The sequence below is a fragment of the Mesorhizobium sp. P2_F5 genome (assembly GCF_056403715.1).
Genome location: NZ_JBFUEY010000003.1, coordinates 63,912 through 175,493, shown reverse-complemented (window position 1 = coordinate 175,493; position 111,582 = coordinate 63,912). Strand labels below are relative to the sequence as shown.

106 protein-coding genes, 1 tRNA gene and 1 pseudogene (1 of these 108 cut by a window edge) are annotated in these 111,582 nt (G+C 62.9%); 51 read left to right on the top strand and 57 right to left on the bottom strand.

Annotation, left to right across the window (positions count from 1 at the left end; all coding sequences use genetic code 11):
• The 5 genes from AC1DYO_RS04865 to amaB form a co-directional block, all read left to right on the top strand.
• Window positions 1-748, top strand: the 3' portion of a protein-coding gene (locus tag AC1DYO_RS04865; RefSeq protein WP_477260839.1) for a transglutaminase family protein. Its footprint begins 137 nt before the window's first position; only the last 748 of its 885 coding nucleotides appear in the window; the start codon falls outside the window, past its left edge; its stop codon occupies window positions 746-748.
• A gap of 98 nt (window positions 749-846) precedes the next feature.
• Window positions 847-1,947, top strand: coding sequence for a DNA topoisomerase IB (locus AC1DYO_RS04860; protein ID WP_477260837.1), 1,101 nt, complete (start codon window positions 847-849; stop codon window positions 1,945-1,947).
• 80 nt (window positions 1,948-2,027) lie between these two features.
• Entirely contained in the window at window positions 2,028-2,402 is a 375-nt protein-coding gene (locus AC1DYO_RS04855; RefSeq protein ID WP_477260835.1) for a YciI family protein, read from the top strand.
• Window positions 2,399-3,673: an RNA polymerase sigma factor gene (locus tag AC1DYO_RS04850; protein WP_477260833.1), complete on the top strand. Its 1,275-nt coding sequence runs from the start codon at window positions 2,399-2,401 to the stop codon at window positions 3,671-3,673. Before AC1DYO_RS04855 ends, AC1DYO_RS04850 begins: the two co-directional genes overlap by 4 nt.
• A 200-nt stretch (window positions 3,674-3,873) precedes the next feature.
• Window positions 3,874-5,388 carry an L-piperidine-6-carboxylate dehydrogenase gene (gene amaB, locus AC1DYO_RS04845; protein WP_477260831.1) on the top strand — a complete coding sequence of 505 codons (1,515 nt, stop codon included), beginning with the start codon at window positions 3,874-3,876 and terminating at the stop codon, window positions 5,386-5,388.
• A 90-nt stretch (window positions 5,389-5,478) separates the two neighbouring features.
• On the opposite strand, the gene AC1DYO_RS04840 is transcribed toward amaB, so the two are convergent.
• Window positions 5,479-5,919 (bottom strand): Lrp/AsnC family transcriptional regulator, encoded by a 441-nt coding sequence (locus AC1DYO_RS04840; protein ID WP_477260829.1) that lies wholly within the window; start codon window positions 5,917-5,919, stop codon window positions 5,479-5,481.
• A gap of 131 nt (window positions 5,920-6,050) precedes the next feature.
• Here AC1DYO_RS04840 and AC1DYO_RS04835 point away from each other — a divergent pair, with 131 nt between their 5' ends.
• The gene (locus AC1DYO_RS04835; RefSeq protein WP_477260827.1) at window positions 6,051-9,107 is read left to right on the top strand and encodes an aminotransferase class III-fold pyridoxal phosphate-dependent enzyme; all 3,057 of its coding nucleotides are present in this window, start codon (window positions 6,051-6,053) and stop codon (window positions 9,105-9,107) included.
• Window positions 9,108-9,225: 118 nt separating this feature from the next.
• The gene (locus AC1DYO_RS04830; protein WP_477260825.1) at window positions 9,226-10,239 is read left to right on the top strand and encodes an amino acid ABC transporter substrate-binding protein; all 1,014 of its coding nucleotides are present in this window, start codon (window positions 9,226-9,228) and stop codon (window positions 10,237-10,239) included.
• Between the two features lie 74 nt (window positions 10,240-10,313).
• Here the strand turns inward: AC1DYO_RS04830 and AC1DYO_RS04825 are convergent.
• Together AC1DYO_RS04825 and AC1DYO_RS04820 are read right to left on the bottom strand one after the other, a co-directional pair.
• Window positions 10,314-11,175, bottom strand: a pseudogene (locus AC1DYO_RS04825) (hypothetical protein).
• A 141-nt stretch (window positions 11,176-11,316) separates the two neighbouring features.
• On the bottom strand, window positions 11,317-12,183 hold the full coding sequence (locus AC1DYO_RS04820; protein ID WP_477260823.1) for a hypothetical protein: 867 nt from the start codon (window positions 12,181-12,183) through the stop codon (window positions 11,317-11,319).
• A 127-nt stretch (window positions 12,184-12,310) separates the two neighbouring features.
• On the opposite strand from AC1DYO_RS04820, the gene AC1DYO_RS04815 reads away from it, so the two are divergent.
• Complete coding sequence (locus tag AC1DYO_RS04815) at window positions 12,311-12,625, top strand: hypothetical protein (RefSeq protein WP_477260821.1); 315 nt, start codon at window positions 12,311-12,313, stop codon at window positions 12,623-12,625.
• A gap of 11 nt (window positions 12,626-12,636) precedes the next feature.
• Here the strand turns inward: AC1DYO_RS04815 and AC1DYO_RS04810 are convergent, their stop codons facing one another.
• On the bottom strand, window positions 12,637-13,401 hold the full coding sequence (locus AC1DYO_RS04810; protein ID WP_477261459.1) for a GntR family transcriptional regulator: 765 nt from the start codon (window positions 13,399-13,401) through the stop codon (window positions 12,637-12,639).
• A gap of 5 nt (window positions 13,402-13,406) precedes the next feature.
• Entirely contained in the window at window positions 13,407-14,441 is a 1,035-nt protein-coding gene (locus AC1DYO_RS04805; RefSeq protein ID WP_477260819.1) for a Gfo/Idh/MocA family protein, read from the bottom strand.
• Between the two features lie 154 nt (window positions 14,442-14,595).
• Between AC1DYO_RS04805 and AC1DYO_RS04800 the strand changes: the two genes are divergently transcribed.
• From AC1DYO_RS04800 to AC1DYO_RS04755, 10 genes are all read left to right on the top strand, one after another.
• Window positions 14,596-15,864, top strand: a complete 1,269-nt coding sequence (locus AC1DYO_RS04800) for an ABC transporter substrate-binding protein (RefSeq protein WP_477260817.1) — start codon at window positions 14,596-14,598, stop codon at window positions 15,862-15,864.
• 40 nt (window positions 15,865-15,904) lie between these two features.
• Window positions 15,905-16,852: a carbohydrate ABC transporter permease gene (locus tag AC1DYO_RS04795; protein ID WP_477260815.1), complete on the top strand. Its 948-nt coding sequence runs from the start codon at window positions 15,905-15,907 to the stop codon at window positions 16,850-16,852.
• An 8-nt stretch (window positions 16,853-16,860) separates the two neighbouring features.
• Entirely contained in the window at window positions 16,861-17,736 is an 876-nt protein-coding gene (locus tag AC1DYO_RS04790) for a carbohydrate ABC transporter permease (RefSeq protein ID WP_477260813.1), read from the top strand.
• A 40-nt stretch (window positions 17,737-17,776) separates the two neighbouring features.
• Entirely contained in the window at window positions 17,777-18,820 is a 1,044-nt protein-coding gene (locus AC1DYO_RS04785; RefSeq protein ID WP_477260811.1) for an SIS domain-containing protein, read from the top strand.
• Window positions 18,820-19,749 carry an ROK family protein gene (locus tag AC1DYO_RS04780; protein ID WP_477260809.1) on the top strand — a complete coding sequence of 310 codons (930 nt, stop codon included), beginning with the start codon at window positions 18,820-18,822 and terminating at the stop codon, window positions 19,747-19,749. Before AC1DYO_RS04785 ends, AC1DYO_RS04780 begins: the two co-directional genes overlap by 1 nt.
• A 4-nt stretch (window positions 19,750-19,753) precedes the next feature.
• On the top strand, window positions 19,754-20,845 hold the full coding sequence (locus tag AC1DYO_RS04775) for an ABC transporter ATP-binding protein (protein ID WP_477260807.1): 1,092 nt from the start codon (window positions 19,754-19,756) through the stop codon (window positions 20,843-20,845).
• 177 nt (window positions 20,846-21,022) lie between these two features.
• Entirely contained in the window at window positions 21,023-22,021 is a 999-nt protein-coding gene (locus AC1DYO_RS04770; RefSeq protein ID WP_477260805.1) for an ABC transporter ATP-binding protein, read from the top strand.
• Window position 22,022: 1 nt separating this feature from the next.
• Complete coding sequence (locus AC1DYO_RS04765) at window positions 22,023-22,892, top strand: ABC transporter permease (protein ID WP_477260803.1); 870 nt, start codon at window positions 22,023-22,025, stop codon at window positions 22,890-22,892.
• A complete protein-coding gene (locus tag AC1DYO_RS04760; protein WP_477260801.1) occupies window positions 22,889-23,692 on the top strand; it encodes an ABC transporter permease in 804 nt (267 codons plus the stop codon). Before AC1DYO_RS04765 ends, AC1DYO_RS04760 begins: the two co-directional genes overlap by 4 nt.
• A 27-nt stretch (window positions 23,693-23,719) precedes the next feature.
• Window positions 23,720-24,766 carry an extracellular solute-binding protein gene (locus AC1DYO_RS04755; protein WP_477260799.1) on the top strand — a complete coding sequence of 349 codons (1,047 nt, stop codon included), beginning with the start codon at window positions 23,720-23,722 and terminating at the stop codon, window positions 24,764-24,766.
• Between the two features lie 68 nt (window positions 24,767-24,834).
• On the opposite strand, the gene AC1DYO_RS04750 is transcribed toward AC1DYO_RS04755, so the two are convergent.
• Window positions 24,835-25,536, bottom strand: a complete 702-nt coding sequence (locus AC1DYO_RS04750) for a GntR family transcriptional regulator (protein WP_477260797.1) — start codon at window positions 25,534-25,536, stop codon at window positions 24,835-24,837.
• A gap of 145 nt (window positions 25,537-25,681) precedes the next feature.
• Between AC1DYO_RS04750 and AC1DYO_RS04745 the strand changes: the two genes are divergently transcribed.
• The 4 genes from AC1DYO_RS04745 to AC1DYO_RS04730 all read left to right on the top strand — a co-directional run bounded on the left by AC1DYO_RS04745 (window position 25,682) and on the right by AC1DYO_RS04730 (window position 29,325).
• Window positions 25,682-26,566, top strand: coding sequence for a fumarylacetoacetate hydrolase family protein (locus AC1DYO_RS04745; RefSeq protein ID WP_477260795.1), 885 nt, complete (start codon window positions 25,682-25,684; stop codon window positions 26,564-26,566).
• A gap of 26 nt (window positions 26,567-26,592) precedes the next feature.
• Entirely contained in the window at window positions 26,593-27,867 is a 1,275-nt protein-coding gene (locus AC1DYO_RS04740) for a metal-dependent hydrolase family protein (protein WP_477260793.1), read from the top strand.
• Window positions 27,868-27,878: 11 nt separating this feature from the next.
• Window positions 27,879-28,397 (top strand): DUF5943 domain-containing protein, encoded by a 519-nt coding sequence (locus AC1DYO_RS04735; RefSeq protein ID WP_477260791.1) that lies wholly within the window; start codon window positions 27,879-27,881, stop codon window positions 28,395-28,397.
• Between the two features lie 133 nt (window positions 28,398-28,530).
• Complete coding sequence (locus AC1DYO_RS04730) at window positions 28,531-29,325, top strand: bestrophin-like domain (RefSeq protein WP_477260789.1); 795 nt, start codon at window positions 28,531-28,533, stop codon at window positions 29,323-29,325.
• 74 nt (window positions 29,326-29,399) lie between these two features.
• Here the strand turns inward: AC1DYO_RS04730 and AC1DYO_RS04725 are convergent, their stop codons facing one another.
• From AC1DYO_RS04725 to AC1DYO_RS04705, 5 genes are all read right to left on the bottom strand, one after another.
• A complete protein-coding gene (locus tag AC1DYO_RS04725) occupies window positions 29,400-29,912 on the bottom strand; it encodes an OmpA family protein (RefSeq protein WP_477260788.1) in 513 nt (170 codons plus the stop codon).
• 10 nt (window positions 29,913-29,922) lie between these two features.
• A complete protein-coding gene (locus AC1DYO_RS04720; RefSeq protein ID WP_477260786.1) occupies window positions 29,923-30,585 on the bottom strand; it encodes a L,D-transpeptidase in 663 nt (220 codons plus the stop codon).
• A 1,515-nt stretch (window positions 30,586-32,100) separates the two neighbouring features.
• Window positions 32,101-33,012, bottom strand: a complete 912-nt coding sequence (locus tag AC1DYO_RS04715) for an RHS repeat-associated core domain-containing protein (protein WP_477260784.1) — start codon at window positions 33,010-33,012, stop codon at window positions 32,101-32,103.
• Between the two features lie 71 nt (window positions 33,013-33,083).
• Entirely contained in the window at window positions 33,084-35,168 is a 2,085-nt protein-coding gene (locus tag AC1DYO_RS04710; protein ID WP_477260782.1) for an adenylate/guanylate cyclase domain-containing protein, read from the bottom strand.
• A gap of 928 nt (window positions 35,169-36,096) precedes the next feature.
• Window positions 36,097-38,262 (bottom strand): adenylate/guanylate cyclase domain-containing protein, encoded by a 2,166-nt coding sequence (locus tag AC1DYO_RS04705; RefSeq protein ID WP_477260780.1) that lies wholly within the window; start codon window positions 38,260-38,262, stop codon window positions 36,097-36,099.
• A gap of 94 nt (window positions 38,263-38,356) precedes the next feature.
• Between AC1DYO_RS04705 and AC1DYO_RS04700 the strand changes: the two genes are divergently transcribed.
• Complete coding sequence (locus AC1DYO_RS04700) at window positions 38,357-38,845, top strand: recombinase family protein (RefSeq protein ID WP_477260778.1); 489 nt, start codon at window positions 38,357-38,359, stop codon at window positions 38,843-38,845.
• Window positions 38,846-39,047: 202 nt separating this feature from the next.
• On the opposite strand, the gene AC1DYO_RS04695 is transcribed toward AC1DYO_RS04700, so the two are convergent.
• Window positions 39,048-39,124: transfer RNA gene (locus tag AC1DYO_RS04695), tRNA-Met, on the bottom strand.
• A gap of 238 nt (window positions 39,125-39,362) precedes the next feature.
• Here AC1DYO_RS04695 and AC1DYO_RS04690 point away from each other — a divergent pair.
• Window positions 39,363-40,322: a Gfo/Idh/MocA family protein gene (locus AC1DYO_RS04690; RefSeq protein ID WP_477261457.1), complete on the top strand. Its 960-nt coding sequence runs from the start codon at window positions 39,363-39,365 to the stop codon at window positions 40,320-40,322.
• A gap of 229 nt (window positions 40,323-40,551) precedes the next feature.
• Here the strand turns inward: AC1DYO_RS04690 and mnmA are convergent, their stop codons facing one another.
• Window positions 40,552-41,742 carry a tRNA 2-thiouridine(34) synthase MnmA gene (mnmA, locus tag AC1DYO_RS04685; protein WP_477260776.1) on the bottom strand — a complete coding sequence of 397 codons (1,191 nt, stop codon included), beginning with the start codon at window positions 41,740-41,742 and terminating at the stop codon, window positions 40,552-40,554.
• Here mnmA and AC1DYO_RS04680 point away from each other — a divergent pair.
• A complete protein-coding gene (locus tag AC1DYO_RS04680) occupies window positions 41,741-41,914 on the top strand; it encodes a hypothetical protein (protein WP_477260774.1) in 174 nt (57 codons plus the stop codon). The genes mnmA and AC1DYO_RS04680 overlap by 2 nt on opposite strands.
• Before the next feature lie 85 nt (window positions 41,915-41,999).
• Window positions 42,000-42,275, top strand: a complete 276-nt coding sequence (gene sciP / locus AC1DYO_RS04675; protein WP_013529904.1) for a CtrA inhibitor SciP — start codon at window positions 42,000-42,002, stop codon at window positions 42,273-42,275.
• A 58-nt stretch (window positions 42,276-42,333) separates the two neighbouring features.
• Here sciP and AC1DYO_RS04670 read toward each other — a convergent pair whose 3' ends face one another.
• On the bottom strand, window positions 42,334-43,263 hold the full coding sequence (locus AC1DYO_RS04670; RefSeq protein ID WP_477260772.1) for an NADP-dependent oxidoreductase: 930 nt from the start codon (window positions 43,261-43,263) through the stop codon (window positions 42,334-42,336).
• Between the two features lie 90 nt (window positions 43,264-43,353).
• On the opposite strand from AC1DYO_RS04670, the gene AC1DYO_RS04665 reads away from it, so the two are divergent.
• Window positions 43,354-43,758 carry a winged helix-turn-helix transcriptional regulator gene (locus tag AC1DYO_RS04665; RefSeq protein ID WP_477260770.1) on the top strand — a complete coding sequence of 135 codons (405 nt, stop codon included), beginning with the start codon at window positions 43,354-43,356 and terminating at the stop codon, window positions 43,756-43,758.
• Window positions 43,759-43,864: 106 nt separating this feature from the next.
• Here the strand turns inward: AC1DYO_RS04665 and AC1DYO_RS04660 are convergent, their stop codons facing one another.
• Window positions 43,865-44,242 carry a flagellar export protein FliJ gene (locus AC1DYO_RS04660; RefSeq protein ID WP_181061346.1) on the bottom strand — a complete coding sequence of 126 codons (378 nt, stop codon included), beginning with the start codon at window positions 44,240-44,242 and terminating at the stop codon, window positions 43,865-43,867.
• A gap of 449 nt (window positions 44,243-44,691) precedes the next feature.
• Between AC1DYO_RS04660 and ctrA the strand changes: the two genes are divergently transcribed.
• The gene (ctrA, locus tag AC1DYO_RS04655; protein ID WP_006203583.1) at window positions 44,692-45,387 is read left to right on the top strand and encodes a response regulator transcription factor CtrA; all 696 of its coding nucleotides are present in this window, start codon (window positions 44,692-44,694) and stop codon (window positions 45,385-45,387) included.
• Window positions 45,388-45,471: 84 nt separating this feature from the next.
• Here ctrA and AC1DYO_RS04650 read toward each other — a convergent pair whose 3' ends face one another.
• Together AC1DYO_RS04650 and chpT are read right to left on the bottom strand one after the other, a co-directional pair.
• Window positions 45,472-45,840, bottom strand: a complete 369-nt coding sequence (locus AC1DYO_RS04650; protein WP_181061265.1) for a response regulator transcription factor — start codon at window positions 45,838-45,840, stop codon at window positions 45,472-45,474.
• 258 nt (window positions 45,841-46,098) lie between these two features.
• Window positions 46,099-46,728: a histidine phosphotransferase ChpT gene (chpT, locus tag AC1DYO_RS04645; protein ID WP_477260768.1), complete on the bottom strand. Its 630-nt coding sequence runs from the start codon at window positions 46,726-46,728 to the stop codon at window positions 46,099-46,101.
• A gap of 391 nt (window positions 46,729-47,119) precedes the next feature.
• Between chpT and AC1DYO_RS04640 the strand changes: the two genes are divergently transcribed.
• Window positions 47,120-47,656, top strand: a complete 537-nt coding sequence (locus tag AC1DYO_RS04640; RefSeq protein WP_477261455.1) for a DUF1134 domain-containing protein — start codon at window positions 47,120-47,122, stop codon at window positions 47,654-47,656.
• Window positions 47,657-47,958: 302 nt separating this feature from the next.
• On the top strand, window positions 47,959-49,110 hold the full coding sequence (locus AC1DYO_RS04635; protein WP_477260766.1) for a coiled-coil domain-containing protein: 1,152 nt from the start codon (window positions 47,959-47,961) through the stop codon (window positions 49,108-49,110).
• Between the two features lie 35 nt (window positions 49,111-49,145).
• Here AC1DYO_RS04635 and AC1DYO_RS04630 read toward each other — a convergent pair whose 3' ends face one another.
• From AC1DYO_RS04630 to AC1DYO_RS04605, 6 genes are all read right to left on the bottom strand, one after another.
• Window positions 49,146-49,949, bottom strand: coding sequence for a TrmH family RNA methyltransferase (locus AC1DYO_RS04630; RefSeq protein WP_477260764.1), 804 nt, complete (start codon window positions 49,947-49,949; stop codon window positions 49,146-49,148).
• Between the two features lie 57 nt (window positions 49,950-50,006).
• Window positions 50,007-50,345: an ArsR/SmtB family transcription factor gene (locus tag AC1DYO_RS04625; RefSeq protein WP_181061271.1), complete on the bottom strand. Its 339-nt coding sequence runs from the start codon at window positions 50,343-50,345 to the stop codon at window positions 50,007-50,009.
• 158 nt (window positions 50,346-50,503) lie between these two features.
• Window positions 50,504-51,274, bottom strand: a complete 771-nt coding sequence (locus AC1DYO_RS04620) for a HugZ family pyridoxamine 5'-phosphate oxidase (RefSeq protein WP_477260762.1) — start codon at window positions 51,272-51,274, stop codon at window positions 50,504-50,506.
• 36 nt (window positions 51,275-51,310) lie between these two features.
• On the bottom strand, window positions 51,311-52,483 hold the full coding sequence (locus AC1DYO_RS04615) for a CaiB/BaiF CoA transferase family protein (protein ID WP_477260760.1): 1,173 nt from the start codon (window positions 52,481-52,483) through the stop codon (window positions 51,311-51,313).
• A gap of 6 nt (window positions 52,484-52,489) precedes the next feature.
• Window positions 52,490-53,251, bottom strand: a complete 762-nt coding sequence (locus AC1DYO_RS04610) for a 3-hydroxyacyl-CoA dehydrogenase (protein WP_112561149.1) — start codon at window positions 53,249-53,251, stop codon at window positions 52,490-52,492.
• Window positions 53,252-53,356: 105 nt separating this feature from the next.
• Window positions 53,357-53,893 (bottom strand): GNAT family N-acetyltransferase, encoded by a 537-nt coding sequence (locus AC1DYO_RS04605; RefSeq protein WP_477260757.1) that lies wholly within the window; start codon window positions 53,891-53,893, stop codon window positions 53,357-53,359.
• A gap of 270 nt (window positions 53,894-54,163) precedes the next feature.
• Here AC1DYO_RS04605 and AC1DYO_RS04600 point away from each other — a divergent pair, with 270 nt between their 5' ends.
• Window positions 54,164-55,150 (top strand): glutathione S-transferase family protein, encoded by a 987-nt coding sequence (locus AC1DYO_RS04600; RefSeq protein ID WP_477260755.1) that lies wholly within the window; start codon window positions 54,164-54,166, stop codon window positions 55,148-55,150.
• Window positions 55,151-55,171: 21 nt separating this feature from the next.
• Here AC1DYO_RS04600 and AC1DYO_RS04595 read toward each other — a convergent pair whose 3' ends face one another.
• A complete protein-coding gene (locus AC1DYO_RS04595) occupies window positions 55,172-55,648 on the bottom strand; it encodes an ABZJ_00895 family protein (protein WP_477260753.1) in 477 nt (158 codons plus the stop codon).
• Between the two features lie 65 nt (window positions 55,649-55,713).
• Window positions 55,714-56,214: an NUDIX domain-containing protein gene (locus tag AC1DYO_RS04590; RefSeq protein ID WP_477260751.1), complete on the bottom strand. Its 501-nt coding sequence runs from the start codon at window positions 56,212-56,214 to the stop codon at window positions 55,714-55,716.
• 71 nt (window positions 56,215-56,285) lie between these two features.
• On the opposite strand from AC1DYO_RS04590, the gene AC1DYO_RS04585 reads away from it, so the two are divergent.
• Window positions 56,286-57,218: a metallophosphoesterase family protein gene (locus AC1DYO_RS04585; RefSeq protein ID WP_477261453.1), complete on the top strand. Its 933-nt coding sequence runs from the start codon at window positions 56,286-56,288 to the stop codon at window positions 57,216-57,218.
• On the opposite strand, the gene AC1DYO_RS04580 is transcribed toward AC1DYO_RS04585, so the two are convergent.
• The 4 genes from AC1DYO_RS04580 to leuA form a co-directional block, all read right to left on the bottom strand.
• The gene (locus tag AC1DYO_RS04580) at window positions 57,208-57,825 is read right to left on the bottom strand and encodes a hypothetical protein (RefSeq protein ID WP_477260749.1); all 618 of its coding nucleotides are present in this window, start codon (window positions 57,823-57,825) and stop codon (window positions 57,208-57,210) included. The two genes, AC1DYO_RS04585 and AC1DYO_RS04580, sit on opposite strands and share 11 nt — an antisense overlap.
• A gap of 76 nt (window positions 57,826-57,901) precedes the next feature.
• The gene (locus tag AC1DYO_RS04575) at window positions 57,902-58,705 is read right to left on the bottom strand and encodes an alpha/beta fold hydrolase (protein WP_477260747.1); all 804 of its coding nucleotides are present in this window, start codon (window positions 58,703-58,705) and stop codon (window positions 57,902-57,904) included.
• 105 nt (window positions 58,706-58,810) lie between these two features.
• Entirely contained in the window at window positions 58,811-60,580 is a 1,770-nt protein-coding gene (locus tag AC1DYO_RS04570) for a hypothetical protein (RefSeq protein ID WP_477260745.1), read from the bottom strand.
• A gap of 194 nt (window positions 60,581-60,774) precedes the next feature.
• Entirely contained in the window at window positions 60,775-62,451 is a 1,677-nt protein-coding gene (gene leuA, locus AC1DYO_RS04565) for a 2-isopropylmalate synthase (RefSeq protein ID WP_477261451.1), read from the bottom strand.
• Window positions 62,452-62,967: 516 nt separating this feature from the next.
• Between leuA and AC1DYO_RS04560 the strand changes: the two genes are divergently transcribed.
• The 3 genes from AC1DYO_RS04560 to AC1DYO_RS04550 are packed head-to-tail and all read left to right on the top strand — an operon-like array spanning window position 62,968 to window position 65,229.
• Window positions 62,968-64,134, top strand: coding sequence for an ATP-grasp domain-containing protein (locus tag AC1DYO_RS04560; RefSeq protein WP_477260743.1), 1,167 nt, complete (start codon window positions 62,968-62,970; stop codon window positions 64,132-64,134).
• Between the two features lie 4 nt (window positions 64,135-64,138).
• A complete protein-coding gene (locus AC1DYO_RS04555; protein ID WP_477260741.1) occupies window positions 64,139-64,915 on the top strand; it encodes an esterase family protein in 777 nt (258 codons plus the stop codon).
• Entirely contained in the window at window positions 64,915-65,229 is a 315-nt protein-coding gene (locus AC1DYO_RS04550) for a nuclear transport factor 2 family protein (protein WP_477260739.1), read from the top strand. The genes AC1DYO_RS04555 and AC1DYO_RS04550 overlap by 1 nt, the downstream gene beginning before the upstream one ends.
• 12 nt (window positions 65,230-65,241) lie before the next feature.
• Here the strand turns inward: AC1DYO_RS04550 and AC1DYO_RS04545 are convergent, their stop codons facing one another.
• Window positions 65,242-66,777 carry an MFS transporter gene (locus tag AC1DYO_RS04545; RefSeq protein WP_477260737.1) on the bottom strand — a complete coding sequence of 512 codons (1,536 nt, stop codon included), beginning with the start codon at window positions 66,775-66,777 and terminating at the stop codon, window positions 65,242-65,244.
• 148 nt (window positions 66,778-66,925) lie between these two features.
• Between AC1DYO_RS04545 and AC1DYO_RS04540 the strand changes: the two genes are divergently transcribed.
• Window positions 66,926-67,822 carry a LysR family transcriptional regulator gene (locus AC1DYO_RS04540; protein ID WP_477260735.1) on the top strand — a complete coding sequence of 299 codons (897 nt, stop codon included), beginning with the start codon at window positions 66,926-66,928 and terminating at the stop codon, window positions 67,820-67,822.
• Window positions 67,823-67,872: 50 nt separating this feature from the next.
• Here AC1DYO_RS04540 and AC1DYO_RS04535 read toward each other — a convergent pair whose 3' ends face one another.
• The 5 genes from AC1DYO_RS04535 to AC1DYO_RS04515 all read right to left on the bottom strand — a co-directional run bounded on the left by AC1DYO_RS04535 (window position 67,873) and on the right by AC1DYO_RS04515 (window position 71,516).
• Window positions 67,873-68,625 carry an SDR family NAD(P)-dependent oxidoreductase gene (locus AC1DYO_RS04535; RefSeq protein WP_477261449.1) on the bottom strand — a complete coding sequence of 251 codons (753 nt, stop codon included), beginning with the start codon at window positions 68,623-68,625 and terminating at the stop codon, window positions 67,873-67,875.
• 50 nt (window positions 68,626-68,675) lie between these two features.
• Window positions 68,676-69,764 carry an AbrB family transcriptional regulator gene (locus AC1DYO_RS04530; protein WP_477260733.1) on the bottom strand — a complete coding sequence of 363 codons (1,089 nt, stop codon included), beginning with the start codon at window positions 69,762-69,764 and terminating at the stop codon, window positions 68,676-68,678.
• Window positions 69,765-69,844: 80 nt separating this feature from the next.
• Entirely contained in the window at window positions 69,845-70,153 is a 309-nt protein-coding gene (locus tag AC1DYO_RS04525) for a putative quinol monooxygenase (protein ID WP_181061292.1), read from the bottom strand.
• Between the two features lie 80 nt (window positions 70,154-70,233).
• Window positions 70,234-71,013: an SDR family NAD(P)-dependent oxidoreductase gene (locus AC1DYO_RS04520; protein WP_477260731.1), complete on the bottom strand. Its 780-nt coding sequence runs from the start codon at window positions 71,011-71,013 to the stop codon at window positions 70,234-70,236.
• 74 nt (window positions 71,014-71,087) lie between these two features.
• Window positions 71,088-71,516: a DsrE family protein gene (locus AC1DYO_RS04515; protein ID WP_477260729.1), complete on the bottom strand. Its 429-nt coding sequence runs from the start codon at window positions 71,514-71,516 to the stop codon at window positions 71,088-71,090.
• A 97-nt stretch (window positions 71,517-71,613) separates the two neighbouring features.
• Here AC1DYO_RS04515 and AC1DYO_RS04510 point away from each other — a divergent pair, with 97 nt between their 5' ends.
• On the top strand, window positions 71,614-72,711 hold the full coding sequence (locus AC1DYO_RS04510) for a hypothetical protein (protein ID WP_477260728.1): 1,098 nt from the start codon (window positions 71,614-71,616) through the stop codon (window positions 72,709-72,711).
• A gap of 242 nt (window positions 72,712-72,953) precedes the next feature.
• On the opposite strand, the gene AC1DYO_RS04505 is transcribed toward AC1DYO_RS04510, so the two are convergent.
• Window positions 72,954-73,901, bottom strand: coding sequence for a cation diffusion facilitator family transporter (locus tag AC1DYO_RS04505; RefSeq protein ID WP_477260726.1), 948 nt, complete (start codon window positions 73,899-73,901; stop codon window positions 72,954-72,956).
• A 5-nt stretch (window positions 73,902-73,906) separates the two neighbouring features.
• The gene (locus AC1DYO_RS04500; RefSeq protein ID WP_477260724.1) at window positions 73,907-76,111 is read right to left on the bottom strand and encodes an anthranilate synthase; all 2,205 of its coding nucleotides are present in this window, start codon (window positions 76,109-76,111) and stop codon (window positions 73,907-73,909) included.
• Window positions 76,112-76,421: 310 nt separating this feature from the next.
• Between AC1DYO_RS04500 and AC1DYO_RS04495 the strand changes: the two genes are divergently transcribed.
• Window positions 76,422-77,192 carry an isocitrate lyase/PEP mutase family protein gene (locus tag AC1DYO_RS04495; protein WP_477260722.1) on the top strand — a complete coding sequence of 257 codons (771 nt, stop codon included), beginning with the start codon at window positions 76,422-76,424 and terminating at the stop codon, window positions 77,190-77,192.
• A 1-nt stretch (window position 77,193) separates the two neighbouring features.
• On the opposite strand, the gene AC1DYO_RS04490 is transcribed toward AC1DYO_RS04495, so the two are convergent.
• The 4 genes from AC1DYO_RS04490 to AC1DYO_RS04475 all read right to left on the bottom strand — a co-directional run bounded on the left by AC1DYO_RS04490 (window position 77,194) and on the right by AC1DYO_RS04475 (window position 81,467).
• Window positions 77,194-78,249 carry a peptidase M14 gene (locus AC1DYO_RS04490; protein WP_477260720.1) on the bottom strand — a complete coding sequence of 352 codons (1,056 nt, stop codon included), beginning with the start codon at window positions 78,247-78,249 and terminating at the stop codon, window positions 77,194-77,196.
• 91 nt (window positions 78,250-78,340) lie between these two features.
• Entirely contained in the window at window positions 78,341-79,516 is a 1,176-nt protein-coding gene (locus AC1DYO_RS04485) for an MFS transporter (protein ID WP_181061299.1), read from the bottom strand.
• Between the two features lie 116 nt (window positions 79,517-79,632).
• Window positions 79,633-81,009 carry an FAD-containing oxidoreductase gene (locus AC1DYO_RS04480; RefSeq protein WP_477260718.1) on the bottom strand — a complete coding sequence of 459 codons (1,377 nt, stop codon included), beginning with the start codon at window positions 81,007-81,009 and terminating at the stop codon, window positions 79,633-79,635.
• Window positions 81,006-81,467 carry a DUF4126 domain-containing protein gene (locus AC1DYO_RS04475; protein WP_477260716.1) on the bottom strand — a complete coding sequence of 154 codons (462 nt, stop codon included), beginning with the start codon at window positions 81,465-81,467 and terminating at the stop codon, window positions 81,006-81,008. The genes AC1DYO_RS04480 and AC1DYO_RS04475 overlap by 4 nt, the downstream gene beginning before the upstream one ends.
• Window positions 81,468-81,596: 129 nt before the next feature.
• Here AC1DYO_RS04475 and AC1DYO_RS04470 point away from each other — a divergent pair, with 129 nt between their 5' ends.
• Window positions 81,597-82,154 carry a sugar O-acetyltransferase gene (locus tag AC1DYO_RS04470; RefSeq protein WP_477260714.1) on the top strand — a complete coding sequence of 186 codons (558 nt, stop codon included), beginning with the start codon at window positions 81,597-81,599 and terminating at the stop codon, window positions 82,152-82,154.
• Window positions 82,155-82,251: 97 nt separating this feature from the next.
• On the opposite strand, the gene AC1DYO_RS04465 is transcribed toward AC1DYO_RS04470, so the two are convergent.
• Together AC1DYO_RS04465 and AC1DYO_RS04460 are read right to left on the bottom strand one after the other, a co-directional pair.
• Window positions 82,252-83,583, bottom strand: a complete 1,332-nt coding sequence (locus tag AC1DYO_RS04465; protein ID WP_477260712.1) for an ATP-binding protein — start codon at window positions 83,581-83,583, stop codon at window positions 82,252-82,254.
• Window positions 83,580-84,236, bottom strand: coding sequence for a response regulator (locus tag AC1DYO_RS04460; protein ID WP_477260710.1), 657 nt, complete (start codon window positions 84,234-84,236; stop codon window positions 83,580-83,582). Before AC1DYO_RS04460 ends, AC1DYO_RS04465 begins: the two co-directional genes overlap by 4 nt.
• A gap of 168 nt (window positions 84,237-84,404) precedes the next feature.
• On the opposite strand from AC1DYO_RS04460, the gene AC1DYO_RS04455 reads away from it, so the two are divergent.
• Window positions 84,405-84,671: a PepSY domain-containing protein gene (locus AC1DYO_RS04455; protein WP_477260708.1), complete on the top strand. Its 267-nt coding sequence runs from the start codon at window positions 84,405-84,407 to the stop codon at window positions 84,669-84,671.
• Window positions 84,672-84,676: 5 nt separating this feature from the next.
• Window positions 84,677-85,237 (top strand): cytochrome b/b6 domain-containing protein, encoded by a 561-nt coding sequence (locus tag AC1DYO_RS04450; RefSeq protein WP_477260706.1) that lies wholly within the window; start codon window positions 84,677-84,679, stop codon window positions 85,235-85,237.
• Between the two features lie 60 nt (window positions 85,238-85,297).
• On the opposite strand, the gene AC1DYO_RS04445 is transcribed toward AC1DYO_RS04450, so the two are convergent.
• The gene (locus AC1DYO_RS04445) at window positions 85,298-86,293 is read right to left on the bottom strand and encodes a helix-turn-helix domain-containing protein (RefSeq protein ID WP_477260705.1); all 996 of its coding nucleotides are present in this window, start codon (window positions 86,291-86,293) and stop codon (window positions 85,298-85,300) included.
• Window positions 86,294-86,418: 125 nt separating this feature from the next.
• Here AC1DYO_RS04445 and AC1DYO_RS04440 point away from each other — a divergent pair, with 125 nt between their 5' ends.
• On the top strand, window positions 86,419-87,057 hold the full coding sequence (locus tag AC1DYO_RS04440) for a cysteine hydrolase family protein (protein ID WP_477260703.1): 639 nt from the start codon (window positions 86,419-86,421) through the stop codon (window positions 87,055-87,057).
• A 65-nt stretch (window positions 87,058-87,122) separates the two neighbouring features.
• Here the strand turns inward: AC1DYO_RS04440 and AC1DYO_RS04435 are convergent, their stop codons facing one another.
• The 9 genes from AC1DYO_RS04435 to AC1DYO_RS04395 all read right to left on the bottom strand — a co-directional run bounded on the left by AC1DYO_RS04435 (window position 87,123) and on the right by AC1DYO_RS04395 (window position 98,871).
• Window positions 87,123-88,802: a formate--tetrahydrofolate ligase gene (locus AC1DYO_RS04435; RefSeq protein ID WP_477260701.1), complete on the bottom strand. Its 1,680-nt coding sequence runs from the start codon at window positions 88,800-88,802 to the stop codon at window positions 87,123-87,125.
• A gap of 326 nt (window positions 88,803-89,128) precedes the next feature.
• Window positions 89,129-90,253, bottom strand: a complete 1,125-nt coding sequence (locus AC1DYO_RS04430) for a DUF2333 family protein (RefSeq protein ID WP_477260699.1) — start codon at window positions 90,251-90,253, stop codon at window positions 89,129-89,131.
• A gap of 103 nt (window positions 90,254-90,356) precedes the next feature.
• Window positions 90,357-91,661 carry a DUF6638 family protein gene (locus tag AC1DYO_RS04425; protein ID WP_477260697.1) on the bottom strand — a complete coding sequence of 435 codons (1,305 nt, stop codon included), beginning with the start codon at window positions 91,659-91,661 and terminating at the stop codon, window positions 90,357-90,359.
• 222 nt (window positions 91,662-91,883) lie between these two features.
• Window positions 91,884-93,794, bottom strand: coding sequence for an AAA family ATPase (locus AC1DYO_RS04420; protein ID WP_477260695.1), 1,911 nt, complete (start codon window positions 93,792-93,794; stop codon window positions 91,884-91,886).
• Between the two features lie 24 nt (window positions 93,795-93,818).
• Complete coding sequence (locus tag AC1DYO_RS04415; RefSeq protein WP_477260693.1) at window positions 93,819-94,964, bottom strand: hypothetical protein; 1,146 nt, start codon at window positions 94,962-94,964, stop codon at window positions 93,819-93,821.
• A gap of 221 nt (window positions 94,965-95,185) precedes the next feature.
• On the bottom strand, window positions 95,186-96,274 hold the full coding sequence (locus tag AC1DYO_RS04410) for a hypothetical protein (RefSeq protein ID WP_181061310.1): 1,089 nt from the start codon (window positions 96,272-96,274) through the stop codon (window positions 95,186-95,188).
• 321 nt (window positions 96,275-96,595) lie between these two features.
• Window positions 96,596-96,979 (bottom strand): c-type cytochrome, encoded by a 384-nt coding sequence (locus AC1DYO_RS04405; RefSeq protein WP_477260691.1) that lies wholly within the window; start codon window positions 96,977-96,979, stop codon window positions 96,596-96,598.
• 81 nt (window positions 96,980-97,060) lie between these two features.
• On the bottom strand, window positions 97,061-98,245 hold the full coding sequence (locus AC1DYO_RS04400) for a glycosyltransferase (protein WP_477260689.1): 1,185 nt from the start codon (window positions 98,243-98,245) through the stop codon (window positions 97,061-97,063).
• A gap of 14 nt (window positions 98,246-98,259) precedes the next feature.
• Window positions 98,260-98,871, bottom strand: coding sequence for a thymidine kinase (locus AC1DYO_RS04395; protein ID WP_477260687.1), 612 nt, complete (start codon window positions 98,869-98,871; stop codon window positions 98,260-98,262).
• 237 nt (window positions 98,872-99,108) lie between these two features.
• On the opposite strand from AC1DYO_RS04395, the gene AC1DYO_RS04390 reads away from it, so the two are divergent.
• The 3 genes from AC1DYO_RS04390 to choV all read left to right on the top strand — a co-directional run bounded on the left by AC1DYO_RS04390 (window position 99,109) and on the right by choV (window position 102,213).
• Window positions 99,109-100,044, top strand: a complete 936-nt coding sequence (locus AC1DYO_RS04390; protein WP_477260685.1) for a choline ABC transporter substrate-binding protein — start codon at window positions 99,109-99,111, stop codon at window positions 100,042-100,044.
• A 136-nt stretch (window positions 100,045-100,180) separates the two neighbouring features.
• A complete protein-coding gene (gene choW / locus AC1DYO_RS04385; RefSeq protein ID WP_181061315.1) occupies window positions 100,181-101,035 on the top strand; it encodes a choline ABC transporter permease subunit in 855 nt (284 codons plus the stop codon).
• Window positions 101,032-102,213 (top strand): choline ABC transporter ATP-binding protein, encoded by a 1,182-nt coding sequence (choV, locus tag AC1DYO_RS04380; RefSeq protein WP_477260683.1) that lies wholly within the window; start codon window positions 101,032-101,034, stop codon window positions 102,211-102,213. The genes choW and choV overlap by 4 nt, the downstream gene beginning before the upstream one ends.
• Before the next feature lie 25 nt (window positions 102,214-102,238).
• Here choV and AC1DYO_RS04375 read toward each other — a convergent pair whose 3' ends face one another.
• A complete protein-coding gene (locus AC1DYO_RS04375; protein ID WP_477260681.1) occupies window positions 102,239-104,260 on the bottom strand; it encodes a transcriptional regulator in 2,022 nt (673 codons plus the stop codon).
• A gap of 201 nt (window positions 104,261-104,461) precedes the next feature.
• On the opposite strand from AC1DYO_RS04375, the gene AC1DYO_RS04370 reads away from it, so the two are divergent.
• Window positions 104,462-105,547 (top strand): PLP-dependent cysteine synthase family protein, encoded by a 1,086-nt coding sequence (locus AC1DYO_RS04370; protein WP_477260679.1) that lies wholly within the window; start codon window positions 104,462-104,464, stop codon window positions 105,545-105,547.
• Between the two features lie 19 nt (window positions 105,548-105,566).
• On the top strand, window positions 105,567-107,036 hold the full coding sequence (locus tag AC1DYO_RS04365) for a pyridoxal phosphate-dependent decarboxylase family protein (protein ID WP_477260677.1): 1,470 nt from the start codon (window positions 105,567-105,569) through the stop codon (window positions 107,034-107,036).
• Between the two features lie 27 nt (window positions 107,037-107,063).
• Here the strand turns inward: AC1DYO_RS04365 and AC1DYO_RS04360 are convergent, their stop codons facing one another.
• The 3 genes from AC1DYO_RS04360 to AC1DYO_RS04350 form a co-directional block, all read right to left on the bottom strand.
• Window positions 107,064-107,474 carry a YciI family protein gene (locus tag AC1DYO_RS04360; protein WP_477260675.1) on the bottom strand — a complete coding sequence of 137 codons (411 nt, stop codon included), beginning with the start codon at window positions 107,472-107,474 and terminating at the stop codon, window positions 107,064-107,066.
• Between the two features lie 93 nt (window positions 107,475-107,567).
• Entirely contained in the window at window positions 107,568-108,977 is a 1,410-nt protein-coding gene (locus AC1DYO_RS04355) for an ATP-binding protein (protein WP_477260673.1), read from the bottom strand.
• Window positions 108,974-109,690 (bottom strand): response regulator, encoded by a 717-nt coding sequence (locus AC1DYO_RS04350; protein ID WP_477260671.1) that lies wholly within the window; start codon window positions 109,688-109,690, stop codon window positions 108,974-108,976. The genes AC1DYO_RS04355 and AC1DYO_RS04350 overlap by 4 nt, the downstream gene beginning before the upstream one ends.
• A gap of 258 nt (window positions 109,691-109,948) precedes the next feature.
• Between AC1DYO_RS04350 and AC1DYO_RS04345 the strand changes: the two genes are divergently transcribed.
• From AC1DYO_RS04345 to clpS, 4 genes are all read left to right on the top strand, one after another.
• Complete coding sequence (locus AC1DYO_RS04345) at window positions 109,949-110,251, top strand: hypothetical protein (protein ID WP_477260669.1); 303 nt, start codon at window positions 109,949-109,951, stop codon at window positions 110,249-110,251.
• Window positions 110,252-110,290: 39 nt separating this feature from the next.
• Entirely contained in the window at window positions 110,291-110,545 is a 255-nt protein-coding gene (locus AC1DYO_RS04340) for a hypothetical protein (protein ID WP_477260667.1), read from the top strand.
• Window positions 110,546-110,708: 163 nt separating this feature from the next.
• A complete protein-coding gene (locus AC1DYO_RS04335; protein ID WP_477260665.1) occupies window positions 110,709-111,056 on the top strand; it encodes a hypothetical protein in 348 nt (115 codons plus the stop codon).
• A gap of 132 nt (window positions 111,057-111,188) precedes the next feature.
• Window positions 111,189-111,494, top strand: coding sequence for an ATP-dependent Clp protease adapter ClpS (clpS, locus tag AC1DYO_RS04330; protein ID WP_352588371.1), 306 nt, complete (start codon window positions 111,189-111,191; stop codon window positions 111,492-111,494).
• The last annotated feature ends 88 nt before the right edge of the window (window positions 111,495-111,582 follow it).

Below are 111,582 nucleotides of genomic sequence, written 5' to 3'. Positions count from 1 at the left end.
GACCCCGTCGGAGCGCACTGATTTTTCCGATTTCTTCGGCAACAATGTCACCGCGATCGCCTTTCGCGATGTTCATGACGGGCTCGACATCAGGATGAGCGCGCGCGTATCGGTGTCGCGCCCGGAGCCCGGGCTCGACGTGTCGCCCGACTTGCAGCGCCTGAGGGAAGAACTCGGCGCGGTGCGGTCACTGGCGCCCGACGCACCGCATCACTTTCTCGCTGCCAGCGATCATGTCGGCATCGATGCCGCGATCACCGCCTATGCGCGGCAGAGCCTTGCCGGTTCGGCCACCGGCACGGTGATGGATTTTTGCAACCGCATCCATCGCGATTTCACCTATGACGGCAAGGCGACCACGGTGCATACCAAAGCAAGCGACGCCTTCCGCCTGAGGCGCGGTGTCTGCCAGGATTTCTCGCACATCATGATCGCCGGCCTGCGCGGGCTGGGCATTCCCGCCGGCTATGTCAGCGGCTTCCTGCGCACCATTCCACCGAAGGGCAAGCCGCGGCTCGAAGGCGCCGACGCCATGCATGCCTGGGTCAAGGTTTGGTGCGGGCGCGATGCCGGCTGGCAGGAATTCGACCCGACCAACGGCATGCGGGCCAGCAACGACCACATCACCGTTGGCTATGGCCGTGATTATTCCGACGTGGCGCCGATCGTCGGAGTGCTGAAAACCACCGGCGGACAGGTCGGCGACCAGGCGGTCGATGTCATTCCGGTCGCCCTCGAAAAGGCCTGACGGCCTCGAAGCCTGTGGACCTGATGCGATTCTGATGGCGTGACGGAACCAGCGGCCATTCCGGTGCTTATCTCTGAGCAAAATCTCGTGGAGGGGGCATGCTGGACAGATCCGGAGCGCCATCCGGCCGATCGGCTGCCGGGCAGGGAGACAATGGGGCACCGAAAAACGGCGCGCAGGCCTCTGCCGATCAGGCCTCGCTCACCTATGTCAGCGACAGCGAACCGGGTATCCGCCGCCTGAAGGCGGGCGAGGGATTTTCCTATAAGGGCGCGAAAGGCCATCCTGTCAGCGCTTCGGCCATCGCCCGCATCAAGGCGCTGGCCATTCCGCCGGCCTGGACGGATGTGTGGATTTCGCCCGATCCCACCGGCCATATCCAGGCGACCGGACGCGACCAGCGCGGGCGCAAGCAGTACCGCTACCATCCGCTGTGGGCGGCGGAGCGCGACGGCGCCAAATATTCGAGTCTTGTCGCCTTTGCCGAAAGCCTGCCGGAGTTGCGCCGCCGCATCGATGCCGATCTGCGCCGCCACGGCCTGCCGGCAGAGCGCGTCGTGGCGGCAAGCGTCTGGCTGCTCGACAATACGATGATCCGGGTCGGCAATGCCGCCTATGCCCGCGACAACAAGAGTTTCGGGCTGACCACGCTGCGCGACCGCCACGTCGACATCAAGGGATCGAGCCTGCGCTTTGCCTTCAAGGGCAAGTCCGGCAAGGAATGGAAATTGAAGCTGGTCGACCGCCGCATCGCCCGGGTCGTGCGCGGCGCGCAGGATATTCCGGGGCAAAAGCTGTTCCAATACCTGGACGAGGACGGGGCGAGGCATCCGGTGCGTTCCGACGACGTCAATCGCTATATACGCGACGCCGTCGGAGAAGACTTCAGCTCCAAGCACTTCCGCACCTGGGGTGGCACCATCCATGCCGCCTCGCTGTTTGCGCAGACGGAGCTTCCCGAGAGCCAGGCCGGAGTGAAGCGGGTGATGAACACCGTCATCGACAAGGTGGCACAGCGGTTGGGCAACACGCGTGCCGTCTGCCGCAAATGCTACATCCATCCGCAGGTGTTCGAAGCCTGGGTGCAAGGACGGCTGCTTGGCGAAATGACGGAGGCCAACAAGCGCAAGCGATCGATAGACGGTCTCGACGACGAAGAGGCGCTGGTGCTGAGGTGGCTGAAGGCCAGCGAGGGTTGAAAATTGCCGTAACTTTTTTGTCGACGCCATGTCGGCATAGGCCCTACTGTTTCGTCCTTTGATACAGAAAAGGACGTCCCATGCTCTACGCTATCCTCTGCTATGCCTCCGAAGATGTCGTCTCCTCCTGGAGCAAGGCACAGGATGACGAAGTGATGGCGAAACTCCTGAACGTGCAGGAAAAATACGCCCAGGCCGGTCGGCTTGGCCCGGTGGCGCGGCTTTTGCCGACCACTGCTGCGACGACGCTGCGCAGGGTCAAGGGCGAAGCGGTGGTCATCGACGGGCCGTTTGCCGAGACCAAGGAGCAGTTCCTCGGCTTCTACACGCTCGAATGCGCCGATCTCGACGAGGCCGTCGACTTCGCGCGCGAGCTTTCCGAGGTCAATCCGAGCGGCGGATCCTATGAGATCCGACCGGTTTCCGTGTTCGACCCAACCCGAGTTTTGAAATGACCGACCTTTCCTGGATCAGCTCCGCGATCAGCGCCGCCCGCCCGCAGGCGATGGGTGCGTTGCTGCGCTATTTCCGCGATCTCGATACGGCGGAAGAGGCTTTCCAGGATGCGTGCCTGAGGGCGCTCAAGAACTGGCCGCAGAACGGGCCGCCGCGCGATCCGGCTGCATGGCTGATCTTTGTCGGCCGCAACAGCGGCATCGACGCGGTGCGCAAGCGCGCCAAGCAGGCGCCGATGCCAGAGGAAGACCAGATATCGGACCTCGAAGATGCCGAGAGCGATATCGCCGAGCGGCTGGACGGCGCGCATTACCGCGACGACATCCTGCGGCTGCTGTTCATCTGCTGCCATCCGGACCTGCCGCCGACACAGCAGATCGCGGTGGCGCTGCGCATCGTTTCCGGCATCACCGTCAAGCAGATCGCGCGTGCCTTCCTGGTCGGCGAAAGCGCCATGGAACAGCGCATCACCCGCGCCAAGGCGCGCATTGCCGACGCCGGCGTGCCCTTCGAGACGCCGGGCGCGGTCGAGCGGTCGGAGCGGCTCGCCGCGGTCGCGGCCATGGTCTATCTGATCTTCAACGAGGGCTATTCGACCAACAGCGGCGAAGCGCCGGCCCGCGCGCCGCTCTGCGAAGAGGCGATCCGGCTGGCGCGGCTGTTGCTCAGGCTTTTCCAGACCGAGCCGGAGATCATGGGCCTGACGGCGCTGCTTTTGCTGCAGCATGCTCGAGCGCCGGCCCGTTTCGACGAGAATGGCGAGATCGTGCTGCTCGACGACCAGGACCGCTCGCTGTGGAGCCGCAAGATGATCGACGAGGGCCTGGCGCTGGTCGACAAGGCGCTGCGCCACCAGAAGCCAGGGCCCTATCAGGTGCAGGCGGCGATCGCCGCACTGCATGCGCGGGCGGCAACGCCCGAGGATACCGACTGGACCGAGATCGATCTGCTCTACAGCCTTCTGGAAAGGATGCAGCCATCGCCGGTGGTGACGCTGAACCGCGCGGTTGCAGTCGCCAAGGTGCGCGGCCCCGAAGCCGCCCTTGCGATGATCGAGCCGCTCGGCGAACGGCTGTCCGGCTATTTCCACTTCTTCGGCCTCAAGGGTGGGTTGCTGATGCAACTTGACCGTGGCGAGGAGGCGCGTGTTGCCTTTGACCGTGCGATTGCTCTGGCCAACACGGCGGCGGAAGCCGCCCATATCCGCATGCATATCGACCGGCTTATGCGAGACGGCGCCGTGCGTCCCACGGTCCAAAAGGCAAACTGAGCGCCATCTGCCCATCTGGTTCATTCGAGTCTGGCTCAATCGTGCAGCTTGGCCTTGGACCATGCCGGGGTGGCGATTTTCCCCTGAAACGAGTAATGCCACGCCATGACGGCGCCTGACGTGCCTGCAGCACGCAGGCGACATGGCACGAAGGCTCGACCGCCGCCACATGATGGCGAGCGGATCTGAAAGGGATAAAAATGACGATAGCGAAGGAAACGGCTGAACTTCTGGCGAAACTGGGCGTGGCCAAGGACGCGCTTACCGGCGGCGACCTCATCGTGCGCAGCCCGGTGACGGGCGAGCAGATCGCGGCGCTGAAGACGATTTCAACGGCCGAGGCTGCCAAGGCCATCGATGCCGCGCACACGGCGTTCCAGGCCTGGCGGATGGTGCCGGGTCCCCGGCGCGGCGAACTGGTGCGGCTCCTCGGCGAGGAGCTGCGCGCCCACAAGGCCGAGCTTGGCCGGCTGGTGTCGATCGAGGTCGGCAAGATCCCGTCGGAAGGCCTCGGTGAAGTGCAGGAAATGATCGACATCTGCGATTTCGCCGTCGGCCTTTCCCGCCAGCTCTACGGCCTGACCATCGCCACCGAGCGTCCCGGCCACCGCATGATGGAAACCTGGCATCCGCTCGGCGTTGTCGGTGTCATCTCGGCCTTCAATTTCCCGGTCGCGGTGTGGTCGTGGAATGCAGCACTGGCGTTGGTCTGCGGCGACGCGGTGGTGTGGAAGCCGTCGGAAAAGACGCCGCTGACGGCGCTCGCCTGCGAAGCGATCTTTGCCCGTGCGGTCAAGCGCTTCGGTGCGGATGCGCCGCAGGGGCTGGCGCCGGTGCTGATCGGCGATCGCGCCGTCGGCGAGATCCTGGTCGATCATCCCAAGGTTCCTCTGGTTTCGGCCACCGGCTCGACGCGCATGGGCCGGGATGTCGGCCCGCGGCTGGCCAAGCGCTTTGCCCGCGCCGTGCTGGAGCTCGGCGGCAACAATGCCGGCATCGTCTGCCCGACCGCCGATCTCGACATGGCGCTGCGCGCCATCGCCTTCGGCGCCATGGGCACGGCCGGCCAGCGCTGCACGACGCTGCGGCGTCTGTTCGTGCATGACAGCGTCTATGATGCTTTGCTGCCGCGCCTGAAGAAGGCCTATCAGAGCGTTTCGGTCGGCAATCCGCTGGAAACCTCCTCGCTGGTCGGGCCACTGATCGACAAGGCGGCGTTCGACGCCATGCAGAAGGCGCTGAAGGAAGCCAGCGCCCATGGCGGCAAGGTGACGGGCGGCGCGCGGGTCGAGAACGGCCATCCCGACGCCTACTACGTGCAACCGGCGCTGGTCGAAATGCCGAAGCAGGTTTCGCCGGTCACGGAAGAGACCTTCGCGCCGATCCTTTATGTGATGAAATATTCCGATTTCGACGCCGTGCTCGACGAGCACAATGCGGTGGGAGCGGGCCTGTCATCGTCGATCTTTACCCGCGACCTGCAGGAATCCGAGCGCTTCCTCGGTGTCGATGGTTCGGACTGCGGCATCGCCAACGTCAACATCGGCACATCGGGCGCTGAAATAGGCGGCGCGTTCGGTGGCGAGAAGGAAACCGGCGGCGGCCGCGAGAGCGGTTCGGACGCCTGGAAGGCCTATATGCGCCGCGCCACCAACACGGTGAACTATTCCAAGGCGCTGCCGCTGGCCCAGGGCGTGTCGTTCGACATCGACTGAGAAAGACCGCTTCCGACAACGCCGCAAGGCGTTGTCGGCCCTCAGTTTCGAAAACCTTGCCGGCGTCGCGGTGGCTGTCGCAGGGCGCCTTCAATCCGCCGCGCGTTCGATATCCCGGCGCAGCACGATCGCGGTCGTCAGATCCTCGACGCCGGCATGGCTGGCAATGAGATCTCGCAGGGTGTTCAGCCTGTCGATGGATGGCACCTCGACCTCGACGATGAGATCGAGCTGGCCACTCAATGACGACACCCGCCGCACTTCCGGATAGCGCGCCAGCTGGTCGAGAATGCCCATCGACGGCGTGCGGATCAGCGTGACCAGCAGGAAAGCGCAGACCAGTCCGGCGTCCATCTGACCGATATCGGCCCGGTAGCCCCGGATCACACCGCTCTTCTCCAGTGTCGTGACCCGCTCGCTCGTGGCGCTGCGCGACAGGCCGATGCGCCCCGCGAGTGTTTTCAGCGGGATGCGGGCTTCCTTCGACAGGATGGAGAGAATGTCCCGGTCCTTGGCGTCCAATTCCCTCATCGCATCACGCTCCAGGCGGTTCCGTTAAAGTGCCGGTCAAAGCAGGCATTGTGCCGGCACAACCGACGCTTTGTCGGATGCCCGATTTTGTGGCCCATGCCAAGCTTCAACAAAGCAGATGCGGATTTCCGATGACCGACGTTTCCCACCCAGCACCTCAATTTTCGCAAGGCGAGGCTATCGACCTTGCTGCGCGCCACTTCGGTGTCACAGGCGCAGTCGCGCCGCTCGACAGCGAGCGCGACCAGAATTTCAAGCTGACGGCTCCCGACCGTTCGCTGTGGATCCTCAAGATCGTCAATGCCAGCGAGCCGATCGTCGAGAGCGAATTCCAGACCGCGCTGTTCGATCATCTCGAGCGCAACGCTCCAGACCTCGCTGTCCCGCGTCTCAGGAAGACGGTGGATGGCACATCGCTTGCCCATGTCGCCGGCACCGGTGGCGAAGGCCACGCCGTGCGGCTGGTGTCCTGGCTTGCCGGCCGGCCGCTGGCGGAGAGCCAGTCGACGCCGGCGCTGCTGGAAAGCCTCGGCGGTGCGCTCGGGCGGCTGGACCGTGCCTTGCAAGGCTTCATTCATCCCGGCGCGCTGCGCTCGTTCGATTGGGATATCCGCCGCGCCGGCGACGCACGGCAGCGCCTGCACTTCATCGACGACGATCAGGATCGCGCCTTGCTGGAACGATTCCTCGATCATTTCGATGCCGTGGTGGCGCCCCTTCTGCCGAAGCTCCGGGCGCAGGTCATCCACAATGACGCCAATGACTGGAACGTGCTCGTCGACGCCGAACGGCCCGAGCATGTCGTTGGCCTGATCGATTTCGGTGACGCCTTGCACAGCGTGCTGATCGGCGAGGTGGCGGTCGCCTGCGCCTATGCCATTCTCGATGCCGAAGATCCGATCGGGGCGGCTGCCCGTCTTGCCGCCGGTTTTCATGCCCAGTATCCGCTGCGTGAGGAAGAGCTCGACCTGCTCTTCGATGTCATCGCGATGCGCCTCGTCACCTCGGTGACGATTTCGGCGGCGCGCAAGGACCGCACCGCCGACAATCCTTATCTGTCGATCTCGGAAGCGCCGGCATGGCGGCTGCTGCATCGCCTGGGCAGGATGAACCGGTGCTTCGCCACGGCGATTCTACGCCATGCCTGCGGCTTCGAAGCCGTTCACGGCGCCCGTGCCGTGACGGACTGGATCACGGAAAACCGCGCGCAGCTTGCGCCTGTGCTCGATCGCCATCCGGCGACGCTTGCCAAGGCGCTCGTGCCTTACGGCGATCCGCAAAATCCGATGACGGTGACATCGGCCGCGCAGCAACCCGACAAGGCGACCGCATGGTGGGATGCTTACTGTGCAGAACGTGGCGTCGCGCTCGGTATCGGCCCGTGGGGCGAGGCGCGCACGGTCTATACCGGCGAGATGTTCCAGTCGCGTTTCGTCGAAGGCACGCGGCGCGCCAACCATCTCGGCCTCGACCTGTTCATGCCGGCGGGCACGCGGCTGTACACGCCGCTCGAGGCCACGGTCAGAAGCGTCGGGATCGAGAAGGATCCGCTGGGCTATGGCTGCCTGGTGGCGCTGGAACATGCGCCGCAGGGATGCCCGCCTTTCATCACTTTGTGGGGCCACATGGCGCATGAGGCCGGGCGCCGTCTCAGGGAAGGCGACCGCCTTGAAGCGGGCGCGCTTGTCGGCGAGATGGGCGCGCCGACGGAAAATGGCGGCTGGGCGCCGCATCTGCATTTCCAGATATCGACGGACACGAGCCTCGCCGCACGCGACATTCTCGGCGTCGGCGAAGCGCGCTATCTCGCTGTCTGGAAGGAGCTGTTTCCCGATGCTGCCGACCTTGCCGGCATTCCGCCCGAGACCTTTCATCAGAGCGGCCGCTCCCGTCCTGAAATCGTTGCCGCGCGAAGAGCGTCGCTGCTGCCCAATCTTTCCATTTCCTATTCCGAGCCGATCAAGTTCGTGCGCGGCGACGGCGTTTGGCTGATCGACGATCGCGGCCGCGCCTATCTCGATTGTTTCAACAATGTCTGCCATCTCGGCCATGCCCATCCCGATGTGGTCGAGGCGATCGCCAGGCAGGCCGCCAAGCTCAACACCAACACGCGCTATCTGCACGATGCCATCGTCACCTATGCCGAGCGGCTGACGGCGACGCTGCCCGCAGGCCTGTCGGTGGCGTCCTTCGCCTGTTCGGGCAGCGAGGCCAACAGCCTGATGCTGCGCATGGCGCGAACCCATACCGGCCGCAGCGAAGCCATCGTGCTCGACTGGGGCTATCACGGCACCACGCAGGAACTGATCGACCTCAGCCCCTACAAATACAAGCGCAAGGGCGGCAAGGGCCGACCTGCGCATGTGTTCGAGGCGACCATTCCCGACAGCTATCATGCCCCGGCCGAATGGTCTGTCGAGGACCACGCAAAGCGCTTCGCCGAGAGCGTCGCCGAGCAGATCGCCACCATGGCGAAAGAGGGCCGGGCGCCCGGCCTGTTCCTGGCGGAATCGATCCCGAGCGTCGCCGGCCAGGTGTTCCTGCCGGACGGCTATCTCAAAGAGGTCTACGCACTGGTGCGTGCCGCCGGCGGCATCTGCGTGGCCGACGAGGTACAGGTCGGCTTTGGCCGGGTCGGCACCCATTGGTGGGCTTTCGAGACGCAAGGGGTGACACCCGACATCGTCACCATGGGCAAGCCGATCGGCAATGGTCATCCGATGTCGGCTGTGGTGACGACGTCAGAGATCGCCGCCTCGTTCAACAACGGTATGGAATACTTCAACACCTTTGGCGGCAATCCGGTGTCCTGCGCCGCGGGGTTGGCCGTGCTCGATGTCATCGAGCGCGACGATCTCAAGCGCAATGCACTGGAAATCGGCAACTATCTCTTGGCGCGGTTCAAGGCCTTGCAGGCCCGCTACGACATCATCGGCGACGTGCGCGGCCAGGGTCTCTTCCTCGGCATCGAACTGGTCGAGGACCGCGAGACCAAGGCGCCGGCAACGGCGCTCGCCCGCCGCGTCAATGACGGGGTTCGGGCGCGCGGTGTCCTGATCGGCACCGAGGGGCCGCATGACAATGTGCTGAAGATGCGCCCGCCAATGATCTTCAGCCGTGCCAATGCCGACCACCTGGTCGGCGTTCTCGACGAGACGTTGGCGGCGGTTCTGGCGGAAGGGATCTAGGACGAATACCGCGCGTCGAGGCGGCGCGGGCGGAATACAGGAAGAACGATTTTCAGGAACGTCCGGCGCKCCMGGCGCCGGCGGGAGGAGAGGCTTTGCCTCATCAAGGGAGGAAACCATGAGATGTGCAATCATAACCGCGCTCTTGCTCGCATCGGCCACGCTGGCCCTGCCGGCGAAGGCGGACACATTCGATATCGTCAAGCAGAGGGGCACGATCCTGTGCGGCGTCAGCCAGGGCGTGGCAGGCTTCTCCGCGCCTGACGACGAGGGGAAATGGGGCGGCTTCGACATTGATTTCTGCCGCGCCATTTCTGCGGCCGTCTTCGGCGAGGCCGACAAGGTGAGCTATGTGCCGCTGTCGGCCAAGGAACGTTTCACCGCGCTGCAGGCAGGTACAGTCGATGTTTTGTCGCGGCAGTCCACCTGGTCGCTGTCGCGCGACACCGGCATGGGCATCCACTTCGTCGGCGCTGCCTATTATGACGGCCAAGGCTTCATGGTGCGCAAGAATCTCGGCGTCGACAGCGCGCTGAAGCTTTCGGGCGCCACCATCTGCCTCGAACAGGGCACTACCACCGAGCAGAACGTCGCCGACTATTTTTCCGCCAACAAGATGACATATGAAGGGGTCGTCATCGATTCCGCCGACAGCATCATCAAGGCGTTCGATAGCGGCCGCTGCGACGTCTACTCCACCGACGCGTCCGCGCTTTATGCACAGCGCCTCAAGCTGACCGATCCTGACGCCTTCGCGGTGTTGCCCGAGATCATCTCGAAGGAGCCGCTGAGCCCGGCCGTCCGCAAGGGAGACGACAAGTGGTTCGACATCGTGCGCTGGACGCTGTTCTCGCTGATCGAGGCGGAAGAGGAGGGCATTACGCAGACCAATGCGGAGGGCTCGCTGAAGTCGCAGAACCCGACGGTCCGCAGGTTCCTCGGCGTCGAGGGCGATAACGGCCAGCAGCTCGGGCTCGACCCTGCCTTCGCCTACAACATCGTTGCCAAGGTGGGCAACTATGGCGAAATCTTCGAACGCAATCTCGGCCAGTCCAGCCAGTTGAAGATCGCCCGTGGCATCAACGCGTTGTGGAATGCGGGTGGCCTGATGTACGCGCCTCCGGCGCGCTGATTTCTCCAGCGGTCACCGGTTCACAGCAAGGCCAACCCGGCCCATCCCGATACAATCGGGATGGGCCGTTGTCGTTAGCCGTTTGCTGATTGCGGAAACGATGTAGCGAAGGCGGCATCGATGATGGCGAGCTTGACGGCCAGGGCGCTCATATACTCCTGGTAGAAGCTGTTCGAGACCCACATCACCGAGTGCCCGCGCTGGCCCATCCAGCCGACGCTGCCGAGATTTTCGGCGTCGCGCAATTTGCGGGCGAGATGGGTGCGCGAGAGCTTCAGCCAGTTGGCGAAGTCGCCGATCGACACCACGCCGGTCGGGATCCGATCCAGCCCGGCATGGTCGGGGTCGACGCCCGAGATCAGCCAGTCCATCACGACGCCGCCATTGTTGAGCCAGGTGAACAGCGAGAAGGTCTGTTTGGGCTCACGCACCGGACTGGACGACAGCAGGCCGTCGGCCACCAGCGGCTGCACCCTGGCAAGCGCGTCGGGTCGTTGAAGGAAATTCACAAGCCGGCTGGCGCCGTCCAGGCTGTCGAGCGTCTGCAGATGGGCAAGAAGCCAGCCGGTCACCGCGTCCAGCGTGGCTGCGGTGGGCTGCAGCGGGCGGATGCGCCTGTCCTCACTGTTTTCCAGATATGAAATTATAGTGCAGCATTTCCCGGATGAAGGCGTCGGCGGTGTTGCGGCTGGCGACGGAATGCTGGCCGATAACGTCGAGAAAGCGCGACGCCGTCAATTGCTTGCGATAGTCGCCGGGATCGCGCCTGAAATGCAGGGCAAGGCCGAGATGCGCCATCAGCCAACGCTGCTGCGTGGCAAACACCGAGGAGCGGCGCGGGTCCGCACTGAAGGCTTCAAGCAAGGCCAGCGCCTGTGCCCGGACACAGCGATGCAGCGCCGGCTGGCCGGTCATATCTTCCAGATTGAGCATTATTCTCCCGTGCCTCGATCCCACCAAGCCACGAAGTCACATTTTCAGGCTTGACCGCTCGTGTCCAGATGCACGCAGGCCATTCGCCGACCGGTCGTGGCCATCGGCACTGTCGCCCGCGTAAACGGCGGTCGGCGTCGAGGTTCAGCCAGCCCGTTGGGTCGGACGACACGCCTCGAAAGCGGCATCGATGACGGCAAGCTTGGCGGCCTGTACGGTCATATATTCCTGGTAGAAGCTGTTCGAGACCCACATCACCGAGTGTCCGCGCCGGCCCATCCAGCCGACACTGCCGAGCTTTTCGGCATCGCGCAATTTGCGCGCCAGATGGGTGCGCGAGAGTTTTAGCCAGCTGGCGAACTCGCCGATCGAAACCACGCTGGTCGGGATCCGGTCCAGCCCGGCATTGTCGGGGTCGATGCCGGACATCAGCCAATCCATGACGATGCCGCCATTGTTGAGCCAGATGAACAGCGAAAAGGTCTGCTTGGGTTCGCGCACCGGGTTGGAGGAAAGCAGGCCTTCCGCCACCATCGGCTGCAGCCTGGCGATCATGCCGTGCTGCTCGAGAAACACGGTGAGGCGGTTGCCGCCGTCGAGACCGTCGAGTGTGCGCAGATGTGCGACCACCCAGCCATCGAATTCCTTCAGCGTCGCCGCCGTCACCTGAAAGGGGTGGGCGCGTCCGTCGCCGGTATGCGGCAGGTATTCGATGATGTGATAGTGCAGCATCTCCTTGATGAAGGCCTCGGCCGTGTTGCGGCTGGCGACGGAATAGTGAAGCACGGCATCGATGAAGCGGGCCAGTGTCAGTTCCGTGCGGGGATCGCGCGGGTCGCGGGCGAAATGCAGGGCAAGGCCGGTGTGGGCCAGCAGCCAGCGCTGTTGCGTGGCGAATACGGCGGCCAGGCGCGGGCTCGTTTCATAGATGTGCAGCAGCGCTTGCGACTGAGCCTGGACATGACGATGCAGGGCCGGATGGCCGGCAATATATTCGAAATTCAGCGCCATCCTCCTCGTCCTCCGGCCAGCCCCCCGGCAGCGAAGACGCAAACCACATTTCCAGCCTTAGCCGCCTGTGTCCAGCCATGCCAACCCGGACAAAAGGCCTAGAGCTGTCGATGGTTCCACAGACACATTGAAACCGCCCCATCTCTTTGATTTTGGAGCGATTGCCAAGGGAGAGCGCCACGCGTTTTTCCCGGGAAAACCGTTTCACACTTTTCCTGGAAATGCTCTGGTCCGTTCGCGCCCGGCTGATGGCGCTGCCAGCATCGTTGCGCAGAATGCCGATGCCCGCGGCGGCGGAGTGCCGCTGCAGGTCGTCTTCACCGGCTTCGCAGTGAATGGGGATGCGCAGACCCTGATCGAAGACCCGCACTTCGACCAGGCAGCGCTCTGCCGCAGCATGGCGACGTTTGCAGCGGTCGGTGTCGTTGCGTCCGCCCAATAATAAAGCGGTGGTCAGGCCGGATTGCGGCCTGTAGGCCTGCCCGTGCGCGAAAATGATGTCCGCAGGCGATAGCGGTCGCCGGCGTAGCGGATGGTCGAGGACAGCAGCGGCCGGCCGGCGGTGTCGACAATGAGCTGGCGCATCACCAAAGTGGATTTGCCGACGTCGATGTCGAGGTGCCGCGCCAGAACAGGATCGGCATCATGCGCCTCGATCGTGGTTTCGGCGCGTGCCAGGTCGACACCGGCATCGATCAGCAGGCCGAACAGCGACGCATTGCTGAAGTCGATGCGGCTGAGATCGGGAACGAGGCTTGCTGCAAAGAACGAGGTGTCGACGGCGACGGGGACCTGGTCGAGGCGACGGATGCGCTCGAGGTGAAACAGCGTCGCACCCGGCGCGATCGACAGCTCCTCGGCCTCGTCAAGCGAGGCCGGCGCCTGTTCGGCGCGCAACACGTTGGAAGAGGGCGTCAGGCCGAGGCGTTTGGCGGTCTCGCTGAAGGATTCCAGCGTGTTGGGAAACTCCTTCGGCACCTTGGACGAGACATACCAGCCGCGCCCGTGCGACGGCGTCAGCACGCCTTCCTCGACGAGGCTCTGCAGGGCCCGGCGCAAGGTCACCCTCGATATCGACATGCGCGTGAACAGGTCGCGCTCGGCCGGCAGGCGCGCGCCCGAGGCAAGCTTGCCTGAGGCGATCTCCTGCAGGATCGCGTCAGCGGCCTGCCGCCAGAGTGGTTCGGGTCCGTCCGACTGCAGTGGCGAGCCCTCCATCACGGTCACCCTTTGATCTTTTCCCATACGCCCGTTCGCATCGAACGGTAGCAGGCGTCAATTATGTGGTTGACGATGACGCCATCCTCGAAGGTTTCCAATGGCGTTGTCCCGGCGGCGAAGTGGTCGGCAAAATGGCGCATCTGTTGCGAAAAGCCATAGGCGCGGGTTTCCTCCGGCACCGGATAGACCCAGCCGGTCTCGGCATCGGCCTTTTCGACGAGATAGCCCACCGGCTTCTCGATGAAGCCCCAGACCGGGCCGACCGAGGTGTCGGTGACGATGCGGCCGGCCGAGCCGACCAGTTCGTGGCGCAGCTGCATGCCGCCTTTCTCGATCCATGACGATTCGATGGTGGCGAGCTGGCCGCCGGCGAATTTCAACAGCGCGATCGCCGTGTCTTCCCCGGTTGTCTTATCACCGTGGACGAGTGTTGCACCCCAGGCCATCACTTCGATGATCAGATTGGCCTTGCCGAAGAAGTGGCGTGCGCTCTCGACCGTGTGGCAGCCCATGTCGAGCAGGGCGCCGCCGCCGGCGAGTTCGGCGTTCCAGAAATGTGGCGCGTGCGGGCCGGAATGCGCCTCGCGGGCGCGCATGGTGAGCAGATTGCCGATGCCGCCCGCCTGAATCATCTGGTGGGCCTTGGCGATGTTGGGGGAAAACACCGCGCATTCGGCATAGCCGTGCCAGATGCCGGCGCTCTGGACGATGTCGAGGATTTCCTGCGCCTCCTTGCCGGTGCGCGCCAGCGGCTTGGTGCAGATGACGGCCTTGCCGTGTTTTGCCGCCGTTCTGACGGCTTCGAGATGGATTTCGTTGGGCAGCGCGATCACCACCAATTCGACCTTCGGATCGGCGCACAGCGCGTCGATATCCCTATGCGCGGTGACCTTGGGGGCCCATTTCCTGGCGAAGGCCGTGGCGCGCTCGAAACTGCGCGACGAGCAGGCCACGAGCTCGGCATTGCGCACGTCGAGCAGCGAGTCCGCATAGGTCTCGGCGATGAAGCCAGAGCCCAGAATTCCAACTCCAATCATTCAAATCCTCCCAAACTTTACCATCGAGCAGCGTGCTTGATAGAAAAGACAACACAATACCACTTGTCACAAGATGTATCAGTAGGTATGGTCCGAGGCAACAGTGCAAAATCGTGAATCCACACGAGGCACCATCTTGAGGGAGAGCAGGACAATGCGTTCCATACGTGTATCGATCCCGCTGGCGGCGACGCTTGGCGTGATGTTTTCAGGGGGTGTCGGTGCCGCGTTTGCCGACCCGGTCACCATCACTTTGAACAGCTGGCGCACCGAGGACATCGCGGTGTGGCAGGACACCATCCTGCCGGCCTTCGAGGCGAAGCATCCCGATATCAAGGTCGAGTTCGCGCCGATCAACACCAATGAGTACAACGCCGCGGTACAGTCGCAGATCGAAGGCGGCGCCGGCGGTGACTTGATAACCTGCCGCCCGTTCGACGTGAACCGCGAATGGATCAAGCGCGGCTATTTCGAATCGCTGGAAGGCCTGCCGGGCCTGGAGAATTTCGACAAGACCTCGCGGGCTGCGTGGTCGGGTGCGGACGACAAGACCTACTGCCTGCCGGTCGCCGCAGTGCTCGCCGGCTTCTACTATAATGCCGACATCTTCAAGGAATTGGGCCTGAAGGTGCCGACCACCAGCGCCGAGTTCATCGATGTGCTCACGGCAATCAAGAAGGACGGCCGCTACACGCCGCTGGCCTACGGCTCGGCCGAGTCCTGGCAGCTCGCCTATAACGGCCTCTACTCGATCGGCCCGGCCTACTGGAAAGGTGAGGAGGGCCGGCTCGGCCTGATAGACGGCAAGAAGAAGCTGACCGATCCGGAGTTCGTCGACGCCATCGCCGCTTTCGAAGCCTGGAAGCCGTTCCTGCCGTCGGGCCAGGAAAGCCTGAACTATGCCGACATGACGCAGCTGTTCACGCTGGGCAAAGCGGCCATCCTTCCCGACGGTTCGTGGGACATCAACCAGGCGACCTCGACTGGCCTCAATGTCGGCGTGTTCGGCCCGCCGGTGCCGAAGGCGGGCGACAAGCGCTACCTCCAGGAAATGCCTGATATGGGCATCGGCATCAACGCCAAGAGCACGCACAAGGACGCGGCAAAGACCTTCCTCGACTGGGTCGCCGGGCCTGAGTTCCAGGAGCTCTATGTCAACGCCGCTCCCGGCTTCTTCGCCATGAGTTCGAAGCCGGTGACCTACAAGAACAAGCTGGCGCAGGACTTCGCCGACCTGAAGAAAGGTGCCGAACTGACGCCGCGCCTGGCGCTGGATCGGCTCAGCGCCGGCACTCCGCCGCTCGACGACGAGACCTGGCGCCTGCTGCAGGTGATGTTCACCAAGTCCGATGTCACGCCACAGCAGGTCGCGACCGAACTCCAGGCTGGCCTCGCCTCCTGGTACGGACCGCAGAAGAAGTAATCCGGCACCGCTTCGCGCATGCCTTGCCACGAGGCGGGGCATGCGCAAGCCTGACGGCGCGCCGGCAAGTTCTGTCGGCGTGAAGATGAGGTTTTTTCAGTTGATATCTCCCGCTGCCGCTTATCGAAACCTGCTGCTGTTCGTGCTGCCGGCGCTGGCCGTCTATCTGGTCTTTGCCGTGCTGCCGCTGGCGACCTCGATCGTCATGAGCTTCTTCCAGACCAATGGCGCTTCGGGTGATGTCTTTGTCGGTTTCGCCAATTACGAGCGCCTGTTCACCCACCCGACCATCAGCGCCCGCTTCTGGAATGCGTTGCTCAACAATATGCAGTATTTCGCCATCCATCTGATCGTCGAAGTGCCGATGGGACTGCTGCTCGCGGCGCTGCTGACGTCCGGCAAGCTGGCGCGCTCGGAAGGCATCTACCGCACGCTCCTGTTCATCCCGGCGACGCTGTCGGTGGTCATTGTCGGCTTCGTCTGGCGCCTGATCATCAACCCGCTCTGGGGCCTTGTCGGCTTCCCGCTGCTGGGCACGGAATCGACGGCGCTCACCACGATATCGCTGATGTCGGTCTGGCAGTATTTCGGCATCCCGATGGTGTTTCTCTACAGCGCGCTGCTTGCGGTACCCAACGAGCTTGTCGAAGCCGCTAACATCGACGGCGCCGGTGGCTGGACGACCTTCTGGAAGATCAAGTTTCCGCTGATCGCGCCGCAGTTCGGGCTGATCGCGATCCTCACCTACATCTGGACGTTCAACGGCTTCGACCTGGTGTTCGCGCTCAACGGCTCGGCGCCCGGGCCGAACTACAGCACCGATATTCTCGGCACCTATTTCTACCGCACCTTCTTCGGTTCGAGTGGGCAGCTTGCCGATCTCGATCTGGGAAGTGCTGTCGCAACGGTCATCTTCCTCACCGTGTTGCTGGTTACCGCGGCCTATTTCTGGCTGATCCAGCGCCGCCTGAAATCCTATTCGGCCTAGGAGCTGAGATGAGCGCCCCAGACCTCACCATCCCCGTTGCCCGCCGCCGCCAGGACCGCGAACCCTGGACGGTCGAACGCATCATCGTGCACGCGCTGCTGATCTTGTTCGTGCTGCTTGCCATCGGGCCGGTGCTGATCGTCATCATCAATTCGCTGAAGACGACGCCGGCTATCTTCGGCGGGCCATTCGACCTGCCGACGGCCAAGACCTTCAGCCTCGAAGGCTACAAGCGCGTCTTCACGCGCGGCAATTTCATCGTCAACTACCGCAACAGCCTGATCGTTACCGTGACGACGATCGGGCTGACCGTGGTGCTGTCGACGCTCGCCGCTTTTGCGCTGGTCGAATACCGCGTGCGGCTGGCGTCGCTGCTCGGCGGCCTGTTCGTGCTCGGCATCATGCTGCCGATCAGGCTCGGCACCATCCCGCTCATCCAGATGATGCTGGCGTGGAGGCTGATGGACACGCTCGCGGCGCTGATCCTCGTCTACACCGCCATGAGCATTCCGATTGCGGTGACGCTGATGGTCACCTATTTCCGCACCGTGCCGACCGATCTCAAGGAAGCGGCACGCATGGATGGGGCGAGCGAGTTGCGCACTTTCTGGATCGTGCTGCCACTGGTCCGGCCGGGCCTCGCCGCGGTCGCGGCACTGACCATGCTGCCGGTCTGGAACGACCTCTGGTTCCCGCTGATCCTGGCGCCAAGCCGGCAGAACCAGACGGTGACGCTCGGCGTGCAGCAATTCGTCGGCCAGTTCATGAACGACTATCCGGCGCTGCTTGCCGCATTGACGCTCGGCGCGGTGCCGCTGGTGCTGCTGTTCACCCTGTTCTCGCGGCAATTCATCAGCGGCCTGAGCAAGGGCTACAGCAAGTGATTTTCCACGCACACCAATTTCGAACTGATGGAACATTGAGATGCAGATAGGCACTTACATTCGCCGGCAGCCCGCGACTCTCACCGGCCTGCCCGCGGCAATCGGCGCGGAGCTCGACAGATTTGCCAGCCTGCGTGAGAGGCCGGAGCGGATCGTGCTGCTCGGCACCGGCTCGTCGATGAATGCGCTGCTGGCCGGCGCCGAAGCGCTGGAAGAGGGCACGGGCGCCTCAGTGATCGCCAAGGAGCCGGAAGCTTTCCTGCGCCTGCCGCCCAAGGCATCGGGCCAGCGCACGCTGGTGCTGGCGGCGTCGCAGTCCGGCATGAGCATCACCACCATCGAAGCGGTGCGCCTGTCGGTGCAACTCCGGTTCCCGACGCTTGTCATCACCGGTGAGGCCGGAAGCCTGATCACCGAAACCGGGGCCGAGATCATCGTCATGCCGATCGGTCCGGAGACGGTCGGTCCCAAGACCATGGGCTACACCGCCACCGTCATTTCGGTGTTGGCAGTCGCCGCAAAGCTCGCCAACAAGACGGTCGATCTGTCGGGGTTGCTCGCGCAACTCGAGCAGACGGCTGAAACCGGTCTGGCGGCTGCGAAGGATCTGGTCACACGCTTCGGCGTGCCCGATTACATTCTGGTTGCCGGGCAGGCGACGCATCTCGGCACGGCGCTCGAAGCGTCGCTCAAGATCGCCGAAATCAGTGGCGTGCCGACCTCGGCCTTCGACACCGAAGAGGCCTTGCACGGCCATGTCTATGGCACGACCGACAAGAGCCTGGTTATCGCCATTGCGCAGACCGAGACCGAGGCCAAGGTCGCCGCCAATCTTGGCGAGGCGCTGGCTGAACTCGGCCCGCGCAGCGTCGTTCTCAACCTCTCGGGATATCCGACCCGCTTCGACTTGGCGGTAAGCTGGCCGACAGCGCCGGAACAGCAATGGCTCGCCGGCTGCTGGGCGCCGATACCGCTGCAATGGTATGGTTGCGAGCTGGCGATCGCGCGCGGCATCGACCCCGACAAGATGATCTACCCCAACCTCGGACGGCGGCTCAACGTGCGCATCCGCAAGGAGGCGTGATGGTAACCGCTGTTGGAATCGACATTGGCGGCAGCTTGGTCAAGCTCGGCGTCGTCGACGGTTCAGGCAAGGTCCTGGCGCGCGGCACTGTCCCGGTACATCGCGATATCGAGTTCGCGGAGTTCGTCCATCTGGTCACCGAGGCGACCGAAGCGCTGAGAAAGGCGTATCCCGATATCGCGGCTATCGGCATCGGTGTGCCCGGCACGCCCAATCCCGAGACCGGCATGCTCAACGGCCGCTGCCCGGCGATCCCGGCACTGCTGAAGGGATCGCTGTCAAAGCTGTTCGCCATTCGCTTCGGCGTGCCGGCTGTTGTCCGCAACGATGCGGTCAGCGCCACCCATGGCGAAATGCGCCATGGCGCCGGGCGTCCGTTTTCGCGCTTTGCGCTGCTGACGCTCGGCACCGGCATTGGCGGGTCCATGGTCATCGACCGCAAGGTCATCGACGGTCCGGACGGGCTGCCGCCGCAGTTCGGCTGTATCTCGCTCGACCCCGCCCGCACCGACATCGCCGATCCGGTGCCGGGCATGGTCGAGAACCTTGCCAGCGCGCGAGCGCTGGTCAATCGCTACCGCCAGCTCAAGCCGGACACCGACGCCAAGGATGCCAAGACCGTCGTCGATCTCGCCAAGGCGGGCGATGCGATCGCGCTGCAGGTGGTCGACGAGGTGGCGCGCTGGCTCGGGCAGATGATCGGCATCATGTCGAACATGCTCAACATCGAGGCGGCGATCATCGGCGGCGGCTTGTCGCTCGCCGGCCCGTTCTTCACCGATCGTATCGCCAAAAATGTCCGGGATTTCGTGCTGCTCAAGCCCGGCCGGCCGCCTGTGATCGTGGCGGCGGAGCATGGCAACGATGCCGGCGTGATCGGCACGGCGGCACTGGCGCTCGACATGTTCGCGCCCACGGCAAAGGAATAGCGCCATGGCCGATGTCGAACTCAGGAAGATTTCCAAGAGTTTTCAGAACCTGAAGGTCGTGCACGATATCGATCTCGAGATTGCCGAGGGCGAGTTCGTTGTCCTCGTCGGCCCGTCCGGCTGCGGCAAGTCGACGACGCTGCGCATGGTCGCGGGACTGGACCGGCCGAGCGGCGGCGAGATCCATATTGGCGGCAGGCTGGTCAACAACATCCAGGCCAGGGATCGCGACATCGCGATGGTCTTCCAGAGCTACGCGCTCTATCCGCAGATGACGGTGGCGCAGAACATGGCCTTCGGCCTGCGCATCCGCAAAGTGCCGGACGCGGAGGTGACACAACGCATTGCCCGTGTCGCCGACATGCTCGATCTCAGCGAGCTTTTGCAGCGCAAGCCGCATCAACTGTCCGGTGGCCAGCGCCAGCGCGTCGCCATGGGCCGCGCCATGGTGCGCCAGCCGAAAGTCTTCCTGTTCGACGAGCCGCTCTCCAATCTCGACGCCAAACTCAGGGGCAAGATGCGCGCCGAGATCAAGCGGCTGCACCAGATGGTCGCAACCACGACCATTTACGTTACCCACGATCAGGTCGAGGCGATGACATTGGCCGACCGCGTGGTGGTGATGAACAAGGGCCGCATCGAACAGATCGGGCCGCCCAACGATCTCTACCATGAACCGGCCAGCCGCTTCGTTGCCGGCTTCATCGGCAGCCCCGGCATGAACTTTTTCAAGTGCCGCCTCGAGGCGCGGGGCGACCGGCTCGCGGTTTTGCTGGCGGATGGGATCGAACTCGCGGTGCCTGCTTCCCGCACCGCGCGCTATGCCGGCCATGTCGGGCGTGAGCTGGAATTTGGCCTGCGTCCCGAGCACATCACCGAACGGCGCGAGCGGCCCGATACCGTCGACATCAAGGCGGGGGTCGAAGTGGTCGAGCCGATGGGCATGGAGACGCTGCTGCATGTGCTGATCGCCGGCGGCGAGGCAACGGCGCGCATCGATCCCGCGGCGACGCCGAAGCCCGGCGAGACCGCGACGCTGTCGCTCGGCATGGCGCATATGCATCTGCTCGATCCCGAAAGCGGCAAGGTGCTCTGAAACGCGAAGGCTCAGACGCCGGCCATAACCGTTCTGCCACACTTTTGCGTGTCGAATGCAAAAACAATATATTATCCGTTGACAAATATAATTTTGGAGCGAATTTTTAGGTGCGGCGCCAGACGACCGTGGTGGCCCTCGGGGCCATCTCCATGCAGTCCCAGGAATGTGCCGGTCATGATCGACATCCACAGCGTGTCAAAGTCCTTCGTGGCTAGGGACGTCGATCCCGTCCACGCGCTGAAGGAAGTCAGCCTGGAAATCTTCGACAATGAGTTCTTCACGCTGCTGGGGCCCTCAGGTTGCGGCAAGACAACCCTCTTGCGGCTGATCGCCGGTTTTGAGGCGCCGAGTTCCGGCGCCATCCGCATTGCCGGCAATGATGTCGCTTCGCTGCCGCCGCAGAAGCGACCGGTCAACACGGTGTTCCAGAGCTATGCGCTGTTTCCGCATATGAGCGTGGCCGAGAATGTCGCCTTCGGGCTCGAAATGCAGAACGCGCCGAAATCGCTGATCGACGAGCGCGTCCGGGAAGCGCTGGAAATGGTGCGGCTCGAAGGCTTCGCCACGCGGCGCCCGGCGCAATTGTCGGGTGGCCAGCAGCAGCGCGTCGCGGTGGCTCGCGCGCTCGCGCCCAAGCCAAGCGTGCTTCTGCTCGACGAGCCGCTGTCGGCGCTCGACCTCAAATTGCGCAAGGGCATGCAGAGCGAATTGAAGCGGCTGCAGCGCGAGACCGGTATCACCTTCGTGCTGGTCACCCACGACCAGGAGGAGGCGCTGGCCATGTCCGACCGGATCGCGGTGATGCGCAGCGGCGACGTGCTGCAGGTCGGCACGCCGCGTGACATCTACGACAATCCGCAGGACCGTTTTGTTGCCGACTTCATCGGCGAGTCTAACATTCTGCCCGGCGCCGCCCTTGGCCGCGATCCGGCCAAGACGATCGTCGTGCGGCCGGAGCACATCGTGGTGTCGCCGGCATCGGACGGCGCCAAAGGACACGCCAGGGGCGCGGTGTCCGCCATCACCTTCCTCGGCCCCGACACGCTCTACGAGGTCGTGCTGGAGGAGGGGGCGAAATTGCATTCACGCTCGCGCGGCGGTGCGGCGCTTTCGACAGGCGACAAGGTCGTCGTCGACTGGGCGCGCAATGTCGAACGCGAACTGGCGAACTGAGATGGGTCCGAACCGCACCTGGCTCTTGATTGCTCCGGCCATGCTGGTCATCGGCATCTTCATGGTGCTGCCGCTGTTGCTGGCTGTCGGCTATTCCTTCATGACCGCCAACCCTTATGGCGGCGTCACCGCGCCGGCGACCTTCGACGCCTATCTGCAGTTCCTCTACCAGCGCGATTTTGACGACAGCCTGGTGTTTTCACCGAGCTACGCGCTGATCATCCTGCGCTCGATCTATCTCGCCATCGCCACCACCTTGATCTGCCTCGTGCTCGGCCTGCCGGTTGCCTGGTACATCGTCTGCCAGACGCCGGAGCGGCGGCGGATCCTTTTGTTCGCCGTCACGCTGCCGTTCTGGATCAACACGCTGATCCGCACCTATTGCTGGATCCTCATCCTGCGCGATGAAGGGCTGGCGAATGGCGCGCTGCGCCATGCCGGCATCATCTCCGATCCGTTGCCGCTGCTCTACAATGACGGCTCGATCCTGCTCGGCCTCGTCTACACCTTTCTGCCCTTCATGGTGCTGCCGATCTATTCGACGCTGGAGCGCATCGATGCCCGGCTGATCGAAGCCGCGCACGATCTCTACGCCAGCCGCGCCGCCGTCTTCCGGCGCATCGTCTGGCCACTGGCGCGGCCCGGCGCGCTGGCCGGCGCCAAGCTGGTCTTCGCGCCGGCGCTCGGCTCGTTCCTGGCACCCGACCTGCTCGGCGGCGGCAAGAAGCTGCTGATCGGCAGCCTCATCCAGATGCAGTTCACCTCATCGCGCAACTGGCCGTTTGGCGCCGCACTTTCGACGGTCGTGACGGTCGTCGTGCTGACTGTCTTCGTCATCCGCTCGCGCCGGGTGCAGGAGGAACGGCAATGAACGGTGCAAAGCCCTTCGACTGGCGGCATACGCCCGGCCTGTCGGCCTACACCGCGCTGATCTTCCTGTTCTTCTACGCGCCGCTGCTGATCCTGGTGATCTACGCCTTCAACTCAAGCCGGCTGGTCACGGTCTGGGCCGGCTTCAGCTTCAAATGGTTCGTCGCCGTCGCCAACAATGGCGCGATCCGCGACGCCGCCTACAACAGCGTCATCATCGCCATCGTCGCCACCATCGCGTCGACGGCCATCGCCACCGCCGGCGCCATTGCACTGGAACGCGGCCGGCTGCGCTTCGGGCGAGGGGCGGCAACAGCGCTGATCGCGATGCCGCTGGTGGTGCCGGAGATCGTCGTGGCGATCACCACGCTGATCTTCTTTTCGGGGCTCGGCATGCATCATGGGCTCTTCAATCTGATGATCGCCCACACCGTCTTCTGCATCCCGTTCGCGCTGCTGCCGATCCAGGCGCGGCTGCGCGATATGGGCGGTACGCTGGAGGAGGCGGGGCGCGATCTCTACGCCGATGAATGGCGGCTGTTTGTCCGCGTCACGCTGCCCTTGCTGCTGCCTGCGATCTCTGCCGGCGCCATCATGGCCTTCGTCGTCTCGCTCGACGATTTCCTGATTTCGATGATGGTGTCGAGCGCCGGCTCGACCACGCTGCCGGTCTACATCTACGGCATGATGCGGCTTGGCGTGACGCCGGAGGTCAACGCCATCTCCACCATCCTGCTTGCCGTTTCCATCGTCTTCGTCGCCGCGGCCCTGCTCGTCGGACGACGAAACAGACTTGCCTAGAAATAAGAAAACCAGAGGAGAACGATTATGACCAAATGGAAAGAAGGACTTTCAGGACTAGCCTTGGCCGCCGCCATGCTGGGCGCAATCACCACCAGCGCACTCGCCGATGCCGGCGAACTGCATATCTACAACTGGACCGATTACACCTCGGACGAAATGATCAAGAAGTTCGAGGCCGAGACCGGCATCAAGGTCACCATCGACACCTATGATTCCAACGAGACTGCACTCGCCAAGCTGAGCTCGGGTGCTGCCGGCTATGACGTGATGATCATCAGCAACGATTTCGTGCCGATCTTCGTCAAGCAGAAGCTGTTCCAGGAGGTCGACGCGGGCGCGATGCCGAATTTCAAAAACGTCGATGCGAAGTGGCAGCATCGTCCCTGGGATCCGGATGCGAAATACACCGTGCCATGGGTGTGGGGCACCACTTCCTATTCCGTCGATACCGCCGTCTACAAGGGTCCGACAGACAGTTTGAAGCCGCTGTTCGATCCGCCCGCGGAGCTGAAAGGCAAGGTCGGCATGTTCGGCTCGCCGACCGAGGTGATGTCACTGGCGCTGGTCTATCTCGGCAAGGATCAGTGCAACAGCAATCCGGCCGACCTCAAGGAACTCAACGCCTTGCTCGAGGCGCAGAAGCCCTTCGTCAAAGTCTACAATTCCGACGGCATCGTCGAGCGCCAGGTCGCCGGCGAGACGGTCATGCACGAGCAGTGGTCCGGCAAGGCGCTGGCGACACGCCAGCAGAAATCGACGGTCAAATATGTCTATCCCAAGGAAGGCGTTGTCGGCTGGATGGACAATGTCGCTGTGCCGACCAGCGCGCCCAATGTCGAGAACGCCAAGAAATTTCTCAACTTCCTGATGGATCCCGAAAACATCGCGCTGCAGCAGAAATACACCGGCTACCAAAGCGCCATCGCCGGGTCCAACAAGTTCCTGGCGGCGGACATTGGCGGCTCGCCGGAGTTCAATCCGCCGGCGGATCTGAAGATCTCGTTCGCGCCGTCATGTGACGAGAAGGCGATCCGCGCTTATGACCGGATCTGGACCAATCTGCGCCAGTAGGCCGACAGCAAAACGCCGCCTTGCGAAGGGCGGCGTTTGTTCCCTGTCCGAGGAGAGCGAATGAAACGCTACGCCCGCAGCGTCGTCTTTGGCGCCGGGAGGTCGGAGGCCTCCGCCGCCAACAGGATGTCGGTGGTGACGGCTAGATGCGCCGCCAGCAATTCGGCGGCCTTCTCGGCATTGCGGTCGAGCACGGCAGCGGCGAGGTCCTGATGTTCCTTGGTGATGTTGCGGGCCTTTGGCGCCAGCGAAACCGAACGGCGGCGATAGCGCTCGCTCTGGTCGTAAAGCTGGTCGCGCAGGCGCAGCAGCCAGTGGCTGTCGCAGCCAGCGACGAGCGCCTTGTGGAAGGCCGCATGCGCGGTCGCCCATTCGTCACTCGAATGCACCGGATCGTCCGGCGTATGCTCGGGCGTGCGCGACAGCCGGTGAAGTGCTGCGACCAGCTGCGACTCCCAGGCGACGTCGCCGACTTCGATGGCGCGGCGGATGCACAGCGTCTCGATCTGGATGCGCGTCTTGGTGAGGTCGAGCAGATCCTCGGCCGAGATGGGAGCAGCGCGAAAACCGCGCTGCGGTTCGGCCACGACAAGGCCTTCCGATGTCAGTCGCGACAGCGCCTCGCGGATGGCGCCGAGACTGACGGACAGCCTGTCGCAGAGTTCCTGGACCTTGAGCCGGCTGCCCGGCGCGATCCGGCACGACAAGAGGTCGGCACGCAGATCCTCATACGCGCCCTGGGTGAGATTGATCGAGCCTTCCCTAGCCATTCGCTTGCCCGCGGCCGAATCCGTTCATTGAGGAGCCTTGATACATTATCTCAGCCAGAAATCAGAATGCAAAATAATATATTCTCTGTTGACAGATATATAATTTCTCAACAAAGTCCAGCCTTCACCAACGAGGATGTGGCCAGTGCGATTTGCAGCTTATAAATCGCCGCGGGGACCTGGGCTGGCGATTGCCTTGCCGGCAGGCGAGTTCCGCGGCATCGACGCAAGCGATGCGATGTTTCCGGGATGGCTCGACGAACTGATCGCCGAGGGCGGTCAGGCGCTGCAGCTGGCAGCCGAGCGGCTGGCCTGCGGGCGGCGCATCGATGCGAATGCGGTCGAATGGCTGCCGCCGATCTCGACGCCCGGCAAGATCATTTGCGTGGGCCTCAACTATGTCGACCATTCGATCGAAAGCGGTTTTACGCCGCCGGCCTATCCGACCTTGTTTGCCCGCTTCTCGACCAGCCTGATCGGCCATGGTGCGGCCATCCGCCGTCCCGAAGCCTCGATCCAGCTCGACTATGAGGGCGAGATGGTGGCGATCATCGGCAAGGCCGGCCGCCACATTGCGCTTGATAGAGCGCTCAGCCATGTCGCCGGCTATTCCATCTTCAACGATGCTTCGATCCGCGACTTCCAGACCAAGTCGCCGCAATGGACCGTCGGCAAGAATTTCGACGGCACCGGCTCGTTCGGACCAATCTTCGTCACGGCGGACGAGTTGCCGCCGGGCGGCAAGGGCCTGCGCATCCAGACAAGGCTCAACGGCGAGATCGTCCAGAACGCCTCGACCAACGACATGATCTTCGATGTCGCCTCACTGATCTCGATCATCAGCGAAGCGATCACGCTCGAACCCGGCGACATTCTCGTCACCGGCACGCCGGCCGGTGTCGGCATGGCGCGCAAGCCGCAGTTGTTCATGAAGCATGGCGATGTCTGCGAGATCGAACTCGAAGGCGTCGGCATCCTGTCTAATGTCGTGGCCGACGACGTCGCCGCCCGGCAAGCCGTCAATCAGTAACCCGCCAAACGCGAAAGGACGATGTCATGACAAGAGTGATGTTTCGAAATGCCATGATCTGGGACGGCACCGGCGCCGATGCCTTTCCGGCCGATCTGCTGGTCGACAATGGCCGCATTGTCACCATTGCGCGCACGCCCGGGCAATTGTCGGGCGAGGGCGCGACAACCGTCGAATGCCGTGGCATGACGCTGATGCCGGGCCTTGTTGAAGGCCATGCTCACATTTCCTTCGGCGGCGCGATCAAGGATTCCGATCTCGGCCTGATCCCGCCCGAGGAGCATCTGCTGCTCACCATGCGCAACGCCAAGACCTTGCTCGACCATGGCTTCACCAGCGCCTACAGCGCCGCGACCTCGAAGCTGAGGCTCGACATCGTCATCCGCAACGAGATCAATGCCGGCCGCCTGCCGGGACCGCGCATGCGTGCCGGCAGCCCGGAGATCACGGTCACCGGCGGCCTCGGCGACGAGCGCCAGCAGCACATGTATCACGAGAGCTTCGGCATGATCGCCGACGGCGTCGAGGAGATCACCAAGGCGGTGCGGCTGTGCTGCCGCGAAGGCGCCGACAACATCAAGATCAACATTTCCGGCGACGATCTCAGCCCCGCGGCGCATGGCGGCCTGACCGTCATGAGCGAGGCCGAGGTGATGACGGCGGTGTCGGTGGCGCGCGACTTCGGCAAGAAGATCAACTGCCATGCCCGCGCCGCCGGTTCGGTGAAGCGCGCGGTGAAGTGCGGCGTCGACGTCATCTACCACTGTGAATCCGCCGACGAGGAAGCGCTCGACGCGCTGGAATCGGCCAAGGATCGCATCTTCGTCGGCCCGGCCATCGGCATCATCTACGGCACGCTCTATGAGGGCGAGCCCTTCGGCTTCACCCATGAGATGGCGGTGAAGTTCGGCATGCAGCGCATCCTCGACGACAGCCGCAAGGTCTACACCGAGCTGCGCAAGCGCGGCGTGCGCGCGCTGATCGGCGGCGACTACGGTTTCGCGCAGACGCCGCAAGGCACCAATGCGCGCGACCTCAAGCACTTCGTCGATCTCTTGGGATATTCGCCCAGCGAAGCGCTGCAGTGCGGCACGCGGCTCGGCGGCCAGGTGATGGGCCTCGGCGACGAGCTCGGCATGGTCAAGGAAGGCTTCATCGCCGACCTGCTGCTGGTCAATGGCGACCCGCTGAAGGACCTCGACATGATGGTGCATGAGAAGAACCTCATCGTCATCATGAAGGATGGCGAGCTCTACAAGGACCAGTCGGCGTCGGTCGCTTCGCAGCGGCAAGCGGCTTAGGCTCAGGCATCATGCAGCCGGCCGTTCCGATCGATGTCGACGATACCACCGGCATCTGGCGAACCGACGGGCTGCCCATGGTCTATCTGCCCAGGCATTTCCTGGTGAACAACCATCTTGCGGTCGAGGCGGCCCTCGGCCGCGACGCCTACCGTGCCATCCTGCGCGCGTCGACGGCGAAGTCCGCCATCGAATGGTGCGTGGCGCAGGTGCGCGGCAAAGGCCTCGATCCCGAGGCGACCTTTCGCCACTATTTCCAGCGCCTGTCGCAACGCGGCTGGGGCCAGTTCTCCATCGACGTGCTGGATATCGCCGGCCGTCGCGGCAGCATCAGCCTGAAGAATTCCATCTTCGCCCTGGAAGCAGGCCAGCAGAGGGAACAGCGAGTCTGCTACATGTTCGAAGGCTTCGTCACCGGCGCCTTCTCATTCCTGCTCGGCTTTGCTGACCCAACACAGGTCGAATGCGAGGAGACCTACTGCGCCTGCGATGGCCGGCAGGACCATTGCCGTTTCGACTTCGCGGCGTAACACGCCGGTTGTCAGCCGATTGCACCGTGCATGGAGTTTTGTTGACACGATGAACACAGTGGCATTGCCACGAGCGGAACGACGGCCTTACAAACGCCTGACGACGAATTCTCAGGATGGGGCAGGGGCTACTATGAGTGGCTGGTTGCATACTCTTCCACTCGCGTGGATGGCTGTCGTCGTGTTCGGGGCCACCTATGTCGTCGCGTTCATTATGCACCAAGGCATCGCCGCTCTGTCAGTGGGCTCCACGGCGCGGTCATTCAAGGCGCTTTCGCCTGGCATGTTGCCGCCGCTCGGTATCATCTTTGGCCTATTTGTGGCGTTCACCGCGGCTCAGGTCTGGAGCGACAACGATCGCGCCAATGCGGCAGTCAATCGCGAGGCCAGTGCATTGCGGTCGGTCGTGGTTCTGGCGAGCAGCTTTCCCGGGGAGCCCGAGGCGCGCCTACGGACGCTGGTGCGCAGCTATATCGAGGAAACGACGAGCCAGGAGTGGCCGCTGATGGCCGAGAGTGCGGCGACCCTCACCATAATCCCGCCGGCGCTTAACGAGGCGCTGCGGACGACGCTGGCTTTGACGCCAGGCAATCCCGGCCAGGAGATCGCGCAGCGCGAGATTACGAGGTGGCTTGAAGACGCGTTCGAGGCACGTCGCCAACGGGTTCTCGTCAGCTCCGCACAAGTCAACCCAACGAAGTGGGCCTGCCTGATCCTGCAAGCCTTCTGTGCTCTTCTCGCGATCGCGATCGTTCATAGTGATAACCGAATGGCATCGGCGATCGCTCTTGGGAGTTTTGCGACCGGCGTGGCGGCATCCGTTCTCTTGATTCTCGCCCACGATCGGCCCTTCACGGGAGAGATCGCAGTATCGCCGCAGCCGTTGCTGCAAGTTATGCCGGAAGCCAAAGCGGGCGGCGGCGGATGATACAAGCAGGCGCGAAGCAGCCATGCCGCCGGCGCGTGTGAGACTCTGATTTGGTGGCAAGCAGAACAGCAGCCCTACGACTCGTCCCTCTCATCGCGCAAATTAGACACAACGCGGCGGTTCTGCGACCTGCAGGCGGCGTCGGGGCAATCTCGGACGAGCCTGTCCTTGCCGTAGCCCTTGGCCCACATGCGGTTGCGGTCTATGCCGCCGGCGGCGAGGTAGTCCATCACCGCATCGGCGCGCTGCTGCGACAGCGCCGTTTCGCTTGCGCCGGGATCGTCGGCGAAACCCTGCAGCTTGAGCAGCCAGCGCGGATGCTTTGCCAGCCAGGCGATCTGGGTGTCGAGGGTGGCCTTGGCGACAGAATCGAGCGCGGCCGAACCTTTCGTGAAATAGGTGCGGCGGCCGACATTGAGGATAAAATCCTCCTCGCTGCCCGGCTGCACGTTCTGGAAGCCGGCAATCTCGGCGTTGGTGACGTCGGGCGTGGGAGGGGCCAGCGTGTTGCTGGTCGAGCAGGATGCGGTCAGCACCAGCAGGCTGGCGGCGAGCAGCCGGCGCGTGTTTTCAATCATGCGGTTCATGATGCGCCAATCATTCGACAGTGGTGGAAGCGGGCGCCTGGTCGGCGATGTGCGGCAGGACCTCCACCGCGGTGCCGATCGGGCACCGCTGGTAGAGGTCGATGATGTCTTCCGGGAACATGCGGATGCAGCCACTGGAAGCGTCGGTGCCGATGCTCCATGGCTCCAGCGTGCCATGCAGGCGGTAGCCGATGTCGGCGCCGTCGCGGTACAGATAGAGCGCGCGCGGCCCGAGCGGATTGTTGGACGCGCCGCCTGCGATCATGGGCGGTAGCTCCGGCCTGCGCTTACGCATTTCGGGGGGCGGGACCCATTGCGGCCAGAGCGCGCGGCGGTCGATCGTCGCGCGGCCGTACCATTTGAAGCCCTCCTTGCCGACGCCGACGCCGTAGCGGATGGCGGTCTTGTTTTCCATGATGAGGTAGAGGAAATGGTGGCGGGTATCGACCACGACGGTGCCGACCGGCTCGCTGCTGAAATACTTGACGATCTGGCGATGCCATCTCTTGTCGATCTTGGCGAAGTTGGTCTTGCGATAGACAAAATCGTTGTCGATGGCGGTACCGGCGAAAAAGGATTTTGCCGCCGCCGCAGCTTGAACAATAGTGCCGGTTGCACTGGCCACGACCAGCGCCAGGCCGCCGAGCACGACATCCCTGCGTGATAAAACCATCGGCAATCCCCCATGCCTTAAGCCTGAAGGACCATAGTTGAGAATTATTTCGCCTCAAAGTGGAAAATGCTGCAGTTAGCCGCGAGCTGACGATCAGCTTCCAGGCTGAAGTCATCAGCAAGTGGACGCTCCGCTGGCGACCTCGTTGCGGACCTAAACAGCACAAACAATCTCTATTGTTGGGTGGGTCAATGCCTACAGGACGTAGGAGACATTGCCCGCCACGGATGGCGAACTCCGCAATCACCGAAACCGGAGTACCACCCCTACGCCCATAAACAAATCTCCTTCAACGACGGTCTGGCCGTGTGCGGCGCTACCGAGCTATATCTCCTCTCTTCCGACAATTGGGCCTCAGCCGCCGGAGTCTCGGCCCTTTGTCAGGGGCACAGCAGCTTAACTGGCATCCCATCCTTCAAGAGATAGGCTTCCCTGCATTGCTTACTATTTACCTGTACTTCGCGTGAGCCTACGTCAAACGTGTGAAAGAACTCTGCAAACGAGGTATGGCCATCACCGTTCCAATCCATATCTTGCCATGAAAATCCCTTCCCGAATGTCTGATCGGCAACGATCGCCAAAGGAATTGCAGCAATGATCGCGAGAATGAGGATTCCTCGTTTTTGCAGAGCCTTCCTCCCCTAGTTTCCCCCCTTGTCACAACGCCGTCTACGACGCGACACACTCCAGCCACTCAAGCTGCCACCCAGAACCGAGAGGAAGAGTGGCCCTAAGACCAATAGGGCAAACTGTTTGGATGGGGACGATGTCGTCGAAACTTGAGGGGCGTCCGGTAGGTAATGAACCGTCACCGGTCGCCCGACATCCAGACGACAACCTTGATCCACTCCTTCATAGCGAACCGATTCAACACGATATTCGAAGTAGCAAGCGCTATGATTCTCCGGTTCAACGTGCCTTATGACGCCTTGTACATCTTGGCTAAATCTCGCCAACATATACCAATCCAACCAGCCGTGAGGCCGCGCATTAATGACAACCGCAGCGAACAAGAAGACTAAACCGCCCGTAAAAAGGCCAATGTAAAGCGGCGCGATGCCCGTTAGTTTGTTGGAGTGCCGCATGGACAGTGTCAACCGCCGCTGGTCGTCGTAGTGTAGGTATTGAACTTACTTATACTTGCCCCGAAGCCACACCCCGACGGGAATCCCAATGCCGCGCCGCCTGCTGGGGCCAGAATATGTTAGAAAAGTGCACTGTCACCGTAATTCGTTGTGATGCAACTAAGCCATTACTTCTTCGATGACAATCTGAACAGGATCCCACCGCCGATTCCGAAGAGAATGGCTGCATACGAGATACCCTCCAGCTCCCATTGCTCATTTCTGGTTACGTAAACGACAGTTCCATGATTGTTTATCGGAATTGTACGGCCAAGTTCTGGCTGCGGCGTTGATTGACGTGTATTACTATAGTGTACGTACAACGCTACATATGAACTAGCCAGTCCAAGCGCTAGAACTATCAGCACAATGGAAGCGAATCTCCACAAATTCACCAGATATGTCCTAGATGGTTCACGGTCGTCGTCGTAATCGTAGTAGAACCTCCCGCACCCAAGCCGGGGCCAATGGTAACACCTGCGCCAGCAACAAACTGACCATGTGAGCCTTGCCCAAAGAAGCCGTCGCCCGACGCATGTGGCCCCCAACCGCCACCAAGATCGATGTTTGTAAATGGCCCTCCCAGGTCGTGTATAGAGCATGCGTTGGGAGAGTAAGCAAATGAGACACCGCCCGAAACATCTTCTCCCACACCGAGGCCAGCTAGGGGTGTAGCGTAGTAGGTTCCAATTGCACCAGTGCCATCAATCGCAAGGCCAGCCGTGAACTGCGCGGCTACAGGGCCGAATTGGAAATTCAACGAAAGACCCAGCTGTTCGGTCCAAAGCCCAAGAGGATCAATTAGGCCAACTGGATTGCCTAAGGCATAGGCATACAAATTAACACCGCCGTTGAGCCCGATCGGATCCGGCTCGATGTAGCGGCCGGTGGCCGGGTCGTAGTCGCGGAAGTAGTTGTAGTAGAGACCGCTGGTCGGGTCTTCCTGCTGGCCGGGGAAGCGTTGCGGATTGGCACTGGTGGCGCCGACCGGCTGAGAGACGGTGTTGCCGAAGATGCCGGCGACACGCTGCCAGGCGACGGCCGCGGGCGACCCGTACAGCATCTTCTGCGGCTGGGACACCGGGTCGTTCAAGATGTAGAAGACATCGCCGGCGAGGTTCTCGATGGCGAACGGCTTGCCCTCCAGATAGATGTAGTTCCTCATAAGCACGCCGAGCGGGGTGTATTCGGCGAGCAGCAGGCCATCCTGGCCGAAGATGAAGATGCCGCCTCCGCCGCTGACGGTCGAGGTCTGGCGCTGGCCGAAGGCGTTGTACTTCAGCGTGACACTCAGGACGCCCAAGTCGCGCCCTCGGCGAAAGCCATTGACGGCGGACAGGTGGAGGGCAAGCCGGCATCGGAGCTGCCCCGCGACTAAAATCTCAATACCCAGGCTTCCACTTTTCCCTTGCCTTTGACTTCGATAGCGCCGCGCGTCTCGAAGACGAATTGGTCCTTGAGCTGTTCGTAGACCGGGCGCGTCACCTGAACAGAGTCGGGAATTCCGCCAGACTCCATGCGGCTCGCCAGGTTCACTGTGTCACCCCATAAATCATAGATGTACTTACTCTTCCCAATGACGCCGGCGACCACTGGCCCGCTGTTGACGCCAACCCTGAGCTTCATCGAGACGTTGTGTTCCATCGCGTGCTCGCGGGTAATGTGGACCATGCGGATGGCCATGCGGACCATGCGCTCGGCGTGGTTGGCCACCGGCACGGGCAGGCCGCACACCGCCATATAGGCGTCGCCCACCGTCTTGATCTTCTCGATGCCGAGATCATTGGCGGCAACGTCGAAGCGCGTGAAGAGGCCATTGAGAAACATCACGACATCGTGCGGCGGCATTTCCGATGTCAATGCGGTGAACCCGACCAGGTCTGCGAAGGCGACCGTGACCTCGGCGAAGCCGTCGGCGATCCTCTCTTCGCCAGCGCGCAGCCGATTGGCGATCGGTGCCGGCAGGACGTTGAGCAGCAGCTGCTCGTTCTCGCGGTTCTTGTTCTCGATCACGACATTCTTCTGGTGCAAATCCTCAACCATGCCGTTGAAGGCCGAGCAGAGCTCGCCAATCTCGTCGCGCGTGCGGACCGGCACGGTGGTCGCATAGTCGCCAGCAGAGAAGCGTTTCACCCCGGCAGTGAGATCGCGGAGCGGTCCGAGCAGCGCGCGCGAAAGCCAGGCGGCGGTGGCGGCGACCACGAGCAGCGCCAGTCCTCCGACGAGCAACAGATCCCGGCGGAGTTGGGCGATCGGTGCGAAGGCTTCGGCGCTGTCGATCTTGGCGACGAGAGCCCACTTGACATCGGAAATCGCGAGCGGTCCCCATGAAGCGAGCGTCGGGACGCCACGGTATCCGATGATCTCGCCCGTGCCCTCGACACCGGCGAGCGCGGCACGGGAGGCCTTGGTGTCGACGCGCTGATGCAGCACTGGTGTCCCGTAACGCTGAATGACGGCGATCTCCTCGTCCGAAGCGCCGACGGATTTGAGCTCGGCGAAGAAGTTATCGCGGTTCTCGTAGAACGCCCGCGGGCCAGAGCGCACCAGATAATCGGGTCCGACGAGATAGGCCTCACCCGTGTCGCCGAACCCTTCCTGCCGCCAGCGGCGGTTACCGGTGACAACGTTGTCGATCTCATCATTCGACAATTGTGCGACCAGCACGCCGATGACGACGCCCTGGGCAATCACTGGTGCTGCCATGAAGGCGATCGGTGCGCCGCCTGATGGCGCATAAGAGGCGAAATCTTCCAGGCAGATGGCTGACGGGTCTGCGATCTGCGAGCAGCGGGCGACTGCGGCCGCGACGTTGGTGCCGCGGTAGGGACCCAACTGAAGAGACGTGGTGAAATCCACCTCCTTCTCGACCGTATAGATCAGGCGACCTGATTTGGGATCGGCAATCATGAGATCGAAAAAGCCGACCGTGGTAGCCGCAGCGCGCATCAATGGATGATATATGGCATGCAGCCTGGAGTATTCGCTTCCGTCGCCGGCGTCGTCGAGAAGCTTGCGCCGCTCCGCCGGATTGGGATTTTCCACAATGTAGTGATCCTGCAGATAGTAGGGGGCACCATCGACCGGCAGGTAGTCCGACAGGGCCGGTTCCCTGCCAAGGGTGCGCGTCATTCCGGGGATGAAGTTCTCAGCGTACCAATCGCCGACCTTTTGCCGCAGTTCAGGCGGAGCGCCTGCCCGGTCGAGTTGGTCGACCGCGGTCCGGAACTCGCGTGTCGCATCGACCACCATCTTGGAAGTGGCAAGCAGGCGCAGTTCCGCCTGGATCGTGCGGAAGTAGGTTTCGACCTGCCGCGTCTTGGTCTGACGAGCGGTCGTGAGTTGGTCGAAGACTGCTTTTTCGAGGGCGTCGCGGGCGCGGAAGTAACCGAGCGTCCCGGTCACCAGGACCGCGATCGCGCCAAGAAGGACGAGGGTTGTAAACAGCTTTGCGGCCAAGCCCCAGCCCGAGGGGCTGGATGATGAGCCGGTCACATCTGGCGAAGACATGAGATCTTACTTTGCTTTTGCATCAGGTCTTCGGAAACAGGAGCGTCGGCGTCGCGTCGAACGGCAAGCCAGGATCGTGTTTCATCTGTTTCCCCCTCTCCCTCGCATATGCATAGCAAATTTACTGCGAGACGTGTGCGGGAATGCGTTGTCGATTTGCCGGTGGGACCGCACGGCGGAAGCGTCGCGGTCTCACGGGCATCGTCGCTCGTTCTATCGCTGGGTTAGCAACTATACTCACCAACTGCATAGCGCCGCACCATGCGCCGCGTCACCCGGCGAGCAAAGGGTTACGGCCGTGGCCTCGCGCTTCGGCCGCGCCGTACTGACATTGTGCCTACCTAGACGGCGAGCAATGTTGGCAAAGGTCAAAGGCGTGGATGGCGCAAGCTACTTGCTTTGATGCTAACCTTTCGCATCATGTCTCGAACTAGCGGTTCCCACTAGATCCGCCTTCGGCAGTCCTGCGACGACATGCTCTCGATCTTGATGCGCGGCGCGGGTTCCGGGCCTCCCTTCGAAACGGGAGACCAGACGTTCCAACCCCTACTCCAGCAAACCGGCCCAGTCTTTCTTGCCCTCGCCGCACCCCGAAAAGTCCCGCCGTACGAGCCGCTGCCCATTTCGCCGTGGGTTGCGATGTCCGCGATGCAAAAGGGCATCCGCTGCGGCGATGCCAGTCCTTGCCTTACACCGCTGCTGCGACGCTTCTGAAATCCGATCCCACAAGCTGTGGCGTCGGCTCGCGGGGATTGCCTTTGAGGACGTGGGCCTTGCGTCGATCGAGACCGTTGCGCTCGTGGCGCGATAAGCGGGCAGAAAGGTCCGCGAGCAGTTTGGTTCGGAATGGAATATCGCCGGCAGGTCCCGGGTGGTCTTATTTGACGGTCGAAAACCCAAAACGATCGAAACGGAAGACTGCCGTATACTCGTTGAGTCGCTCCGCCGTCCCGGCAGGATTGCGGAAGATCGCGCCGCAGGTTGTCTGAACTTTCGGAATGGCGTCGCACAGGAAGTTCTCCTGCACCCAGCTGGTTTCTTTATTTAGCCATGCGCCTCCCCCGCGCAGTTCGCGACCAAGGATGAGAGACTTGATTTCCGAACCGGTAAGCCGGTCCTTCGTGTCCAAATGTGCCTCTTCAGGCAACTCCGGCAAACCGGCCTTGTTCAGGCCATCCAGAAGGCGTCTTATGTCGGCCGGGTTCTTGAACACAAAATACCTCTGCGTGACCAGCTGATTTGCCCCTCCATCCTTTCGTTCCAACATGACTTCCTTCAGCCTGTCGCCATAGGCTGCGACCTGGTCGCTGCGCCCGAGATGTGCGTAGGCCGAAACCAATACCTGCAGGCCATAGAATTTCGGCCATGGATCGGGCGATTGGAGATCAATCTTTTCAAGGTAGTCGACGGCCTCCGCGAAACGACCCTGGCCAAATTCAGCCAGCCCCGCCTGGTAGTGCCGATAGTCATTGCCGCCTGGGTCGACACGGTTGGCCACGTCGAGATAGTCGCGCGCCTCGTTCGGCCTGCCATTGAAAGTCAGGGCGTCTGCCAGTCCGACATAATTCAAGGGATCGCTCGGGTCGAGCGCCACTGCCTTGAACATAATCGCGACTGCCTCGTCGGACCGGTGCTCGCGAACCTGCAAACTGGCAACGAGCTGATAGTACGAGGGCGAAGGATGCTTGGCCGCCTCGTCCACGTACTTGTAGACGTTGTAAAGAGCCCAAATTTCCGAAATGCCTAAAGCTTTGACCCGCGGCCCGTCCACGTCCCGATAGGCCCATGCGAGAGAGGCTGCCGCCACGCCGAAATTCGGATCGAGTTCTAGCGCCTGCTGGAAAAACCTCACCGCCTGCGCAAACTCGTCTGGAGTATTGCGACGATTGTAGATTTCCATGCCCTGGAGGTAAGCTTCGTAGGCTGCAGGATTGCGCGTGCCGCCCGCGACATCTGCCTTGCCTTGGGCGCTGACGAGACGGAGCTTGAGCGCGCCTGCGATGCTGGCGACGACCTTGTCCTGCAGCGTAAACACATCCGTCCACTGGCCGTCGAAACGTTCTGCCCAGAGATGACCGGTGGTCGAGCCGTCGATCAATTGCGCGTTGATACGCATGTCGTCGCCGCCCCGACGTATCGAGCCCTCCAGTATGTACCGGACACCGAGCGCTGCGGCGACCTCAGCGGGTTTAGTCTCCTTGTCCTTGTAGGCGGAAGCCGCGTTTCGCGATACGACGAACAGGCCGGGCACGCGTGCAAGTTCTGTGGTCAGGTCCTCGGTGAAACCGTCAGCCAGATAACCTTGCGCCTTGTCGTCGCTGAGATTGTCAAATGGAAGCACAACGAGGGATGGCCGGGTGTCGGCTTTCGCATTGGCCGTCAGAGCGGTGGGTCGAAGCGGTGGCTCCCACGGTCGCCACCACGCTGCTGCAAGGCCGACTGCGACAACAAGGACCCCAATAGCGACGGCCAGATTGCGCCTGAAGCGTGGGTGTCGAATGACAGCCATGGGCTTTCCCGCCACCGCGGGGTCGAGCAGCACCCGGTACGTCTGCACCGGTTCGGCGATGTTCTTCAGCTTCTGTTGGCCCATCGGCTCAAAGCCGAAAGCCAACTTCTTCTCAACCTCTTTTGCGACCTTTGCCGAGACACAGATGCCGCCAGGTTCCGCTAGTTGTTGGAGCCTGGCAGCGACGTTGACGCCCTCGCCATATCGGTCCTCGCCCTCGACAATCACCTCGCCGAGATTGATCCCGATCCTGACGCGAATCCGATTATCCTCGGAAACGGCGTCGTTGCGTTCCGCCAGGGCGTGCTGCAACGACACGGCACATTCGACCGCGTCCACGACGCTGCCGAATTCGGCCAGCAGTCCATCGCCCATCAGCTTGAAGATGTGGCCGTGGTGGCGGGCAATCTCAGGCTCGAACAGTTCCTTGCGTCGCGCACGAAGGCGCTCGAACGTGCCGGCCTCGTCACGTTCCATCTGGGCGGAATAGCCCACAACATCGGCAGCGAGAATGGCGGAAAGCTTACGCTCCATCGATCTGGTCCCCCGTGGAGTTATAGACCTGGTCACACTGAAATGAAACGACCGACCTCTCCAGCGTCCGTCACCGGTGTCTCGGGATCATCCAGTGCCGGGAAGACCGGGTGAGCTGGAAATCGTGGGGGCGGAAGCTGAGATCGTTCGCAGGGTCTTTGCCGAGTACGGTCCGGGCAGCTCTCCTCGTCGGATCGCGCACGGGTTGAACCAAACTGGAGTTGTGCGGCCGCGTGGAAGGGCTTGGAATGCGTCAACACTCAATGGAAATATGCGGCGCGCATACGGCCTGCGGGAACCGCGTAAGGTCACCCTCTTCATCGAAACCTATGTCGCGGAGCGGAAGCGTCTGGTCGAAACTTCAGAACGCCGGCACTCGACCCTGGCTCGCAAAATCGCAGAAAAACGGCGTGAAATTGACCGCATTATAGATGGTTTTGCCAAGGGCTTGCTCACCCCGGACGATGTGGGCGACAAGGTGCATATATTAAGAGCGGAGCGGCAGCAGTTGGAGCGTGACCTCGCAAGCGTCCCCAGAAGGGTCGATGTCGTTGCACTCCATCGGCGCGCTCGATCAGTATGAGGCGAAACTAAGCCGGCCTGAGGAGGAACTTCAAGACGGCATCGACAACGGCGATAGCGTTGGCGCGAACGCGTTCCGCGAGTAGACAGCATCCCTGTGTTTCCCAGCCGCGATAGACAGGGCGGGGTAAACGTCACCATCTGGGAAAACTCAACGCCTTGGTCGGGCTTCCCGGCTTTGGGAGCTTGAGTGTTGTTAATGGTGGTAGCGGGAGAGGGACTTGAACCCCCGACCCCAGGATTATGATTCCCGTGCTCTAACCAACTGAGCTACCCCGCCAGGGCGGCGAAAGGCCCGAAATCCGCCTTAAATCGAAAGGCATTTCGGGGGCGTTCGCCAAGGTCGCGCGGATATAAGGTTGGGAGGGCGAGCCTGTCAAGCATCGATCCGTCAGGCGCGCCGGCATATTGCCGCTGGCGAAAAGCTTTGCCGGGCAGACATCTGAGGTGAGCACCCGGGGTTGAGTTCGACGGGGCACGTCGCTATGTCTCGGCCAAGAAATTAGAGTTTGAAGCTGATGAAGCCGCGCATTGCAGTCCTCGGTTGCGGATACTGGGGCAGCAACCACATCCGCACCCTCAAGGCGCTCGGCGCGCTGCATGCGGTTTCCGACGCCAATCGGGCGCGGGCCGAAGGTTTTGCCAGTGAGCAGGACTGCCTGGCGATCGAGCCCGACCAGCTGTTCGTGCGTGACGATATCGACGCCATCGTCATGGCGCTGCCGCCGCAATTCCATGCCGATCTTGCCGTGCGGGCCACTGAGACCGGCAAGGACGTGCTGGTGGAAAAGCCGATTGCGCTGACGGTGCCCGACGCCGAGCGTGCCGTGCAGGCGGCAAAGGACAATGGCCGCGTCTTCATGGTCGGCCATGTCCTGCGCTTCCATCCGGCCTTCGAGACGCTGAAGGCGCTGATCGACAATGGTGAGCTTGGCGAAGTCCGCTACATCCATTCGCACCGTCTCGGCCTCGGCAAATTCCACACCGAGAACGATGCGCTGTGGGATCTGGCCCCGCACGATCTGTCGATGATCCTCGCGATCACCGGAACCGAGCCGATCGAGGTGCGCGGCGAAGGGGCTGCACTGCTCGACAACCTCAGCGACTTCGCGCACCTGCACATGCGCTTTCCCAATGGGCTGCGCAGCCATCTCTTCACCTCACGGCTCAATCCCTATCGCGAGCGGCGGCTGACCGTGGTCGGCACCAAGGCGATGGCGGTGTTCGACGATGTCGAGCCATGGGAGCGCAAGCTTGCCGTCTACCGCCACGCGGTGTGGCAGGACAGCGGCCAATGGGCCTTCACCACCAACGAGCCGTCCTATGTCGCGGTCGGCCAGGGTATGCCGTTGACGCGCGAACTGGAGCATTTCATCCAGTGCATCGAGACGCGGGCCGAGCCGCGCACCAGCGGCGAGGAAGCAATCAGGGTGCTGCGCATCCTGACCGCGGGCACGGTCACCCACACCAAGTCCTGAGACCGTTTGGAAATTCTACTCCGGCGGTCATCTGATGGCGTTTTCTGCGCTTCCGGCCTTCGCCGGCCGAAGCACTCATAGTCGCTGTGTGGCAGTTAAGGCTTCGGCCGGCGCAGGCCGGTGCTCACGTACTTTAAGTACGCTCCGCTCCGGTTCTCGAAAACACCACCATATGACTCGCCAGAGCGAATTTCGAAACGGTCTCTGAGGAGGGTGGTAGCTGCCTGACTTATTCCGCGGGAACCTGCGCCGGCCTGGCGGCAAGCCGCGTCAGCATGGCTTCGGCCTCGGCGCCCCGCTCGGAGCGCTCAATGAAGCCGCCGCCGAAGACGCGGGCCTCGTTGCCGTCGTCGGAATAGAGCACGCAGGCCTGTCCGGGCGCGATGCCGGACTCGCCGTCGACCAGCTCGACAAAAGTGCTGCCGGCGCGGTGATGCAGCACGGCCGGCCGCGGCGGCCGCGTCGAGCGGACCTTGGCGAACAGCTCCATGCCGGCGGCCGGAATATCGGACAGCGCGCGATCGCCCAGCCAGTTCATGTTGCGCAGGTAGATCTTGTGCGTCTCCAGCGCCTCGCGCGGGCCGACGATGACGCGCGCCCGGTCGGCGTCGAGATGGACGACGTAGAGCGGCTCGCCGGAAGCAATGCCGATGCCGCGGCGCTGGCCGATCGTGTAGCGCAGAATGCCGTCATGGCGGCCGAGCACGCGGCCGTCGATATGGACGATGTCGCCTGGATTGGCGGCAGCCGGCTTCAGCTTGGCGATGATGTCGGAATACTTGCCCTGCGGCACGAAGCAGATGTCCTGGCTGTCCTGCTTGGCGGCGACGGTCAGCCCCATCTCTTCGGCGATAGCCCGCACCGCAGGCTTCGACAGGCCGCCGAGCGGAAAGCGCAGATAGTCGATTTGCGCCTGCGTGGTGGCAAACAGGAAATAGCTCTGGTCGCGGTCGGCATCGACCGGCCGGAACAGCGCGCGGTGGGCGCCATTGGCGCCGGAGCGGATGTAGTGGCCGGTGGCGAGCGCATCGGCGCCAAGGTCCTTAGCGGTCGCCAGGAGGTCGGCGAACTTCACCGTCTGATTGCAGGACACGCAGGGGATCGGCGTCTCGCCGGCGACATAGCTGTCGGCAAACGGGTCGATGACCGCCTTGCGGAAGCGCTCTTCATAGTCGAGCACATAATGCGGGATGCCCAATGTCTCGGAAACGCGGCGAGCGTCGTCAATGTCCTGGCCGGCGCAGCACGAGCCCGCGCGATGCGTTGCCGCTCCATGGTCGTAGAGCTGCAGCGTGACGCCGACGACATCATAGCCTTCTCGCTTCAAAAGGCCGGCGACGACGGACGAATCGACACCGCCCGACATGGCGACGACGACGCGGGTGTTTTGCGGGCTGGCGGGAAGGTCGAGGCTGTTCATGGTTCTTTCGTTCTGCGCGGCGCTTCAATGGCAGTGGCGCGAATATAGGTCAACCACATCGGCGGCGCCAGCTTTGCGGCTGCGCCGATTTGGCGGGAAAATTGCGCGCCTGCCGGGCGTTCACTCAAATGCCGACGAAAAGACTAACGCGGCGTTCATGATCCTTACCTAGTCATTAGGGTTCGCTTAGGCAATTTTTAAAGCTGTGGCGGTAATGTGGTGGGGATTGGGTCTTTGAGTTTTTTGTAGAGAGTACGATGACCGATCTTGTTAGACCGCGAGTCAAATATGTTATCGGGCCTGACGGCAGCCCTCTTACGATTGCCGATCTGCCGCCGACGAATACACGTCGCTGGGTTATCCGGCGTAAGGCGGAAGTGGTTGCTGCGGTGCGCGGCGGGCTTTTGAGCCTCGACGAGGCATGCCAGCGCTACAAGCTGACCACCGAGGAATTCCTGTCCTGGCAAGCGTCGATCGACGAATACGGCCTTGCCGGGCTGCGCACGACGCGCATCCAGCAATACCGGCACTAGAGCCAGGATATCAACAGAAAAGGGCGCGGTAACCGCGCCCTTTTGCCTGTCGTAATCTTCAGACCGTCAGCACCACCTTGCCGATCGGCCTAGTGGCGAGAAAGGCGTGCGCTGCGCTCGCCTGTTCGAGCGGAAAGCTCTTTGCCACGTGGACGGCAAGCTTTCCTGCGTCGACCAGTTTGCCAAGCTCAACGAGGCCTTCGCGGTCAGGCACGACGGACATGCGCTCGACGCGGATGTTTCGCGCCGCGGCCTTGGCCCGGGTGGTGTCGTGGACATTGAGCAGCGACACCAGGACGCCACCGTCCTTCAGGACTGTCAGCGATTGGTCGGCATGGTCGCCGCCCATCGGGTCCAGCACCAAATCGAGGTCGCGGACCTCGGCGGTGAAGTCGCCCCTGGTGTAGTCGACGACCTCGTCGGCGCCAAGCGAGCGGACGAAGTCAAGCTTGTTCGGGCTGGCGGTGGCGATGACATAGGCGCCGCGCGCCTTGGCGATCTGCACCGCAAGATGCCCAACGCCGCCGGCCGCGGCATGGATCAACACGCGCTGGCCCGGCTTGAGGCCACCATGGCGGACAAGGCCCTGCCAGGCGGTGAGGCCGGCCAGTGGCAGCGCGCTGGCGTGATTGTGATCGATGCCTTGCGGCTTCGGCGCTATTTCATCGGCCGGGGTGACAGCGAGTTCCGCATAGGCCGCGGCCTGTTTAGGAAAACGCGGCATGCCGAACACGGCGTCACCGACCTTGAGGCCGCCGTTAACGCCTGGGCCTACCGCCTCGACGGTGCCTGAAATATCCCAGCCGAGGGTGAAGGGCGGTTCGCCCAGCAATGGATAATAGCCGGCGCGCACCGAGCCATCGACCGGATTGATGCCGGCTGCGTGCACGCGGACGAGCACTTCGCCTGATTTGGGCGAGGGGGCGGGACGGTCGGCGATGACGAGGACGTCGGGTCCGCCGACGGAATTCTGGATAACGGCACGCATGGGAGTCTCTCCTGCTCTGTTGATGCCACTATCATTTGGATAGTAATATTCCCTTGTCTAGTATGTACCTTTTCTATATATAGGCACCTCATGGATAGTGATAGTGATTGCGGCTTCGGCTATGACGCCTTCCAGCGAACGTGTCCTTCGCACGCTGTGCTCGAAATGCTGGCCAGCAAATGGGTCTATCTGGTGGTTTGCGCGCTGCGCCGCGGCCGGATGCGCAATGGCGAACTGGCGCGCAAGCTGGAAGGCATTACGCCCAAAATGCTGACGCAGACGCTGCGCATCCTCGAGCGCGACGGGCTGGTGCGGCGCGAAATCTTTCCGGTGATCCCGCCGCGGGTCGAATATGAATTGACCGAACTTGGCCAGAACCTGGCCGGGCTGCTCACTCAGATACGGTCATGGTCTGAAGAGCATGTGCCCGACATCAAGGAGGCGCGGGCAAGGGCAGCGGCGAACCAGGAAGCGGAATTGCTGGCACGGGCCTGAAGCTGCAGCCGCCTCGCGGCCAGATCAGCGGCGCCGGAACCTTTGGTCCGGCTACACTCAAGCAAAGCGCGGCGTCAGGCGCCGCCGGTTGGATCAGATCCGGTATTCAGCCGATCATCGCGCTGCGGCCGCCGAGTTCCGCATCGCGGATCTTGGTGTCGCGCGATTCCAGCATCTCGGCCTTGGAAAGCTCCGCTTCAGCTTCGCCGAGTAATGATTCGGCAGCGCTTCGCTGCTGGGCGAGGTCGCTTTGCGAGTTTCTGAGGTTGTCGCGGCGCAGACGCGCCGCCTTGGCGAAGGTCGGATAGGCAAAATGGTTGATGTCGGTGATGCCGGCCTTCTTCTCCTCGGCGGAGATCTGAAGCTCCAGTTCAACGGCCATGCGCTCGAACTCGGCGATCATCATGTCGAGCTGCAGCAGCTGCCGCCGCTTCTCATTCACCTGAAACTGTTTCAGCCGAACGAGGTTTTCACGTGACTTCATGATTCGGTACTCCCGGAAACGCACACCTGCACATATCGTCCAATCCGTCCGCCAGGGCCTGGCGCCACCCGTATCCACCGGCATTCCCCGAACTATGGGAAACAAATTCCTAAAGTTTTTCGCCGTTGGTAACCATTCGTTTACGGGCATTGTTAATCATAAGGGCGAGGACTTAAGGCCGGGTAAAAATTCCGGCTCTCGATACGGAAGCCGGCCAGCGAGTCCCTTGAGTCACTTAGTCCAACTTATTAATGTGTTGCATTAGCGATTTGGGTCTGTGATTCACCATTAGATTCAAGAGGGTGTAGAAAGGGGTTAAAAAATCTGGTACCGTCCTGGGTGCGGAATTAGGTTTTGTTAACCATTCGATGGCAGCCTCTGTTCAGGCAATCACTGCTCCGGTCCCGGATGGGTCGTGACATGGTCCGGCGGCAGAAAAGGGGAATGAAATGCGCGTTCTGCTGATAGAAGACGACAGTGCAACCGCTCAGAGCATCGAGCTGATGCTCAAATCCGAAAGTTTTAATGTTTATACGACCGACCTCGGCGAAGAAGGCGTCGATCTCGGTAAACTTTACGATTACGATATCATTCTTCTCGATCTCAACCTTCCCGACATGTCCGGCTACGAAGTTTTGCGGACACTTCGCCTCTCCAAGGTGAAGACGCCAATCTTGATCCTGTCCGGCATGGCCGGCATCGAGGACAAGGTGCGCGGCCTCGGCTTCGGCGCCGACGACTATATGACCAAGCCGTTCCACAAGGACGAGCTGGTCGCCCGCATCCACGCCATCGTGCGCCGCTCCAAGGGCCATGCCCAGTCGGTCATCACCACCGGCGACCTGGTGGTCAATCTCGATGCCAAGACCGTCGAAGTCGGTGGCCAGCGCGTGCATCTGACCGGCAAGGAATACCAGATGCTGGAGCTGCTCTCACTGCGCAAGGGCACGACGCTGACCAAGGAAATGTTCCTCAACCACCTCTATGGCGGCATGGACGAACCGGAATTGAAGATCATCGACGTCTTCATCTGCAAGCTGCGCAAGAAGCTCGACGCTGCGTCCGGTGGCCAGAACTACATCGAGACGGTCTGGGGTCGCGGCTATGTGCTGCGCGAGCCGGAAGACATCCGCGTCAGCGCCTGAGCGAACATCATCTGATTGAATTCAATGCAAAAACCCGGCTCAGGCCGGGTTTTTTGCTGTCCTTTTTGGCCGAGCCGACCCGAATCAGGCGGCGATCTTCAGAGTGCGAAAGCGCTCGAGCAGTTGCGGCCGGTTGAACGGCTTCAAGAGATAGCCCTGGGCGCCGGCGCGCTTTGCCTTCATGATCGAAGCGACATCGACCTCGACCAGCGAAATCAGGATCTGCGGCTTGATCGCGCTTTCCATGGCGCGGACCTGGCGGATGAGATCGACCGCCTGCATGTCGGGCAGGGCGCCGTCGACGACAATCACATCGGGCATCTCGGCAGCGCACATCTCGACCGCGTCCAGTCCGGTGGCCGCTTCGATCACCACCATGTCGGAGCCGCCAAGAATCCGTTTTGCGACCTTCCTGATCACACTTGAATCGTCGACAAACATGCAGCGCTTCATTTCCGGGTCCTCTTTGCCTTGGGGCGAGCCGGCGGCATCCGGGTATCGGGATACACCTTAGGCCGATCCGGTAAAGAAGCCGAAAAGCCGTTAGGTAAAGTTTTTGCAAAAATGTCGTTTGCGCGCGGTCCCGGCGGACGCGCCACCGACGATGAAACTTGGCTGTTCTGAATTTCGGCCAAGGCCGCAAATATCAGCGGCAAAAGATACTTGATTTGTTCTTGGGCGTTGGCCGAGCCGGCAAACAGCTTCGGATCGTCAGACCGCGGACAGCACGATCTCTTCGGCGGTCGCGTGGATCGAGATCGTCATATTGGCCTCACGCGCCAAGAGCAGCGTGTAATAGGGCTGGACCGAATGGGCGTCGATCGGCTCCTCGGGCTTGTTGCCGGAATGGAGTTCGAGGAATTTCGGCGGCACGCGCAGCATCGGGCCGCTGGCGGCAAGCGCAAAGCGCGGCTCGGTGTCGAGGCTTTCCAGTGTAACCACCAGCTTGCCGCCGCGCGGGATAGCGGCGTTGGCGACGAGCAGCAAATTGAGCAGCAGCTTGACCTTGTTTTTCGGCAGGAGGGCACGAACCCCGTTCCAGACCAGTTCCGGCTTCTCGTTCTTCAGGAAAGCGATGGCGACGGACTCGGCGTCGCCGGTGTCGATCATCATGCCGGCCGAACCGGCGGCGCCGAAGGCGATGCGGGCGAATTGCAGGCGGGCCGAAGCGTTTCTGGCGCTCTGGCGAATCAGCTTCATGGCGTCTTCGTCGGCGCCGCCCTCGTCGAGCAGTTCAAGGCCGTTGTTGATGGCCCCAACCGGCGAAATGATGTCGTGACAGACGCGGCTGCACAACAAGGCTGCGAGGTCAGGTGCGGAGAGAGAGAAAAGCTCGGCCATCGGCGAAAATCCCTGCTAAAAATTCACATCCGGGCGGCCACGCGACCGGCCGCCGCGCCTCACCCACCCGAATCACGCTCTTTCCCCAGCGCTTCTGAATACACAGCGCCCGAGCGTGCAGCAACAAATCCACAATTCTCGTTAGCAAAAATGGCGTGTTTGCACAGGATGGGAGCCCGCGCAGACGGTCAGACAGCCTTCGAACCGCCATGTTCATGTGGAAGGTTAATGGTTGAAAAAGGATTACGGCATAGTTTGCCCGTAACAGTCATCCTTAACGGCCGCCTAAAGAGCCGGACGGGGTGCGAGGCGTCGGCGAAAGTGCTCCCTGACGGAGATTGGAAGCATGGTTTCCCGATTCTACGACCGGACCTTTGTCCGTGTCTTCTTCATGGCGATTGCCCTTGTGGGCGCTCTCGCCTTCTCAACCTCTGCGTCGCGGGCGCAGGAATACACCGCTCAGGAGATCGTCGATTCCGGCCACAAGTTCTTCGGCGCGACGTCGGGTGGTCTCGCCACCGTCGTCGAGAAGATTTTTGCCTCCTACGGCCTGCCCAATGGCTATCTGCTCGGCGAAGAGGGTTCCGGCGCCGTGATCGGCGGCCTTACCTACGGCGAAGGCACGCTCTACACCAAGAATGCCGGCGACCATAAGGTGTTCTGGCAAGGTCCGTCGCTCGGCTGGGATTTCGGCGGCGAGGGATCGCGGGTGATGATGCTCGTCTACAATCTCGACGACGTCAGCAATCTCTACAACCGGTTCGGCGGCGTTGCCGGTTCGGCCTATGTCGTGGCCGGCGTCGGCTTCAACGTGCTGCAGAACAACAGGGTGCTGCTGGTGCCGATCCGCACCGGCGTCGGCGCGCGGCTTGGCGTCAATCTAGGCTATCTGAAGCTGACGCAGAAGCCGACCTGGAATCCCTTCTGATCGGGCATATTGATATTCAGGTGAGGTCGGCCTGCGAATGGTTGATACCTGTGCTTCCGGTGCTTACGGACCCGTGTCCGCTCCGTTCCGGTTCTCGGTATCAACCATTTTCGGCTCGGCCTGACCTTATCTCAACATGCCCTCAGCCCGCGATCATGCCATCGAGTGCATTTTGTGAGGTCACAAGCCGAACCTGGCTGCGGCATACTCTTGCCGCAGCGCTGGATTTGCGTCATGCGAACGTGGCAAAGTCCAGACTTGGCGGTTGCCGGATAGCGGCCCGCCCGTAACGGGTAGTCACCTTGGTTCAGTCAATCCTGTTCTTCGCCCTCGGCTTTCTGTGCGCAGGCTTTCTGGCGCTGCTGGTTGCGCCGGCCATCTGGCGGCGGGCGGTCGCGCTGACACGCAGGCGTGTCGAGGCATCGGTGCCGCGAACGCTGGCCGAGATCCAGGCCGACAAGGACAGCTTGCGGGCCGAGTTCGCCATGACGACACGCCGGCTCGAAATCAGCGTCAAGACGCTGCGCGAGCTAGCGAATGAGCAACTCGTCGAAATCAGTCGCGGGCATGAGGCGCTGAAAGGCCTGGCGGTCGAGCGCAAGGACAAGAAGCAGGCGCTTACCGAACTGGGAGAAAAAAACGAACAGCTGCTGCATCGCGAGCAGCAATTGCAGCAGCTGACGGACAAGCTGGTGCAAGCCGAGCGCATGATGGAAAGGCGCGCGCTCGAGCTGGAAAAGCTCGAGCAGATGTATGACGACGCCTCCTTCTCCTCCAGCAATCGTCAGATCGAACTGGTGGCGCGCGAATCCGAGCTGGAAAAGCTTGCCAACGACATTTCGGTGCTGCGAGGCCAGCGCAAGGAAGCCGACAAGCGCTATCAAGAGGTCGTCGCCGAGGGCAAGGCTACGCGAGATGCCTTGAAGGCCGAGAAGAAAAGAACCGCCGAGCTCGACAAGAAGATTGAGCGCCTGCTCGCCACGCTTGCCGATCGCGAGGACAAACTCGATCGCCGTGAAAAGGAACTGGCCCGGCTTCGCGAACGATTGAAGGGTGAGGCTGTGGGAGGCGCCGTGGCTGCTGGCCTGGTTGGCACGCAGGACAATGCCCCATCCAGGGGTGATGACATCGACAAAGTGCTCGCCAAGATCGAAGGCGATCGCGAGCGGCTGGAAGCCAGGTTGACGACACTGGCCCGCGAGAACAAGCGGCTGAAGACGGAGCTTGGCGGTTCCGAAACCACGAGAAATGGCGACAACAGGCACAGCGCCGGTGATGCGTTGCGCGAACAGATGAACACCCTCGCGGCAGAGGTCGTCAGCCTGACGGCCAAGCTCGAAGGGCCCGATTCGCCGATCGCCAAGGCATTGGCTGCGCCGCAAGAAGCGCGGTCGGGCACCACCAGCCTCGCCGATCGCGTCCGGGCGCTACAGAAGGCAGATTTGCCGAGCTGAGCTTCAGGCCGCTGGCTTTCAAAAATTCTGCGCGACTACGACTTGCCAGTCGAAAAATGATGCAGCGCGATGGCTGAGGCGGCTGCGACATTCAGGCTGTCGAAGCCTTCAGACATCACGATCCGCACCGTCCGCAGGCGCGCAAGCAGGCTCTCGGGCAGGCCTTCGCCTTCGGTGCCGAGATAGAGCGCCAGTCGTTTCGGTCTCGCGGCATCGCGAATATCAGCCTCACCGCGCGGCGACAATGCGACCTGGCCGAAGCCCAACTCGTCGAGTTTCGCGATGAAAGCTTCAGTGTCGCTGAAGGACGCAAAGGGGACCTTCAGCGCGGCGCCGACAGAGACACGGATCGCCTTGCGATACAGCGGGTCGCAAGAGGTGGCGTCGATAAGCACGGCATCGGCGCCGAAGGCGGCGGCGTTGCGGAAGATCGATCCCATATTGTCATGGTTGGCGATGCCGACGAGCACGACGATCAACGCATTCGCAGGCAAGGTCTCCAGCAAGGCTTCGGCGGGTTGCAGGGTTCCCTTGCTGCCGATCGCCAATATGCCGCGATGCATGTGGAAGCCGGCGATCCTATCCATGACGTCGCTTGTCGCCACGTAAACCGGCAGGTCGGCAGGGGCCTTGTGCAGGATGTCGTCGAGCCCGGCCAGCCGGTTTTCGAGAACCAGGACCGACTCCGCGGCAAAGCGTCCGGCTGACAGCAGGACGTCCAGCACCACCTTGCCTTCGGCGATGAACCGACCACGGCGGCCGGTGAGATCGCGTTCGCGGATGTCGAGATAGGCGGCGACCCGCGGATCGCGTGCGTCGTCGATCTGGATCGGATCCATCAATACCTCGGCCGGCGAAAAATCGTCAACGAGGTAAGGAGCGATCGGAGCCGCAGGTCAAGTCCCGGCGCGGCGCAGACGCGTTGCCATCTGGGACAAGTCGCCTATCCCGAAAACGCCGTCCAGCATGCGCAACAGCTCGCGCACGGCTTCCGACTTGCAGGAATAGTAGATCATCTGCCGGTCGCGGCGGGTCTCGACAAGATCGAGCGCCCTGAGCTTGGCCAGATGTTGCGACAAAGCGGACTGACTGAGCACTACCTTTTCGGCGATGGCACCGACCGACATTTCACCGTCGGTCAGATAGCTCATGATCAAAAGCCGCTTTTCGTTGCCCATAAGGGTCAGAAATGTCGCCGCCGATTCGGCATTGGCGATTAGTTTGGTCGAGACCATGCCCCATGTTTCCCTGCTCATCCGAACGCTATGGGGGCAAATAGCGTTAGGTGCTATAATTCAGCGATGGATCACGCTGCTGATTCAGCGTCGTGTGAATCGTAGATGATTTCGCCCAAATCTCAAGACATGCTTTTGATTCATGACGATTATCCTTGCTAACCCTGCGTAGCCGGCGCACGTCCGGCCTTGGCCATGTCGACGAGGACGGGTCGCAGGTCGCGCGCGGTATTCAATGGTTGCGGAAAATAGACCCGGCAAACGGTGTCGCCCGATGCCAGGTCCATGCCGTCGGCGTCGAAGCCGGTCATGATCCAGCCATCACCTTCGGCCTTGGCGAAATGATGAGCATAGACGGCGATTGCGTCGAGATGATCGGCATTCATGTGGTCGAGAGCCGACTGTTCGCTGGCGGCCAGCTCGTCGACGATCGGCCCATCGCTGATGAGATCGGCACGGTCGAGCATATAAGCCTTGCCGAAACCGCCATTGAGGCTGGCGCGCTCCGGCTCGAGGCGGAAGATCGAGAAATCGCCGAGCCCGGAATAGAGCTTTGCCTTGGGATTGCGGTTGAGATAACGCCGCTCGGCGCGGGCATGGGCGCCCGAGCCGCGCTTAAGCGGCTGCGCCCGGCAAACCAGGGTTATCCTGGGGTGCGCCAGCGGATCGCCCTTGCCGGGTTCACCGACCAGTAGCGAGCAGCGCGGGTCGGTGAGGATCGCACCGGTGTGGGCGGAGAGCGCCGAGACCAGGATCAGCGGCGCGCCATCGGTGTCGGTGGCGACGCCGACCCTGGAGGCCAGCGGCGAACCGGTTGTGGGCTCGATCACCGCCAGGGCGCCGAAACGGGCGCTGCGAATCAATGTGCCAGCCAGCCTGATCGCTTCGGCGTCCGTCGCGCGAATGACGTCCTTCTTCGGTTCGTCCAAGATGCTCACCGGGTTAAGTTGATTTTCTTCATCCAGTTATTGGCCAATCATGCCGGATTTGACAAGCGCTTTGATCTCATCCGCCGAAAAGCCGAAGCGCGCCAGCACGATTTGTGGCCGCTGGTCATCATCGTCCGGCATGGTGGCAAGCGCCGGCTGCGAGGCGGAAAAGCGCGGCGCAGGCGCCGGGCGTTCGAGCCCGCCAGCCTTCACAAATGCGTGACGGGCGCGGTTGTGTGGATGATCCCTGGCTTCGGTCAATGACAGGACCGGTGCGACGCAGGCGTCGCTTCCGGTAAACAATGCGTCCCACTCGTCGCGCGTCTTCTGCCGGAACCGGTCGGCAATGGCGGCGCGCATGTCCGGCCACAACGCCTTGTCGTACTGGCCGCGGATAAAATGCTCGCCGAGCGGCAGCAGGTTGGCGAATTCGGCGAAAAAGCGCGGTTCGAGGCAACCGACCGCGACGTGGCGTGGGTCCGCGGTCTCATAGGTGTCGTAGAAGGGCGCGCCGGAATCGAGCAGGTTCGCACCGCGCCGGTCGCTCCACAGGCCGGCCGCCATGAAGGTGTGAATGGGCGCCGCCAGCATCGAGGCGCCCTCGACCATCGCCGCGTCGACCACCTGGCCCTTGCCGGAGCGCGAACGCTCAAACAGCGCCGCGAGCACGCCGGCGATCAGCATCATGGCGCCGCCGCCATTGTCGGCGATCAGGTTCAGTGGTGGCACCGGCCGGCCTTCCTCCCGACCGATGGCATGCAGCACACCGGAATAGGCTAGGTAGGTGATGTCGTGGCCGGAGCGGTCTGCGAGCGGCCCGTCCTGGCCGAAGCCGGTCATGCGGCCATAGATCAGCGCCGGGTTGCGCGCCAGTGCGGCATCCGGACCGATGCCGAGCCGCTCCATGACCCCGGGGCGAAAGCCCTCAATCAGCAGATCGGCTTTCTCGACGAGACCCAGCACCAGCTCGGTGCCTGGTGATTGCTTGAGGTCAATGCCCAGGATGGAGCGGCCGTGACGGTCGAGATTGTGCGCATCGGAGAGCGGCAGCAAAGGCTGGTCCGAGCCGGTGCGCTCGATGCGCAGTACCTCGGCGCCCATCTCCGACAGCATCAGCCCGGCTAGCGGCACCGGGCCAAGCCCTGCCATCTCGATGACTTTCAGGCCGGCCAGCGGGCCGGTCTTCACTGCGGCTGCGCCGGCCGCCATGGCCGTCTATTTCGGCGCCATGCGGATCGCCCCGTCGAGGCGGATGGTTTCGCCGTTCAGCATCTGGTTCTCGACGATATGCAGTGCCAGTGCCGCATATTCCGACGGCTCGCCCAGGCGAGACGGGAAAGGCACGGCCGCACCAAGCGAATCCTGCACCTCCTGCGGCATGCCGGCCATCATCGGCGTCTTGAAGATGCCCGGCGCGATGGTGCAGACGCGAATGCCGGAGCGCGCGAGATCGCGGGCGACCGGCAGCGTCATGCCGACGACGCCGCCCTTGGATGCGGCGTAGGCGGCCTGGCCGATCTGCCCGTCGTAGGCGGCCACCGACGCGGTGTTGACGATGACACCGCGCTCGCCGCCCTGCAACGGTTCGAGTTTGGCGGCGCGGTCGGCGACGAGGCGGATCATGTTGAAGGTGCCGATCAAATTGATCTCGATCACCTTGCGATACTGGTCGAGCGGGTGCGGGCCATCCTTGCCGATGGTCTTCACACCGATGGCGATGCCGGCGCAATTGACCAGGATGCGTGCGGGTCCAAGCCTTTTTTCCACCTCGGCGACCGCCGCCGCACCGCTGTCGGCGCTGCTGACGTCGCACTGGATGGCGGTGCCGCCAATGTCGCCTGCCACCTTCGCCGCCCGGTCGATGCCGATATCAAAAATGGCAACGCGGGCGCCCTTGTCGGCCAGCGCGCGGGCGGTTGCCTCGCCGAGGCCGGAGCCGCCGCCGGTTACGATCGCAATCTGGCCGTTCGGGTTCATGCCGCGTCCTCCCTGCTTTTGCGGGTCATGCTACGGAGGTCGCCGCCATGGCGCAACCTGACCGAGGGGATCAATCGCGACAGGTGCCGGGACGGGTTCTGAAGGTCAGGCCATCACCGGCGCGTGCTCGGCAATCCTGGCAAGGCTGGCATGGCCGACCTCGCCAGAGAGCCGCGCCACCGCACCGGGCACGATCTCATGCGACAGCAGCCGGTCGAGGTCGACCGGGCGCGGCATGGAGATCTGGCCGCGCGGGATCTTCCTGAAGCCGAGCGGGCCGTAATAAGGCTCGTCGCCGACAAGGATCACCGCCGGAGCGCCGGCCTTGACGGCCGCTTCCAGTGCGATCGCCACCAACCGGCGGCCGATGCCGAGATTCTTGAAAGCGGGCCGCACGGCAAGCGGTCCAAGCATCAGCGCGCGGCCGGCTCCGGCGGCAATGCGGGTCATCCGCACCGAGGCAACGACGATGTCACCGTCGACGGCGACAAAGGACAGCGAGCGCTCGTGGCCGCCGGCCTCGCGGATCTTGTAGGCGGCCAGCACGAAACGGCCGGGGCCGAAGGCTTGGTCGTTGATGGCTTCGATTTGGGGGTCATGCGCCGGAGTTTCCGGCAGGTATTTCACGTCGGCAAGGCTCATGGTCTTCGCGGTCCGATATACGAGGAAGGTTGCTGCAAGCGGCAGCGTTCGCCAGTCAGCGCATCAAGCGCGGGCGCCCTTTCGTCGTCGGTCAAACCGTATCGAGGCAAAGTCGAACATGCGGAGTGTCCGCTAGCATCATTTTTCGGCCGCTGCAATCGGCCGTTTTCATCAGGCGTTTCGGACGAGTGACGCTCTGTTCAGCAGATGACGCCTTCGACATTGCCGCGTTACGCCTACATTGGCGAAACGGACACAAGGAGATTTCGCATGGGATTGCTGGTCGAAGGCAAATGGCAGGATCGCTCGGCCAAGGTCGATAGCGGCGGCAGGTTCATCCGCGCCGAGACGCAGTGGCGCGACTGGATCACGCGTGACGGCGCGCCGGCGCAAGGCCGCACGCGCGGCTTCAAGGCTGAGCCCGGCCGCTATCATCTTTACGTCTCGCTCGCCTGTCCGTGGGCGCACCGCACGCTGATCTTTCGCGCACTGAAGAAGCTCGAAGACATCATCTCGGTTTCGGTCGTGCATCATTTCCTCGGCGCCGACGGCTGGACTTTTCTGGCTGAGGACGGCGCCACCGGCGACACGCTCTACGGCCTCGATTTCCTGCATCAGATCTACACCAAAGCCGATCCCGCCTATTCGGGCCGAGTTTCGGTGCCGGTGCTGTGGGACAAAAAGGAACAGACCATCGTCTCCAACGAATCCGCCGAGATCATCCGCATGCTCAATTCCGCCTTCGACGAATGGGGCGATGCCAGCATTGATTTCTATCCGCCGGCGCTGCGCGGCGAGATCGAAAAGATCAATGCGCTGGTCTATCCGGCCATCAACAATGGCGTCTACCGCGCCGGCTTTGCCACCACGCAGGTGGCCTATGAGGAAGCGTTTGGAGAGCTGTTCTCGGCACTCGACACGCTGGAGGAGAGGCTGTCAAAACAGCGCTATCTCACCGGCGAGCGCATCACCGAGGCGGATTGGCGGTTGTTCACGACGCTGGTGCGGTTCGACCCGGTCTATGTCGGACATTTCAAATGCAATCTGCGCCGCATCGCCGACTATCCGAACCTGGCGAACTATCTGCGCGATCTCTACCAGGTGCCCGGGGTCGCCGGCACGGTGAACCTGCACCACATCAAAACGCATTATTACGGCAGCCACGAGAGCATCAACCCGACGCGCATCGTGCCGGTCGGGCCGGAACTCGATTATGGCGCGCCGCATGACCGGGCGCGGTTCAGGAAGGCGGCGTGAATCTGCGCGGTGGCAATCTGTCTATTTGAAGGGTTCTGTATCGAGTTGGATCTGTCTGGCACTGAATGTCTTCAGCATGACCTTGCCGAACCATTTGGAGAAGCCGACTGCATTGAGGCAAAAGCCAAAAGCCGCCAACACGACAAACACTATGATCCAGGCGAGAGCAGGGATGCCGGCGACATCGGGCGCGATGCCGATTGTAATTGAAACCAGCAAACATACCGCTGAAAACATCAATGCTGCTGCTGTTGAAAAGAGCACCATTCTCCAATACTCACCTCGGTTAAAAAGTCTTCCGTTTCGCCGAATGAACACTGAGTAGGCGAAAAATGTCGAAGCAAATATAATGACGAAGCTGGCGGCTGAGTTAACACTGTTCGGAGTAGGTACCAGGAAGCCAAAACCAAGCCACGCCAAGTAAAGTATCACCTGTGTCAAAATATAAACCCCAACATAGGGCCACAGATTTACGGCTTCGGTCCTATCGGATGGCATTCAGTTTTCCCCAGAGCTCAGGTGACAATAGCGGCTTGACCCCTCACGACAAGATAAATCGCTGCTCACCAATAGGGCGAAGGTTGTTCGCCTCCAAAAACCTCATTGATCCGCCGCAGCGTTGCCGGCGTCGTGCCTTCCGGCAGACGGTCGAGCGGGAAGAAGCCGGCTTCGGCGATCTCGTGGTCCGGCAGTTTCGGCGCCGTCTGACTGAAGGCCTCGATCACGTAGAAGGCAACGTGGTCGCGGCGGCTGGAGCGGCGGTTGAAATGCATTGATCTCAAGACCGGCGGGGCGGTAAGTGCGATGTTGCCTTCCTCCGTCAATTCCCGCGCCAGTGCTTCGCCAAGCGTTTCGCCCACCTCGACGCCACCGCCCGGCAACTGCCAGCCGGGAACATAGGTGTGGCGGRTGAGGAAGACGGAGTTCGACGCGCGGTCGTGGATCAGGCCGCGCACGCCAAGGGTAATGGGCCGCCGCAGCAGGAAATACAGATGGAACAGCCTTGCCCTGAGGCCCGCCCAGCCGGTCTGGCGAAACGCCTGCTCCGGGTCCGATATCGCCATCGCTAGCGAAACCGCGAGTGGACAGGAAACAGTGAGTGGAAAGCGGGGGGCGCGTCGCCTATGAAGGAAGGATGTTCAGGCTCGCGCATATTTCCGATGTCCATCTGGGGCCGCTTCCCGGTGTAACCTATCGCGAACTCGCGTCCAAGCGCGTGGTCGGCTACGTCAACTGGCAGCGCAACCGCCGCCGCCATATGCACGACGCCGTCATCGACACCATCGTCGCCGACATGAAGGCGAGCGGTCCCGACCATCTCGCCGTCACCGGCGATCTGGTCAATCTGGCGCTGGATGGCGAGATCGAGATGGCAAAGCACTGGCTGGAGACGCTAGGCCCTCCGGAGGATGTCTCGGTGGTGCCGGGTAATCACGATGCCTATGTGCCGGGCGCCTTCGACAAGGTCTGCCGCTCCTGGGCAGCATGGATGACCGGCGACGGCGTGACTGCGCCGATCGACCGCAACACCTTTCCCTATCTGCGCGTGCGCGGCAACGTCGCGCTGATCGGCGTCTCGACTGCGCGCGCCACGGCGCCGTTCATGGCCAACGGCTTCTTCCTCGAGGGACAGGCGCAAAGGCTGGCCTCGGTGCTCGACGCAACCGCCAAACGCGGCCTGCTGCGGGTGATCATGATCCATCATCCGCCAGTGCGCGGCGCTGTCACCCAGCAAAAGCGCCTCTTCGGTATCTCCCGCTTCCACAAGACCGTTCACCGGCACGGCGCCGAGCTTGTGCTGCACGGTCATTCGCACCTGCCGTCACTGTTCTTCATCGGCGGACGCGGCACCAGGATTCCGGTTGTCGGCGTCGCGGCTGCCGGGCAGTCGCCAGGCGGCAAGAACCCGGCGGCACAGTATAATCTGCTCGACATTGACGGGGAAAAGGGCAGCTGGCGGATCCGGCTGACGCGACGCGGCCTGACCGGGCTGGCCATGCCGCCGTCGGACCTGCAGGTGGTGGAACTCGGCGTCGATGCCGAGGCAAAATCGCTGATCAGAAGCTGATCTTCATCGCCAGGATGCGATCCCAAAACAGCACGGCCGACACAGCAAGGCCAACTAGGGCGCCGGCGGCGATCAGGACGAGGCCGGACAGGAAGGTCGACCAGCGCTTGCCGGGCGCGGTTGCTTGCAAGGGTGGTTCGGCTTCCCGCACGGTGGCGCGGCTCAGGCCGGCAACGGCCGGCTCGACGCCGCCCTCCATCATACGCTGACGCTCGACGATGCGCTCCGCCACATAGCGCGTAACCTGATCGGCTACCGGTTTCATATCGGTCGATTCGGCAAGCACGACGCGGCCGATGCGGGTATCCCTGAGGAAGCGGTAGGTGCGGCGGTCGCGCCCCATGGCGACATGGCTGACGGCGTCGATCCACAGCCGCGGCTGCAGGCCCGACGAGAGTACGAAGTCGAAATTGTCCATGTCGGCGGGCACGTCGGCAAAGACTGGGGTGAGTTCGGCGGCGAGCAGATCAAGCCGCATCCGGTGCGCCTCGCGCATGTCGACCACGACATCGTCGCGATCGGCGAAGGCGTTCTTTACGTCGCGAACGGCATCGGACAGTTTGCGCGACGGGGTTAAAGAGGTGAACTGCTCGTCAGGGTCCTTCATTATCCCTCGCTAATATGGTTAATAGCGAGTTAACACAGCCGCCGGCAAAATGCACTGGCGAGATGCCCAGCGAGGTTCAGCTTGCCGCGGCGCCAAGTGTCGGACGCAGGCGCCGGCCGTGGCGTGCCATGTTCCGGCGTACCGCCTGGGCGACCACCTCAGGCACTTCCTCGACCAGCATATGGCCGGCATCGAGCACGTGATGGATATGAAAATGCGCCGGCAGGCCATCAGCCTGGGTAACGGGCAGCACTGGATCGTCCGTTCCCCAAACCACCATCACCGGCATGTCGAGCCGGTCGAGCTGTTCGCGGGGGATGACGCCCTGCCGCTCATCCTTGGTCATGACGGCTGATATCTCGATCAGCTTGCGCAGCTGGCCGGGGCGCCGGCGCACTTCCGCCAGGACGCCAACGATGCGTTCGGGCGGCGGGCTTTGCGGCCCCGACATGGCGGCAAGGCAGGCGCGAATTTCTCGTCTGTCGGCCACCGCTGCGTAGCGGCGCAACAGCGGTCCGTTGATCTCCGGGCCAAAACCGCCCGGCGCCAGAAGCGTCAGCGAGCCTATCCTTTCAGGCTCGGCCAGCGCCATCAGCGCAGCGACCGCACCGCCCATCGAATGGCCGGCGACATGCGCCGTTGCTATGCCGCGCGCGGCCAGATCGGCGAGGACCGCTCGAGCCGCCGTCCTGGCGGGACCGCCGCCCGGGAAATCGAGCGACAGTCCGTGTCCCGGAAGATCGTAGGCCAGTGTTCTGATCCCGGGCGCCAGTGCCGAGGTCACCTCGCGCCAGATGTCGTGGCAACCGCCGAAGCCATGCAGCAGGACGACCGTCTTCGGCCCGACGCCCCGCTCGGCAACATAGAGGGATGAGACCATGAAAAATGTATGATTATTGCAAGATCGGACAGGAAATTTCGAATTGAGGCTGGATTGCGCCCAGTCCAGATCGATGGCCAGTAAAATTTTCGCGATCCGGAAAGATTAGCTCGCGTTGCCGAGGCCCGCGGCGCGCAACGCCTCCACTAGCCGCTCGGTCAGATCGGCGGGATATTTCCGCTCGGCGTAAGCCGCACGCGGGTCAGCGGCGAATTTCGGGAATTTGGTGGTCAGCTCATCCAGAAGCTTGGCCGCCAGCTGCTCGCGGCCGGCAGCCTTGGCGCCGATCAGCCGTGCCGCCAGATAATGCGATTTCATTGCCGTCGTGCGCAGCGACTCGCTGGCGATTGCGGCCTTGTTCATATCGCCCAGCATGAACTGTCCGGCGAAGAGCCCGTAATCCCACCAAGTCGGGTGGCCGCTGAACGTCTCGACGGCATGGGTCAGGATCGGTGTTCCCTCGGCATACTTGCCGGCGAAGATCAGGCCATAGCCGTAAGCGGCAGCCATGCTGAGGTCGTAGGGGTTGAGCTCATAAGCCTTGCGCATCCAGCGGATTGCTTCCTCGGTGTTGCCGAGGCGCGAGTACAGGTAACCGTATGCGCGGTGCGCGTAGGGGCTGGTCGGCCCCATCTGGATGGCGCGATGGGCAAAAGACATCGCTTGTTCGACCGTCGCGTCAGGCGGATAGGCGTAGTGATCGGTCGCGGCCTCGAGATGGAGCGATGCCAGTTCCGAATAAACGAGCGACGATTTCGCGCCTTGGCTGGCAAGGCTTTCCAGACAGCGATAGGCGGCCTCGTGAGTCTTGGCGCTCTGGTCGAGATAATACCTGTCGTTGAGGATCAGGCACCTCGTCAGCCCGGTCTGAATGCCGTTTTGTTCGATGTAGCTGTAGAGCGGGCCGGCGGCGGGAATGGTCGAACTGAGGATGGTGGCGATACGATCCTCGACGATACCAGGCGCGCTGTCGCCGGCCGTCAGATTGCGCGACAAAAGCACGCGGCCGGTCGCCACGCTCTGCAACTCGAGCGTCACGTCACCTGCCATGGGTCCCGGCAGGACATCGAAAACGAAGCTGGTCGGGTCGGTGCTTGGGTCGCGCTTGCTGTCGGCGTCGCGGCCGATGAAGTCGATGGTGTCGAAACCGGCAAGACCGGCGCGCAGCGAGGCGGCGACGCGGCCGGCCTCGGGGCCGGTGGCCTTCACTGCGATGTAGACGAGGGGCAGGGCCTCCATCGTCGACGATGCGATGCTGCTCGTCGCGCCCGCGGTCTCGACCACCGCCGCCGGATCGCTGCTGGCAAGCAGTGCGCCGCTGCCCTGGCGCAGGATGAGCACACCCAGCATGAGGATGACCAGCGTCATGGCGACCCAGAAGAACTGGAGATGGCGGGCCAGCGAAGGTCCGGGTTCTGTAACCAACGAAGTTGTCCCGGGAAGCGCGGCAGGAGCCGCCTGGTCAGGCGATCCGGGCAAGGCGGCTACCGCCTGCGCCAGCGCCACCGGCTCCTGCCCTACCGGCAGGCGTATGGCGTTGAGTTCATAGGACGGCACATAGCCGCCGCGCGGAATGGCGATGCGGACCGGTTCGGCTACGCCTTCATTGGCGAAATAATGCTGGAGAAGTTCGCGCAGCCTGCCTGCTTGCACCCTGACCACGGCGTCGGTCGACGAATCGAAATCGCCGTCCTTGCCGAAGACGTCCATGGCGATGGAGAAACCCTTGAGTCTGTCAGCTTCGCCGGCTTGCTCGCGCTCCACAAGGTAGCGCAGCAACTTGCGTGCACGCTCGGAACGTCCGAACGTTTCGCTGGCGAGCAGTCGCTCCAGTGTTTCGCGCACTGCGGGGGCGGCAGGCGTGGCATGCTGCAAGTGTCGATCCTCTCGAAGTCGGCACAGGTTAAGGCGCGATAATATAGCGCCTGCACCACCACACAAGCATCCAAATATTATGCGATCACGTACCGCACCGGATAATTGCCGATGGTTAACACGAAAAAATCGGAATTTCCCCCGGCAAATGGGGGATTTCCGGGCGCCGCTGAGATACGACGCCCGGGAAGAGATCAGCTGGTCTTGCGGCCGATTATCCGGTTGGCGGCCGAAACTACGGCTTCCAGCGAGGCGGCGACGATGTTGGTGTTGATGCCGGCGCCGAACAGCTTGCCGCCGGGATATTCCATCTCGACATAGGAGATCGCCGAGGCGTTCGAGCCGCGCTGGAGCGAATGTTCGGAATAATCAAGCACCGACATGTCGACGCCGACATGGCGCGACAGCGCATCGACGAAGCCGTCGATCGGGCCGGTGCCGGAGCCGGTGATGGTCGTCTCCTTGCCGTTGTCGAGGATCACCGCCTCGACCACGCGCCGGGCCTTTATCTCGGTATCGGGATAGGTGTGGTGGTCGAGGAATTTGAGCCGACCGCCAGGCTGGTCGACGTAGGTCTCGAGGAAGCGGTCGTGGATGCGCTTTGCCGGCACTTCCTTGCCTTCCGCGTCGGTGATCGCCTGGATCTCCTGGCTGAACTCGATCTGCAGATTGCGCGGCAGATTGAGGCCGTAATCGGCCTGCAGCACGTAGGCGATGCCGCCTTTGCCGGACTGCGAGTTGATGCGGATGATCGCCTCGTAGCTGCGCCCGACATCGGCCGGGTCGATCGGCAGATAGGGCACTTCCCACACCGGCGTGTTGGCCTTCTTCAGCGCCTTCATGCCCTTGTTGATGGCGTCCTGGTGCGAGCCGGAAAAGGCGGTGTAGACGAGCTCGCCGACATAGGGGTGGCGCTCGGGGATCTTCAGCTGGTTGGAATATTCGTAGACGTCCTTCATCCGGTTGATGTCGGAGCAATCCAGATGCGGATCGACGCCTTGGGTGTACATGTTGAGCGCCAGGGTGACGATGTCGACATTGCCGGTGCGCTCGCCATTGCCGAACAGCGTGCCTTCGACGCGGTCCGCGCCCGCCATCAGGCCGAGCTCGGTGGTGGCGATGCCGGTGCCGCGATCATTGTGCGGGTGCAGTGAAATCAACAGGTTTTCGCGGTTGTCGAGATTGCGGCACATCCATTCGATGCGGTCGGCATAGATGTTGGGCGTCGACATTTCGACCGTCGACGGCAGGTTGATGATCAACTTGTTGTCGGGCGTCGGCTTCACGATCTCGGTGACGGCGTTGCAGATCTCCAGCGCCACTTCGAGTTCGGTGCCGGTAAAGCTCTCCGGCGAATATTCGAAGCGGTAACCGCCGCCGGCCTTGGCCGCCATGTCGGTGATCATCTTGGCCGCGTCGGTGGCGATGCGCTTGATGCCGCCGACGTCTTTCTCGAAGACGACGCGGCGCTGCAACTCACTGGTCGAATTGTAGAAATGCACGATCGGATTGGTCGCGCCCTTCAGCGCCTCGAACGTACGGGTGATGAGTTCGGGACGGCACTGCACCAGCACCTGCAGCGAGACATCGGCCGGCACATTGCCTTGTTCGATGCACCAGCGGGCGAAATCGAAATCGGTCTGCGAGGCTGAGGGGAAACCGATCTCGATCTCCTTGAAGCCCATGTCGAGCAGCAGCGCGAACATGCGCGCCTTGCGCTCATGGCCCATCGGATCGATCAGCGCCTGGTTGCCGTCGCGCAAATCGACCGAACACCAGATCGGCGCCTTGTCGATGACCATGTTGGGCCAGGTGCGGTCGGTGAGGCCGACGGTCGGATAGGATTGGTATTTGCGGGCAGCGCCCGGCATGTGGCCGGCCGCGCGTTTTACGCTTTCGGCTTCGCCGGATCGGATATCTTCTCGTGCGTTCATCGTCTTGTTCTCCCGGCGGCTCACGGATCGGTCTTCAGACGGATTGGTGGCGAGCAGCGCCTTACCAGATTTTCGTTCGCTTGATGTGAAGTGCCAATTTTAAACTGGCCAAGGAGCGTGCGCGTAAGCGGCGGTTCGACCGCCGGGCGCTCCTTCAGCGAACCCGGCGATCGCCGATAAGGCCGAGAAGAAGCAGGGTCGATGCCAGCGCGCGCACGGTCTCGCCGGCAAAGCCGGTCGGACGGGAAGCGACGGAGGAGACGCGCGTGTTCATGGCGGGTTTCATACAGGAGCGACCATGGAGAGGCAAGTAGGCGCATTTGCGCCCATTCCAGGCCTCTTCCCCGCGCGCGGCAAATACGCCAGACTTGGTGTTGTTTCGTGCGTGTCGTCGTTCCTTCGCAGTCCGGGCGACATGCATGGACGAGGTCGCGATGCCGGGGGAGGTCGTCCATGAATTTTGTTTTCTTCTCGCCGCATTTTCCCGCCAACGGCGCCGATTTCTGCGACCGGCTGAAGAAGGCCGGCGCCACGGTGCTGGGCATTGGCGATGCGCCCTTCGAGGCGCTGGACGGCAAGCTGAAGGCGGCACTGTCGGAATATTACCGCATCGCCGACATGGAGGATTACGATCCGGTGTTCCGGGCGATGGGCCATTTCATCCATAAATGGGGCCGCATCGACCGCTTCGAGTCGCTCAACGAGCATTGGCTGGAGCTTGAGGCCAATATCCGCACCGACTTCAACATCTACGGCACCAAGCTCGATTTCGTGAAGAACCTGAAGCGCAAGAGCCGCATGCGCGCCTTCTTCCGCAAGAGCGGCGTCGACACCATCGCGCAGCGCAAATGCTCCGATCGCGCCGGGGCCATGACCTTCATCCGTCGCGTCGGCTATCCCGTGGTGGTGAAGCCCGATTCCGGCTCGGGCGCCTCGAACACCTTCAAGATTTCCAACGCCAAGGAGCTCGATCAGTTCTTCCGGGACAAGCCCGAGGATGTGACCTTCGTCATGGAGCAGTTCATCGAAGGCCTGGTGGTGACCTTCGACGGGTTGGTCAACCGTGACGGCGAAGTGGTGCTTGCTGCCAGCCACCGCTACGACCAGAGCGTCATGGAGGTGGTCAACAAGGACCGCCACATGAGCTACACCTGCTTTCCCAAGATCAGGCCCGCGGTCGAGGAGGCGGGCAGGAAAATCCTGAAGGCGTTCGACGTGCGCGAGCGCTTCTTCCACATCGAGCTGTTCGAAACCAAGGACGACCGCGTCATCGCGCTCGAGGTCAACATGCGCCCGCCCGGCGCCTGGATGACCGATGCGATCAACTACACGTTCGACATCGACGTCTATGCGGCATGGGCCGACATGGTAGTGAAGGACGCTGCCGGCGGGCCTTACGAAGGCAAGTATTTCACCGCCTATGCCAGTCGCAAGCATCACCTCCACTATTTGCACAGCCATGAGGACGTGCTAGCCGCGCATCGCGACAAGATCGTCCATCATCAGCCGATAGAAAAGGTTTTCAGCCGCGCCATGGGAAATTACGCCTACCAGATGCGCTCCAAGGACGAAGCAGCGCTGCGCGAGGCCGTCGCCTATATCCACGCGGAAAAGGCGTGAGGCGATGGACATTTCCTATCACAAGCATTTCGCCGGCAATCTCGGCCGCGACATGGAATACAAGCGCTACGGCCATGCCGGCCGGCCGGTGGTGGTGTTCCCGACCTCGCAGGGGCGGTTCTACCAGTTCGAGGATTCCGGCGGGGTAGGGGCGCTCTCCGAATTCGTCGACACTGGCCGCATCCAGCTGTTCGCTGTCGACGGTATAGATTCGGAATCCTTCTTCAACAAGCACGCCGACGCCGCCCACCGCATCGGCCGCCACGAGGCCTATTTCCGCTATGTGCGCGAAGAGGCGCTGCCGGAGTTCCTGGCCACGGCCGAGCAAGCCAATGGCGGGCGCAAGCTGAAGCCGCTGTTCACCGGCTGCTCGATGGGCGGCTACCACTCCTCGAACTTCGTCTTCCGCTTTCCCGAGCTTGCCAGCGGCGTCATCGCACTGTCGGGCGTCTATTCGGCGCGCGACTTCTTCGGCAAGGCGCTGGAAGGCGACATTTTCTATAATTCGCCACTCGACTATCTGCCCGGCATTGTCGACCCCAAGCTGCTGGCACGGCTGAAGGCGCTGAGGATGATCTTTTGCTGCGGGCAGGGCGCCTGGGAAGAGCGCATGCTGGTCGAGACGCGCAGGCTGGAACAAATCCTGCGCGACAAATCCATTCCGGCCTGGGTCGACTATTGGGGCGGTGACGTCAGCCATGACTGGCCATGGTGGCACAAGCAGCTGGTCTATTTCTTCGGCCGTTGGCTGGACGACGATCTGATGCATAGATTGGACTGATGACCACACCCGAGCCCATCCGCCGCTTTGTCGACGCCACCAACGCCGGAGACACCGAGGCCTTTCTCGACACGTTCACAGCCGACGCGTCCCTGACCGACTGGGGACGGTCCTTCCATGGCCGCGAGCAGATCGCGCGCTGGAACCAGTCGGACAATATCGGCGTAAAATCCAATCTCCGCATTGTCCGCATCGCCGAGGCGCAAGGCAGCTACCAAGTCCGCATTGCGGTCAAAGGCGACGGCTTCAACGGCGAGGGCGACATGACCTTCGTGTTGGACGGCGCTCGCATAGCGAGCCTCGTCATCAGCTGACGCCGCGCTTGGCTAGCCTTCCTGGCATACCGGCAGTGGGATGGTCTCGTGTTCCGCTGCCGATCCACGGCGCAGGCCGAGGAAGACGACAAGAGCGGTGACGATAGTGATCGCCGCCAGCACGATCAGCAGCCTGTCGAACGCCGTCTCGTAGGCCTGGACCAGGGCCGTGGCTCCGGCACCCGGCGAGCGGGCGGCCGCTGCGCCGACATTGCCGGTCACCAGCAGTTGTGCGGCGGCGGTTGCACTGAGGGAAGGCGCCGTTCCCTGAGCCGCCAGTTGCGCTGCCGTGAAACCCGACAGGACAGCCATGACGATGGCCAGCGCCACGCCTTCGCAAGCGACGCGGGTGGTGTTGAAGATGCCGACCGCCATGCCGGCGCGCTCCTTCGGCACGACGCTGACGGCAAGCCCGTCCATCAGACCCCAGGGCAGGGCGATGCCGACGCCGATCAGCACCAGCGGCGCCACCAGGGCGATGGCGACAGGCGGTGTCAGGCTCAGCCAGACAAGGCCGGCGGCGGCGATCAGCAGGCCGACGCCGCAGATCGTCGCCGGTGCGATCCAGCGTGCGAGCTGGCCGGCAAGCAGAGGCAGGATCAACAGCGGTCCCGAGAGGCAGATCATCAATTGCCCGGCCTCGATCTCGCTCATCCCTTCGATGCCGATGAAGCGGATCGGCAACAGCACGAGCAGAACGACGAAGCCATAGGCCGGGGCAGCCGCCAGAAACTGGACGCCGACGAAGCGCGGATAGCGGAACAGCGAGAGATCGAGCATCGGCCGGCGCGCCCGCCGCTCAACGATGACGAAGGCGGCAAAGAAGAGAGCAGCCATGGTAAGCAGCCCGATGACGAGGGGATCGGTCCAGCCGTTTTGCGGTGCCTGCAGCACGCCATAGGTCAGCGCTGCCAGCGCGATCGTGAAGGTGCCGGCGCCCGCCCAGTCGAGACCGGTCGCATCCGGGTCGCGCGATTCCTTGATGGTGCGCAGGCCGAGCAGCGCGGCTGCAATCGCAAGCGCTGTGACCAGAAGGAAGGTCGACCGCCAGCCGAAGGCATCGATGAGCAGGCCCGACGCGATCGGTCCAAAAGCGAGGCCGATGCCGAAACTGGTGCCGAGAAAAGAGAAGGCACGCAGCCGTAGCTGTCCCTCGAATTCCTGGGCGAGCGCTGAGGCGCCGCCGGCGAAGGCGGCGGCACTGCCGAGCCCTTGCGCCGCCCTAAACACATCGAACCAGACAATGTCAGGCGCAAACATCGAACCCAGCGATGCCAGGACATAAATGACGAGCCCAACAAGGAAGAGCCGCTTGCGGCCATGATTGTCGGCCAGCGCGCCTGACGCCATCAAGGTGGCGGCGAAGGTCAGCATGAAGGCGTTCGTCACCCAGTTGAGCGCGATCGGGCTGCCGCCGAGATCGGCTGCAATACGCGAGAGTGCGACGGCCGGGCCGGTGAAGGTCAAGGGCATGGTCATGGCGGCAAGGCATACCGACAGCAGGACGAGCCATGGCGCGGCCGCGCCGTTTGGGGTCTTCGGGGTCATGGATTTTCCTATCTGAAGCAGTATCCGCCGGCCTGCCGCTGGGAGTGCGGCGCCGGCCGTGACGACAAGATAGGCCAGCGACATTTCCAGAAAAATAGTATTAAATCTCCAGATATAGCGGACTGAAACGCTCGAATGGAGAGATGAGATGGATCGCCTCAACGGCCTCCTGGCCTTTGCCCGCACGGCTGAGTTCGGCAGCTTCATCGCCGCCGGCCGAACGCTCGGCATCTCGGCATCGGCCGTCGGCAAGAGCGTCGCCAGGCTTGAGCAGGACCTCGGCGTGCGGCTGCTTCAGCGCAGCACGCGCCGCATCGGCTTGACCGAAGAGGGCAAGCTGTTCAACGAGCGGGTGCGCCGCATCCTCGACGACATCGACGATGCCGAGGCGATGCTGTCGCGGACGCGCGAAACCCCACATGGCCGGCTGCGCGTTTCAACCCCGATCGTGACCTATCATCTGCTGCTGCCGGTGCTGTCGGAGTTCATGGCGCGCTATCCCGAAATCGAACTCGACATTGACTTCAACGACCGCATCGTCGACCTCATCGACGAAGGCGTCGACATTGCGATTCGCAGCGGCGACCTGCCGGATTCGCGCTTGGTGGCCCGGCCGCTTGCGCCCTTCCGGCTGCTGTTGTGTGCAGCGCCTTCCTACATCGAGCAGCACGGCAACCCGAGCGGACCGGGCGATCTCGTGAACCACTACGGCATACGCTTCCGCTTTCCCAACAGCGGCAAGCTGCAGGGCTGGCCGTTCGTCGGCGGCAGTGCCGAGCCGGAGGTTCGCTCGATGCTGACCTGCAACAACACCGAGGCGTTGAAGGGCGCGACTATGGCGGGACTTGGCATCAGCTCGATGCCCGATTTCCTGGTCCGCGACGCGCTGCGCGACGGCAAACTTCTGACCGTGCTGGACGACTATGTCGATGGCCGCGGCCAGTTCCGCTTGCTGTGGCCATCCAATCGGCATTTGTCGCCGAAGGTTCGCGCCTTCGTCGATTTCCTCCCCGACCGGCTTGCCGCGACGCTGAGCGGTTCGTAGTCCTTTGCGGCCGGCGGCGATGACGACGACAGTGAGGAATAGCGCTGCCTTCAGTACGTCGCGCGGCCGCCGGAGAGATCGAACGTTGCGCCAGTGGTGAAGGAGTTTTCGTCCGACAGCATGAAGGCGATCATCGCGGCCGCCTCTTCGACCTCGACGAAGCGGCCGCGCGGAACCTTGCCCAGCATGTAGGCGACCTGGGCCTCGGTCAGCTGTTCGAGGATGCGGGTGCGCGCCGGTGACGGCGTCAGCGCGTTGACGGCGATGTCGTGGCCGGCCAGTTCCTTGCCGAGCGATTTGGTCAGCGCGAGCACGCCGGCCTTGGCGGCGGAATAGGCGGCGGCATTGGGATTGCCTTCCTTGCCCGCGACCGAGGCGACGTTGACGATGCGGCCGTAGTTGCGCGCGATCATGCCGGGCACCAGGCGCTTGCAGCAGTAGAAGACGCCGTTGAGGTCGATGTCGATGATCTGGCGCCAGGCGGCGGGATCATAATCCACCACCGTCGCCGCCGGTCCGGCAATGCCGGCATTGTTGATCAGCAGATCAACCGGGCCAAGCGAGCGCTCGGTTTCGATCGCGGCGCTGTCGACGGCCTCGATCAGCGATTGATCGCAGAGCAAAGCCTCGACCCGGCCGAGCGGGGCGAGTTCGGCGACGGCGTTCTTCATCGCAGCCTGGTCGACATCCCAGATGGCAACGCCGGCGCCCGACGACAGCAGGCGCCGGGCCACCGCAAGGCCGATGCCTTGCGCGCCGCCGGTCACCACGGCGACGCGACCAGAGAGATCGACGGCATTCACGCGACGGTTCATGGGCAATTTCCTCTTCAACGTATCTTTGAATTCGTAACTCAGTCCCTGACGGCTCGCGCCACGAGCCGCGCTATGCTCGGCCCGGCGATGAGCACGACCAGGAAGCGGGCCGATTGCAGCGCCATGACGAAGGATATGTCGACGTTCTGCGCGGCGGCGGCAATGATAGCGACGCTGTCCATGCCGCCGGGGCTGGTTGCGAGATAGGCTGTCAGCGGATCGATGCCGAGGACATGGCTGATCAGCCAGGCGAGACCGCCGCAGAAGGCGATCAGCACGATGATCGAGCCGACGATCTGCGGCAGCGCCCGGGTCGCGTGGCGCAGGATCGGCCGTGTAAAATTCAGCCCGATCGACCAGCCGACCATCCCATAGCTGAGCGCCAGCAGCCATTGCGGCAATTGCATCGCCACGCCGAAGCCGAGATGGACGATGGTGCCAAAGATGAAGGTGCCGAGAAAGAAAGGCGAGGGCAGCCGGCAAAGGCGACCGAGCAGGCCGCCGATCAGTGCCACGCCGAGCGTGGCGGCAAAGGCAGCCGGATCGATCGGCGGGAACCAGACGACAGCTGGGATTTCAACGCCTGAGGTGTCGACCCACATCTTGGCGACGAGCGCTGCCGTCATCGAGACAAAGATGACGCGCAGATACTGCATGAAGGCGACGAGGCGCTGGTCGGCGCCGAAGGCACCGGCCATCAGCACCATGGCGGTGGCTGCCCCTGGCGAGGAACCCCAGACCGCGGTGGTGCCGGGCAGGATGCGCCAGCGACTGGTCAGCCAGCCGAGCAGGCTGGATGCCGCAAGCGTCGCCAACACCACGACGAGGAACAGCGGCCATTCCTTGTAGAAAACAGAAAAGATGTCGGCTGAGATCGACGCCGCGACCAGGCAGCCGACGACGGCCTGGGCGGCGGCGAACAGCGGCCGCGGCACGCGCACCGTGGCGCCATTGGTGCCGGCAAGGATCGCCGCCAGCATCGGGCCGATCAGCAGCGCGGCCGGCAGTGCGGCATATTCCAGCGCGCCGGCGAACAGCAGCGAGAAGACCAGCAGCACCAGCCACTGCCGGACCGGGCGCATGCGCGCCATGCGTTCGACGGCCGGCTGATCTGGCGAGGAGTCCATGTCAGGGTCTTAGACCTGGGGAGGAAAAATGCGAACCCGCTATCGGAGAAAATTCGAGGTCTCGCGTCGGCGCCCGGGCGTCACTCGTTCTTGACAGCGGCCAAGCCGAAGCCGCCGGCCGGATGGGTCTCGACCTGGAATTCGAAGCCGGCGATGATCGGCCGCGCCTTGGCGATCGCCGCCTGGACTTCCGGCAGCTGCAGCGAAGCCTTGTGGCTCGCGGCGTCGGTCCACACTTCGGTCACCCAGATCGCGTCCGCATCGGCCGGATCGCGGGCGATGACATAACTCAGGCAGCCGGGCATGGCGCCGGTCGAGGCGAGCAGGACATCCATGATCGCGTCGCGCTGGCCGCGCGCTGCCCGCATCTTGCCGATCAGTCCGTACATTGCCTTACGTCTCCCCTTCAAACCTCAGCAAACGCTCGCATGGTGTGCATGGTTGCGAGACGCAGTATGCAATTGCCGGCTCACGGCATCAACTGGCCACCGTTCACCTCGATCACCTGGCCGGTGATGTAGCCACTCAGGAGATCGGACGAGAGGAACAGATAGGCTCCGACGCAATCCTCCGCCGTGCCGGCGCGCCCTTGAGGAATGGTGGCGACCATGCCTTTCATCTGCTCGTCGGTGGAATAGCGCTCGTGGAATGGCGTCAGGATCGTGCCCGGCGCCACCGCGTTGACGCGGATGCCGAAGCCGATCAGTTCCTTGGCCATGCCGCGGGTGACGTTGGAGACGAAGGCCTTGGCCGAGCCGTAGAGCCCGGCGCCGCCGCCGGCGCCATTGCGTGCGGCGATCGACGAGGTGTTGACGATGAAGCCGCCCTGCTTCTTCAGCCAAGGCATCGCCTTGCGTGACGCCGTCAGCACCGAGCGGGCGTTGAGGTCCATCACCGCGTCGTAATGCGCCTCGGTCTGCTCGGCATAGGGGACGCGGCCAAGCATGCCGCCGGCATTGTTGACCAGCCCGTCGAGCCGGCCGAAATGCCCGGCGCTCTCCTCGACAACACGCTCGACATCGGCGGCAGCTGAGAAATCGCCCTGGGTGAGGAACACCTCGCCGCCGCCGTCGCGGATGGTCTTGGCCAGCTTTTCCGCCGCCTCGCGGCTCGAATTGTAGTGCAGCGCGACACGGCTTTTTTGCACGGCATAGGCCAGCGCAAGGGCAGCACCTATGCCGGTCGAGGCGCCTGTGACCAGCACCGCCTTGCCGGCAAGATCTGGGATGACAAGAGCGGTCGCGGTCATGGGCGTTTTTCCTCCGGGATGTCTGCTCTCCCTTCGTAGGCTCACACCGGCCTTGCCTTCAAGTCCGTGGCGGCTCACGGCCTGAGATAGGCGTAGCCCTGGCGCTGCAGTTCGGCGAGCTTGACGACACCACCCTTGTCGGCGGCGCGGAAGCCCTCGAGCAGGTCGGCAAGCGTGATCTCCATGCCCTTCATGGTGTTGCCGCAAGCGTGCGGCTCAAGACCCTGCTGGACGAGGCCGGCGAAGCGTCCCGAGATCGCCGCCGATATGCCTTTCGACTTGAAGCCGGCAAGGGCTGGACCATGCACGACCAGCACGATCTCGACCTTGCCGCCAGTGCCTTCATAGTGGTTCTTGATGTTGCCGAGCACGAACTTGACCTTGTCGAGGTCGCTGAGGTGATAGGCGACCTTGGGCTTGTCCTCGGCGGCCGCCGCCTGGCTCAGTCCAAACAGGCCGGCGGCGCCGGCAAGACTGGCACGGAACATGTCGCGTCGGCGCATCGCATACTCCTCCTGGCGCTCACCGCAAATTGCGTGGTTGTGGCCATGATCCTAGCATAAACTGACGCTACGTCCTGTCGATGCGAGGGAGGGGCACATGACGTTCATGAAGTGGAAGAATTTCGCTGGCGCTGGATTTGGCGCCATGCTGCTCGGCGCGCTTGCGGGTTCGGCCGTCGCCGACGATGCGCTGAAACTGCCCGAACTCAGCCCGAACGGCGCCGATGCCTGTTTCGGCCGTGTCTACGACGCAGCCCACCTCAAGGCGCATCCCAAGCAGAAGGTGGCGCGGATTTTCTTCCTCTATGGCCATGATCCGGTGAGCCGTCCGAACGAGGAGCCGACGGCAAACGCCGACACTTCCTACAACGGCTTTCTCACCACCACCGTGCGCGGCGCCAAGACGCCGCAATGGGCCGGCGGCTGGTGCAACCACGAGTCCGAGGACGGCAAGTCAGGTCCGATCCGCTGCGGCATGGACTGCGACCGCACCATGGCCTCGCTGAAGCTCGATGACAAAGGACGCCTGATCCTCACCGATGTCTCATCCGATCTTTATCTCGACGCGGGATCGGAAGATGAACTCGGCGAGGCCGAATATGACCGGCAGGCGCTGGGCTCGGAAGACGATAATTTCCGTCTGGACCCGATGCCGGTCGCGACCTGCAAGGCCGAATTCGCGCGCATCGACCCGATCGATCCGGCGCTTGGCGCTCCGTTGCGCGAGCGGCTGAAGCCGGACCAACCTTTCTGCTACGGGCGCGATTACGATGCCGCGCATCTCTCCTCGCATCCTGACCAGGTGACGCAATCGATCCGCGTCTTCCGCGGGCCGGTCGAACTCGCGTCCTTCGCGTCAGGCGGCGATGTCGCCAACTGGCCCGACGGCGCCGACATCGCGGTTTCGGTGACCACCCGGAAGAACGGGGCCAAAATCACGCAGACCTATTCCTGCCAGGGCGAAGCGGACCAGTGGCGCTGCGCGGCCAGTTCGAAGATGAGCAATTTTTCCTGCGATATCGCGCAGAAGGAAATCTACCTCAAGCGCGGCGCCAACGGCACCATGATGCTGGCCAACCCCAACAGCAGCCTGGCGATCGTCGATCTGTGTTCGAAGGCAGCGGACGGCAAGACGGAATCGGACGACAAGGTGTATCGGCTGGAGGCGATGCCGCAGTCGGCCTGTGCTCCGTAAGCACCAACGCTTCGTCATCCACGGGCGAAGCAAGGAGCGTAGCGACGCGGCGCAGACCCGAGGATCCATGCCGCGACTTCGAAGCGTTGCTTCGGTGCAGTATTCTGCTCCGTTGTATTCCTAGACGGAGGTAACGGCATGGATTCTAGGGTCTGCGCGACGGAGCTTCGCTCCTGCTTCGCCCTAGAATGACGAAGTTCGGAAGGCTTCGGCCAATCTTCCAAAGTCGTGACGAAACCACTTCAAGCGAACGGCACCGCCGTCGTGCCTTTCGGCAGCTTTGCCTCGTCGTCGGGCTCGACATGGATGGTGACGCGCACAGAGGGGATTTCGGCTTTAAGCGCGTCCTCGATGCGGTCGCAGATCACGTGGCTGGCGCCGACTGTCATGTCGGCGTCGACGACCAGGTGGAACTCGATAAAGGTGGCGCGGCCGGCGATGCGGGTCTTGAGGTCGTGAACCTCCAACGCGCCCTTGCAATTGGCCGAGATGATGTCGCGGATGTGCATGTGTTCGGTCGTGTCGACGGCGCGGTCCATCAGGCCGTTCATCGACGAACCGATGACGTGCCAGCCCTGCCACAGGATGTTCAGCGCGACGATGACGGCAAGTGCCGGATCGAGGATCTGCCAGCCGGTCAGGATTGCGCCGACGAGGCCGCCGAAGACGCCGATCGAGGTCACCACATCGGTCATGATATGATTGCCATCGGCAACCAGCGCCGGTGATTTCGCGGCGCGGCCGGCGCGGATCAGCGTCCAGGCCCAGAAGGCGTTGATGACGGTGGCGACGCCGTTGACAGCGAGACCTTCCCAGGGCTGCTCAAGCGGCGTCGGCGTCTGCCAGGAGCGCCAGACCTCGTTGAGGATCAAAAGCGCGGCGAGTACGATCAGCACGCCTTCCAGCACCGCCGAGAAGTACTCGGCCTTGTGGTGGCCGAACGGATGATCCTGGTCGGCTGGCTTGTAGCTGACCTGGATCGCCCAGTAGGCGGCAGCCGAGGCGATGACGTTGACGATCGATTCCAGCGCATCCGAATAGAGCGCGACGGAGCCGGTGACGTACCAGGCGGCAAGCTTGAGCGCGAGCACGACGAAGGCAACGACGATCGACCAGAAAGCAAGGCTGGCGATCCTTTGCCTGGCCGCTGCCTTTGCCGCTGTCGCCGCGATGTTCTCGGTTGCCGCCATCGTCGCTAAGCGGCCTTTTCCTTGGCCTTGCGCGGCAGATGCGCAACGATGTTCTCGATGATGCGCATGCCGGCATTGTGGCCGAGCGTCATGATCGATTCCGGATGGAACTGCACCGCTGCGATAGGCTCCTTGCGGTGCTCGAAGGCCATGATGATGCCGTCCTCGGTCTCGGCGGTGACGATGAAATCGTCAGGCAGCCGCACCGGATCGGCAAAGATCGAGTGGTAGCGGCCGACGGTCACTTCCTTGGGCAGGCCGGAGAAGATGATGCCGGGCTTGGAGACGCGGATGCGCGACGGCTTGCCATGCATCGGAACATGCAATTGCCGGAGTTCGCCACCATAGGCCTCGGCCAGCGCCTGCAGGCCAAGGCAAACGCCGAAGATTGGCAGGTCGCGGGCGCGAGCCTTCTTGATGGTGGCGGCGCAGTCGAAATCTTTCGGCGTGCCCGGTCCAGGCGACAGCACGACGAGATCGGGCTTCAGCCGATCGAATACTTCCTCCGGCACCGGCGTGCGCACGGTCGAGACATTGGCGCCGGTCTGGCGGAAATAATTGGCCAGCGTGTGGACGAAGGAGTCCTCGTGGTCGACCAGCAGGATGTTGACGCCGTCGCCGACGCGCGCGGTGGTGCGTTCGGTGCCGGCGGCGTTGCCTAATTTGGCGTCGCGAATGGCGGAGAGCATGGCGGATGCCTTCAGTTCGGTTTCGGCTTCTTCTTCCTCGGGGATGCTGTCGAAGAGCAGCGTGGCGCCGGCGCGCACCTCGGCGATGCCGTCCTTGATGCGGATGGTGCGCAGCGTCAGGCCGGTGTTCATGTCGCCGTTGAAATTGACCATGCCGATGGCGCCGCCATACCAGGCGCGCGGGCTTTTCTCGTTCTGCTCTATGAAGCGCATGGCCCACAGTTTCGGCGCACCGGTGACGGTGACCGCCCAGGCGTGCGACAGGAAGGCGTCGAAGGCATCCATGCCTTCGCGCAGCCGGCCCTCGATGTGATCGACCGTGTGGATCAGGCGCGAATACATCTCGATCTGGCGGCGGCCGATGACGCGCACCGAACCTGGGTCGCAAACACGCGACTTGTCGTTGCGGTCGACATCCGAGCACATGGTCAGCTCGGATTCGTCTTTCTTGGAGTTGAGCAGCTTCAGGATCTGCTCACTGTCGGAAATGGCGTCGTCGCCGCGCTTGATGGTGCCGGAGATCGGGCAGGTCTCGACCCGGCGGCCATTGACGCGCACGAACATTTCGGGCGAGGCGCCGATCAGATATTCGTTTTCACCAAGATTGATGAAGAAGGAATAGGGCGACGGGTTGATCGACTTCAGCTTGCGCGAGATTTCGGAAGGTTGCGTCTCGCAGCGCTCGTAGAACATCTGCCCGGGCACGACCTCGAACAGGTCGCCGCGCTTGAAGCTATCCATCGCCTTGCGCACCAGATTGGCATACTCGCCCGGTTCATGGTCGCCGCGCGGCGGGATGCGGTCGGCGGTCTTGAACGGTTCGGCGATCGCGTCGCGCGGTAGTCCCTCGGTCGAAAAGCCATCGCCGGAATAGTCATAGCGGTCGGTCCAGGCCTTGGTCGAGTAATGGTCGACGACCAGGATCTCGTCGGGCAGGAACAGCACGAGGTCGCGCTGGCTCTGCTTGCGTTCGAGCGTGTAGTCGACCGGATCGAACTGGAAGGCGAGGTCGTAGCCGAAGGCGCCGTAAAGGCCGAGATTGGCGTCTTCCTCGGTCTTGAACAAAGCGGTGATGGCGCGCAGCACGGTGAAGACGGAGGGGACACGGCTGCGCTCTTCCTCGGTGAAGACCCGGCCTGGCTTGGCGACGTCGAGGCGGATCAGCTTTTTCGAGGTTTCGGTGATTGTGACTTCACTCAAGCTGGCGAGTGCCTTGCCGATCACCGGCAACAGCACCTCGCCACGGCCGTTTAGCGCCTCGATGCGCATGGCCCGGCCGCGCGCGGAAATCACCAGCGGCGGATCGATGATGGCCGTATCCCAGCGCGTGTAGCGGCCGGGATATTCGTAATTCGAGGAAAATACGGCACCGCGGCGCGAATTCAGCCCATCGACATAGGCGTCGATAGCTCCGGCATATGGCTTGTCGTGACGATCGCGGGTGATGGTGACGCCACCTGCTGTCACGAAGCGTTCAGCGCCGTTTTCCAGAACCTTTATCGTCGTCACTGCCGTCTCCATCTGGCTTGTTGGGCAACGGACCCGGGACTGGCTTTGAAAAAACAAATGGCCGCCCGGACATTCCGTTGCGGCCACCTTCTATTTTCACGCGCACGCGTTCGAACAGGCCGCTGTCAGCGAGCCCACCACCAAATGGTCTTGATCGAACGCATGTTCATGGGCGAAATCCATAGCGGCGAAAAGCCGGATGCGCAACAGGTTTGAAAGCCTGTTTGTGGCCGCCGCTTCCTGGGCTCATGGCACATCGCCAGAGCCGGAGGGCGTGCCTAGACTACCCGTCCAACACCGAGAAAGACGGGAAAGATAGCAAATGACCGACCAGATCGAGCGCGCACGCACGTTCCACGCCCTTCACGTCAAGGGAAACCCGATCGTTCTCTACAATGCCTGGGATCCTGGCTCGGCCAAGATCGTTGAGAAAGCAGGGGCCAAGGCCATCGCCACCGGAAGCTGGCCGGTCGCGGCAGCCTTCGGCTATGCCGATGGCGAGAAAATCCCGCTGGAGTTGGCGCTCGACAACATCAACCGCATCGTGGCGGCGGTCGACCTGCCGGTGACCATGGACCTCGAAGGCGGCTATGGCGTCGAGCCAGAGGTCGTCGCTCTGACAGTGACACGTGCCTTGCAGGCCGGCGCTATCGGCTTCAATTTCGAGGACCAGATCGTCGGCGGCGCCGGCCTGCACGACATCGCCGTGCAGGTGAAACGTATCGAGGCCGCGGTTGCTGCCGTCAAAGCTTCGGGCATTCCCGCCTATATCAACGCCCGCACCGACATCTTCCTCAAGGCCAAGCCGGATGCGCATGACAAGGCACTGCTCGACCAGGCGATCGAGCGGGCGAATGCCTATGAAAAGGCCGGCGCGAGCGGCTTCTTTGCGCCGGGTCTCGGCGATGAGGGCCTGATCGAGGCGCTGTGCAAGGCCAACGCGTTGCCGGTCAACATCATCGCGCTGGCGCATGTGCCGCCGCGCCAGCGGCTGGCCGAACTCGGCGTCTCACGCATCAGCCACGGGCCTGTGCCATACCGGCAGATGGCCGAATGGCTGGAGGCGAAAGCGCGATTGGCGATCTCCGGCTAACTCAGTCCTCCAGCGTTCCCGACCTCGCGTCGGTGCTCTTCTTGTCGCCGACCAGCTTCAGGAGATCCTCGCCGGCGCGGATGATGCGGCGCGAGCGCCGGGTCAGGATGACGCCGTCCTGCGGAGCGAATACTTCGGTACGGCCGCCGGCCTCACCAGGTGTATGGACGATTGTGGCGAGGCGTGCGCCCTTGGAAACGCGGTCGCCGGGCTTCACGTCGTAGAGCACGGCACCCGCCCGGGGTGCCGGCATCATCTCGATGTTTTCCAACGGCGCGACGAAGCCAGTGAAAGGACCTGGTGCGGCCAGGGCCGGGTCGGCGATCACGCCGCGCGCCACCAAAAGCCGGTAGAGCCCATCGGCATCGGATGCGGCCAGCCCGCCGTCGACATCGAGCATGCCGCGATATTCGACCGTGGTGGCGACGCGCCGCTCAAACTTCGCCACGTCGGCGGGGACGTTCTGGTAGGGCATGATCGTGGCGCCCTCGAAGGTGCCGGCGCTGTCTTCGCTCCACAGCACCACCGCATCAATGCCCATGGCGGCGGCGCAATCGGCCATTGCCGGCCACAGGCTGGTGTGGACGTAGAGATAGGCCAGCCCTTCATCGTCACAATGCAGATCAAGCACGATGTCGTGGCCAATGGAAAGTTGCAGCAGCCGCGTCTTCAACTGCTGGTCGGCAGTTCCGAACGTGGTGTCCGGTAACAATGCGATATCAGGCGCGGCAAGCAGCGGAAAGGCACGGTTGAAGTTGGTGCGGGTGCCAAGATGAAAGCGGCCCTGATGTTCGCCGAAATGATATTGCGCGCGGCCGATCGGGTTGGCCCAGGGCACGACCGTGATGTTACCCTTGATGCGCCCCTCGATCTCGGCCTTGTTCAACGCCGGCATCAATGCGTCGATGGCGACGACGCCCGGCAATTCGCCGGCGTGGAGTGCCGACTGCAGATAGGCAGAGGGCGCTGCCTTGTCAGCGCCGGTGAAGCGGAACGCCGGAAATTCGTAGAAAACGCCTTCGCTGTCGCCGGCAATGCGTTCGATCGATTTCTGCATGGGATGCCTCCAGGAAAAGAGGCAGAACACATGCACGTTTGCCGTAGGGCTGTCGATTGGTCCAGTTCGCGCCGCCATGGGCGCAATGGAATTATTCGGCGGCAGCCTGAACAGCCACCGGCGCGGATCGTTCGAGCGCCTGCGAGACAACGGCCACGCTAACGGCCAGCAGCGCGAGTACCGCGCCTACCAACGGCAGATGGGCATAGGAGACGCCAGCGGAAAGGGCCACGCCGCCGATCCATGCGCCGCTGGCATTGCCGACATTGAAGGCGCCCTGGTTGAGCGTGGCGGCAAGGTTCGGTCCTTCGGACGCCGCCTCGACGACGCGGATCTGCAGCGGCGGCACGACGACGAAGATCAGCAGGCCCCACAGGAAGACGACGCCGATGGCGACGCTGGCGATGGCGCCAAACTGCATGAAGCCGACAAACAGCACCGCCATCAAAAGCAGCGTGCCGATCACCGTCGGCATCAATTTCCAGTCGGCCAGCCGGCCGCCGATGATGTTACCTATGGTCATGCCGGCGCCGAACAGCAGCAGCACCCAGGTGACTGCTGACGTGGACAGGCCGGAGACCTCGGTCAAATAGGGCTTGATGTAGGTGAAGACGGCAAACAGGCTGGCCGAGGCCAGCGAGGCGATCAGCATGGCGAGCCAGACCTGCAGCTTGCCCAGCACGCGCAACTCGCCGCGCAGGCCGCCGCCGCTCGGTTCAGCGACGTTGGAGGGCACCAGCCAGGCGATGGCGGCGACCGAGATCAGGCCGATGCCGACGACGGCAAAGAAGGTGGAGCGCCAGCCGAACGCTTCGCCAAGCGCGGTGCCGGCGGGAACGCCGAGAATGTTGGAGAGCGTCAATCCCGCGAACATCATCGCCATGGCGCTGGCGCGCTTGTTGCGCGGCACAAGGCTCGCGGCAACCACAGAACCGATGCCGAAGAAGGCGCCGTGGCCGAAAGCGGTGAAGACACGTGCCGCCATCAGGAGCCAGTAGTTGGGCGCGATGGCGCAGAGGAGATTGCCGACGACGAACATCGCCGTCAGCGCGACCAACACCGGCTTGCGCGGCAAATGCGCGGTGGCCATGGCGACGATCGGCGCGCCGAAGACGACGCCCAGCGCATAGCCGGTGACCAGCAGACCGGCCGAGGGGATCGACACGCCGAGATCGGCGGCAACCTCCGGCAGCAGGCCCATGATGACGAATTCAGTGGTGCCGATGCAGAAGGATGCAATGGCAAGCGCAAGGATCGGCAAAGGCATGGAAAGTCCAGACTGAATCGGTTCAATTTCAGACTGAACGAGAAGCCATGCCGCGCGCAATGCACATTGCTGCAATGCACCAATGCAGAAAGCGCGGAGCTTGACGTGGAGTTACGTCAGACCAGCGGCTTCAGCTCCTGGGCGATGGTCGGCAGCAGTTCCGAGACGTTGGGATGGATATGCACAGCGCGCGCCAGCGTATCGACCGGCGCCTTGGCGTACATCAGGTCGAGCACGCAGTGGACGGCTTCGTCGCCACCAGGGCCGAGTACGGAACAGCCGAGGATTTCCCTGGTGTCGGCATCGACCAGGATCTTCATGAAACCTTGGGTCTCGCCCTTTTCGACAGCGCGGCCGACACGGGTCATCGGTCGTTGGCCGACCAGCGCCTTGCGCCCGGACTTTTTTACCGCCGCCTCGGTCATGCCGCAGCGGCCGAGCGGCGGATCGATGTAGAGCGCATAGGCCTCGATGCGGTCGCTGACCTTGCGTGGATCGTTGTCGAGCAGATTGGCGGCGACGATCTCATAATCGTTGTAGGAGGTGTGGGTGAAGGCGCCCTTGCCGTTGCAGTCGCCCATCGCCCAGATGCCGGGCACGCTGGTGCGCAACTGGTCGTCGACGGTGACGAAACCGCGCAGATCGACCGCCACGCCGGCCTTGTCGAGGCCGAGATCGTCGGTGTTGGGGGTGCGGCCGAGCGCCAGAAGCACATGCGAGCCAACCGCCGGCGGTTTGCCGGCGGAGAAGGTCACGGCGATGTCGTTGCCCTGCTTGGCAAAGCCGATGTCGCCGGCGCCGACATGGACTGCTATGTCTTCGTTTTCGAGGATCGACAGGATGGCAGCCGAAACGTCCTCGTCCTCGCGGCCGGTCAGGCGCGGGCTCTTCTCGATGACGGTGACTTCGCTACCGAAGCGGCGAAACATCTGCGCGAATTCGAGCGAGATGTAGCTGCCGCCGACGACGACCAGATGGCGCGGCAAAACATCGAGATCCATCATCGAGGAATTGGTGAGATAGTCGATGTCGTGGATGCCGGGCAGGTCGGGCACCGAAGCGCGGCCGCCGGTGTTGAGGAAGATTTTTTCGGCGGTCAATAGGTGGTCGCCGACGCGCACCGTGTTAGCGGATTCGAAGCGCGCATGGCCGCGATAGAGGGTGCAGCCCTTCATGCCGGCGATCCAGGTCTCCAGATTGGTGCGGGAGTCGTTCGTGACCTTGTCCTTGCGCGCCTTGATCACCTTGTAGTCAACCCCGACAGGGCCGGAGAGCGTCACCCCATAATCCGCCGCGCGCCGCGCCAGATGCGCGGCATAGGCGCTGGCAACCATGGTCTTGGTCGGCATGCAGCCGGTGTTGACGCAGGTGCCGCCGATCAGCTTGCGCTCGATCAGCGCCACGCTCATGCCGGCTGAGGTCAGCCGACCGGCGAGCGATGGGCCAGCCTGTCCGGCGCCGATGACGATGGCGTCGAATGTCTTTGCCGTCATGCCACCGCCGCCACGATCAGCAGGCCGCCGATGATGGCAACCGCGTCCTCGATGAAGGCGGCAGGCAAATCCTTGCCGAAGGCGGCCGCCAGCCGGCCGCGCGCTTCGGCGCCGCCATACGTGCCGATGACCGCGCCGATGGCGCCGGCGATAAGGCCGCCAATGGTGGAACCGGCGGTGGCGCCGATCACCGCGCCGGCAAAGGCGCCCGTGATGATGCGGGCGGCGAACTGCTGCGGCACCTTGCGGCTCGGCGTCGAGGGCAACTGGTCGGTGATAAGTTCGACAATCGCGAGGATGGTGAAGATGCCGACGGCGGCCCAATGGCCCATGAAACTTGCCCAGGTGCCGGCGACCGGCAGCCAGCCGAGATAAGCGCCCCAGGCGACCGCGGCCGGTGCTGTCATGGCGCGAAGACCGGCGATGATGCCGATCAGAAGTGCAAGCAGATAGAGCATCTAGATCCCCTCTATGCAGGGCCTCGGACGGCCCGCGCGGCAAGCTAGCATAGGCCGGGCATTTGGCCAGCGGGGTTTTCCCCAGCGGAGGATTGTGCTTTGGCATGAGATCAGATTGGAGGCGTGGCCATGTCCGCAAGCGAACGCACGAAAATGATTGCAGGCGGGTGGTACACCTGCATCGACGACGAGCTTGAGGCGCTGCGGGTGATCGCGCGCGATGCGGTGTTCGAGCACAATTCACTGCCGCCCCGAAAGCGCGGCAATCTCGGGCCGGGGCTGAAGACACTGCTCGGCAACGCGGGCGAGGGCGCCCGCATCGAGGCGCCGTTCCATTGCGCCTACGGTTTCAACATCCATCTCGGCGAGGGCGCCTTCCTCAATGCCGGCTGCACCATCCTCGACACCGCGCCGGTGCGCATCGGCAGGCGAACGCTGCTTGGCCCCAATGTGCAGATCTACTGCGCCGAGCACCATAAGGAGGCAGAGGGCCGTCAGGCGRGGCTGGAGATCGCCAGGCCGGTCACCATCGGCGACAGCGCCTGGATCGGCGGCAGCGCTATTATCCTCGGCGGCATCAGTATCGGCGATGGCGCCATCGTCGGCGCCGGCGCGGTGGTAACGCGCGACGTGCCTGCAAACACGACGGTGGTCGGCAATCCGGCGCGGGCCATCAAGGGTCGTTGACGTTAGAGCTCGCCCTTTTATGGAAACGGCGAGCTGCTCTAATTCTTGTTTTAGAGCAATTCCGGACGGAAAACCGTTTCACTTTTCCTGGAATTGCTTAAGCGGCAGGAAACCGGATCGTTGCTTCAAAACCATCCTGCCGGCCGGATGCCGGTGAGTTCAGGGTCAGCGTCGCATCGATCTGTTGCAGGATTTTGTTGACGATCGCCAGTCCGAGGCCCGATCCCTCGGCACGCGTTGCACCGCGTTCGAACCGTTTCACCAGACCGCCGGGAGTTGGAACAACCGGACCTTGGTTGATCACGCTGAGCCGGGCATCTTCAGTGATGCGAACGACAACCTCGCCGCCCTCGGCGCCATGCCGCAAGGCGTTCTCGATGAGGTTGCGCAGGATAATGGCCAATGCATCCGTATCGATCGCGGCGTATGACTTGGTGTTCGGCGTTTCAAGGCGAAGGCGACCCTTGTTCTGGTTGCGCTGCTCGAAGTCGGCGACCACCAACGCCGCGACCGCCCCAAGGTCGGCTGGCTTGCCGGCGACGGCCACTCCAGCATCGGCGCGCGCCAGCTGCATCAGCTTTTCGGACAGGCCGGCGAGATCGGACAGGGCCGCCTTGATCTGGTGTGGGCGTTTTCTTGCCGCCTCGTCCGGAGTTTCGGCGATCAGGCGTTCCGTCTGGGCCAGCGCGCCGGCAATCGGCGTGCGCAATTCATGCGCGGCGTTGGCGGTGAATTCCTTTTCGGCGTCGATTGCCATGTTGAGGCGCCGCATCAGGCTGTTGACGGACTTGGCGATGGCGGCAAGTTCGGAGGGCAGGTCCTCGGTGCGGATCGGAGCGAGGTTGTCACCGTGACGAGCGCTGATCTCGCCGCGCAGTGTCGCGATCGGCCTCAGGAAACGCGCCAGGGTCAGCCACGCGACAAGTGCGCTCAACGGGATGAGGATGACCATCGGTATCAGGAAGCCAGTGGCGGCTTCGAGCGTTTCCTCATTGCGCCGGGAATCGAGCTCGGCGACCTGGATGAAAACCGAGCCGCTGACCGCCGGCTCGGTGTAGATGCGCCATCCCGCGGCCTCAGAAAAACCTTTCGCGAGTTCAGCCGTGAGCGGCTCGGCGGGAGCATCATAGGAGTGTATGAGAACGTGACCGTCGGCGTTCCGCACCTGGAAAACCAGGCGGTCGCCGTCATCGTCCGAGACAGCCTCCGCAAGTCTGCGCGGCGATTGCGACGCCTCGCGCCCGAAAAGATCGTCGATGACCAGCGGCAGCAGCCGCCGCGCCGCTTCCTGCATGGAACTGTCCATGGCTTCGTTGATTTCACGATGCAGCGTGATGCTTCCGGTGCCCGCTGCGACCAGGCCGAAGGCGACCGTGAGCAGGATCAGTGAGGCAACGAGGCGACCGGCAAGGCTGTTGAGGACCCTCATGGAGATGCCAGGCGGTAGCCCAGCCCCCTTACGGTCGTGAGGGTCTCGCGCCCGATCTTCTTGCGCAGGCGACTGACATAGACTTCGACAGTGTTGCTTTCGATCTCCGCACCGAAGGCATAGAGCGCGTCCTCGATCTGGTTCTTGGCGACGGTCACGCCGGGCCGGCGCAGGAACTGCTCCAGCACCGCCCATTCACGGGACGTCAGCATGGCCTCCACGCCGTCGACGACAACGCGGCGCGCGGCCTGGTCGATTTCGACCGGCCCGAGCCGGATTAAGGGATTGGGGTTCCCCGCATAGCGGCGCGCGACGGCGGCAAGGCGTGCGGACAACTCGCCGAGATCGAACGGTTTGACCAGATAGTCGTCCGCCCCGGAATTCAACCCCGCTATGTCCGAGAGCTGGTCGCGCGCGGTCAGGATGATGACTGGCATGTCGGCGCCTTCGCGACGCAGCGTTTGCAGAAATTCGAGGCCCTTGCCGTCAGGCAGATGCAAGTCGAGCAGGACGAGTTCATATGAGACGACATGGAGGTGATCACCGGCATCGCCAAGCGTCGTGCTCCAGTCCACGGCATGGCCGTCGGCGGCGATGTGATCGCGCACCGCCTCGCCCAGCACGGGGTCGTCTTCGATCAGCAGAACGCGCACCTTGCCTCCGTGTTCACGGCAACACGCCGCCTTCATGCGGCACAAGGCTGACAGGAAGCTGAACGAAAGCCAATCGCGGCTTTTGGACGAGGTGATGGGTGTTCAGGTGGCTGTCAGGTTTAACAGCCAGGGTCCACGACATCGGAATTGGCCGATGGAGAAAACAAGATGAAGACCTTGATCCTGACCGCGCTGGTGATGGCTGTTGCCGGGCCGGCCTTCGCTGCCGACAGATGCGATGTGCCCACCGACCAGTGGCAGCCGCGCGAGGCACTGCAGAAGAAGCTTGAAAGCGAAGGCTGGAAGGTCCGCAGCATCAAGACGGAGAACGGCTGCTATGAAGCCAAGGCTCTCGACGCCAACGGCAAGAAGCTGGAAGCAGTGTTCAATCCCAAGACGCTCGAGTCGGTCGGCGCCGATTCCGACGACGGTTGATCGCCATGAACGCCACCGTTTCAACACGAGAACAATTGGTCAAGGTCTGGAGCCCCTACGTCCGCCTCTTTCACTGGTCACTTGTCCTGTGCGTTGCGGTGGCATGGCTGTCCTCTGGCGAAATCATGAAGGTGCATGAGTTGGCCGGCTACAGTGCGGGTGTGTTGATAACCTCGCGGCTGATCGCCGGACTGGTCGGATCTGGATACACGCGCTTCCGTCAATTCGTGCGTGGGCCGCGCGCGGTCCGCTTGTATCTCGCTGATGTGGCGAAGGGCGGCGAAAAGCGTTATCTCGGCCATAACCCTGCTGGCGGCGCCATGGTGCTGGCGCTTCTGGCTTGCGTGGCAGGAATTGCGCTCACCGGCTGGATGCAGACCACCGACACCTGGTGGGGCGTGGCCTGGGTCGAGGACACGCACAAGATCCTGGGCAATGGCATCTTGGTGCTGATCGGGCTGCATGTTGGCGGCGTGCTGCTGGCCAGCCTGCGCCATGGCGAGAACCTGGTTCGCGCGATGATCACTGGCCGCAAACGCGCACCATCGTCGGAAGACGTCGCCTGACTATAGAGACTGGACATGCAAGGGGCGTCGCGTCGATGCGGTGCCCCTTGCCGTTCGACCTCAAGATGACAGGGCCTGCGCCATCCGTTCGTCCTGATCTATCCGCCTGGAGAATTCGCGCCGGTATTGCGCCGGCGAGGTCCTGAGCCGCGCGGCGAAATGCTGGCGCAGCGAGGTGGCGCTGCCGAAGCCGGCTTCGAAGGCCACCATGTCCATCGATTTCTCCGTCGCCTCCAGCAGTCGCTGCGCGAGTTCGATGCGCTGGCCGGCGAGCCACTCGCCAAAGCTGGTGCCGATCGATTTCTGGAAACGGCGGGTGAAGGTGCGCCGGGTCAGGCCGGCGGCCTCGGCGACGCGGTCGAGGCTGTGCGTTTCACCTAATGTTGCCCGCACCGTGTCGAGCGCCTGGGCGAAGCGGTCGGTTGCCGGGGTTTTCGCCAGCGGGCGCTCGATGAACTGGGCCTGCCCGCCCTGGCGGTGCGGCGAGAGCACAATGTGCCTGGCCAGGCGCAATGCTACTTCGGCGCCATAGCGGGCGCGCACGATGTGCAGGCAGCAATCGAGCCCAGCCGCGACACCGGCCGAGGTGACGATGTCGCCATCGTCGACATAGAGCACGTCGGCGTCGACTTCGATGTCGGGATGCAGCGCCTGTAACCGGTCGGTGGAGGACCAATGCGTGGCCGCCCGCCGGCCGGCAAGCAGCCCGGCGGCGGCAATGGCAAATGTGCCGAGGCAGAGGCCGACGATCAGCGCGCCGCGCCGGTGCGCGCGCGAAAGCGCTTCGAGGAGCGGGGTGGGAAGCGGGGCGTCGAGATCTTTCCAGCTGGGAATGATGATGATGTCGGCAGCGTCGAACGCCGAGAGCCCATGCGGAACAGCGATCGTCAGCCCGGCATCGGTGTGGATGGGTCCATCGTCGAGCGCGCAGACGCGAAAGTCGAACCGCGGCAGGCCGAGCTTGGTGCGGTCGGTGCCGAACACGACGCACGGCACGGAGAGGTGGAACGGGCTGATGCCGTCAAAAGCGAGGACAGCAATGATCGGGTCGGTCATGGTCGGTTCCAGCAAGGAAGCGGATTGTCCCAATTCTTTCGAACGATGTCAATCGGGCCACTTTTGGCAGCCGGGCGATCCGCCTATTTTCGGCCCGTCCCGTTCAAGCCCTAGAGGAAACCACCATGTCCGCCAACACCACGCCGCGCCGCGCACTCATCGTCATCGATGTCCAGAATGATTATGACGGCGGCAACCTCGCCATCCAGCATCCGCCGTTCCGCGACAGCGTGGTCAATGTGGCGCGCGCCATGGATGCCGCCGCTGCCGAAGACGTGAAGGTGGTTGTCGTCAAGCAGATGGCGCCGGAGACGTCGCCAATCTTCGCCAAGGGCAGCCATGGCGGCGAATTGCATCCAGAGATCGCCAGGCGTGAGCGCGACCACTATGTCGAAAAGTCGCTGCCTAGCGCCTTCGCCGGCACCGATCTCGAGGAATGGCTGCGCGCCAACGCCATCGATACGATCACGGTGGTCGGCTACATGACGCATAATTGCGATTTGTCGACCATCATCCACGCCGCGCATGTCGGCTTTGCGGTCGAATTCCTGTCCGACGCCACCGGCTCGCTGCCTTACGCCAACAGCGCCGGTTACGCCTCGGCCGAGGAGATCCACCGGGTGGTGACGGTCATCCTGCAGTCGCGCTTTGCAGCCGTGCTCGACACCGCCGAATGGATCGATGGCCTCAGGACGGGCGCCCTGCCCAAGCGCGACACGATCTATGCCTCCAACCAGCGGGCGCTGGCGCGCAACGCGGCCTAACTGCTCGCCGAAATGCAAAGGGCGCCGCATCGCTGCGGCGCCCTTTTGTTAGGGATTGCACGTTCTTAGAACAGGCCTTCGATCTGGCCGGCTTCGTTGAGAAAGATTTTCTCCGAAGACGGCGCCTTGGGCAGGCCGGGCATGGTCATGACCTCGCCGCAGATGACGACGACGAAGCCCGCACCTGCTGAAAGCCTGACTTCGCGCACCGGCACGGTGTGGCCGGTCGGCGCGCCGCGCAGGTTCGGGTCGGTCGAGAAGGAATACTGGGTCTTGGCCATGCAGACCGGCAGCTTGCCGTAGCCGGCCTGTTCCCAGGCGTGCAACTGGTCGCGCACCGACTTGTCGGCGATCGCCTCCGAGCCGCGATAGATGCGCTGGACGATGGTGTTGATCTTCTCGAACAGCGGCATGTCGTCGGGATAGAGCGGCGCGAACTGCGACGCCCCGGATTCGGCCAGCGCCACCACCTTGTTGGCGAGCTCCTCGATGCCGGCCGAGCCCTTGGCCCAGTGCTTGCACAGGATCGCCTCTTCGCCCATCGAGGCGACATAGTCCTTCATCGTCTGGATTTCTGCGTCGGTGTCGGAATAGAAGTGGTTGATGGCAACCACCGCCGGCACGCCGAACTGGCGGATGTTCTCGATGTGGCGGCCGAGATTGGCGCAGCCCTTCTTCACCGCCTCGATGTTTTCCTTGCCGAGGTCTTCCTTCTTGACGCCGCCATTCATCTTCATGGCGCGCACGGTGGCGACGATGACCGCCGCCGCCGGTTTCAGGCCGGCCTTGCGGCACTTGATGTCGAAGAACTTTTCAGCACCGAGATCGGCGCCGAAGCCGGCTTCGGTGACGACATAGTCGGCAAGCTTCAGCGCCGTCGTGGTGGCGACGACCGAGTTGCAGCCATGGGCGATGTTGGCGAACGGGCCGCCATGCACGAAGGCCGGGTTGTTCTCGAGCGTTTGCACCAAATTGGGCTGCATGGCGTCCTTCAGCAGCACGGCCATGGCGCCGTCGGCCTTGAGGTCGCGGGCATAGACGGCCGACTTGTCGCGGCGATAAGCGACGATGATGTCGCCGAGGCGCTTTTCCAGGTCCTTCAGGTCGGTGGAAAGGCACAGGATCGCCATGACTTCCGAGGCGACGGTGATGTCGAAGCCGCCTTCGCGCGGGAAACCGTTGGCGACGCCGCCGAGCGAGCAGATCATCTCGCGCAGCGCCCGGTCGTTCATGTCCATGACGCGGCGCCAGACGACGCGGCGGGTGTCGATGCCAAGCTCGTTGCCCCAGTAGATGTGGTTGTCGATCAGCGCCGAAAGCAGATTATGCGCGGTGGTGATGGCGTGGAAATCGCCGGTGAAGTGGAGGTTCATGTCCTCCATCGGCACGACCTGTGCGTAGCCGCCGCCGGCAGCACCGCCTTTGACGCCGAAATTCGGTCCGAGCGAGGCCTCGCGGATGCAGACGATCGCCTTCTTGCCGATGCGGTTCAAGCCATCGCCGAGGCCGACCGTCGTCGTCGTCTTGCCTTCGCCTGCCGGCGTCGGGTTGATGGCGGTGACGAGGATCAGCTTGCCGTCCTTGTGTCCCTTCACCGACTTGATGAACTCGGCAGATATTTTCGCCTTGTCGTGGCCATAAGGCAGAAGGTGCTCGGTCGGGATGCCGATCTTGGCGCCGATCTCCTGAATCTGCTTTTTCTTGGCGCCGCGCGCGATCTCGATGTCGGACTTCACTTCGGCCATGACGGCTTTCCTTCGGATTGGACGGTGGAGGGGACGGGGTTGATGACTGTGGTCGTCGCAGGCAATTCGAAACGGCCGTTAGGCGCGCGGGCATGTTCTAACCCTGTCGCTGCCGCGGCGTCAACTTGCATGCAACTATGTTTCCTATGAAGAAAGTGTCTCCGCGGCCGGGCCGACCTGTCGCCGGTTCTTCCTGGCTCCGTTGCCGCGCCGTATAGAAGCCAGAGGATGCGACATTGCGCCGTCTCAAAACAGCCGCCCAATGCACGGAATGCGACAGAGGCGACGGCGCAAATTCGCCATCGCCGTCGCGGCGGCGACGGACGTTACTGCGTCAGGACGTTGCTGATCTCGACCATGTTCGAGCGCACCCGCAGCACATAGAAGCCCATCGTCGTCAGGTGGGTCGGCATGATCCAGCCATCCTCGCGGCCATTGGCGATGATGAAGGGCTGGATGCGCAGCGCCGAGACGAATTGCGCGTCCATCGTGTCCCATAGATTGCCGAGATGCTTTTCCTTGATGACGTCGTCGAAATCGGCCTGGGCGCCCTTCATCAGGCCGTAATAGGCATAGAGCTGGCCATAGGCGAACCAGAAGCGGTCGTCGGCGCGGAAGTCGAACCAGCCATCGTTGTGATTTTCGGCCCGCTCCTTGAGGATCGCCGAGGTCGAGCCGATATCCGAGGAGATGCGGTCTATATACTGCTTCAGATTGTCGGCGCGGGCATCGAACGTCGCCTGGCAGGTGGCGAGACGGGCGTTGAAGGAACGCAGCTTGTTGACGGCATCGCGATAATAGCTCGGCGTCGGCGTCTTCGGGCCGAACGGGTTGAGGCCGAAATACCAGGTGTATTCGTCGAACTGCAGATTGCCACGCGCATCCTGCAAATCGGCGTCGATCTGCGACGTCGTGCGCACACGGCCGAGATTGTCGGCCAGCTCGGTGGCGGTGCGGCGCACCGCCTGGTTGATGCCGCGCTGGAACGAGGCTTTGTTGTCCATGAACGGCGTATGATCCCAGTCGACGCCGAACAGGCCGAGCTTGTAGAGGATCATCGACGAGATCCAGGCATTCTGGTTGACGTTGAAGTCGGTGAGGTCGGCCGCGACCTGGGCGATGCCTGAATTGCCGCAGGTCTTGGCGGTCTCGGTGCCGGCGCCGGCCGCGACCTGTTCGCCGGCCGAAATGTTGCGGTTCTCGAAGGTGTATTTGTCGACGTAGTTGGGGTCGAACTTGTTCCACCACTGGGTGGCGTAGAAGAAGTTGGCGTAAAGGCCGATCAGCACCAGCAAAGCCAGGCCGACCACCGCCTTCAGGATCCAGCCGCGCTGCGTGTACCAGCGCCCGGCCCACATGAACGGCCACAGGATCACGCCGATGACCAGGCCGATGCCGCGGCCTATCCACTGGAAGATGCGGGTGAAGAAATTCACGATCGGATCAAGCATGGCTCACGTCACCCCTCAGCATGATGCCAAAAAGTTGCAGACTTTTTGGACAACATCATGCGCCAAAACAATAAGTTAGAACGAAATGACGGCTCATTTCGTTCTAGTCAGTCAGGCCGTAAAGGCGCGTGCGAAACGCCACCTTGTCCTTCAAATATGTGGTTTTCAGAACCTCCACAACATGCGATCGCCAGGCGTCGCTGTAGCCGTCATAGTCCTTGTAGAAGCCGGGCTTGTTGAAGACGTAGCGCGAGACGAAGTCCTGCGGCACGAAATCCGAGATCAGCTGGTTGGTCAGCCAGGCGTCGGGATGGTCGGGCTTTCCGCGCACGACCAGGAAGCGCTGCCGCGGCGGGACATCCTCGATCTTGAGATGGCCGAGTTGCGCGATCTCGCGCTTGGCGGCATTGAGGAAGGGAAAATTGCCATCGCTGGCGATCATGTCGGCATGGCCATGGATCCAGGTCTGCAGCCAGACCTTGTCGACGTCGGTCAGATTGCGGTTCGGCTCGGTGTCGCGGATCAGCGAGCGCACGACCATCTCGGCGCGATGCTCGAGATAGCCCGAGCTTTCGACCCATGACGCCCGCGGCAGTTCGATGCGGCCGGTGCTGGCCAGGAACTTGAACACCTTGTCGGCATCGTTGATCGAGAGATAGCTGACCTGCCAGGGACGCGAACGGCGAAAGCCTGGTGCGGCCGGATCGCTGATGACCGTCGTCATGTCGGGGTCGACGAAGACGTAGAGCCCGCCGAAATGGCTAGTCCAATAAGCGTTGTGGCGGAAGATCACCTGGTCGGGCACCAGCGCGTTCTCGCGGATGTCGCCGCACACCTTCGCCAGCTCCACCATGCGGGTCAGCATGGCGTTGTCGCGCCAGGCGTCCGGCTCCTGCTTCAGCCGGTCGACCAGCTTGCCGAGCTCGGCGGCCTTGCCCAGCACGTCCTCGGCCGACAGCACCTTGAACTCGACCTGGCTGATCGACAGCAGGTCCTCGATGTCGTTGACCAGCGGAACGGAATCCTCGATCTCGCCGTAGATGACGTCCTTGATGGTCAGCGCATCGATAGCGCGCTGGTTCTTGGACATGAACTCGAACATCAGCTGCGAGGTGTTGGAGAAGGCGGTGTGCACCACCGGCAGCTCGATCTGCGACGGCGTCAGGATGATGAAGCGGCGATTGACCTCATTGGGGTCGAGATAATCGTAGTCGCCGCACTCCTCCGCCACTTCCGGTGAGAAGCCTGTGCGGTCGATCTGGAAACTCTTCAGCTTGGTGGGTTTCAGCCCGAACGCAACAAGCGCTTTGTTGTAGCGCTGGATGAGATGCGACTCGTCGACCGTCAGCAGGCGGCCGTAGATCAACTCGTTGTCGCGCAGGAGGTCGGGTTTTTTATGGGCACTCATCCTGCCTTCTCCCCGTTCACGGGGAGAAGGTGCCCGAAGGGCGGATGAGGGGCGCGGCCTCTCCTTCTCCCCTTGTGGGAGAAGGTGGATCGGCGCGACAGCGCCGAGACGGATGAGGGGTGTTCCAGCGGAATGAGACGTTGACGTTCCCTGGAACACCCCTCATCCGTCGCCTTCGGCGACACCTTCTCCCACAAGGGGAGAAGGGGGCGTCGGCGTGCTTCACGCATTCCAATTGCCCTTCTTCTTCATCTCCTCCATCTCACGACCCGCGCGTTCACGCAGGCGGGCGTCGCGCAGCAGTTTCTCCACGGCAGCGTCGTCGGATTTGTCGGAATAGCGGAACTCGCTGTCGGCGTAACGGTTGATCTCCTGCATGACCATGTCCATCGAGAACGGTCCGCGCAGTTCCTCGATCATCGCTTTCTTCTCGTCGTAGCCCTTGTGCATGAAGGCTTCCGGTTTCTCGAACCAGTCGTTGGGAAGCTCGATGTCCATGGCGCGCATCTTGATGGCGTCGGTGACGTTCTTGATGGCACGGCCGGTGAAGCGCGGCTCGGCATCCTTGATCAGGTGCAGATAGGTGCCGACGTCGGCCATCGATTTCGGCGCGCCATTCTCCTTCATGTAGCGCTCATAGACCTTCATCAGCCCGTCTTCCTGCGGCTTCTCATGCTCCTCATAGGCCTCGGTCACGGCGCGCTCGATTTCCTGCGCGGCGTAAAGCTTGTGGTCGCCGAGCGGGATCTTGTGGTTCTTGCCGGCGAGCAGCACGAAGATGTCGATATAGTCATCGCGGCTCTGCGGACCATCGACCAGCCAGCGGGCGCCGGCGCGCTGGCGCAGCGCGTCGTCGACATTTTCTGGATAGTTGGAGAACATGCCGAACGAGCAGTTGCCGCGCACCACCGTGCCGGCACCGGCGAAGGCGTCCATCAAGACGCCGGTGATTTCCTGCTGGCCGGCAGAAGCGCGGTCGTCGGAGCGGCGCGCCGCCACCTGGTCGATATCATCGACGGTGCCGAAACCGATGACACGGGGATTGAGCACATTGTTGATGAATTGGCGGCAGTTCTGGCCTGACTTGCCCTGGTAGGACGAGATCTGGTCGACGCCGAAATTCTCATAGGCGAAGGGATAACCGGCGACCTGGCAATAGCCATTGACGAGGCCGGCGATCATCTGGATCAGCGTGGTCTTGCCGGTGCCGGGCGCACCGTCGCCGATGAAGGTGAAGAGGAAACCGCCGAGTTCGACGAACGGGTTCAGCTCGCGCTCGAAATCATAGGCCATCAGCATCTTGGCGAGCTTGACCGACTGGTATTTGGCGATGTGGTTGCCGACGACCTCTTCCGGCTTCTTGAAGGTCATCACCAGCGGTTTCGAGCGCTTGCCGGGCGCGACGTCGAAGCCGTCGAGGGTAAAATCGTCTGCGTCGATGCGGATATGGGCGTTCTCGAACGGGCCGATGCCGTCGAAGCGGCCTTTGCGCGCCAGCAGCCCGTCGATGGCGACGCGCGCGAAAGCACGTGCCCGCGTCGTCAGATCACCATCATCCTTCGATCCTGCAATCGCCTTGTCGAGACCGGCGACGATCGACTTCACCGCATCCTGCGGCGTGTCGAACAGGAAGTCCGGTTCAGGGATGTCGTTGGGCGCCTCACCGTCGCTGTCGATCAGCTGGAACAGATAAGAGGCAAGGCTGAAGGCCGAAATGTAAGCCGAGGCTGACAGAAGCTTCTTGAAGGTGGCGGCTTCGTCGCCTTCAAGCGGCGCGCGGGTGTTCTTGGCTTGCAGGCTTTCGAGGTCGGAGCCCTCGGCGAAGACGTCGGAAATGGCGAGCGCAATCGCCAAGCCGCGGCGGGCGCGAAACAACAGCGTGTGCTGCGGGATGCTCATCAGCTGGTCGTTGGGATGGATGGCGGCGACGGTCTTGGTCAGCTCGACCTCGCGTGTGCGGCGCACCGAGCCGACCGAGACGGTCGAGACGAAGCGGCGGTTGGTGCCGGCAAGTGCGGTACCGGATTCGCGCGAAGGGTCTTCGAGAACGACGACGCGGGTGATGAAGCTCTGCGCGGTGGCGCGGTGCTTTTCGATCGCCGCTTCCGGGATGGTGGTCAGGCCGGTGTCCATGAAGGATGCTCCGTGGTGTTACGGTCAGACGTCTGAGATGACCTGCCCGTTGGACAGGATGTGGACCTTGTAGCCGGAAAAGATCTTCTGTGCCTCGCCGGCGGCGTAGAGTGCCTGGTAGGCCTCGTGCGGGATCAGGGCGTGGTTCTCGTAGCTCGACACGCCCTGGTGCGCGGCCTCGAGATCGTCGGTGTTGATGAAGAATTCCTGCGTCGTCTTCTCGCTGGAAAACAGGCCCTTGCGGCCGGGTTTCTCGCTTTTGGAGTAAACCTCCTGGATGGTCCAGGTGAGCAGCCAGGCGTTTTCGGGCTTGCGCACCTTGGCCAGCACTTCGGTTACCGTCGAATTGTTGTCGGTAATGCCCGCGGAATAGAAGGGGCCAAGCACGACGCGGCGCAATTGCTTAGGGTGCAGCGGCTCGAAATCCTTGTCGAGATTGACGGCAATCGTCGCCGGCGACAGCGTGTACGCGGAATTCTTTTCGGTGAAATCGTCGAAGCGATGGGCAAGCTCGGGGTTGATCAGGCCATCGACCGGCAGCGGTATGTCAACCTGTTCGTTGAGTTTGCCGTTGCTGTCGACAAGCTGGCGGATCATGGCTTCGGAGGAATCCTCCACCGTCACCATGTAGACCAGCGGCAGGTTGGCGCTGCCGTCGAATGTCGCCCAGTGCACGAGGTAATAAGGGCGAAAGGTCTTGGGATTGACCGAGACTTTGGCCGTCTGCGCCAGCGAGAACGGACCAAAAGTCTGCTCGCTCTTGACGTCTTCGAGATAGAGCCGCTCGGCCATCGACTTCTGCAGCGCTTCTGGGAATTCCTTGTGGCGCAGGATGAAGTCGGCCATTTCCTCGCGCAACTCGCCAGCCAGCGGGATATTGGCCAGCCGCGCATCGGCCTGGCGGCGATCGTTTTCCAGCTCGAGCAGGTTCTGGAAGACGGGATAGCCGCTGTCGGCGCGCGAAATGCGGAACGTGTCCATGAAGCCGAGACGGTTGCGCCAGCAGGAGAACGACTTGTCCAGCCGGGCAATGTATTCGGCAACAATCTTGGCGACGATGCCGTGCCGGTAAAGCGGCGAGCGGTCGTCGCGCATGAACACTTCAAGGCCGCTGAGTGCGGCCGTGATGGCGGAAAAATAGCGCGCCGCCGCTTCGTTTTCGGGAGTCATGATACTGGCCTCAAGCGGGTGCCAGGCACCCCCCTCTGTCCTGCCGGACATCTCCCCCTCAAGGGGGGAGATCGCCTGTCGCGTGGGCCTTCGTCACTCTTCTCCGCTGCAGAAAAATACGAGGCGACGTAACTGCCAATCTCCCCCCTTGAGGGGGAGATGTCCGGCAGGACAGAGGGGGGTGTGAAGGAACGCGACACTGGCGAGTGCAGCAATTGCAATTACGACTGCACGTAGTTGGCCGAATTGTGCTTCTTCATCACGTCGTCGAAACGGCGGGCGAAGGCATCGTCGGCGAGCTTCTTGCGGCGCTGGATGTCGGAGCTGGCGACCATGTTCTTCTCGTGCATTTCGAGGAGATCGCCAATGTGCTTTTGCGAGGCGGCGCCGATGCCGGCCATGGTCTCCTCGGCGGTGTTGTCGACTTGGCTGCCCAGCGTGTTGATCTTGTGGGCGACGTCCTGCTGGGCGGCGGTCTTCAACGAATCTTCCAGCGCCTTGTAGAGCACGATGCGCTGTTCGGTATCGATGGTCAGCTTGTTGATCAGCGTCGACTGCGCGGCAATCTGGTTGTTGAGCGAATCGACGAAGGTCTGGAACATCGAGGTGTAGCGCTCCAGCGTCTGGCTCTCGGCCAGCAATTCCTGCTCCTTGGCCTGCTTTTCATTGTATTCGGTGGCCAGTTTCGAGCGCTCGCCCTCAAGCTGGGTGCGCTCCTTCTGGCTGGTCGAGGCCGCGATCTTGTTCTCGATGTCGAGCAGCAGCGGGTTGACCTCTTCGATGCGTTTCTGCACCGCTTCAAGGTTGGTCATAGTCACCTTGCGGCGCTCGATCACTTGCGACAGGCTGTTTTCCGAGGTTTTGTAGCGCTGGTCGAGGACCTCTTTTTGCGCCTTCAGGATGCCGACGATGGTGTCGGATTTGACAAGAAGCTCCTGCAGATTGCCGGCCAGCGACATGTTGCGGACACGGTCGGTGCGCATGCGCTGCTTACGCTGCGCCGAGAAGACGCCGACGAAGCTTTCCCAACCGGTGTAGTTCTTCATGCTTTCGAATTCGGTGCCGAAGACGTTGGTGGCGTCCTCCAGCCCGATGATCAGGTCGGCGATGTTGCCTTCCATCACCTTCTGCTGCTTCAGCACATCCTCGATGCGGGCATTTTCGATGTCGAAATTGGCGTCGCCGATCTTCTTGTCGGCGGTGGCCAGCGTATCAAGCACTGTGCCGGACTGCTCGATCTTGGTGCGCATGTCCTGCACGACTTGCCTGGTCTTGGCAATTTCGGCATCGAAATTCTGCAATGTCGCCATAGGGGCCTCCCGCTTCGGCTTCCGGTCGCTGGCTGCGAACAGCGGCGAATATATGTGGGGCATCCGGGGATTGAAAGACGCAAGACAAGACCCGCCCCGAAAACAAAAAATCCGTCATCGTCTTGAAAGTCAATGAAGGCGGGGTCATGGCGTGATTAACCAGCCGGCCAGGCATTGTTCAACTGTCATTGAACTTTGACGCCGGCAAAGCAGTCGATCTCCACCGGCGCGGATGTCCTGAAATTCGATTGAGAACTCAATCGGTTGCAGGGCCGAGACAGCAGGCGAAAGCCATCGCCATCACGCTACGCATCCAGCCGTTCAGGGCTTCGGATCGGCCTTCAGATAGGCGATGACGTTGGCAATGTCCTCGTCGCTGGTCAGGCCGGAGAAGGCCATCTTGTTGCCGGGTACTTTCAGCTTGGGGGCGCCGAGATAGGCCTTGAGGTTGGCTTCGTCCCAGACGAGGCCGGCGGCGCCGGCATCCTTCATGGCCTGCGAATAGTTGAAATTCTCGGCTGTGCCGGCGGTTCGGCCGACGATATCAAGGAGATGCGGGCCGACTTTGTCGCGGTCGGTTGCCGCCTCGTGGCAGGCCATGCAGCGGTAGAACACTTTCTTGCCCAGCGCGGCGTCGCTGTCGGCCTGTGCTACGATGATGCCGGCTAAGTAAAAAACGAATGCTGACGAAATGGCTCGAAGCATGGCGGTCCCCGGCTGGCTCTGGCTGCGGCCAAAGTAGGCGGCAGGCCTTAACAAACGCCATATGGCGCAGGTATTGCCCTCTTATTCATTGGGGCGGAGCGGGATCGCCGCAACCGCCTGGCGGATCGCGATTTCGATCGCTGCCAACGAATTTCTGTCGCGCACGAAGGCGCGGCCGAGTTCCGCCATCTCGGCCGCCGCTTGCGGCGTCGCCGACAGGTCGATGATTTTCGTCGCCAGCTGGCCGGCATCGTCGCTGGACAGGAAATGCCCGCCCGCCTGCAGGCCGAGCCCTTCGACGGCTTTCTCGGTGGCGGCGACGACCAGGCCCGCCGCCATCGCCTCCAATACCTTAATGCGGGTTCCGCCGCCGAAGCGCAGCGGGATCGGCGCATAGCCGGCACGTCCGAGCAATTCCGGCAGATGCGGTGGGTTTTCGATCAACTGCAGACCATGCTTGGTGCATAAGCCGCGCACGACATCGCCTGGGGTCTTGCCGGCGACGGTGATCGACCAGGGCTGGCCGGAGGCGGCGAGGCTCGGCACCATCCCGCGGCCGATCTGCTTGACGGCGTCGATGTTGGGGAAGTAGCCGAGATGGCCGATGAAGCACAGGCGCAGATCACGGTACCGCTCGGCGCCAATCGGCAGGGAGAGCACGCTCTCGTCCGGAATGGGATTGGCGATGAGCCTGATGTCGTTGACGGGGCCGAGAGCCGATAGTAGCGCCCCGTCGGTCCGCGAACAGACCCAGACCTGATCGGCGGTGGCTGCCGCACGCCTGTCGGCATCGCGCGCCTCCGCCTTCTTGCGGCTGTTTTGGCGCCAGCCTCGAAGTTGCTGCCACAGCGTCAGCCCGGCGATGCGGTCGGCCACCGTTTGGGAATCTATGTTGTGCAGGTCAAGGACGGTGCGCGCGCGATGCTTCGGCGCCAGCGTCAGCAACTGCGCAAGCATGATCTCTTCGATAACCACGAGGTCGGGGTCGAATTGCCCCCACAGAGCGTCTGCCTCAGCCAGTTCGTCGTCCGGTATGATGTGCATGGTCGGATGGGGGCTACGCCTGTACCAGGAAGCCCGGCCGCGCGCCGCCTCGATGATCCGGTGACGGATATTCGGCGGTGGAGAAGGCGCTGGGGCGCCAGCCAGGCTTACTGTCAGAACCTCGCCCATCGATGCCAGGGCGCGCGCATTGGCGGCGTTCCTGATCTCGCCGCCGGAGATCGGCGGAAACGGGCAATCGACTGTGAACTGGAGGATTTTCATGTTGCCCCGGCCGTTCAGCCTCCGGTGAAGCCGATGAAGTCGTCAGGCGCGGCGCGGCCCATTTCCTCCTCCCAATGGCGCCGGCAGAGCGAGACATAGACGTCCTTGCCGATCGCCACCTGTTCGCCCTGTCTTGCTACCTTGCCATCGGGGCCGAGGCGCACCACCATTGTCGCCTTGCGGCCACAGCGGCAGATGGTGCGCACTTCCCGCAGGTCGTCGGCGATGGCCAAAAGGGCACGCGAGCCGGAAAACAGATTGCCCTGGAAATCGGTGCGCAGGCCGTAGCACATGACCGGGATGTTCAGCCGGTCGGCGATACGGGCAAGCTGCCAGACCTGCTCTTCCTCGAGGAACTGCGCCTCGTCGACGAAGATGCAATGCACGGTCGTGTGCTCATGGTGCTCGGCAACGCGGGCGTAGAGATCGTCACCGTCGCGGAACATCTCGGCCTCGGTCTCCAGGCCGATGCGCGACGAGATCAACCCGGTGTCGCCCTTGCGGTAGTGACCGGCGACGAACAGCATCGTCGTCATGCCGCGTTCGCGATAATTGTAGGAAGCCTGCAACAGCATCGTCGTCTTACCGGCATTCATCGTCGCATAGTGGAAGTAGAGTTTGGCCATGCCGCTCTTTTAAGCCGAGTTGTCCCGGCGCGGGGAGGGGGCACCGCTGCATTTCATGGGAAAAGCCGGCTGCCATCGAAAAAGCGGCAGGTGTGTCGCTGTTTGGCCAGTCCGCGCCGTTGATCGTGATTGCCTTAATGCTTGAAACCACACCAGAATGGTGTTTGGCTGAGGAAACAAGGCGGGCAGAGAAACCGTAACTACGCTTCGCCAAAGAATCACAATGGGAGACTACCAATGTCGCGTATGAACACCTTCGTCGCCGGCCTCGGTCTGGCGACTTTCCTGTCCACGAGCGCTGCCCTTGCCGGCGATCCGGAGAGCTGCAAGGCGGTGCGCCTTTCCGATGTCGGCTGGACCGACATCCAGGCGACGACCGGCGTCGCTTCGGTGCTGCTCACCGCGCTCGGCTACGAGCCGCAGACGATCCAGCTTTCGGTGCCGGTGACCATGGCGTCGCTGAAGAACAAGGATCTCGACGTCTTCCTCGGCAACTGGATGCCGTCGATGACCAACGATATCAAGGACTACACCGCCGACGGTTCGGTCGAGACGATCAGCACCAACCTGACCGGCGCCGGCTACGGCATCGTCGTGCCGACCTATGTCGCTGACGCCGGCGTCAAGTCGCTGACCGATATCGGCAAGTTCAAGGACAAGTTCAACGGCAAGATCTATGGCATCGAGGCCGGCAATGACGGCAACCGCATCATCCTCGATATGATCAAGAACCCGAAGGACAATCTCGAAGGCTTTGAACTGGTCGAGTCCTCGGAAGCCGGCATGCTGACGCAGGCCGAGCAGTCGATGAAGAACAATGAGTGGATCGCCTTCCTCGGCTGGACGCCGCATCCGGTGATGGGCGCCATGAAGATCACCTATCTCGACGGGATGGGCGACAGCGGCTTCGGCGCCGCCACCGTCTTCACCAATGTGCGCAAGGGCTACACCACCGAGTGCCCGAATGCCGGCAAGTTCATCGCCAACCTGAAGTTCAACCTGGACATGGAAGGCGAGATGATGGACGCGATCCTGAAAGGCGGCGACGCCAACACGGTCGCAGCCGACTGGCTGAAGAAGCACCCTGACGCGGTTGCGCCGTGGATTGCCGGCGTCACCACCTTCGATGGCGGCGATGCGGCGGCGGCGGTCAAGACCGCGCTCGGAAGCTGAGCCGACTGAATTCGGCAAAGCCGAACCAGGAAGGGCAGCCAATTTAGAAAAGGCTGCCCTTTTTCATATCCTGTGAGAAGATGACGTAACGACAGCAGAGCCGGGGGCAGGCGGTCTCGCGCATGAGAGGGGCGATATGGATCCGATTTCGAAATTCATGGTCGATCACAAGATACCGATCGGCGCCTGGGGAAAGGCGTTCTTCGGTTTCCTCACCGACAATTTCGACACTGTGTTCAGGGCTTTTTCGAACGGCCTCAATTTCCTGCTCGACGGGCTGGTCGACATCCTTTTGGTGGTGCCGCCAGTGCTGCTGGCGCTAATCGTCGCCATCATCGCCTGGCTGCTGCAGCGCTCGCGGCCGCTGGCCATCGGTGTCTTTCTCGGCCTGATCTTCATCATCAACCAGAACCTCTGGAAGCAGACGGTGCAGACGCTGGTGCTGGTCGTGGCCGCCGCCACCATGGCGATGGCCATCGGCGTGCCGCTCGGCATCTGGGCCGCGCACAAGCCCAAGGTCTACCGCATCATGCTGCCGGTGCTCGACCTGATGCAGACGCTGCCGACCTTCGTCTACCTGATCCCGGTCCTGACCCTGTTCGGTCTAGGCAACGCACCCGGCCTCATCGTCACCATCATCTTCGTCATTCCGACCGCGGTGCGGCTCACCCATCTCGGCGTCGTCTCGGTGCCGAAGTCGATCATCGAGGCGGGCGAGGCGTTCGGCGCCACCAAGCAGCAGCTGCTTTGGAAGGTTGAACTGCCCTCGGCGTTGCCGACAATCATGGCCGGTCTGACGCAATCGATCATGCTGTCGCTGTCGATGGTGGTGTTCGCAGCGCTGATCGGCGCCGGCGGCCTCGGCACTGAAATCAACCGTGCGCTCGGCTCGCGCCGCATCGACCTCGGGCTCGAAGCCGGCCTGGCGATTGTCGTGCTCGCGATCGTGCTCGACCGAATGACGCGCATCGGCGTTGGAGGCAAGAAATGACCGTCGCCGTTGACTTCAAAAATGTCGATATCGTCTTCGGGTCCGATCAGGCCGGTTCGCTGGCGCTGATCGACGGCGGTGCCACGCGCGCCGAAATCCTCGAAAAAACCGGCAATGTGCTGGGCTGCGCGGGCGCCAGCCTGACCGTGCATGAGGGCGAGATTTCGGTGCTGATGGGCCTTTCCGGCTCCGGCAAATCGACGCTGCTGCGGGCCGTCAATCGGCTCAACGTCGTGTCGCGCGGCCAGGTGCTGGTCAAGGACGGCGACAACATCGTCGATGTCGTGACCTGCGATCAGGCGACGCTGCGGCGGCTGCGGCAGAAGCAGGTGGCGATGGTGTTCCAGCAGTTCGGCCTCTTGCCGTGGCGCACGGTGGAGGAAAATGTCGGCCTCGGCCTCGAGCTCGCCGGCGTGCCGGAGCAGGAGCGCAAGGAGCGCGTGAAAAAGCAGCTCGAACTGGTCCACCTCGACCAGTGGTCGAAGAAATATGCGCATGAACTGTCCGGCGGCATGCAGCAGCGCGTCGGCCTGGCGCGCGCCTTCGCCACCGAGGCGCCGATCCTGCTGATGGACGAGCCGTTCTCGGCGCTCGATCCGCTGATCCGCACCAAGCTGCAGGACGAATTGCTGCAGCTGCAGGCGGAGTTGAAGAAGACCATCATCTTCGTCAGCCACGATCTCGAGGAAGCGCTGAAGATCGGCACCCACATCACCATCATGGAGGGTGGCCGCATCGTGCAGACCGGGGCGCCGGAAGATATCGTGCTCAAGCCCGCCAACGACTATGTCCGCGACTTCATCGCCAATGTAAACCCGCTCTCGGTGCTGACCGCCTGGAACGTCATGCGCGATAGCCGCGATCTCGAGCACGGCGATAACGGCTGGGTATGGCTAGACCGGCGCAAGACGACGCGCTTCAAGATCGACGAGCACGGGCTGGTGGCGGCAGCCGAACGCGATGGCAAGCCGGCAGTATGGGTGTCGTGCGCCGACGTCGAGGCTCAGCCGGAGGAGACGGCGCAGGTGTTCTGGGCCAACCCCGGCACCTCGCTGAAGACAGTGATGCTGGCCATGCACCGCTCACAGACCGCGCCCGTGGCGCTGTTCGACGACCAGTCGCGCTTTGTCGGCGCGATCGGCATACGCGATGTGTTGAGCGCGGTGTTGCGGCGGTAGGGTTCCTACCAGTCGCCGGTCTTAATCAACTCAGCCCGATACGCCTGGCGCCAAGCTTGTAGAGGGCTGTGGCATCCGGGTCGAAGCGAAAGGTGTCGATGAAGTCATCGGCGCGGTAGCCGGGAAGCATCTTGCGGATGGCGGCGGCGAAGGTCTTGGCCTCGTCCAGCCGGCCGGCCAGCGCCAGGCAATGGGCAGCGATCGACAGGATGATGACATGGGCGTTGGGGCGGGCGGCCGCCTTCAGCGCCCAATCGGCTGCCTCGTCGAACTGGCCGAGGCGGACATGGGCCATGGCGCGCGCGCCCAGCATGCCGAACAGCATCGGGTCGAACGGCGACAAATGGCGCGAATGATCCGACGATCCGATCGCCGCTTGCGGATCGCCCGACTGCGACTGCACGAAGGACAGCGCATAGTGGCCGAGCGCGAAGTTGGGGCTGAGGTCGACGGCTCGGTCCAGCTCGAGCACGGATGCATTTCCTTCGCCGCGCAGCCACAGCGCCCGGCCCATCGCCCAGTGCGCGGCCGGATTGTGGTCGTCGACCAACAGGCTCTGGCCGGCCGTCTCAAAGGCAAGCGCGCTGTCCCGGTCGCGGTCGCCCCAGCGCTGAAAAGCGCTCTGCCAATGGGTGAAGGACAGGCCGGCATAGGCGCGGGCGAAGGTCGGATCCTGCCGTACGGCTATATCGAAGAATTGCCGGGCGAGGTCGTTTTCGCTGCGGGTGAAGCGATACATATGCCAGAGGCCGCGATGGTAGGCCTCCCAGGCATTGAGCGAATTGGGCGCCTTCAACATGGCACGGTTGCGTTCGACCGTCTCAATCTCGGATGAGATCGACGCCACGATGCTGTTGCCGATATCGTCGAGCACCGAGAAGATTTCGTCGGGCTTGCGCTCGAAGGTCTCGGCCCAGACGATCCTGGCCGTGCGCACCTCGACAAGCTCGACGGTGACGATCAGGCGGCCTGTCAGGCTGCGCACCGTACCCGTGGCGACATAGTCGACATTCAGCCGGCGACCGGCATCTTCCGGCGCGATGTTTTTCTCGGCCAGCGCAAAGACCGAGCCACGGGCGATGACGAAGAAATTCTTGAGCTTGGCCAGGCGGCTGATGATGTCGTGGGTCAGGCCGTCTGCCAGCCCGCCACGAACGCCGCCTTCGGCAAATGGCATCACGGCCAGCGAAGCCTTGTGCGGTGTCGAGGCTTCGGTTTCCGCGAGCGTGATCGGCGCCTGGTTCGCAGCGGCCGCTGTAACCGGCTGTGCCGGCAAAGTCGCGCAGTGACGTTCCGCGCGAATGGCCAGCCACGCGTGGTGCACCGGGCTGAAATCCAACTCCTCCGACTGAAAGAGTTGTGCTGCGGACGCCAGATGGTTTTCACAGGCGCCGAACTGGCCGCGCCGCGCCAGCCTTGTCAGAAGGGCGATGTGGGCCCGGCTGTCGAACGGGGTCAGCTCCAGCCATTTTTCGAGGTGGGCGGACGTGTCGTCACTATCGGCAGGGAGCGTCTTGACCAGATGTTCCAGGATGGCCGCGTGGCAGGAGCCGAAACGGCGGCGCTGGGCGGTCAGCCAATTGTTGAAGAGCGGGCTGCGGTCGATCTCCAGCCCCTCGAGGAAATCGCCGACGAAAAGGCGGGAGAGCGCCTGCAGCCGCGCTGGCTCGAGCGCTTCTATACCCGCGGCAGCCGCCGATGCGACATCCAGCACGTCGACTGACACGCCGTCGAGATCGAGCGCAATCGTATCATCAGCGGTTTCGATCCTGCGGCGGCCCGGTTCGTCGAGAACGGCCCGCAGTTTGCTGAGGCACCAGCGCAGCTCGCCCCTAGGGTCATTTGGAACATCCCATAGCAATTCGCATAGCTTGCCACGTCCGACCGGGTGGGGCGCCAGGGCCAGATAGGCCAGCGTTGCGCGCAGCTTGCGCGATGCCGGCAAGGCCACCGGGACGCCGTTGCGCACGATCGCCAGCGGCCCAAACAGGTGCACGCTAAGGCCTTGATGGCTGCTCGCCAGGTTCGATTCCACGCCAGATACCACGCCTGCTCCCACGCTGACCCGCCGGCCCCTGCTTTATCGCCGACCACGACAAAGTGCACCCGGCTCGCAAAATTTGCGCGCCGAATGTGGGGTTTACCACATTGCGGCACGTCAAGGACCTGTAGTGCGGCAAGGTGTCGAAACCTCGTCGCCCAAACCGCCGGTTTGTAACCGGCCCGTGAGCAAAACCAGGAGCTATCCATGTTGCACAAGCAGAAAATCAGAACCACGGCCGGCCGCGGCCGCCTGTTCGACAGCATTCTCGACACGGTCGGCGACACGCCGGTCATCCGCGTCAACAATCTCGGCCCGGCGCACGCGACCATCTACGTCAAGGCCGAGTTCTTCAATCCGGCGGCATCGGTGAAGGACCGGCTGGCGCTCAACATCATCGAGGAAGGCGAGCGCAGCGGCGCGCTCAAGCCGGGACAGACCATTGTCGAGGCGACCAGCGGCAACACCGGCATCGGCCTTGCCATGGTCTGTGCGCAGAAGGGCTATCCGCTGGTGGTGACGATGGCCGACAGCTTTTCGGTCGAGCGCCGCAAGCTGATGCGCATGCTCGGCGCCAAGGTGGTGCTGACGCCGCGCGCCGAGAAAGGCTTCGGCATGTACAAGAAGGCGGTGGAACTGGCCGAAGCCAATGGCTGGTTCCTGGCCCGGCAGTTCGAGACCAAGGCCAACGCCGACATTCATGAAGCAACCACGGGGCGCGAGATCGTCAATGATTTCGCCGGTTCGCGGCTCGACTATTTCGTCACCGGCTACGGCACCGGCGGCACCGTCGCCGGCGTGGCGCGTGTGCTGCGCCGCGAGCGGCCTGAGACCCGGATCGTGCTCACCGAGCCAGCCAACGCCCAGCTTGTCGGCAGCGGCAAGCCGCAGGTACGCGGCGCCGGCGGCGCGCCGGCCGCCAGCCATCCGGCCTTCGAGCCGCACCCGATCCAGGGCTGGACGCCGGACTTCATCCCGAACGTCCTGCAGGAAGCGATCGATGGCAACTTCTATGACGAGGTGATGCCGATCGCCGGGCCGGAGGGCATGAAATGGGCCAAGGCGCTGGCGCAGCAGGAGGGCATATTCACCGGCATTTCCGGCGGTTCGGCTTTTGCCGTGGCACGCCAGATCGCCGGCACGGCACCGGCCGGATCGGTGATCCTGTGCATGCTTCCCGATACCGGCGAACGCTACATGACGACGCCGCTGTTCGATGGCATCGAGGCCGAGATGAATGCGGATGAGCTTGCTCTTTCGCGCTCGACGCCCGGCTGCCAGTTCCCGGCATGATGGCGCGGGAGCAATCTGCATGGACGCGATGCCTGTCACCTCGGTTGCCGAGGAAACGCTTGACCCCTCGGACTGGGCCGATGTGCAGATCCTGTCGCATCGGATCGTTGACGATGCCGTCGCCTATTTGCGCGATGTCAGGCAACGGCCGGTGTGGCAGGAGATGCCTGGAGATGTGAGGGATTTCTTCACCGCCTCCCTGCCGCAATCGCCGACGCCGCTTGCCGACATCTATGGCGATGTCGTCGACAAGGTGATGCCCTATCCGATGGGCAACATCCATCCGCGCTTCTGGTCCTGGTACATGGGGTCGAGCAACTTCACCGGTGCGCTCGGCGATTTCCTGGCGGCAATCCAGGGCTCCAATCTCGGCGGCGGCAATCATGCCGCCGCCCTGATGGACGGCCAGGTGGTCGACTGGTGCAAGCAGATGACCGGCATGCCGGCTTCGGCCAGCGGCACGCTGGTCAGCGGCGGCTCGATGGCCAACATCATAGGGCTGACCGTGGCGCGCAACACCAAGGCCGGCATCGACGTGCGCGAGCATGGCGTTGCTGCCATAGCAAAGCCCTTGCGCTTCTATGGCTCGGACCAGATCCATTCCTGCCACCGCAAAGGCATGGAGGCACTCGGCCTCGGCAACAGGGCGCTGCGCCGGATCGCCAGCGACGCCAGCCTGCGAATCGACATCGAAGCCTTGCGGGTGGCGATTGCCGAAGATCGCGCGGCCGGGTTCAAGCCGGCCTGCATCATCGGCAATGCCGGCACGGTCAACACCGGCGCCATCGACGATCTGCAGGTGCTTGCCAAATTGGCGCATGAGGAAGACCTCTGGTTCCATGTCGATGGCTGCATCGGTGCGCTGATTGCGATTGCGCCTCAGAATGCTCATCGCGTCGCCGGCCTCGAATGGGCCGATTCCATCGCGCTCGATCCGCACAAATGGCTGCATGCGCCTTTCGAAGCGGGCTGCGCGCTGGTCAGGGATGCTTCGGCGCATCGCAAAACCTTCGCGGTGACGCCGGAATATCTGGAATCGACGCCGCGTGGGCTGGCCTCGGGGCAATGGCTGAACGACTACGGCCTGCAGACGACACGCGGCTTCAAGGCGCTCAAAGTGTGGATGGCGTTGCGGGAACACGGCGTCGAAAAATTCGGCCGCCTGATCGACCAGAACATTGCTCAGGGGCACTATCTCGCGAGCCTGATCGAGGCCGAACCGGCGCTCGAGCTGACGGCGCCGACCAACATCAACATTGGCTGCTTCCGCTACCGCGCCGACGGGCTCGATGGCGAGCGCGCGAAGGCGCTCAACACCGAGATCATGCTGCGGCTGCAGGAAGAGGGCATCGCCGCCATTTCCGATACGACGGTGCGGGGCCGGCATTGCCTACGAGTAGCGATCAACAATCACCGGACCCGGCGTGAGGACCTTGAGCTTCTGGTCGCAGAGACAGTACGCCTGGGCAACGAGCTCGCTTCTGCCTGACCGGCCATGCGGTCGGGCAGGCGGCTCTCAGCCGCTGGCGGCCTCCTTGGAATCGTCCCCGTCCTCCGTGCCGGGGAACGTGACGCCGGGAAGGTAGAATGTGATCGGTCGGATTTCGTAAACTGCCGAGGGGTTCACGCGACGCAGGTCGCGCGCGGCCGCAATCGCCGCCTCCTGCGTGGCGCAGTCGAGCACATACAAACCCAGCAATTGCTCCTTGGTCTCGGCAAACGGACCGTCGATGACGATGCCGTCTCCCGGGCCGCGCAGCGTGACGGCGTCAGCGGTCGCGCCCAGCCTTGCCGCCGGCCCAAGCTTGCCCTCACGGGTCAGCCTGGCATTGACCTCGAGCAGGTCGTGCATCAGCGCCGCATCCTGCTGCGGCGTCAGGGACTGGATGGTCTGTTCGACGTGATAGGCCAGGATGGCGTAAAACATGCGGCGATCTCCTCCTGTTCGAGCGGCCGCACTATTGCAAGGTTGGGTTGGCTGATCCAGCCCCGGTGCCCATCGAGACGGTAGTCTGCTGCCTTATGCCGCCAACGGCAGGCTGAGTTCCGTCTGCAGGCCGCCGCCGGGGTGGTTGGACAGGTTGACTTCGCCGCCGGCGCCGCGGGCGATGTTGCGGGCAATGGTCAGGCCGAGGCCAAGACCGCCGGTCTGGCGGTTGCGCGACTGTTCCAGCCGCACGAAGGAACCGAACACCTGGTCGAGCTGCGCCTGCGGTATGCCCGGTCCCTCGTCGCGAATGATCAGCGTGATCGTGCCGTCGGACTGCCGCAGGCTGAGATGGGCCTTCTTGCCGTAGGTCACGGCATTCTGGACCAAATTGTTGACGCAGCGCTTGAGCGCCACCGGCCGCGCCATGCAGATCATGCCGCGTGGCCTTGCGCCGTCATGGTCGAATGTGACCTCCTCGAACCCGTCGGCGATCGATTCCACCAGCGACCAGAAATCGATCCGCTCGCTCTTCTCCTCGGTGACTTCGAAGGTGGCGAAGTCGATGACGGAGCTGGCGATGCTCTCAATGTCGGCGAGGTCGTGGGCCAGCGCCTCGCGCGCCGTCGATTTGCGCAGGAGTTCGAGGCGCAGCCGCATGCGGGTGAGCGGCGTGCGCAGATCGTGGGCGAGTGCCGCCGCCAGGTGTTCGCGGTCCTCGACATAGTCGCGCAACCTGACCTGCATGGCGTTGACGGCCTTGGCCGCGGCGCGGATCTCGCGGCTGCCGGTCTCGGCGATCGGCGGGCTCTTCAGATCCGTGCCGATGCGGTTCACCGCCGTTTCCATCATCCGGTAGGGCGCCGTCAGCCGACGCAGCGACCAGATCGACATGATCACCACCAGGCCTGCGATCAGCGAATAGAGCGGCAGGCTGTCGAAGCTCAATATCGGTCCGACCGGCGTGTTGGGCTCGGTGAAGTTCAGCCATTGGCCGTCGGCGAAGCGGACAGATGCCGTCAGCTTGTCACTCTGGGCGAAGCTCGCCGCCAATCCCAAGAGGTCACGCTCCACCGCGCCGACATCCTTGGTGAGCACCACGCCGCCAGGGGCGTTGGCTGCCTGCGATGCCGGATCGCGCCGCACGCGAGCGTCGGTGATGCCGAATTTCGACAGCCGCCCGACCAGAATGTCCTCGAGCTCGGCCAGTTCGTCGTCGCCGGCGATCGACGAGGTGACGGCGGGCGTGTCCGAAACGGTGAGCGCATAGGTGGCATTGAACAGGCCGGACGCCGTCAGCTTGCGCTGCTCTGGCGTGTCGTCATGCATCAGCTGCACCAGCGAATAGGCGCGGTCGTTGAGCCGGTAGAGATCGACCTCGTCATTGGCGACGGCACGATCGCGCGAGACGATATAGAGCGTCGCGACCTGGCTGATCAGCAGGCCGGCAATGACAATGAGCAAAACCCAGACCGGCAGGGTTTGCGGCAACAGGCGTCTCATTCGGAGGTGGTCTCGGGCAGGAACTGGTAGCCGCCGCTGCGCACCGTCAGGATCAGTTTCGGCGTCTTGGGGTCGTCTTCCATCTTGCGCCTGAGACGGCTGACCAGAATGTCGATGCTGCGGTCGAACGAATAGTCGCTGTCGCCGCCGGAAAGCTCGATGAGCTGGTCTCGCGTGAGCACGCGCTGCGCGCTCTTGACGAAGGTCTGCAACAGGTTGAACTCCGCCATGGTCAGCTCGACCCTGACGTCGCCGGGCGCCATCAGCCGGCGGCGCGAGCAGTCCATCGTCCAGCCGGCGAAATGGTAGATCTGTTTGGTGGTGGCGCGCTTCGGCTCTGAAGCACCGTTGCGCCTCAGCACGGCGCGGATGCGGGCCAGAAGCTCGCGCGGATCGAAGGGCTTCGGCACATAGTCGTCGGCTCCCATTTCGAGGCCAACCACGCGGTCGGTGGTCTCGGTCACCGCCGTCAGCATGATGATCGGCGTCGAATAGCTGGCGCGCAGGTCGCGGCAGAGCTCCAGCCCGCTCTTTCCCGGCAGCATCACATCGAGAACGATCAGGTCGACCTGCGTGCGGCGCAGGATGTCCTCCATCTCGATGCCATCGGCGGCAACCGTCGTGCGCAGGCCGCGCTTCTGGAAGAATTCCTGAAGCAGGTCGCGAATGCCCTTGTCGTCGTCGACGATCAGTATGTGCGCATCGGATTTCACGGCGATCCTGTCATTGCTGGCGGCCGGTCGGCGGCTGCCTTTCTGAGTCTGCTTTGGCGATGTCACCCACACGATAGAATTCTGGCCACATGTTGGCCAGCGGCGATGATCGCCCGCAGAGCCGATTTCGCAGAAACAATCCAGAAACAAAATTCTATAGTTCGGAAAAACTTCCGAAAAAAATCAAAGGCATAAAGGGTGCCGTGGCGGTCAGGTCATCGGCTGCGACGCTAGTCTCCGGAGTAACGGACATTACCGATGCACAGGTTCACGATCAGCTTGATGGGTGCGCTGTTCAGCATTTCGCTCGTCACGGCCGCGGTCGCAGCCTCCGGCGCAAAGGTGACGCCGATCACAAGGAGCGAGCGCTGCATCGATCTCAATCGCCAGGTAGACGAAGCCCTCGAAACCCATGCCGCGGCAACGCAGGTCACCGCGGCGAAAGCACTGCAAAGAAAGGGAAACCGGTTCTGCGCCAACAAGAAACAGGCACAGGGTATCCGGATGCTCGCGAACGCTTTGAAGCTGCTTGGAGTGACACCGATCGACCCTGTTCAGTGACACTCGAAAACCGACCCGCACAAAAAAGGAAATGAAGCCATGAACAAGTCCCTCCTCTCCGCTCTCGGTCTCGCCGTTGCTCTCGCCTTCGCTATGCCGGTCGCCAGCAACGCTGCCGCCACCACGACCGCCGCTCCGGCTGCCACGACGACCACGACTGCTCCGGCTGCCGCACCGATGAAGGCTGCTCCGAAGAAGGTTGTGGCCAAGAAGGTCGTCAAGGCCTGCAAAGTGACCAAGACGCACAAGTGCCCGGTCAAGAAGGCGCCCAAGAAGGCTGCCAAGAAGGCCTGATCCAGACCAGCCCGGACAGGGTTGTCTGTAACAAGGCCGCTCCAGCCACACCCCCGGCTGGAGCGGCCTTGTCGTATCTGACGAGCATGATTATCCCGTTGATGGGTGCCGGCCACTCAGGACTTTAACTCGATTGCAATGCCGGTCCGGTAGGACAGCCCGCATGAAGAAGCGGCTTTCATTCATTCTGCGCTCGATGGCCATTGGTGGCCTTGTGGTCTCGGCTGCGGTCAGGGTGCTGATCCAGTTTACCGCCAGCCCGGTTCCCGATCCGGTGAACGGGCGCACCGAGCCGTCGCTGTTTGCGCCGGCGATCTCCAGTAACTGGCAATACATCACGCCATGGCAAAGCCTGCTGCTTGCCGTGCTCACCGGCTCGGCGCTGGCCTGCTTTATCGGCTGGCTCGCGGCCGCCTGGATGGAGCGCCGGGCTGCCGGATCGAGGCGGGATGCATCATCCACCACACGGCAAGTCCCGGCCCGCCGCATCGCCGACCGCCAGGGGCGTTGAACCGCAGCGGACAGTTCCTAAATTTGTGAACGGCTGTGCCGCCGGGAAGCCGGTTTGGCGCGCCGATCAAAATGGACGACTGCTTTCCCCCATGACAAAGTGAGAGCGACCCTCGCGCGATGCCGGTTCCCCATGCCTGAAATCACCTCCAAGCCCCGCACCAAGACCAAGCCGCAGACCGAGCGGCCGAAGCTCTACAAGGTCATCCTAATCAATGACGATTTCACGCCGCGCGAATTCGTGGTGACGGTGCTGAAGGGTGAGTTCAAGCTCAGCGAAGACCAGGCGCGCCGGGTGATGATCACCGCGCACCAGCGCGGCGTCTGCGTCGTCGCCGTGTTCACGAGGGATGTCGCCGAGACCAAGGCGACGCGGGCCACCGATGCCGGCAAGGCCAAAGGCTATCCGCTGCTGTTTACGACGGAGCCGGAGGAGTAGAGCCTCTTCCTTCTCCCCCTGTGGGAGAAGGTGGCCGAGCGAAGCTCGGTCGGATGAGGGGCCGAGCGAAGCTCGGTCGGATGAGGGG

What these genes read in the sequence shown, in the direction of transcription:
- AC1DYO_RS04595 (WP_477260753.1), bottom strand. Translation starts at nt 55,648, where the DNA reads ATGCCATCCGATAGGACCGAAGCCGTAAATCTGTGGCCCTATGTTGGG.
- AC1DYO_RS04810 (WP_477261459.1), bottom strand. Translation starts at nt 13,401, where the DNA reads ATGGAGGGCTCGCCACTGCAGTCGGACGGACCCGAACCACTCTGGCGG.
- AC1DYO_RS04765 (WP_477260803.1), top strand. Translation starts at nt 22,023, where the DNA reads ATGGGTCCGAACCGCACCTGGCTCTTGATTGCTCCGGCCATGCTGGTC.
- AC1DYO_RS04665 (WP_477260770.1), top strand. Translation starts at nt 43,354, where the DNA reads ATGGATAGTGATAGTGATTGCGGCTTCGGCTATGACGCCTTCCAGCGA.
- AC1DYO_RS04340 (WP_477260667.1), top strand. Translation starts at nt 110,291, where the DNA reads ATGAACAAGTCCCTCCTCTCCGCTCTCGGTCTCGCCGTTGCTCTCGCC.
- AC1DYO_RS04580 (WP_477260749.1), bottom strand. Translation starts at nt 57,825, where the DNA reads ATGAAGGACCCTGACGAGCAGTTCACCTCTTTAACCCCGTCGCGCAAA.
- AC1DYO_RS04410 (WP_181061310.1), bottom strand. Translation starts at nt 96,274, where the DNA reads ATGGCGACATTGCAGAATTTCGATGCCGAAATTGCCAAGACCAGGCAA.
- AC1DYO_RS04630 (WP_477260764.1), bottom strand. Translation starts at nt 49,949, where the DNA reads ATGGATCCGATCCAGATCGACGACGCACGCGATCCGCGGGTCGCCGCC.
- AC1DYO_RS04790 (WP_477260813.1), top strand. Translation starts at nt 16,861, where the DNA reads ATGAGCGCCCCAGACCTCACCATCCCCGTTGCCCGCCGCCGCCAGGAC.
- AC1DYO_RS04555 (WP_477260741.1), top strand. Translation starts at nt 64,139, where the DNA reads ATGGACATTTCCTATCACAAGCATTTCGCCGGCAATCTCGGCCGCGAC.
- AC1DYO_RS04640 (WP_477261455.1), top strand. Translation starts at nt 47,120, where the DNA reads ATGGCGATTGCCCTTGTGGGCGCTCTCGCCTTCTCAACCTCTGCGTCG.
- AC1DYO_RS04395 (WP_477260687.1), bottom strand. Translation starts at nt 98,871, where the DNA reads ATGGCCAAACTCTACTTCCACTATGCGACGATGAATGCCGGTAAGACG.
- AC1DYO_RS04445 (WP_477260705.1), bottom strand. Translation starts at nt 86,293, where the DNA reads ATGACCGACCCGATCATTGCTGTCCTCGCTTTTGACGGCATCAGCCCG.
- choV (WP_477260683.1), top strand. Translation starts at nt 101,032, where the DNA reads ATGACCGTCGCCGTTGACTTCAAAAATGTCGATATCGTCTTCGGGTCC.
- AC1DYO_RS04855 (WP_477260835.1), top strand. Translation starts at nt 2,028, where the DNA reads ATGCTCTACGCTATCCTCTGCTATGCCTCCGAAGATGTCGTCTCCTCC.
- AC1DYO_RS04400 (WP_477260689.1), bottom strand. Translation starts at nt 98,245, where the DNA reads ATGAAAATCCTCCAGTTCACAGTCGATTGCCCGTTTCCGCCGATCTCC.
- AC1DYO_RS04750 (WP_477260797.1), bottom strand. Translation starts at nt 25,536, where the DNA reads ATGGCTAGGGAAGGCTCGATCAATCTCACCCAGGGCGCGTATGAGGAT.
- AC1DYO_RS04425 (WP_477260697.1), bottom strand. Translation starts at nt 91,661, where the DNA reads ATGAGTGCCCATAAAAAACCCGACCTCCTGCGCGACAACGAGTTGATC.
- AC1DYO_RS04670 (WP_477260772.1), bottom strand. Translation starts at nt 43,263, where the DNA reads ATGCGTGCCGTTATCCAGAATTCCGTCGGCGGACCCGACGTCCTCGTC.
- AC1DYO_RS04485 (WP_181061299.1), bottom strand. Translation starts at nt 79,516, where the DNA reads ATGCCTTTGCCGATCCTTGCGCTTGCCATTGCATCCTTCTGCATCGGC.
- AC1DYO_RS04660 (WP_181061346.1), bottom strand. Translation starts at nt 44,242, where the DNA reads ATGAAGTCACGTGAAAACCTCGTTCGGCTGAAACAGTTTCAGGTGAAT.
- AC1DYO_RS04365 (WP_477260677.1), top strand. Translation starts at nt 105,567, where the DNA reads ATGGACGCGATGCCTGTCACCTCGGTTGCCGAGGAAACGCTTGACCCC.
- AC1DYO_RS04510 (WP_477260728.1), top strand. Translation starts at nt 71,614, where the DNA reads ATGACGTTCATGAAGTGGAAGAATTTCGCTGGCGCTGGATTTGGCGCC.
- AC1DYO_RS04490 (WP_477260720.1), bottom strand. Translation starts at nt 78,249, where the DNA reads ATGCAGAAATCGATCGAACGCATTGCCGGCGACAGCGAAGGCGTTTTC.
- AC1DYO_RS04540 (WP_477260735.1), top strand. Translation starts at nt 66,926, where the DNA reads ATGGATCGCCTCAACGGCCTCCTGGCCTTTGCCCGCACGGCTGAGTTC.
- AC1DYO_RS04725 (WP_477260788.1), bottom strand. Translation starts at nt 29,912, where the DNA reads ATGAACCGCATGATTGAAAACACGCGCCGGCTGCTCGCCGCCAGCCTG.
- chpT (WP_477260768.1), bottom strand. Translation starts at nt 46,728, where the DNA reads ATGGCCGAGCTTTTCTCTCTCTCCGCACCTGACCTCGCAGCCTTGTTG.
- AC1DYO_RS04345 (WP_477260669.1), top strand. Translation starts at nt 109,949, where the DNA reads ATGCACAGGTTCACGATCAGCTTGATGGGTGCGCTGTTCAGCATTTCG.
- AC1DYO_RS04760 (WP_477260801.1), top strand. Translation starts at nt 22,889, where the DNA reads ATGAACGGTGCAAAGCCCTTCGACTGGCGGCATACGCCCGGCCTGTCG.
- AC1DYO_RS04680 (WP_477260774.1), top strand. Translation starts at nt 41,741, where the DNA reads ATGGTTCTTTCGTTCTGCGCGGCGCTTCAATGGCAGTGGCGCGAATAT.
- AC1DYO_RS04605 (WP_477260757.1), bottom strand. Translation starts at nt 53,893, where the DNA reads ATGAGCCTTGCCGACGTGAAATACCTGCCGGAAACTCCGGCGCATGAC.
- AC1DYO_RS04610 (WP_112561149.1), bottom strand. Translation starts at nt 53,251, where the DNA reads ATGAACCCGAACGGCCAGATTGCGATCGTAACCGGCGGCGGCTCCGGC.
- AC1DYO_RS04690 (WP_477261457.1), top strand. Translation starts at nt 39,363, where the DNA reads ATGAAGCCGCGCATTGCAGTCCTCGGTTGCGGATACTGGGGCAGCAAC.
- AC1DYO_RS04465 (WP_477260712.1), bottom strand. Translation starts at nt 83,583, where the DNA reads ATGAGGGTCCTCAACAGCCTTGCCGGTCGCCTCGTTGCCTCACTGATC.
- AC1DYO_RS04415 (WP_477260693.1), bottom strand. Translation starts at nt 94,964, where the DNA reads ATGACTCCCGAAAACGAAGCGGCGGCGCGCTATTTTTCCGCCATCACG.
- AC1DYO_RS04705 (WP_477260780.1), bottom strand. Translation starts at nt 38,262, where the DNA reads ATGGAGCGTAAGCTTTCCGCCATTCTCGCTGCCGATGTTGTGGGCTAT.
- AC1DYO_RS04430 (WP_477260699.1), bottom strand. Translation starts at nt 90,253, where the DNA reads ATGCTTGATCCGATCGTGAATTTCTTCACCCGCATCTTCCAGTGGATA.
- AC1DYO_RS04450 (WP_477260706.1), top strand. Translation starts at nt 84,677, where the DNA reads ATGAACGCCACCGTTTCAACACGAGAACAATTGGTCAAGGTCTGGAGC.
- AC1DYO_RS04785 (WP_477260811.1), top strand. Translation starts at nt 17,777, where the DNA reads ATGCAGATAGGCACTTACATTCGCCGGCAGCCCGCGACTCTCACCGGC.
- AC1DYO_RS04455 (WP_477260708.1), top strand. Translation starts at nt 84,405, where the DNA reads ATGAAGACCTTGATCCTGACCGCGCTGGTGATGGCTGTTGCCGGGCCG.
- AC1DYO_RS04435 (WP_477260701.1), bottom strand. Translation starts at nt 88,802, where the DNA reads ATGGCCGAAGTGAAGTCCGACATCGAGATCGCGCGCGGCGCCAAGAAA.
- AC1DYO_RS04515 (WP_477260729.1), bottom strand. Translation starts at nt 71,516, where the DNA reads ATGCGCCGACGCGACATGTTCCGTGCCAGTCTTGCCGGCGCCGCCGGC.
- AC1DYO_RS04545 (WP_477260737.1), bottom strand. Translation starts at nt 66,777, where the DNA reads ATGACCCCGAAGACCCCAAACGGCGCGGCCGCGCCATGGCTCGTCCTG.
- AC1DYO_RS04840 (WP_477260829.1), bottom strand. Translation starts at nt 5,919, where the DNA reads ATGAGGGAATTGGACGCCAAGGACCGGGACATTCTCTCCATCCTGTCG.
- AC1DYO_RS04405 (WP_477260691.1), bottom strand. Translation starts at nt 96,979, where the DNA reads ATGCTTCGAGCCATTTCGTCAGCATTCGTTTTTTACTTAGCCGGCATC.
- AC1DYO_RS04650 (WP_181061265.1), bottom strand. Translation starts at nt 45,840, where the DNA reads ATGAAGCGCTGCATGTTTGTCGACGATTCAAGTGTGATCAGGAAGGTC.
- AC1DYO_RS04335 (WP_477260665.1), top strand. Translation starts at nt 110,709, where the DNA reads ATGAAGAAGCGGCTTTCATTCATTCTGCGCTCGATGGCCATTGGTGGC.
- AC1DYO_RS04770 (WP_477260805.1), top strand. Translation starts at nt 21,023, where the DNA reads ATGATCGACATCCACAGCGTGTCAAAGTCCTTCGTGGCTAGGGACGTC.
- choW (WP_181061315.1), top strand. Translation starts at nt 100,181, where the DNA reads ATGGATCCGATTTCGAAATTCATGGTCGATCACAAGATACCGATCGGC.
- AC1DYO_RS04795 (WP_477260815.1), top strand. Translation starts at nt 15,905, where the DNA reads ATGCGCAAGCCTGACGGCGCGCCGGCAAGTTCTGTCGGCGTGAAGATG.
- AC1DYO_RS04730 (WP_477260789.1), top strand. Translation starts at nt 28,531, where the DNA reads ATGAGTGGCTGGTTGCATACTCTTCCACTCGCGTGGATGGCTGTCGTC.
- AC1DYO_RS04475 (WP_477260716.1), bottom strand. Translation starts at nt 81,467, where the DNA reads ATGCTCTATCTGCTTGCACTTCTGATCGGCATCATCGCCGGTCTTCGC.
- AC1DYO_RS04780 (WP_477260809.1), top strand. Translation starts at nt 18,820, where the DNA reads ATGGTAACCGCTGTTGGAATCGACATTGGCGGCAGCTTGGTCAAGCTC.
- AC1DYO_RS04550 (WP_477260739.1), top strand. Translation starts at nt 64,915, where the DNA reads ATGACCACACCCGAGCCCATCCGCCGCTTTGTCGACGCCACCAACGCC.
- AC1DYO_RS04505 (WP_477260726.1), bottom strand. Translation starts at nt 73,901, where the DNA reads ATGGCGGCAACCGAGAACATCGCGGCGACAGCGGCAAAGGCAGCGGCC.
- AC1DYO_RS04835 (WP_477260827.1), top strand. Translation starts at nt 6,051, where the DNA reads ATGACCGACGTTTCCCACCCAGCACCTCAATTTTCGCAAGGCGAGGCT.
- AC1DYO_RS04805 (WP_477260819.1), bottom strand. Translation starts at nt 14,441, where the DNA reads ATGATTGGAGTTGGAATTCTGGGCTCTGGCTTCATCGCCGAGACCTAT.
- AC1DYO_RS04480 (WP_477260718.1), bottom strand. Translation starts at nt 81,009, where the DNA reads ATGACGGCAAAGACATTCGACGCCATCGTCATCGGCGCCGGACAGGCT.
- AC1DYO_RS04860 (WP_477260837.1), top strand. Translation starts at nt 847, where the DNA reads ATGCTGGACAGATCCGGAGCGCCATCCGGCCGATCGGCTGCCGGGCAG.
- AC1DYO_RS04370 (WP_477260679.1), top strand. Translation starts at nt 104,462, where the DNA reads ATGTTGCACAAGCAGAAAATCAGAACCACGGCCGGCCGCGGCCGCCTG.
- AC1DYO_RS04525 (WP_181061292.1), bottom strand. Translation starts at nt 70,153, where the DNA reads ATGTACGGACTGATCGGCAAGATGCGGGCAGCGCGCGGCCAGCGCGAC.
- AC1DYO_RS04600 (WP_477260755.1), top strand. Translation starts at nt 54,164, where the DNA reads ATGGGATTGCTGGTCGAAGGCAAATGGCAGGATCGCTCGGCCAAGGTC.
- AC1DYO_RS04720 (WP_477260786.1), bottom strand. Translation starts at nt 30,585, where the DNA reads ATGGTTTTATCACGCAGGGATGTCGTGCTCGGCGGCCTGGCGCTGGTC.
- ctrA (WP_006203583.1), top strand. Translation starts at nt 44,692, where the DNA reads ATGCGCGTTCTGCTGATAGAAGACGACAGTGCAACCGCTCAGAGCATC.
- AC1DYO_RS04495 (WP_477260722.1), top strand. Translation starts at nt 76,422, where the DNA reads ATGACCGACCAGATCGAGCGCGCACGCACGTTCCACGCCCTTCACGTC.
- AC1DYO_RS04850 (WP_477260833.1), top strand. Translation starts at nt 2,399, where the DNA reads ATGACCGACCTTTCCTGGATCAGCTCCGCGATCAGCGCCGCCCGCCCG.
- leuA (WP_477261451.1), bottom strand. Translation starts at nt 62,451, where the DNA reads ATGCCGGGCGCTGCCCGCAAATACCAATCCTATCCGACCGTCGGCCTC.
- amaB (WP_477260831.1), top strand. Translation starts at nt 3,874, where the DNA reads ATGACGATAGCGAAGGAAACGGCTGAACTTCTGGCGAAACTGGGCGTG.
- AC1DYO_RS04755 (WP_477260799.1), top strand. Translation starts at nt 23,720, where the DNA reads ATGACCAAATGGAAAGAAGGACTTTCAGGACTAGCCTTGGCCGCCGCC.
- sciP (WP_013529904.1), top strand. Translation starts at nt 42,000, where the DNA reads ATGACCGATCTTGTTAGACCGCGAGTCAAATATGTTATCGGGCCTGAC.
- AC1DYO_RS04830 (WP_477260825.1), top strand. Translation starts at nt 9,226, where the DNA reads ATGAGATGTGCAATCATAACCGCGCTCTTGCTCGCATCGGCCACGCTG.
- AC1DYO_RS04615 (WP_477260760.1), bottom strand. Translation starts at nt 52,483, where the DNA reads ATGGCGGCCGGCGCAGCCGCAGTGAAGACCGGCCCGCTGGCCGGCCTG.
- AC1DYO_RS04735 (WP_477260791.1), top strand. Translation starts at nt 27,879, where the DNA reads ATGCAGCCGGCCGTTCCGATCGATGTCGACGATACCACCGGCATCTGG.
- AC1DYO_RS04440 (WP_477260703.1), top strand. Translation starts at nt 86,419, where the DNA reads ATGTCCGCCAACACCACGCCGCGCCGCGCACTCATCGTCATCGATGTC.
- AC1DYO_RS04625 (WP_181061271.1), bottom strand. Translation starts at nt 50,345, where the DNA reads ATGGTCTCGACCAAACTAATCGCCAATGCCGAATCGGCGGCGACATTT.
- AC1DYO_RS04520 (WP_477260731.1), bottom strand. Translation starts at nt 71,013, where the DNA reads ATGACCGCGACCGCTCTTGTCATCCCAGATCTTGCCGGCAAGGCGGTG.
- AC1DYO_RS04575 (WP_477260747.1), bottom strand. Translation starts at nt 58,705, where the DNA reads ATGGTCTCATCCCTCTATGTTGCCGAGCGGGGCGTCGGGCCGAAGACG.
- AC1DYO_RS04360 (WP_477260675.1), bottom strand. Translation starts at nt 107,474, where the DNA reads ATGTTTTACGCCATCCTGGCCTATCACGTCGAACAGACCATCCAGTCC.
- clpS (WP_352588371.1), top strand. Translation starts at nt 111,189, where the DNA reads ATGCCTGAAATCACCTCCAAGCCCCGCACCAAGACCAAGCCGCAGACC.
- AC1DYO_RS04800 (WP_477260817.1), top strand. Translation starts at nt 14,596, where the DNA reads ATGCGTTCCATACGTGTATCGATCCCGCTGGCGGCGACGCTTGGCGTG.
- AC1DYO_RS04740 (WP_477260793.1), top strand. Translation starts at nt 26,593, where the DNA reads ATGACAAGAGTGATGTTTCGAAATGCCATGATCTGGGACGGCACCGGC.
- mnmA (WP_477260776.1), bottom strand. Translation starts at nt 41,742, where the DNA reads ATGAACAGCCTCGACCTTCCCGCCAGCCCGCAAAACACCCGCGTCGTC.
- AC1DYO_RS04560 (WP_477260743.1), top strand. Translation starts at nt 62,968, where the DNA reads ATGAATTTTGTTTTCTTCTCGCCGCATTTTCCCGCCAACGGCGCCGAT.
- AC1DYO_RS04585 (WP_477261453.1), top strand. Translation starts at nt 56,286, where the DNA reads ATGTTCAGGCTCGCGCATATTTCCGATGTCCATCTGGGGCCGCTTCCC.
- AC1DYO_RS04420 (WP_477260695.1), bottom strand. Translation starts at nt 93,794, where the DNA reads ATGGACACCGGCCTGACCACCATCCCGGAAGCGGCGATCGAAAAGCAC.
- AC1DYO_RS04355 (WP_477260673.1), bottom strand. Translation starts at nt 108,977, where the DNA reads ATGAGACGCCTGTTGCCGCAAACCCTGCCGGTCTGGGTTTTGCTCATT.
- AC1DYO_RS04500 (WP_477260724.1), bottom strand. Translation starts at nt 76,111, where the DNA reads ATGGAGACGGCAGTGACGACGATAAAGGTTCTGGAAAACGGCGCTGAA.
- AC1DYO_RS04820 (WP_477260823.1), bottom strand. Translation starts at nt 12,183, where the DNA reads ATGGCGCTGAATTTCGAATATATTGCCGGCCATCCGGCCCTGCATCGT.
- AC1DYO_RS04775 (WP_477260807.1), top strand. Translation starts at nt 19,754, where the DNA reads ATGGCCGATGTCGAACTCAGGAAGATTTCCAAGAGTTTTCAGAACCTG.
- AC1DYO_RS04530 (WP_477260733.1), bottom strand. Translation starts at nt 69,764, where the DNA reads ATGGACTCCTCGCCAGATCAGCCGGCCGTCGAACGCATGGCGCGCATG.
- AC1DYO_RS04390 (WP_477260685.1), top strand. Translation starts at nt 99,109, where the DNA reads ATGTCGCGTATGAACACCTTCGTCGCCGGCCTCGGTCTGGCGACTTTC.